The sequence below is a fragment of the Hydrogenophaga sp. genome (assembly GCF_011772445.1).
Classification (GTDB): domain Bacteria; phylum Pseudomonadota; class Gammaproteobacteria; order Burkholderiales; family Burkholderiaceae_C; genus Hydrogenophaga.
Window position 1 is genome coordinate 45,577 of record NZ_WVZN01000011.1, and the last position, 84,126, is coordinate 129,702.

Annotated in this window: 69 protein-coding genes, 1 tRNA gene and 4 pseudogenes; 41 read left to right on the forward strand and 33 right to left on the reverse strand. The window is 69.3% G+C overall.

Features of this window, described 5'->3' with window-relative positions:
• Positions 1–345: 345 nt before the first annotated feature.
• The 8 genes and pseudogenes from GTO19_RS04810 to GTO19_RS04845 all read left to right on the forward strand — a co-directional run.
• Positions 346–1,227, forward strand: a pseudogene (locus tag GTO19_RS04810) (ABC transporter substrate-binding protein); the annotation flags it as partial.
• A gap of 66 nt (positions 1,228–1,293) precedes the next feature.
• Entirely contained in the window at positions 1,294–2,196 is a 903-nt protein-coding gene (locus GTO19_RS04815; RefSeq protein ID WP_291022330.1) for an ABC transporter ATP-binding protein, read from the forward strand.
• 24 nt (positions 2,197–2,220) lie between these two features.
• Positions 2,221–2,990, forward strand: a pseudogene (locus GTO19_RS04820) (ABC transporter permease).
• Positions 2,990–3,475 (forward strand): nucleoside deaminase, encoded by a 486-nt coding sequence (locus GTO19_RS04825; RefSeq protein ID WP_291022332.1) that lies wholly within the window; start codon positions 2,990–2,992, stop codon positions 3,473–3,475. Before GTO19_RS04820 ends, GTO19_RS04825 begins: the two are co-directional and overlap by 1 nt.
• A 79-nt stretch (positions 3,476–3,554) precedes the next feature.
• Entirely contained in the window at positions 3,555–4,868 is a 1,314-nt protein-coding gene (locus GTO19_RS04830; protein ID WP_291022334.1) for a hypothetical protein, read from the forward strand.
• Positions 4,869–4,966: 98 nt separating this feature from the next.
• Positions 4,967–5,224: pseudogene (locus GTO19_RS04835) on the forward strand (ABC transporter permease); the annotation flags it as partial.
• Positions 5,225–5,339: 115 nt separating this feature from the next.
• A pseudogene (locus tag GTO19_RS04840) lies at positions 5,340–5,815 on the forward strand (nucleoside deaminase).
• A 139-nt stretch (positions 5,816–5,954) separates the two neighbouring features.
• Positions 5,955–7,175 carry a hypothetical protein gene (locus GTO19_RS04845; protein ID WP_291022336.1) on the forward strand — a complete coding sequence of 407 codons (1,221 nt, stop codon included), beginning with the start codon at positions 5,955–5,957 and terminating at the stop codon, positions 7,173–7,175.
• A gap of 40 nt (positions 7,176–7,215) precedes the next feature.
• Here the strand turns inward: GTO19_RS04845 and GTO19_RS04850 are convergent, their stop codons facing one another.
• Positions 7,216–8,235, reverse strand: a complete 1,020-nt coding sequence (locus GTO19_RS04850; protein ID WP_291022338.1) for a Rieske 2Fe-2S domain-containing protein — start codon at positions 8,233–8,235, stop codon at positions 7,216–7,218.
• A 310-nt stretch (positions 8,236–8,545) separates the two neighbouring features.
• Here GTO19_RS04850 and GTO19_RS04855 point away from each other — a divergent pair, with 310 nt between their 5' ends.
• The 6 genes from GTO19_RS04855 to GTO19_RS04880 all read left to right on the forward strand — a co-directional run bounded on the left by GTO19_RS04855 (position 8,546) and on the right by GTO19_RS04880 (position 15,928).
• Complete coding sequence (locus GTO19_RS04855) at positions 8,546–9,577, forward strand: ABC transporter substrate-binding protein (RefSeq protein ID WP_291022340.1); 1,032 nt, start codon at positions 8,546–8,548, stop codon at positions 9,575–9,577.
• The gene (locus tag GTO19_RS04860) at positions 9,574–10,080 is read left to right on the forward strand and encodes a nucleoside deaminase (protein ID WP_291022342.1); all 507 of its coding nucleotides are present in this window, start codon (positions 9,574–9,576) and stop codon (positions 10,078–10,080) included. The genes GTO19_RS04855 and GTO19_RS04860 overlap by 4 nt, the downstream gene beginning before the upstream one ends.
• A 42-nt stretch (positions 10,081–10,122) precedes the next feature.
• The gene (locus GTO19_RS04865; protein WP_291022344.1) at positions 10,123–10,953 is read left to right on the forward strand and encodes an urease accessory protein UreD; all 831 of its coding nucleotides are present in this window, start codon (positions 10,123–10,125) and stop codon (positions 10,951–10,953) included.
• Between the two features lie 242 nt (positions 10,954–11,195).
• Complete coding sequence (locus GTO19_RS04870) at positions 11,196–13,031, forward strand: hypothetical protein (protein ID WP_291022346.1); 1,836 nt, start codon at positions 11,196–11,198, stop codon at positions 13,029–13,031.
• Positions 13,032–13,143: 112 nt separating this feature from the next.
• The gene (locus GTO19_RS04875; RefSeq protein ID WP_291022348.1) at positions 13,144–14,817 is read left to right on the forward strand and encodes a response regulator; all 1,674 of its coding nucleotides are present in this window, start codon (positions 13,144–13,146) and stop codon (positions 14,815–14,817) included.
• 58 nt (positions 14,818–14,875) lie between these two features.
• The gene (locus tag GTO19_RS04880; protein WP_291022349.1) at positions 14,876–15,928 is read left to right on the forward strand and encodes a hypothetical protein; all 1,053 of its coding nucleotides are present in this window, start codon (positions 14,876–14,878) and stop codon (positions 15,926–15,928) included.
• A 20-nt stretch (positions 15,929–15,948) separates the two neighbouring features.
• On the opposite strand, the gene GTO19_RS04885 is transcribed toward GTO19_RS04880, so the two are convergent.
• Positions 15,949–16,857: a LysR family transcriptional regulator gene (locus GTO19_RS04885; protein WP_291022351.1), complete on the reverse strand. Its 909-nt coding sequence runs from the start codon at positions 16,855–16,857 to the stop codon at positions 15,949–15,951.
• 98 nt (positions 16,858–16,955) lie between these two features.
• On the opposite strand from GTO19_RS04885, the gene GTO19_RS04890 reads away from it, so the two are divergent.
• From GTO19_RS04890 to GTO19_RS04900, 3 genes are all read left to right on the forward strand, one after another.
• Positions 16,956–19,115 (forward strand): indolepyruvate ferredoxin oxidoreductase subunit alpha, encoded by a 2,160-nt coding sequence (locus tag GTO19_RS04890; RefSeq protein WP_291022353.1) that lies wholly within the window; start codon positions 16,956–16,958, stop codon positions 19,113–19,115.
• Between the two features lie 91 nt (positions 19,116–19,206).
• A complete protein-coding gene (locus GTO19_RS04895; RefSeq protein ID WP_291022355.1) occupies positions 19,207–20,814 on the forward strand; it encodes an indolepyruvate oxidoreductase subunit beta family protein in 1,608 nt (535 codons plus the stop codon).
• A 40-nt stretch (positions 20,815–20,854) separates the two neighbouring features.
• Complete coding sequence (locus GTO19_RS04900; protein ID WP_291022357.1) at positions 20,855–21,823, forward strand: tripartite tricarboxylate transporter substrate binding protein; 969 nt, start codon at positions 20,855–20,857, stop codon at positions 21,821–21,823.
• A 39-nt stretch (positions 21,824–21,862) separates the two neighbouring features.
• Here GTO19_RS04900 and GTO19_RS04905 read toward each other — a convergent pair whose 3' ends face one another.
• The 6 genes from GTO19_RS04905 to urtA all read right to left on the reverse strand — a co-directional run bounded on the left by GTO19_RS04905 (position 21,863) and on the right by urtA (position 27,856).
• Entirely contained in the window at positions 21,863–22,063 is a 201-nt protein-coding gene (locus tag GTO19_RS04905; protein ID WP_291022664.1) for a hypothetical protein, read from the reverse strand.
• A 166-nt stretch (positions 22,064–22,229) separates the two neighbouring features.
• Positions 22,230–22,934, reverse strand: coding sequence for an urea ABC transporter ATP-binding subunit UrtE (gene urtE, locus GTO19_RS04910; RefSeq protein WP_291022359.1), 705 nt, complete (start codon positions 22,932–22,934; stop codon positions 22,230–22,232).
• A gap of 2 nt (positions 22,935–22,936) precedes the next feature.
• Entirely contained in the window at positions 22,937–23,812 is an 876-nt protein-coding gene (gene urtD, locus GTO19_RS04915) for an urea ABC transporter ATP-binding protein UrtD (protein WP_291022361.1), read from the reverse strand.
• Entirely contained in the window at positions 23,809–24,927 is a 1,119-nt protein-coding gene (gene urtC, locus GTO19_RS04920) for an urea ABC transporter permease subunit UrtC (RefSeq protein ID WP_291022649.1), read from the reverse strand. Before urtC ends, urtD begins: the two co-directional genes overlap by 4 nt.
• 5 nt (positions 24,928–24,932) lie before the next feature.
• Positions 24,933–26,531 carry an urea ABC transporter permease subunit UrtB gene (gene urtB, locus GTO19_RS04925; protein ID WP_291022363.1) on the reverse strand — a complete coding sequence of 533 codons (1,599 nt, stop codon included), beginning with the start codon at positions 26,529–26,531 and terminating at the stop codon, positions 24,933–24,935.
• Between the two features lie 17 nt (positions 26,532–26,548).
• A complete protein-coding gene (gene urtA, locus GTO19_RS04930) occupies positions 26,549–27,856 on the reverse strand; it encodes an urea ABC transporter substrate-binding protein (RefSeq protein ID WP_291022365.1) in 1,308 nt (435 codons plus the stop codon).
• Between the two features lie 234 nt (positions 27,857–28,090).
• Between urtA and GTO19_RS04935 the strand changes: the two genes are divergently transcribed.
• Positions 28,091–28,834 carry a hypothetical protein gene (locus GTO19_RS04935; protein WP_291022368.1) on the forward strand — a complete coding sequence of 248 codons (744 nt, stop codon included), beginning with the start codon at positions 28,091–28,093 and terminating at the stop codon, positions 28,832–28,834.
• A gap of 71 nt (positions 28,835–28,905) precedes the next feature.
• Here the strand turns inward: GTO19_RS04935 and GTO19_RS04940 are convergent, their stop codons facing one another.
• Complete coding sequence (locus tag GTO19_RS04940; protein WP_291022370.1) at positions 28,906–29,922, reverse strand: response regulator transcription factor; 1,017 nt, start codon at positions 29,920–29,922, stop codon at positions 28,906–28,908.
• Positions 29,915–33,421 (reverse strand): ATP-binding protein, encoded by a 3,507-nt coding sequence (locus GTO19_RS04945; RefSeq protein ID WP_291022372.1) that lies wholly within the window; start codon positions 33,419–33,421, stop codon positions 29,915–29,917. The genes GTO19_RS04940 and GTO19_RS04945 overlap by 8 nt, the downstream gene beginning before the upstream one ends.
• A 60-nt stretch (positions 33,422–33,481) precedes the next feature.
• Here GTO19_RS04945 and GTO19_RS04950 point away from each other — a divergent pair, with 60 nt between their 5' ends.
• The 10 genes from GTO19_RS04950 to GTO19_RS04995 all read left to right on the forward strand — a co-directional run bounded on the left by GTO19_RS04950 (position 33,482) and on the right by GTO19_RS04995 (position 39,850).
• The gene (locus tag GTO19_RS04950) at positions 33,482–33,784 is read left to right on the forward strand and encodes an urease subunit gamma (RefSeq protein WP_009519965.1); all 303 of its coding nucleotides are present in this window, start codon (positions 33,482–33,484) and stop codon (positions 33,782–33,784) included.
• Positions 33,785–33,802: 18 nt separating this feature from the next.
• Positions 33,803–34,393 (forward strand): HupE/UreJ family protein, encoded by a 591-nt coding sequence (locus GTO19_RS04955; RefSeq protein WP_291022374.1) that lies wholly within the window; start codon positions 33,803–33,805, stop codon positions 34,391–34,393.
• A gap of 5 nt (positions 34,394–34,398) precedes the next feature.
• A complete protein-coding gene (locus GTO19_RS04960) occupies positions 34,399–34,704 on the forward strand; it encodes an urease subunit beta (protein WP_291022376.1) in 306 nt (101 codons plus the stop codon).
• Positions 34,704–36,422, forward strand: a complete 1,719-nt coding sequence (gene ureC, locus GTO19_RS04965) for an urease subunit alpha (protein ID WP_291022378.1) — start codon at positions 34,704–34,706, stop codon at positions 36,420–36,422. The genes GTO19_RS04960 and ureC overlap by 1 nt, the downstream gene beginning before the upstream one ends.
• Entirely contained in the window at positions 36,422–36,985 is a 564-nt protein-coding gene (gene ureE, locus GTO19_RS04970; protein ID WP_291022380.1) for an urease accessory protein UreE, read from the forward strand. The genes ureC and ureE overlap by 1 nt, the downstream gene beginning before the upstream one ends.
• Positions 36,951–37,667, forward strand: coding sequence for an urease accessory protein UreF (locus GTO19_RS04975; RefSeq protein ID WP_291022382.1), 717 nt, complete (start codon positions 36,951–36,953; stop codon positions 37,665–37,667). The genes ureE and GTO19_RS04975 overlap by 35 nt, the downstream gene beginning before the upstream one ends.
• Positions 37,664–38,332: an urease accessory protein UreG gene (gene ureG / locus GTO19_RS04980; RefSeq protein WP_291022384.1), complete on the forward strand. Its 669-nt coding sequence runs from the start codon at positions 37,664–37,666 to the stop codon at positions 38,330–38,332. Before GTO19_RS04975 ends, ureG begins: the two co-directional genes overlap by 4 nt.
• A gap of 61 nt (positions 38,333–38,393) precedes the next feature.
• Positions 38,394–38,481 (forward strand) — tRNA-Ser (locus tag GTO19_RS04985).
• Positions 38,482–38,600: 119 nt separating this feature from the next.
• Positions 38,601–39,077 (forward strand): hypothetical protein, encoded by a 477-nt coding sequence (locus GTO19_RS04990; RefSeq protein ID WP_291025850.1) that lies wholly within the window; start codon positions 38,601–38,603, stop codon positions 39,075–39,077.
• Positions 39,074–39,850: a DUF1828 domain-containing protein gene (locus GTO19_RS04995; protein WP_291022387.1), complete on the forward strand. Its 777-nt coding sequence runs from the start codon at positions 39,074–39,076 to the stop codon at positions 39,848–39,850. The genes GTO19_RS04990 and GTO19_RS04995 overlap by 4 nt, the downstream gene beginning before the upstream one ends.
• A 172-nt stretch (positions 39,851–40,022) precedes the next feature.
• On the opposite strand, the gene GTO19_RS05000 is transcribed toward GTO19_RS04995, so the two are convergent.
• Positions 40,023–40,841: a DUF2243 domain-containing protein gene (locus tag GTO19_RS05000; RefSeq protein WP_291022389.1), complete on the reverse strand. Its 819-nt coding sequence runs from the start codon at positions 40,839–40,841 to the stop codon at positions 40,023–40,025.
• 95 nt (positions 40,842–40,936) lie between these two features.
• Here GTO19_RS05000 and GTO19_RS05005 point away from each other — a divergent pair, with 95 nt between their 5' ends.
• Genes GTO19_RS05005 through GTO19_RS05015 form a run of 3 tightly spaced genes read left to right on the forward strand, consistent with a single transcriptional unit; the run spans position 40,937 to position 44,891 of the window.
• A complete protein-coding gene (locus tag GTO19_RS05005) occupies positions 40,937–41,482 on the forward strand; it encodes a (2Fe-2S)-binding protein (RefSeq protein ID WP_291022391.1) in 546 nt (181 codons plus the stop codon).
• Positions 41,479–42,546 carry a xanthine dehydrogenase family protein subunit M gene (locus tag GTO19_RS05010; RefSeq protein ID WP_291022393.1) on the forward strand — a complete coding sequence of 356 codons (1,068 nt, stop codon included), beginning with the start codon at positions 41,479–41,481 and terminating at the stop codon, positions 42,544–42,546. The genes GTO19_RS05005 and GTO19_RS05010 overlap by 4 nt, the downstream gene beginning before the upstream one ends.
• A gap of 56 nt (positions 42,547–42,602) precedes the next feature.
• Positions 42,603–44,891: a xanthine dehydrogenase family protein molybdopterin-binding subunit gene (locus GTO19_RS05015; protein ID WP_291022651.1), complete on the forward strand. Its 2,289-nt coding sequence runs from the start codon at positions 42,603–42,605 to the stop codon at positions 44,889–44,891.
• Between the two features lie 46 nt (positions 44,892–44,937).
• On the opposite strand, the gene GTO19_RS05020 is transcribed toward GTO19_RS05015, so the two are convergent.
• The 9 genes from GTO19_RS05020 to GTO19_RS05060 form a co-directional block, all read right to left on the reverse strand.
• Positions 44,938–46,119, reverse strand: coding sequence for a hypothetical protein (locus GTO19_RS05020; RefSeq protein WP_291022394.1), 1,182 nt, complete (start codon positions 46,117–46,119; stop codon positions 44,938–44,940).
• 22 nt (positions 46,120–46,141) lie between these two features.
• Positions 46,142–46,948, reverse strand: coding sequence for a ferritin-like domain-containing protein (locus GTO19_RS05025; protein WP_291022396.1), 807 nt, complete (start codon positions 46,946–46,948; stop codon positions 46,142–46,144).
• A 34-nt stretch (positions 46,949–46,982) separates the two neighbouring features.
• Positions 46,983–48,443, reverse strand: coding sequence for a glycogen synthase GlgA (gene glgA / locus GTO19_RS05030; protein WP_363302970.1), 1,461 nt, complete (start codon positions 48,441–48,443; stop codon positions 46,983–46,985).
• Positions 48,440–53,356 (reverse strand): malto-oligosyltrehalose synthase, encoded by a 4,917-nt coding sequence (treY, locus tag GTO19_RS05035; RefSeq protein ID WP_291022398.1) that lies wholly within the window; start codon positions 53,354–53,356, stop codon positions 48,440–48,442. Before treY ends, glgA begins: the two co-directional genes overlap by 4 nt.
• Positions 53,357–53,408: 52 nt before the next feature.
• Positions 53,409–55,253 carry a malto-oligosyltrehalose trehalohydrolase gene (gene treZ / locus GTO19_RS05040; RefSeq protein ID WP_291022400.1) on the reverse strand — a complete coding sequence of 615 codons (1,845 nt, stop codon included), beginning with the start codon at positions 55,251–55,253 and terminating at the stop codon, positions 53,409–53,411.
• Positions 55,250–57,406, reverse strand: a complete 2,157-nt coding sequence (glgX, locus tag GTO19_RS05045) for a glycogen debranching protein GlgX (RefSeq protein ID WP_291022403.1) — start codon at positions 57,404–57,406, stop codon at positions 55,250–55,252. Before glgX ends, treZ begins: the two co-directional genes overlap by 4 nt.
• Before the next feature lie 96 nt (positions 57,407–57,502).
• Positions 57,503–58,798: a glucose-1-phosphate adenylyltransferase gene (locus GTO19_RS05050; protein ID WP_363302971.1), complete on the reverse strand. Its 1,296-nt coding sequence runs from the start codon at positions 58,796–58,798 to the stop codon at positions 57,503–57,505.
• A 31-nt stretch (positions 58,799–58,829) separates the two neighbouring features.
• The gene (gene glgB / locus GTO19_RS05055) at positions 58,830–60,701 is read right to left on the reverse strand and encodes a 1,4-alpha-glucan branching protein GlgB (protein ID WP_291022405.1); all 1,872 of its coding nucleotides are present in this window, start codon (positions 60,699–60,701) and stop codon (positions 58,830–58,832) included.
• Positions 60,702–60,720: 19 nt separating this feature from the next.
• Positions 60,721–60,993, reverse strand: a complete 273-nt coding sequence (locus GTO19_RS05060; protein WP_291022407.1) for a hypothetical protein — start codon at positions 60,991–60,993, stop codon at positions 60,721–60,723.
• A 246-nt stretch (positions 60,994–61,239) separates the two neighbouring features.
• Between GTO19_RS05060 and GTO19_RS05065 the strand changes: the two genes are divergently transcribed.
• Positions 61,240–61,767 (forward strand): DsrE family protein, encoded by a 528-nt coding sequence (locus GTO19_RS05065; RefSeq protein WP_291022409.1) that lies wholly within the window; start codon positions 61,240–61,242, stop codon positions 61,765–61,767.
• Positions 61,768–61,776: 9 nt separating this feature from the next.
• Here GTO19_RS05065 and GTO19_RS05070 read toward each other — a convergent pair whose 3' ends face one another.
• From GTO19_RS05070 to GTO19_RS05080, 3 genes are all read right to left on the reverse strand, one after another.
• Entirely contained in the window at positions 61,777–63,036 is a 1,260-nt protein-coding gene (locus GTO19_RS05070; protein ID WP_291022412.1) for a serine hydrolase, read from the reverse strand.
• 1 nt (position 63,037) lies between these two features.
• Positions 63,038–63,739 carry an aspartyl/asparaginyl beta-hydroxylase domain-containing protein gene (locus GTO19_RS05075; RefSeq protein WP_291022414.1) on the reverse strand — a complete coding sequence of 234 codons (702 nt, stop codon included), beginning with the start codon at positions 63,737–63,739 and terminating at the stop codon, positions 63,038–63,040.
• Positions 63,740–63,871: 132 nt separating this feature from the next.
• Complete coding sequence (locus GTO19_RS05080; RefSeq protein WP_291022416.1) at positions 63,872–64,273, reverse strand: DUF4148 domain-containing protein; 402 nt, start codon at positions 64,271–64,273, stop codon at positions 63,872–63,874.
• Between the two features lie 215 nt (positions 64,274–64,488).
• Here GTO19_RS05080 and GTO19_RS05085 point away from each other — a divergent pair, with 215 nt between their 5' ends.
• Together GTO19_RS05085 and GTO19_RS05090 are read left to right on the forward strand one after the other, a co-directional pair.
• Positions 64,489–65,172: a heavy metal response regulator transcription factor gene (locus GTO19_RS05085; RefSeq protein WP_291022419.1), complete on the forward strand. Its 684-nt coding sequence runs from the start codon at positions 64,489–64,491 to the stop codon at positions 65,170–65,172.
• Positions 65,169–66,572: a heavy metal sensor histidine kinase gene (locus GTO19_RS05090; RefSeq protein WP_291022422.1), complete on the forward strand. Its 1,404-nt coding sequence runs from the start codon at positions 65,169–65,171 to the stop codon at positions 66,570–66,572. Before GTO19_RS05085 ends, GTO19_RS05090 begins: the two co-directional genes overlap by 4 nt.
• Positions 66,573–66,585: 13 nt before the next feature.
• Here the strand turns inward: GTO19_RS05090 and hemW are convergent, their stop codons facing one another.
• The 5 genes from hemW to GTO19_RS05115 form a co-directional block, all read right to left on the reverse strand.
• Positions 66,586–67,767, reverse strand: a complete 1,182-nt coding sequence (gene hemW, locus GTO19_RS05095) for a radical SAM family heme chaperone HemW (RefSeq protein WP_291022653.1) — start codon at positions 67,765–67,767, stop codon at positions 66,586–66,588.
• Between the two features lie 62 nt (positions 67,768–67,829).
• A complete protein-coding gene (gene rdgB / locus GTO19_RS05100; protein ID WP_291022424.1) occupies positions 67,830–68,441 on the reverse strand; it encodes an RdgB/HAM1 family non-canonical purine NTP pyrophosphatase in 612 nt (203 codons plus the stop codon).
• A complete protein-coding gene (gene rph, locus GTO19_RS05105) occupies positions 68,438–69,166 on the reverse strand; it encodes a ribonuclease PH (RefSeq protein WP_291022426.1) in 729 nt (242 codons plus the stop codon). Before rph ends, rdgB begins: the two co-directional genes overlap by 4 nt.
• Positions 69,167–69,196: 30 nt before the next feature.
• A complete protein-coding gene (locus tag GTO19_RS05110; RefSeq protein WP_009519949.1) occupies positions 69,197–70,099 on the reverse strand; it encodes a protein phosphatase 2C domain-containing protein in 903 nt (300 codons plus the stop codon).
• Positions 70,096–71,106, reverse strand: coding sequence for a serine/threonine-protein kinase (locus tag GTO19_RS05115; protein WP_070397458.1), 1,011 nt, complete (start codon positions 71,104–71,106; stop codon positions 70,096–70,098). Before GTO19_RS05115 ends, GTO19_RS05110 begins: the two co-directional genes overlap by 4 nt.
• 59 nt (positions 71,107–71,165) lie before the next feature.
• Here GTO19_RS05115 and GTO19_RS05120 point away from each other — a divergent pair, with 59 nt between their 5' ends.
• The 4 genes from GTO19_RS05120 (at position 71,166) to GTO19_RS05135 (ending at position 75,329) form a co-directional block, all read left to right on the forward strand.
• A complete protein-coding gene (locus GTO19_RS05120; protein ID WP_291022430.1) occupies positions 71,166–72,077 on the forward strand; it encodes a YicC/YloC family endoribonuclease in 912 nt (303 codons plus the stop codon).
• Between the two features lie 7 nt (positions 72,078–72,084).
• Positions 72,085–72,705: a guanylate kinase gene (gmk, locus tag GTO19_RS05125; protein WP_291022432.1), complete on the forward strand. Its 621-nt coding sequence runs from the start codon at positions 72,085–72,087 to the stop codon at positions 72,703–72,705.
• Positions 72,706–72,723: 18 nt separating this feature from the next.
• A complete protein-coding gene (rpoZ, locus tag GTO19_RS05130; RefSeq protein ID WP_009519945.1) occupies positions 72,724–72,927 on the forward strand; it encodes a DNA-directed RNA polymerase subunit omega in 204 nt (67 codons plus the stop codon).
• A 140-nt stretch (positions 72,928–73,067) separates the two neighbouring features.
• Positions 73,068–75,329 carry a bifunctional (p)ppGpp synthetase/guanosine-3',5'-bis(diphosphate) 3'-pyrophosphohydrolase gene (locus GTO19_RS05135; protein WP_291022436.1) on the forward strand — a complete coding sequence of 754 codons (2,262 nt, stop codon included), beginning with the start codon at positions 73,068–73,070 and terminating at the stop codon, positions 75,327–75,329.
• Here GTO19_RS05135 and greB read toward each other — a convergent pair whose 3' ends face one another.
• On the reverse strand, positions 75,330–75,884 hold the full coding sequence (gene greB / locus GTO19_RS05140) for a transcription elongation factor GreB (protein WP_291022438.1): 555 nt from the start codon (positions 75,882–75,884) through the stop codon (positions 75,330–75,332).
• Between the two features lie 123 nt (positions 75,885–76,007).
• Between greB and GTO19_RS05145 the strand changes: the two genes are divergently transcribed.
• Positions 76,008–77,108, forward strand: coding sequence for a CaiB/BaiF CoA-transferase family protein (locus tag GTO19_RS05145; RefSeq protein WP_291022440.1), 1,101 nt, complete (start codon positions 76,008–76,010; stop codon positions 77,106–77,108).
• A 31-nt stretch (positions 77,109–77,139) separates the two neighbouring features.
• Here the strand turns inward: GTO19_RS05145 and GTO19_RS05150 are convergent, their stop codons facing one another.
• Genes GTO19_RS05150 through GTO19_RS05165 form a run of 4 tightly spaced genes read right to left on the reverse strand, consistent with a single transcriptional unit; the run spans position 77,140 to position 81,716 of the window.
• Positions 77,140–77,619: a (2Fe-2S)-binding protein gene (locus GTO19_RS05150; protein ID WP_291022442.1), complete on the reverse strand. Its 480-nt coding sequence runs from the start codon at positions 77,617–77,619 to the stop codon at positions 77,140–77,142.
• Between the two features lie 16 nt (positions 77,620–77,635).
• Positions 77,636–79,909: a molybdopterin cofactor-binding domain-containing protein gene (locus GTO19_RS05155; RefSeq protein WP_291022444.1), complete on the reverse strand. Its 2,274-nt coding sequence runs from the start codon at positions 79,907–79,909 to the stop codon at positions 77,636–77,638.
• Positions 79,910–79,912: 3 nt separating this feature from the next.
• A complete protein-coding gene (locus tag GTO19_RS05160) occupies positions 79,913–80,896 on the reverse strand; it encodes a hypothetical protein (protein WP_291022446.1) in 984 nt (327 codons plus the stop codon).
• A 10-nt stretch (positions 80,897–80,906) separates the two neighbouring features.
• Entirely contained in the window at positions 80,907–81,716 is an 810-nt protein-coding gene (locus GTO19_RS05165) for a MipA/OmpV family protein (RefSeq protein WP_291022448.1), read from the reverse strand.
• Between the two features lie 201 nt (positions 81,717–81,917).
• Here GTO19_RS05165 and GTO19_RS05170 point away from each other — a divergent pair, with 201 nt between their 5' ends.
• Positions 81,918–82,583, forward strand: a complete 666-nt coding sequence (locus tag GTO19_RS05170) for a response regulator transcription factor (RefSeq protein ID WP_291022450.1) — start codon at positions 81,918–81,920, stop codon at positions 82,581–82,583.
• Entirely contained in the window at positions 82,580–83,959 is a 1,380-nt protein-coding gene (locus GTO19_RS05175; protein ID WP_291022452.1) for an ATP-binding protein, read from the forward strand. The genes GTO19_RS05170 and GTO19_RS05175 overlap by 4 nt, the downstream gene beginning before the upstream one ends.
• Positions 83,960–84,126: the final 167 nt, after the last annotated feature.

Sequence of the window (84,126 nt, forward strand, 5' to 3'; positions counted from 1 at the left end):
CAGGCCGCGCGCGCAGAATGTGTATACAGATTCCGTGTGCAAAAGGCCGTGCGGTGTCCGCCCCGCCGCACCGCCGCCCCGCGCGTGCGGCGCTTTGGCACTGGCACCGATGTTGCTAACCGTTCCTCACCGCGCCCACCCCCGGGGGGCGCGCCACCACAACGACGACCACCGCCCAGCCTTGGAGAAACCATGAACAAACGCCGCTTCCTCCAGACCACCGCCGCCCTGGCCCTGGCCACCAGCTTCGTGGGCGCCGCGCACGCGCAAACCCCCATCAAGTTCCAGCTCGACTGGCGCTTCGAAGGCCCCGCCGCCCTGTTCCTGCAACCCGCCGCCAAGGGCTACTTCAAGCAGGCCGGGCTGGACGTCACCATCGACGCCGGCAACGGCTCGGGCGGCACCGTCACGCGCGTGGCCTCGGGCACCTACGACATGGGCTTCGCCGACCTGGCCGCGCTGATGGAATTCCACGCCAACAACCCCGACGCGCCGAACAAGCCCGTCGCGGTGATGATGGTCTACAACAACACGCCGGCCGCCGTGCTCGCGCTCAAGAAGAGCGGCATCACCAAGCCCAAGGACCTGGAAGGCAAGAAGCTCGGCGCCCCCGTGTTCGACGCCGGCCGCAAGGGCTTCCCCGTCTTCCAGAAGGCCAATGGCATCAACAGCGTGGCCTGGACGTCCATGGACCCGCCGCTGCGCGAGACCATGCTGGTGCGCGGCGACATCGACGCCATCACCGGCTTCTCCTTCACCTCGCTGCTCAACCTCGAGGCGCGCGGCGTGAAGACGGAAGACGTGGTCATCCTGCCCTACGCCGACCACGGCGTGAAGCTCTACGGCAACGTCATCGTCGCCTCGCCCAAGCTCATCGCCGAGAATCCCGCCGCGGTGAAGTCCTTCCTGACCGCCTTCGCCAAGGGCGCCAAGGAAGTCATGGCCAACCCGGCCGGCGCCATCGACACCGTGAAGGCGCGCGACGGCATCATCAACGTGCCCCTGGAAACGCGCCGCCTGGCCCTGGCCATCGACGCCGTCGTCGCCAGCCCCGACGCGCGCAAGGAAGGCTTCGGCCAGGTCGTGCCGGGCCGCCTGGCCCTGATGGCCTCGCAGGTGTCCGACGCCTACGGCACCAAGACGCGTGTCGACCCGGCCAAGATCTGGAACGGCTCCATGCTGCCGACCAAGGCCGAGCTCGACATCCTGCCGCCGGCCAAGAAGTAAACCCCCCGCTCAGCGCAGGGCCAGCCTCCACCGCGCGGCTGGCCTTTTTTTCGAAGAAAGCCGCCCATGTCGACCACCGCCCCAGCGAGCGACGCCCCCTTCGTCGATTTCGACCAGGTCTGGCTCGCCTACAACGAGGACCTGCTCGCCAAGAACGTCTTCGCCGTCGAGGACATCAACCTCAAGGTGAAACAGGGCGAGTTCATCGCCATCGTCGGCCCCTCGGGTTGTGGCAAGTCCACCTTCATGAAGCTCACCACGGGCCTGAAGATGCCCAGCATGGGCAAGATCCGCATCGACGGTCAACCCGTCACCGGCCCGCTCAAGATCTCGGGCATGGCCTTCCAGGCGCCTTCGCTGCTGCCCTGGCGCACCACGCTCGACAACGTGCTGCTGCCGCTGGAGATCGTCGAGCCCTTTCGTCACCAGTTCAAGGACCGCCGCAAGGAGTTCGAAGAACGCGCGCTCAAGCTGCTGGAAAGCGTGGGCCTGGGCGGCATGGGCAAGAAATTTCCCTGGGAACTCTCCGGCGGCATGCAGCAGCGCGCCAGCATCTGCCGCGCGCTCATCCACGAACCGAAGATGCTGCTGCTCGACGAGCCTTTCGGCGCGCTCGATGCCTTCACCCGCGAAGAACTGTGGTGCACCCTGCGCGACCTGTGGGAAGCGCAGCGCTTCAACGTCATCCTCGTCACGCACGACCTGCGCGAATCGGTCTTCCTGGCCGACACCGTGTACTGCATGAGCAAGAGCCCGGGCCGCTTCGTCGTCAAGCGCGAGATCGAGATTCCGCGCACGCGCGAACTCGACGTGACCTACACCAAGGATTTCACCGACATCGTCCATGAGCTTCGTGGGCACATCGGTGCATTGAGGGTCCCCCCCCGCGCCGGCCTGTCGGCCGTCTCCCCCCCGGGGGGGCAACACCAGCGGCCCGGCGAAGCCGGTTCCGCGGTGTTCCCCCAATAAGGCACGCGCTCCGGAAGGTTTCATATGACGAGCAAACAACGCAAGAACATCGAGCGCTTCTCTCCGCTGCTGCTGCTGATCGCGATCATCGTGGTCTGGGAAGTGATCACCGCCGGCTTCGGCGTCTCCGAGTTCATCTTCCCCAGCCCCTCGCGCATCTGGGAACAGACGCTGGAGCACAAGGTCACCATCCTCGGTCATGCCTGGCGCACCTACTGGGTCACCATGGCCGGCTTCGGCCTGGCCATCGTGGTGGGCGTGCTGCTGGGCTTCCTCATCGGCAGCTCGCGCCTGGCCTATGCGGCGGTCTATCCGCTCATGACGGCCTTCAACGCCCTGCCCAAGGCGGCCTTCGTGCCCATTCTGGTGGTGTGGTTCGGCATCGGTGTCGGCCCGGCCATCCTCACGGCCTTCCTCATCAGCTTCTTCCCCATCATGGTCAACATCGCCACCGGCCTGGCCACGCTGGAGCCCGAGCTGGAAGACGTGCTGCGCGTGCTGGGTGCCAAGCGCTGGGACGTGCTCACCAAGGTCGGCCTGCCGCGCTCCCTGCCCTATTTCTTCGGCTCGCTCAAGGTCGCCATCACGCTGGCCTTCGTGGGCACCACGGTGTCGGAGATGACGGCCTCCAACGAAGGCATCGGCTACCTGCTCATNNCTCGTCCATGCAGATGGGCCTGGCCTTCAGCGGCCTGCTGGTGGTGGGGGTGATGGCCATGGCCATGTACGAGCTGTTCAGTTTCGTGGAGAAGCACACGACCGGCTGGGCGCATCGCGGATCGCAGAACACGTGATGAATGGCCTGACCGACGAGCAGCTTGCGCGCCACCTTCGCCGCGCGAACGAGGTGGCGCGGCGCGCCGCCGGCATGGGCCGCCACCCCTTCGGCGCCCTGCTGGTGGCGCCCGACGGCGAGACCGTGCTCGCCGAGCAGGGCAACATCGACACCGTGAACCACGCCGAGTCCACGCTGGCGCGCCACGCGGCCAGCGCCTGGCCGGGCGCCTACCTGCGCGACTGCACGCTGGTGACCACGTTCGAACCCTGCGCCATGTGCGCGGGCACCATCTACTGGGCCGGCATCGGGCGGGTGGTGTATGGGGCGAGCGAGGAGGCGCTGCTCGCGCTCACGGGGGACCATGAAGAAAACCCCACGCTCTCGCTACCGTGTCGAGAGGTGTTCGCGCGCGGGCAGCGGGCGGTGGCGGTGATGGGGCCGGTGGCGGCACTGGTGGAGGAGATGGTGGCGCCACATCGGGGGTTCTGGGCGACGCGATGAGGTGTGGAACCGGCGGGTGCGGCCGGTGCCCAAGAGCCTGCCCACCCCTGCTGCTGTGGCAGCGCCCGTGCCTCAAGCCATGTCGCCCAACACCAAGCTTCCCTTCGCCCTTCATGCCATGAAACGCGTCTGGCTCAGCAACGAGCGCCGCGATGAACCGAGCGAAAAGCGCCTGCGCGCACACCCTTCAAGCACCTCCGACGCCGCTGACCGCCACACCCCGCCCCTGCGACCGCACAGCGCCAATCTGCAACTGCCGCAGGACGTCGTCCACCACATTGGCTCGGCGCTGCTGCCGCCCTTCACGCCGGCCGACGCCAGCCTCGACCTCCACCCCTGGGCCAAACGGGTCATTGCGCAAGCGCGCGACGGCGTCCACGCGAGCCAGGTCTGCCAAGCGTGGCAGACCGGCATGCGCCACGCAATGAATGAGTTGCTGACCATCGTCGCCCGCGCCTGGCTCGCGACAGGCCAACCACAGGCCTGGAGGCATTCCTGCATTGCCTCGGAGCCGGTGATTCTCGTTCCTTCTCCACCCACACTGTTCACCGAAATACCCAACTTCCGCCAACTTGCCCAACGCGCGGAGGCGCTTCTGCTCAGGACCGCCGGTAGCGCGAAAACATGGATGGGCATCCTGAATGCGCTTCTCGAGCAGAGCGAGGTCATGGCGCAATCCGAAGAAATGCCCCGATCGCAGATCGGGCGGCTGCGCGAACTGCCGCGGACCCTGCTGGCGGTGCTCTATCCCCGTGGCCTGCTGGACGATCCCGCGCTGTTCCAGCAACTGACGCTCAGCCTGCTGTCGCGATGGAAGACGCTCGATCCGGCGCTGCGCTTGCCATTGCTGCGAGACATTCAAGCCGTGGCACGTCCACGCTACGAGACGGAATTTCCGGAACTCGTCGAGCAGATCGAGAGATCACTCAACGAGGAACTCCAGAGGGCGCACGTCCCATACCCTTACGGATGGCTCGCGAATGCGCTCGATGGAGCCAACGTCAACAACAAACGGGCCTACATCGAGGCGTTTACCAGCGCACCCATGGGACCGTACTGCATTCAACAGTTGGGCTGGATTGCCCACCACTGGACCGAGCCCGAGCTTCGCGCGCTCATTGTCGAATCCTTCAGCGAGCTGCTGTCCGATGCCGTGAAGGGGGTACCGCCGGATGCCGCATTTCCCGCGCCTTTCCTGCTGGATCTGGCGCCTCCCGATGTGCTCCAGGACGCGTTCAAACACCTGGACGGCGAGGACCAGGCCACGCTGCTGAAACTCCAGCAACCCACGCTTGTCACCAATCAGCTTGTGCTGGACTTCCTGGCAGACCCAGACGTCGAGCGGTCGCTGAAGTCGGAGTTGATGAACTGGTTGCTCCCGCCGCCCCAGTGAGCCGTTCGAGGGCAGCCCCTCACCGACGCACCTCCACCTCCCTCGCCTGCGGCAGCCTCCGCATCAACTGCCGCCCGACCAAAATCCCCGGCTAATCCAAGTCCATCGAGCCCTACTTCTTCGGCTCGCCCAAGGTCGCCATTACCCTGGCTTTCGTGGGCACCACGGTGTCGGAGATGACGGCCTCCAACGAAGGCATCGGCTACCTGCTCATCTCCGCCGGCTCGTCCATGCAGATGGGCCTGGCCTTCAGCGGCCTGCTGGTGGTGGGCGTGATGGCCATGGCCATGTACGAGCTGTTCAGCTTCGTGGAGAAGCACACGACCGGCTGGGCGCATCGCGGATCGCAAGCATGACACCCCCTGCGCGCCTGACGGCGCTTCCCCCTGAAAGGGGGACGACACCAGAGGCCCGGCCAAGCCGGTTCCTCGGTGTCCCTGGCGCAGCTTCCCGCCTGGCCCGCACGACGTCATGAACCCCGAGCAAATTCAACGCCACCTGCGCCGCGCGAACGAGGTGGCGCGCCGTGCCGCCGGCATGGGCCGCCACCCCTTCGGCGCCCTGCTGGTGGCGCCCGATGGCGAGACCGTGCTGGCCGAGCAAGGCAACATCGACACGGTGAACCACGCCGAGTCCACGCTGGCGCGCCACGCCGCCACCACCTGGCCGGGCGCCTACCTGCGCGACTGCACGCTGGTGACCACGTTCGAATCCTGCGCCATGTGCGCGAGCACCATCTACTGGGCCGGCATCGGGCGGGTGGTGTATGGGGCGAGCGAAGAGGCCCTGCTCGCGCTCACGGGCGACCATGAAGAAAACCCCACGCTCTCGCTACCGTGTCGAGAGGTGTTCGCGCGCGGGCAACGGGCGGTGGAGGTGGTGGGGCCGGTGGAGGCGCTGGTGACGAGATGGTGGCGCCACATCGGGGGTTCTGGGCGGCGCGTTGAATGTGGCGAGCGCGCAAGGGCCGCATGCCCCGGAAACGCCGAGCGAATGGAACAACCTGGGAACCGACTTCGGTGCCCGTGGCCACTCAGCCCCGGATGCCTGCCCCCGGCGCAGGCCGAAACCGAAAGCCCCATCCCCATGAAGCGCGCCAGCACTGTTCAATCCCCTCTTTTCACTTCCGCGAACCGATGGTCGCTGGAAGAGCCGCCCAAACGCCGCGGCGTCGCGGCAGACACGCATGCGTCGCATGACCCGACGCCGACCTCGGAATCCGCGCCGGTCATCCCCGCATCGCCGCACGAACCACCACCCCTTGCCTCTGCGCAGTCACGAGAACCCCAACAGCCCACGCTCAATGCCTGGGCCAGCATGCCGGAGCAGGTCTGGAACAACCAACTCGTGATGGCTCTGATCGATGCAAAGCCACTTACATGGGGAGATCACCACAAGCCGGTCATCGCCCCGTACGGGGCAATACCAACTCCGCTCGACACCAGCGAAACACCTCAGCTGTTTCAGAAGCTGGGCCACTTGACGAACATCGCCGCGCGCATCGAAAGCGTTCTGCTCTCGGCTGCGTCAGATCCGATGCGCTTCGCGAGAACCCTCGCTAGCCTCGTGGAGCCGGCCGTGGAACTGATCGGCAATTCCCAAGTGGATGCTCCGCAAGCCGGCCGCTTGCGTCGATTGCTCATGACCGCTACGGCCATCGCCTACCAGCAGGGACTCACCCACGACCTCCCGCTCATGAAGACCCTCGCTGCGCTTTGCGCCAGGCACAAGGGCCTGCTCTGGCAAGACGACTACTGGGTCCTGCTGAGCCATCTGGAAACCGCGCTGCAAAACCACGGTGAAGAACAGGGCCGGCTGCTCGCGTCCCTCCGCCAGGCGCGCGAAGCCTTGGAAACGAGTGAGGCCGTCACTGATTTCATCCCGCGCGACCCGCGGACCATGACCAACGCCACCTTGCAGGAAAAGAAGGTCTGCATCGAGGCGCTCGTCAACCAAGAGCCGCCCTTCGGTCCGCTCTTCATCGCCCAGCTCTCCTGGAGCGCCCAGCACTGGCTCGAGCCCGAACTGAGCCACCACATCGTTGACGGCATCGCGGCTTGGCTGCTCGAGGCCTCGAAAGGTGTCCAGGGGAATGGCCCCTTCCAGGGTGCCTTCCTGTTCGAGCTGCTGCCCGACGACGTGTTGCACCGCGCCTTCTACCTGGTGGGCGGCCCCGACAACGGCAAGCTCCTTCAGGTCAGACCGCTGACCCCCAAATGCCGGGCGCTGCTGGATCACTACCTCCAGAACCAGGACGTCCCTGAAACGGACCGCCATCGCCTGCGGCAATGGCATGGCTTGCAATGAGCCGCTGAGCGCCTGCACCGGCTGGCGCCCAAGCCAAGCCTCACCGATGCACCTCCGATTCGCCCGCGGCGGACAGCATCGCCATCAAGCGCCGCCTGATCAGGATCCCCGGCCGGTCCGAATCCATCGAGTACTCCACCCCACGCCGGCGCAGGTCCACCACCGCGTCGGCGTCGGTGCTCTCCAGAATGTCCTTGTCCTCGCGCGTGATCTCCGCATCGAAGTCGATCAGCATCTGCGCGGGGCAATCGGCTTCCGTGTCGTTGCGGAACAGCCATTGGCACAACTGGATGCGTCCATCGTCGATCGGCGTGAAGCAGTTGATGATGACGTGGCGCACGCCGCTGGGGTACTCGATGTCGAGGCGGCGTGAGAAGGGCTGCATGTAGGCGTTGCGCATGTGGCGCTGCGTGATCGCATCGTCCACACCGCTGATGCGGCGGAAGCGCTCGGGGTTGGCGGCGTCGATCACGGACTCCGCGTAGAAGCCCTGTTCGTTTTCGATGATCTCGTACTTGCTGGGCCTGGGCTGCGCCGCCACACCGAAAGTGGCGCGGTGCACGAAGCTGAAGTGCGAGTTGTCGAACGAGTTCTCCAGCGCGCGCACCGGGCTGGTTTGCCAGGTCTCGTAGAACTGGAAGATGGTGCGCCAACCCGGTGCACCGAACTCCGGTATGTCAGGGATGTCTGCCTCGGGCGCTTCCAACGCCACCCAGGCGTAGCCATGGCGCGCCACGCAACGGTAGGCGGGCGTGCCGTAGTCCCTGGGGATCTCGCGCTCGGCGCCGTACTGCGGGATCTCGATCACGCGTCCCTCGCGGTTGTAGACCCAGCCGTGGTAGCCGCACTGGATGTTGCCGTTCTTGCACCAGCCCTTGCTGAGCTTCGCGGTGCGGTGGCAGCAGCGGTCCTTCAGCGCGGCGGGCTCGCCGTGTTCGTCGAGAAAGAGAACGATGTTCTCGCCGAGCAGCGTGAAGGGTTTGGGTCCGTCCTGCAGTTCCGTCAGCGGCATGACGGCGTGCCAGTGGCGGCGAAAGACGGCTTGTTGGGTGACGAGCATGGAAGCACTCCTGGGGAAACGGCTTGGGCCTGAACGTGGGGGCTCAAGAGCAATTTCCTGCCCGCGCGGCGCGGGCTGAACGCTTCTACTCTGAGCCCGGACTGTAGCAAGACACAGGCCACTGCGGGCGCGACACAGGCGCACCGCGGCGGTGCGCCAAACGGCGCCATGGGCTGGCACGGCTCGTGCAAGCCCGTGCGGCAGGAGTAGAAGCGTTCAGCGGGTCGCCCCACACACCCGCCCGGAAATTGCTCTGTCGCCCCCGCTGCGCGTGCAACGGGGTTGCCAACAGCTTTGCCGGAGAACCACCATGCAGCGCCGCCGCTTCCTCGTCCAATCCCTCGCCTCCACCGCCGCGCTTGCCGCGCCCGCCGTGTGGGCACAGGGCGCCCCGAAACCCACCCCGATCAAGTTCACGCTGGACTTCCGCGTCACCGGCCAGACCTCGCCTTTCTTCCTCGCGCAGCAGCGCGGCTACTACGCGGCCGAAGGCCTGGACGTGAGCATCGACGTGGGCTCGGGCTCGGTCGCCTCGATCACGCGGATCGTCAGCGGCGCGTACCAGATGGGCCTGGGCGACATCAGCTCGCTCATCGAGTTCCAGGCCGCCAACGGCGGCACGCCCGCGGTGCAGGCCGTGTACCAGTACTACAACCGCGCGCCCTTCGCCATCATCGGCCGCAAGGACCGCGGCGTCACCAGCGACTTCAGGAGCTTGCAGGGCAAGAAGGTCGCGGCGGCGGCCGTCGAGTCCACGCGCCGGGCCTGGCCCATGGTGGCGCGCCAGTTGCGCGTGGGAGAGGACTTCTTCCAGTGGTCCACCACGGACTTCTCCGCGCGCGACAACGTGATGGTGCGCGGCGACGTCGACGCCGCCACCTACTTCCACGACTCCGCCGTCTCGCTGTTCGCGCGCTTGAAACCCGAGGAGCTGTCGGTGCTGAAGTACACCGACGCGGGCGTGAATCTGTACGGCAACGCCATCCTGGCCAGCAACGCCATGATCACGCAAAACCCTGCCGCGGTGAGCGCCTTCCTGCGCGCCACCAACCGCGCCATCCAGGAAAGCTTCGCCGACCCGGTGGCCGCCATCGCGGCCACCAAGGCGCGCGAGCCCATCCTCAACGAAGCGGTGGAACTGGAGCGCTGGCGCATCACCCGCGAGTACGTGGCCGCCGCCGACACACGCGGCCACGGCCTGGGCGACGTGCTCAAGCGCACGCTGGAGCGGCAGGTCGACGAAGTCAGCGAGGTCTTCAAGCTCAAGATGCGCCCCAGCGTGGAAGGCATCTTCCACCGTGGCTTCCTGCCGCCGCTCGACGCGCGGGTGATCAAGGCATGAGTGCGGTGCTTCTGGATGAGGTCGCGCTCGACGAACGCGACGGACGCTACCTGCGCCAGGCCATCGCCTGGTCGCGCGTGGCGCGCGACCGCGGCAACCGGCCCTTTGGCGCCGTCGTCATCGCCGACGACGGCCGCGTGCTGGCCGAGGCGTACTGCAACACCACGGAGACCGGCGACTGCACCGGGCACGCCGAAACCAACGCCGTGCGCCAGCTCGGCCAGCGGGTCGACCGCGACACGCTCGCGCGCGCCACGCTCTACTCATCGGCCGAGCCCTGCGTCATGTGCGCGGGCGCCATCTTCTGGAGCGCGATCGGCCGCGTGGTCTACGGCATCGACGCCGTGCGCCTGCGCGTGTTCCGCGGCGAGCGGGCCGAGCAGCGCGACGCCGAGCTGTCCTGCCGCGACGTCTTCGCCGCCTCCCCGCACGCCATCGATTGCATCGGGCCCGCGCTGATCGACGAATCCAGCGCAGTGCACCAAGGCTTCTGGAAAGCCTGACGCCGGGCCGGCGGCCGCGCAGCGGGCCCCTACACTCGCCGCATGCCCTGGCACGCCCACCTCGACCTGAGCTACCGCCGCGACCGCGAGCGCACCACACTGCAGCACCGCCACGACGGCCCGCTGCGCATCCTCAAGAGCCTGTACCCCGAAGGCGAAGGCATCTGCCACAACGTGGTCGTGCACCCGCCGGGTGGTCTGGTCGGTGGTGACACGCTCGACATCCGCGTGCGGGCCGAGCCCGGCGCGCATGCCCTCATCAGCACGCCCGGTGCCACGCGCTTCTACCGCAGCGACGGCCCCGAGGCCGCGCAGCGCGTGCACCTGAGCGTGGCCGAGGGCGCGCGTCTGGAGTGGCTGCCGCTGGAGGCCATCGCCTACCCGGACTGCCAGGCGCGCAACGCGCTGACGATGGACATCGAACCCGGCGGCGAATGCCTGGGCTGGGACGTCTGCGCCCTGGGCCTGCCGGCGGCCGGCCAGGCCTTCACCCAGGGCCGCCTGCTGCAGGAGATGCAGTGGCCTGGCGTGTGGCTGGAACGCGCGCTCATCGACGCGGGCGACACGCGCCTGCTCGACAGCCCCCTGGGCCTCGCGGGGCAACGGGCCCTGGGCACGCTGTGGCTCGCGCGCGGCACGGCGTGGCCCGACGCGCGGCGCGAGGCCTTGCTCGACGCCGCGCGCGCCGCGCTGGCCGAAGCCGCTTCGGGCGTGCACGCGGGCGCCACCAGCCCCGATCCGCGCCTGCTCGTGGTGCGTGCCCTCGCACCGCAAGTGGAGCCGCTCATGGCCACGCTGCAACGCGTGTGGGCGTCGCTGCGCGTGCAAGCCTGGGCGCTCGGCGGCACCGCGCCGCGCATCTGGCGCGTCTGACGCGTCCCACGCGCCCCGGCCGCGGGCTCCCACCGGACGGAACCGCCCAATGCCCGGGCGCACTCAGCTGCGCCCTGCCCGGACGCGCCACCGCTCTGGCGTTCACCTCCGTCACGAGCCAGATGATCCCCCCTTCCGCCAAGAAACGCTCTCCATCCTCGTCCGTCGCGACGTGGCCTGGCACGCTGCCAAAAGACCGGCCCGCTTCGGAGCAGTCCCCCGTCTCGAACCTTGCGCAGGCCATGGAGAGCCTCTCGCTCGACACAGCGCTTGACACACCACTCAATCGGCTCAAGCACGACCTGGACCTCGTCAAGACGTCCTCGAAGAACGAGCGGGAACTCGTGGACGGTCTTCTTCTGAGACTGCCGAACATCAAGACATTCGAGCAGTTCCTGCTGTTTGCAGAAACGGTTCTCGAATTCAAGTCCCTGCCCGGCATCGACCGGGTCGCCTACCAGCTCATCGTCCTGGCCGACAACGAGCCGTACAAGCACAAACATTCCCAGGAGCTGATCGACTGCCTCACCCGTCCCATCGCGGAGCAGTATCCCGATCCCTATCCCGTCGACGACTTCCTGAAAGCGCACGAGGGCACCGGTGCATCTCGTGTTCTGGAACTGGTGAAGCCGCACAAGGCCTGGGGGGCAACCACCATAGGCAGATCCCGATGCGGCTATGTGCCGCCGGGCCTCGTCAATGGCCTCAGGCAACTGCTGCCCCGGCTCTGCGCCCCCGAGCTGGTGGACCTGTTGAACGAGCTGCGCGGGTGGCTCCACGTCAGCGACAAGACAAGCGAGCTGTTCGCGGCGACCCTGGCGCGCGCCATCGAACTCGTCGACAAAGGGACCCATGACGAACATCGGCAGGAGCGCATCGAGCAGGTCCTCGCCCGCCTGTGCCCGGCGCCCACGGCGAAGCGTCACGCGATCATCCAGGAACCCGAGTTCCCCGGCATCCAGGAAGCGCTCGAGCGGCTGACGCAACAGCTTCACGCCGAGCTGCTGGTCATCCAGCAGGAAACGGGCCCCCGGACAGCGAAGACCCTGGCCGCGACCACGCTCTTTTTCTCCGGAGTCCTCGCACTGCTTCCGTACGTCCGGAACGTCGCGGACCTGTGGCTGCTGGAACTCGCCGCCCAGACGGCGCCCGCAGAAGCCGCGATCCTTGCAACGAACTACCTGCACGCCCTGAACCGGCAGAAGCTGGAGTGGGCCCTGGGTCTTCCCACCGCCGTCAGCGAGTGGTACCCCAAGGTGGACGAAGCGACGAACGTTCTGCTCCTGTTGCTGGTGACACCCAAGGCCTCTCTGCCACAGTTCGCGCAGAGCGCGCAGCGCCCGGACATACAAACCCTGGATGGCCTGCGGACGGCGCTGGACAACATCAGCCTCGACAAGCCATTGCCGAACGATCAGGTTCTGCTGAGCGCGTTGAACGAAAGGGTGCACGAGGTCCTGCAGGTGTGCTGCAGCGACGACCAGGCCCACGCCCTCGTCCTGGCGATGATCGCCGCCCTGAAGGAACAATCTTCGGAGCGCGTGGAGCGGCTGCGCAGCCTGGTACTCGGTCAGCTCGGCCTGGCGCAAGCCGCCCCACCACGGACCGCCGTCACACCAACACCGCGCACCGAGTCGCCGGACAAGGTGGCGCAGGGAATGCCCAGCGAACACGCCATCCAACTTGGCCCTGGACCCTCACAGAGTGCCCCGACCAACGCGCCTCGCGAGGTGCTCGTGTCGCCCTTCATCGCGGCGGTGGAGCTGGCGATTGCCAAGTACAGTCTGGCCTTGCAATCCCAGGGGCATCGGCCGGGCAACAAGCACCACAACGAATTCAACGAGAAGCTGGTGAAACTGGTCCAGACCATCTCGACGCAACGGGACGTGGCGGAGTTGCGCCGGGCCATGAAATGGCTTCCCTCGCACTGGTCACACGGTCGGGTGATCGACCAGCTCCTCCTGCGGTACCGGCTTGCATGCCGGCAGCACGGGCTGCAGCCTCAGGCATTCGACGCCAAGCGGCCGCACCAGGACGAGGTGATGACGTACCTGGAATCCGTGCTCCCGCCAGGCTGAGGAAGCATGCACCGGGCGGATCTGAGCCCGCCCACCCCCGCTTTTCCCCGCATCGCCCCCGGCGCGGCACCGGCACAATGCCCACACGGCCCATTGCGGGCCGTGCCCCTTCATGCACCTCGCCGACAACCCCCTGCACGCCGCCGCCGCCCTCGTCATCGAAGGCAACGCGCAGTCGCGCGCGATCATCGTGTCGCAACTGCGCGACCTGGGCGTGGGCAACGTGGCCCAGTGCGCGCGCGTGCACGACGCCCGCCGCCGGCTGGAGGCCCAGCACTACGACGTGGTCGTCTGCGAACAAAGCTTCGACAAGGAAAGCTACTCCGGCCAGGAACTGCTGGACGACCTGCGCCGCCACCAGATCCTGCCCTTTCACACGGTGTTCGTGATGCTCACCGCCGAGGCCACCTACAGCAAGGTGGCCGAAGCGGCCGAATCCGCGCTCGACGCCTACCTGCTCAAGCCGCACACCGCCGCCAGCCTGGGCGAGCGCATCCAGCTCGCGCGCCAGCGAAAGCGGGTGCTGCACGCCATCTTCAGCGCCATCGACGCGCAGGACTTCGACCACGCCACCGCCCTGTGCCTGGCGCGCTTCGAGACGAAGCAGGACTACTGGCTGTACGCCGCGCGCATCGGCGCCGAGCTGCTGCTGCGCGCCGGCCACATCGGCGAGGCGCAGCGCCTGTACGAAGCGGTGATCGAGGCCAAGACCCTGCCCTGGGCACGCCTGGGCGTGGCGCGGGCGCAGCTCGAATCGGGCGTGCCGGCGAAAGCCGTCACCACCATCGAAAGCCTGCTGGCCGACGACGACGGCTACGCCGACGCCTACGACGTGATGGGCCGCGCGCAGTTCGAGCTGGGCCAGTTCGACCAGGCCCTGGCCACCTACGCCATGGCCACGCGGCTCACGCCGCACTCGGTGAGCCGCCTGCTCAAGCACGGCATGCTGGCCTTCTACGGCGGTGACCGCGGCGAGGGCGTGGCCCTGCTGGACCGCGCCGCGCGCCTGGGCGTGGACTCCAAGCTGTTCGACCCGCAGGCCCTGGTGCTGCTGGCGCTCGCGCGCTTCGACAACAACGACACCCGCGGCCTGCAACGTTGCGTGGACCACCTCGCCCGCATCGCCGAGCGCAGCTTCGAGCCCGAACGCCCGCGCCGCCTGCACGAAGTGGCTGGTGCCATCAACAACCTGCACAACAAGGTGACTGCGGCGGCGCAGGACACCACGGCGCGGCTCATGCGCGAGGTGCTCACGCCCGGCTTCGACACCGAGAGCGCGTGCAACCTCGTCACGCTGATGGTGCGCCTGGCGCAGCGCGGCGCGACACCACCCGACGCCGACACCGCCATCAGCGCCATCGCCCTGCGCTTCGGCACCAGCCGCGCCATGAGCGAGCTGCTGGCTTGCGCCGCCAAGGGCCAGGACACCTGGGCCGAGGCCCTGCGCACCGGCCATGCGCGCGTGTTGAATCTGTCCGAACAGGCCATGCGCCTGAGCCTCAAGGGCGACCCGACGGGCACGGTGGAGCAGTTGCTTGTCGACGCCGAGCGCACGCGCAACGCCAAGCTCATCGAATCGGCGCACCAGGTGCTGCAACGGCACGCCGAGCGCATCGCCGCGCGCGAAGCCCTGCAACAGCGCGTGGACGCCATGCGCCACACCTACCGCGCGCGCCCGTTGCGCCTGGGTGACCACGCGGGCGTGACGCCGGGTGGGGTGGCGCTGCCAGCGGGGTATCGGGCGCCGGAGCGCGTGGGACTGTTGGACGCGCGACCGGTGGACTGACCCGGTGGGGAACTCCGCGGGAGGCGTGGTGACTGAGGCCCTCCCCTCCGGAGCCACCATGAACCGCACGAGCCCCATATCCCGATTCCCATCCTTCGCCTTCAACGACTTGCATGCGGACGCCCAGGCGCAGGTCATCGAGCACGCTGCGTCGGATCCCTCCAGAGCCATCACCGTCGAAGACGCCTGGACCATCGCGCGCTTCAATGCCGGCCTTTGCACCGTCAGCAAGCAATTTCAGGAACGTATCCAAGCCTACGTTCACCTGTCCTGCTTCTACACGCTTGCGCTCATCGACCGCGAAAAGCCGACGTCGATCAGAAGCTTCTCGGTGAAGAAGGATCTGATCAACACAGACCCTCGGATCCTGTATCGGCGCCTGGAGAAAATGCCGGACCGCACATGGTCATTGACGCCCGTGCAACGGCTTCAGGTGTGGTTGGATGCGCACATGGGCATTGCCACGCGAGAAGACTTCGACACTTGTCTCGGTGCATTGATGGGCCTGGTGGCAACCGCGATCGCAACGCCCACGGCGCAATTGCCGTATCGCACCATCCCGACCCTGATGGCGATGTTTCTATGCCGGTCCTTGACGAACCCGCAGGAGGGCAACGCCTGGCACTTGAGCGCGGTGCATCGGCTCATGGGTGCGTTGCGCGAGGTCCACAACGAGAGCATTGTCGTTCCGGCGCTGCTCCAGATCGTGGTGATCACGATGGTCTACCAACACAGGGGCCATCCGTTCATCAGGGCTTTCGTGGGCAATAGCCAAGTGACACTCACCACCCAACTGGTCCTCGATGAATTGCGCAGGCACCTTGACTTCCGCAATGACAGCGAGGACAGCCTGCGAGCCGTGGCCGCCGTGCTCGCGGCCACGCCCCAGGCCCCGGTGGACGCGAACACCATCAACGCCGCCTTGAACTGCCTGGAAACGCTCGACCTTCCTCTGATCGGTGTCTGGGCCGCGACGCTGATCAAGCTGGAGCAACTGGAACTGCCGAGCGAGTCCCGGCAACGCCTTGACCGATGCGTTCAAAAGGCCGAGCAGAACGGCTGGGCACCGGGCTCAGCACCGCCTGGCCATCTGCTGCTCACGCGGGTCTGATCCGCGCGGCTGGCCATCGCTCACCGCTCCGAGAACAGTCCCACCACCCCCTCCCGAAACCACCGGTGCGCCGGGTTGGCCTCGAAGCGGTGGCTCCAGTGCAGTGAGACGCTGAAGTTCGCGCCTTCGAATGAAGGCTCCAGCACCGCGCAGCCACCCGCCTGCACCATGCCGCGCGCGATGTTGCGCGGCATCACACCGCACAGGTCGGTGGCCTGCACGATGGAGGGCAGCACCATGAAGTGCTCGGTGGTCAGGCGCAGCCGCTCCTGCAGGCCGGTGCGCTGCAGGATGCGCAGCGTGTCGGCGTGCGCGCGCACGGCCACGAAGTCCAGTTGCTGCAGGGCACGAAGTTGCGCCGCGCCACGCAGCGACTGCAGGCGCTGCCGCATGGGGTGGCCGCTGCGCAGCAGCACCACGTAGCGGTCGCGCAGCAGTTCCACGCGGCGCGTCTCGCGCACCTGCGACAGGAAGCCGAAGGCGAAGTCGATCGCACCCGCGTCCAGCGAATCGGCGAGCATCGCCTGCGGCACGGGCTGCGTGGCCACGCGCACGCCCGGCGCCTGCGCGTGCAGCCAGGCCATCAGCTCGGGCAGGAAGCGGCCCTCGCCGATGTCGCTCATGTGCAGGCGGAACAGGTGGCGCGAGGTGGACGGATCGAACACGCTGGTGCGCCCGAGCGCGCCTTCGAGCGCGTCCAGCGCGTCCTGCACCGCCTCGGCCAGGGCCACGGCGCGCGGCGTGGGCCGCACGCCGCCGTGGGCGCGCATGAACAGCGGGTCTTTCACCAGCAGCCGCAGGCGCGTGAGGCCGTGGCTCACCGCCGGCTGGGTGAGCCCCAGGCGCTCGGCCGCACGGCTCACGCTGCCCGCGCGGTACACCTCGGCGAACAGCCGCAGCAGGTTCAGGTCCAGGTCCTTGACATGCATGGAAATAATGAGACTTAGTGGCCTCATTGTATGGATCGATGGACTGGCAGCGCCCATACTCCGCCGGTTCCCCACGACACACCCACGGAGACAGGGCTTTGGAAGTTTCATTCGGCGAGGAGATCCAGTCCCTTCAGCTCGGCGCTGGCCAGACTTTCCATGGCGAGGGCATCCTCGCCATCACCAAGGGCCTGCTGCAGTCGGGCGTTTCCTACGTGGGGGGCTATCAGGGCGCGCCGGTCTCGCACCTGCTGGACGTGATGGTGCAGGCCAAGCCCTACCTCGACACCCTGGGCGTGCACGTGGAGGCCTGCTCCAACGAGGCCTCGGCCGCGGCCATGCTGGGCGCCTCCATCCACTACCCCGTGCGCGGCGCCGTCACCTGGAAGTCCATCGTCGGCACCAACGTGGCGGCCGACGCGCTGTCCAACCTCGCCTCGCCCGGCGTCACGGGCGGCGTGCTGATCGTGGTGGGCGAGGACTACGGCGAAGGCGCCAGCGTGATCCAGGAACGCACGCACGCCTACGCGCTCAAGAGCGGCATGCTCCTGCTCGACCCGCGGCCCGATCTGGCGCGCATGGTGCACATGGTCGAGCACGGCTTTCGCCTCTCCGAGGCTTCGAACATGCCGGCCATCATGGAGCTGCGCATCCGCGCCTGCCACGTGCGCGGCAGCTTCGACACCAAGGACAACGTCGCGCCAGCCATCTCCACGCGCCAGTTGATCCAGGAGCCCGCCGGCTTCGACTACATGCGCCTGGCGCACCCGCCCGTGACCTTCCGCCACGAGAAGCTCAAGGGCGAGCAGCGTGTCCCCGCCGCGCGCCGCTACATCGCCGAGCACGCCCTGAACGAGCTGTTCGACGGTGAGCACCAGGACCTCGGCCTCATCGTGCAGGGCGGCCTCTACAACACCCTCATCCGGTCGCTGCAGCAGTTCGGTCTGGCCGACGCCTTCGGCGAATCCAGGATCCCGATGCTGGTGCTCAACGTGACGAGCCCGCTGGTGCCCGAGCAGCTCGAGCGCTTCTGCGAGGGCAAGCGCGCCGTGCTGATGATCGAGGAAGGCCAGCCCGAGTACATCGAGCAGGAACTCGCCACGCTGCTGCGCCGCGCCGGCATCGCCACCCCGCTGCACGGCAAGGACCTGCTGCCCAGCGCCGGCGAGTACACGGCCGAGGTGATGTCGCAGGGCCTGGCGGGCTTCGTCGAGAAGTACCTGGCCGTCGATGCCGCTGCGTTGGCGTCGGCCCGCGCCTGGCTGCAGGGCAATGCGCAGCGCCGCGCCGACGTGGCCAAGGCCGTGGGCGGTGCCTTGCCCGCGCGCCCGCCCGGCATGTGCATCGGCTGCCCCGAGCGGCCGGTGTTCTCCGCCCTCAAGCTCGCGCAGCAGGACGTGGGCCCGGTGCACATCGCGGGCGACATCGGCTGCCACGCGCTCGCCACCTTCGAACCCTTCTCCTTCGGCCACTCCATCCTGGGCTACGGCATGAGCCTGGCCAGCCGCGCGGGCGTGTCACCGCTGATGCGCCGGCGCGTGCTCTCGGTGATGGGCGACGGTGGCTTCTGGCACAACGGCCTGCTCACGGGCGTGCAGAGCGCGCTCTTCAACGGCGACGACGCGGTGCTGCTCATCTTCAAGAACGGCTACACCTCGGCCACCGGCACGCAGGACATCATCTCCACACCCGACGAGCTGGTGAAGGACCTGGCCGAGAACAAGGCGCAGAGTCTGGTGCACGCCAACCAGACGATCGAGAGCACGCTCAAGGGCCTGGGCGTCGCCTGGCTGCGCACGGTGCACACCTACGAGGTGGAGCAGGTGCGCGCCACGCTCACCGAGGCCTTCACCACCGACTTCCAGGGCCTCAAGGTCATCGTGGCCGAGGGCGAATGCCAGCTCGAACGCCAGCGCCGCATCAAGCCCTGGATCGCCGGCCTGCTGAAGAAAGGCAAACGCGTGGTGCGCGTGAAGTACGGTGTGGACGAAGACGTGTGCAACGGCGACCACGCCTGCATCCGCCTCTCGGGCTGCCCCACGCTCACGCTCAAGGACAACCCCGACCCGCTGAAGGTCGACCCGGTGGCCACCGTCATCGACGGCTGCGTGGGCTGCGGCCTGTGCGGCGCCAACGCGCACGCGGCCACGCTGTGCCCCTCCTTCTACCGCGCCGAGGTGGTGCAGAACCCGCGCTGGCACGAGCGGCTGCTCGATGCCGTGCGGGCGCCCTTCGTCCGCTTCCTCCAGGCCGCATGACCATGTACCCCCACGCTCCTCACTTCGTGTATTCGCTGCCCCCCGAGGGGGCGCAGGCCTCCCTTGGGGCGGCCCGGCGGGAGGCCTGACCATGTCCACGCAACCCATCTCCCTGCTGCTCTGCGCCCTCGGCGGTGAAGGCGGCGGCACGCTCACCGACTGGCTGGTGGACACGGCGCGCCACGCGGGCTATCCGGCCCAGGCCACCAGCATTCCCGGCGTGGCCCAGCGCACCGGCGCCACCACCTACTACCTCGAGTTCTTCCCCGTGCCGCTGGCCGAGCTGGGCGCCCGACGCCCGGTGTTCGGCCTGAACCCGTTGCCGGGCCGGCTCGATGCCCTGGTGTCTTCCGAATTGCTGGAAACCGGCCGCCAGATCGGCAACGGCCTGGCGTCCAGCGAGCACACGCTGGTGATCACCTCGTCCTCGCGCGCGCTCACCACGGCCGAGAAGATGGTGCTGGGCGATGGCCGCCGCGACGAGGCGCCGCTGCTGGCGCTGGTGCGCGAGCACAGCCGCGCGCACCACGTGCTGGACATGGCCGCGCTCACGCGCGAAGCGGGCACCGTGGTCAGCGCGGTCATGCTCGGCGCCATCGCCGCCAGTGGCCTGCTGCCCTTCAGCCGCACCGACTACGAGGCCGTGGTGGGCGGCGCGGGCGGCCACGCCAGGGCCAGCCTGCGCGGCTTCGCGCTCGCCTTCGACGCGGTGAGCGCGCAGCGCGAGCAGGCGCGCTGGGTCGAGCAAGTGATGAACGACGACAGCGACGAGGCACCAGCGGCCGCCGTGGCCACGCCCGCCGCCCTGCTGGCGCCCTTCCCCGCCGCGCTTCACGACATCCTGGCCCTGGGCCACGCGCGCACTTGCGAGTACCAGGACGCCGCCTACGGCCAGCGCTACCTCGACCGGATGCAGCGCGTGCTGGCGGCCGAACGCGCGGGCGATCCGGCCGGCGCGCAGGGCTTCGCCGCCAGCCGCGAGGCCGCGCGCTGGCTCGCGCTGTGGATGGCCTTCGACGACATCGTGCGCGTGGCCGAGCTCAAGGCGCGCGCCAGCCGCGCCGCGCGCGTGCGCCGCGAGGTGAAGGCCACGGACGGCGACCTGCTGCGCGTCTACGACCATTTCAAGCCCGGTGCGCCCGAGTTCGCGGCCTTGTTGCCCGAATCGCTGGCGCGCCGCGTGCTGGCCTGGGACCAGCGCCGCGTGCAAGCTGGCAAGGCGCCGTGGGCGCTGCCGCTGAAGGTGTCCAGCCACGGGGTGTTCGGCCTGATCGCCTTGCGCACACTGGCCGCGACCAGGCGCCTGCGCCCCCTCGGCAGCCGCTTCGCCACGGAACAGGCGCTCATCGAGCGCTGGCTGGCCGCCGTGGAGCGCGGCGCCGGTGCCGACGCGCGGCTGGGCCTGGAGCTCGCGCGCTGCGGCCGCCTCATCAAGGGCTACGGCAGCACCAACGAGCGCGGCAAGGACAACCTGCTGCACATCGTGGACCATCTGGCGCATCCGGCCGACCCCGCGAAGCCCGGCGCGGCCGAGGCCGAGGCCGAGGCCGTGGCCCAGGCCCGCGAGGCCGCGCTGGCCGACGAGGCCGGCACCGCGCTGGACCGCGCACTGCTGCAACATGGCGCGCCCGCGCGGCCCTTGAAGCCGCAGCCCATCCGCTGGCACCACAATCCGCGCCTGAAGAAGCAGGCCAGCTGAGTTCCCGTCCCATCGACAACACACCACAAGGAGACACCGCATGAAATCCCTGCTCACCGCCACCGCCCTCGCCGCGGCCACGCTGCTGGCCACCCCCGCCGCGCTCGCGCAGGCCTGGCCCGACAAGCCGGTCAAGGTGGTGGTGGGCTTCGCGCCCGGCGGCGCGGCCGACCAGATCGCGCGCCTGGTCTCCACGCCCCTGGCCGATGCCCTGGGCCAGACCGTGGTGGTGGAGAACCGCCCCGGCGCCAACGGCAACGTGGCGGGCGACGCGGTGGCCAAGTCGCCGGCCGATGGCTACACCCTGCTCTTGTCCTCCGGCGGCATGGTGTCGGTGAACCCGCACCTCTATTCGAAGATGAGCTTCGACCCCACGAAAGACCTGGTGCCCGTGGCCTCGGCCGCGCGCATCGCGGTGTATCTGATGGCGCGCAATGAGCTGAAGGCCAACAACATCCAGGAATTCATCGCCCTGGTGAAGTCGCAGCCCGGCAAGCTCAGCTACGGCTCGCCGGGCAACGGCAGCTCGCCGCACCTGGCCGGCGAGATGTTCAAGAGCCAGGCCGGTCTGTTCGCCGTGCACGTGCCCTACCGCGGCGCGGCGCCCGCGCTCAACGACCTGCTGGGCAACCAGATCGACTACCTCTTCGATCCCGGCATCGGCCTGCAGCACGCCAGGAGCGGGCGCCTGAAGCTGCTGGCCGTGGGCAGCAGCAAGCGATCGCCGCTGTTCCCCAACGTGCCCACGCTGGACGAAGCCGGCCTCAAGGGATTCGACGCCGACACCGTGTTCGGCTTCTACGCGCCCGCCGGCACGCCGCCGGCCGTCATCACGCGCCTGAACACCGAGATCAACAAGATCCTGGCCACGCCGGCCGTGCGCGAGCGCATGGTGAACCTGGGCGGCGAGGCCCTGCCGCTGTCGCCGGCCGAGTTCGGCAAGCGCGGCATGGACGACTCCAAACGCTTCGGCGCGGTGATCCGCGAGCGCAAGATCACGGCGGACTGAACGAGCGGGGCCGCGTCAACGGCCCCTCACCCAGCGGCCTCAGGCCATCACCACGGCGATGAACGCCAGCATGAACATCTGCAGCGCCGCCATCAGCGGCAGCACCAGGGGCATGATGGGCGTCACCTCGTCCATGATGTCCTGCGCGAACTCGTCGGTGAACTCCTTGAGCTCGGGGTCGGAATAGTCCTTGGGGTGCTCGGCCAGGGCCTGGTCGGGCGGCGGGTACTTGTGCGTCATGGCAGGGCCCTCACGAAAAAGGTGATTGGGCATTCCGCGCGGCAAGCGGCGTTCCTGCATGAACCAGGGGCCGCGCGCGGCGCAGACCGGGGCAATGCCATGTTGCGCCCGATGGCCCGGGCATGGCGGAGAAACCCCGCCGGCGGCGCGGTTGGCGGCTCGGGCCTCAGATGGCCACGAGTTGGCGCACGCCCCTCTCCTGCATCTCGCTGCCCGGCCCGCTGGCGATCACCTCGCCGCGTTCCATCACCAGGTAGCGGTCGGCCAGGGCCTCGGCGAAGTCGTAGTACTGCTCCACCAGCACGATGGCCATGGGCTCGCCGTCCAGGCCCTGCGTGGCCAACTGGCGGATCACGCGGCCGATGTCCTTGATGATGTTGGGCTGGATGCCTTCGGTGGGCTCGTCCAGGATCAGCAGCTTGGGCTTGCTGGCGAGGGCGCGCGCGATGGCCAGTTGCTGCTGCTGTCCGCCCGACAGGTCACCGCCACGGCGCCCCAGCATCTGCTTGAGCACGGGAAACAGCTCGAACAGTTGCGGCGGCACCGGCGTGCCCAGGGGGCGCGTGGCCAGGCCCATCTGCAGGTTCTCCTGCACCGTCAGGCGCGCAAAAATCTCGCGCCCCTGTGGCACGTAGCCCATGCCCAGGTGGGCCCGCACGTAGGGCGGCGCGGAGCGGACGGACTGGCCGTCGAACACCAGCTCGCCGCTCTTGGCCGGCACCAGGCCCATCAGGCATTTGAGCAGCGTGGTCTTGCCCACGCCGTTGCGGCCCAGCACCACCGTCACCTCGCCGGCCTTGGCCTGCAGGCCCACGCCGCGAAGGATGTGGCTGCCGCCGTAGTACTGGTGGAGGTCCTTCACGTCCAACATGCTCATCTCCCCAGGTACACCTCGATCACGCGCTCGTCGGCCTGCACCTCGTCGAGCGTGCCTTCGGCCAGCACAGCGCCATCGCACAGCACCGTCACCTTCTCGGCGATGGTGCGGATGAAGGCCATGTCGTGCTCCACCACCATCAGGGAGTGATGTCCCTTGAGCGTGAGAAAGAGCTGCGCGGTGCGTTCGGTCTCTTCGTCCGTCATGCCGGCCACGGGCTCGTCCAGCAGCAGCAGCTTGGGGTCCTGCATCAGCAGCATGCCGATCTCCAGCCACTGCTTCTGGCCGTGGCTCAGCTCGCCCGCGCGGCGCGCCACGTGCTCGGCCAGGTGGATGGTGAGCAGCACCTCGGCCAGGCGGTCGCGCTGCTCGCCGTTGGGGCGGAAGTGCATGGACGGCCACACGCGCTTGTTGGTCGCCAGCGCCAGCTCCAGGTTCTCGTAGACGCTGAGCTGCTCGAACACGGTGGGCTTCTGGAACTTGCGGCCGATGCCCAGCGCGGCGATCTCGGCCTCGCGGTGGCGCAGCAGGTCGATGGTGGAGCCGAAGAACACCGTGCCTTTGTCGGGTCGCGTCTTGCCGGTGATGATGTCCATCATCGTGGTCTTGCCCGCGCCGTTGGGGCCGATGATGCAGCGCAGTTCGCCGGGCGCGATGTCCAGCGACAGGCCGTTGATGGCCTTGAAGCCGTCGAAGGCGACGTGCACGTCTTCCAGGTAGAGGATGCGGCCGTGCGTGACATCGACCTCGCCCGCCACCACGGGCCGCGAGTAACCCGCCTTGCGCCCGCCCGATTCGGTCTTGCCCGAGGGCAGGAGGCCCGCGAACTTCTGCATGCGCTCCGCGCCGGCCTGCATCAGATCGGGCGTCATGCCTGCTTTCCTTTCCACAGCTTGCGCACCAGCCCCACCACACCCTGCGGCATGAACAGCGTGACCACGATGAACAGGCCGCCCAGCACATAGAGCCAGAACTCGGGGAAGGTCACGGTGAGCCAGCTCTTGGCGCCGTTGACGAGGAAGGCGCCCACGATGGGTCCGATCAGCGTGCCGCGCCCGCCCACGGCCGCCCAGATGGCGATCTCGATGCTGTTGGCCGGGCTCATCTCGCTGGGGTTGATGATGCCCACCTGCGGCACGTACAGGGCGCCCGCGATGCCGCACATCACGGCCGAGATCGTCCAGATGCTGAGCTTGTAGGGCAGCGGGTCGTAGCCGCAGAACATGGTGCGGTTCTCCGCGTCGCGGATGGCCTGCAGCACGCGGCCGTACTTGCTGCGCACCAGCCAGCGCGCCATCAGGAAGAAGCCCAGCAGCGTGAGGCCCGTGAGCACGAAAAGGAACATGCGCATCTGCGGCGTGGCGATGGCGATGCCCAGGATGCGCTTGAAGTCGGTGAAGCCGTTGTTGCCTCCGAAGCCCGTCTCGTTGCGGAAGAACAGCAGCAGCGCCGCGAAGGTGAGCGCCTGCGTGATGATGGAGAAGTACACGCCCTTGATGCGCGAGCGGAAGGCGAAGTAGCCGAACACGAAGGCCACGCCGCCGGGCACCAGCACGATGAGCGCCAGCGTGGCGAGGAAGCTGTCGGACAGCGCCCAGTGCCAGGGCAGTTCCTTCCAGTCCAGGAACACCATGAAGTCCGGCAGCTCGTTCTGGTACTGGCCGTCGCGGCCGATCTGGCGCATGAGGTACATGCCCATCATGTAGCCGCCGAGAGCGAAGAACAGGCCGTGACCGAGCGAGAGGATGCCGCTGTAGCCCCAGATCAGGTCCATGGCCAGCGCGCAGATGGCGTAGCACATGATCTTGCCGAGCAGGCTGACCAAGTAGTCGCTCAGGTGGAAAGCGCTGCCGGCGGGCACCAGCAGGTTGAGCACGGGCGCCAGCGCGCACACGGCGAGCAGCGCGACGAGGAAAGCGCTCCAGCCGGCGCGGGTCAGCAGGGGTGCGCGGGGCGGCAGCACCACGGCGGGGGTGGGCACGGGCATCCGGCTCATGCTTCCACGCTCCTTCCTTTGAGGGCGAAGATGCCTTGCGGGCGTTTCTGGATGAACACGATGATGAACACCAGCACCGCGATCTTGGCGAGCACGGCACCGGCCCAGCCTTCGATGAACTTGTTGAGCAGGCCCAGGCCCAGGGCCGCGTAGACCGTGCCCGCGAGCTGGCCCACGCCGCCCAGCACCACCACCATGAAGGAATCGACGATGTAGGCCTGCCCCAGGTCGGGCCCGACGTTGCCGATCTGCGAGAGCGCGCAACCCGCCAGGCCCGCGATGCCCGAACCCAGCGCGAAGGCCCAGGTGTCGATGCGCGCGGTGTTCACGCCCATGCAGGCGGCGATGGGCCGGTTCTGGGTGACGCCACGCACGAACAGCCCCAGCCGCGTGCGCGCGATGAGCAGCGACACGCCGATGAGCACCGCCGCCGCGAAGGCCAGAATGATCAACCGGTTCCAGGGCAGGTTCAGGCTGCCGAGCAAGGTGACGCCACCGCTCATCCAGCTCGGGTTCTCCACCGCCACGTTCTGCGCGCCGAACAGGCTGCGCACCAGTTGCATCAGCACCAGCGAGATGCCCCAGGTGGCCAGCAGCGTCTCCAGCGGGCGGCCGTAGAGGAAGCGGATCACGGTGCGCTCCATCACCGCGCCCACCAGGGCCGAGGCGGCGAAGGCGGCCGGCAGCGCCAGCAGCAGGTAGAAATCGAACCAGTCCGGCAGGTGCTGGCGGAAGACGCCCTGCACGAGCCAGGTGGCGTAGGCGCCGATCATGATCAGCTCGCCGTGCGCCATGTTGATCACGCCCATGAGGCCGTACGTGATGGCCAGGCCCAGCGCCGCCAGCAGCAGGATGCTGCCCAGGCTGATGCCGGTGAAGGCCTGACCCAGGCCGCTGGCCAGGGCGATGCGGCGGTCAATGGACTTGAGCGATTGCGCCAGCGCGGCCTTCACTTCGGCGCTCGATTCGCTGGCCAGTCGTTCTTCGATCAGCGGGCGCACGATGGGCTGGCGCGCCTCGCCCAGCTTCACGGCGGCGGCGAGGCGCAGCGCCTCGTCCTCGCTGGCGAGCTGCATGGCCGCCTGCGCGAGTTCGAGCGACTGGCGCGCCTGCGCATCCAGGTCGATGGCCAGCGCCTTCTCGATCAGCGGCAGGCCTTCGGGATCGGGGTCGTTGAAGGCGTTGCGTTGCAGGCTGCGCGCGGCCTCGCGCTGGCGCTCGGGGCCGGCGCTGAAGAGTTCGATGCCGGCCAGGGCGGTGTCCAGCACGCCGCGCAGGCGGTTGTTGACCATCGCGTCCTCCGCCATGTCGGGCAGGGTCGCGGGCTGGCCGCTGGTGGCGTCGAGGGCGCTGTCGCCCTCGACGATGAAAACCTGCGTCTCGGTGGACTTGAGCGATTCGGCGGCGAGCGCGCGCAGCAGGGCCGCGGCGCGCTCGTCGGCCGAAGCGGCGAGGCGGTTGATGGCGGCGATGCGGTCGTCCGTGTCGCCCCGCGCCACCGCGAGCGCGTCGGCCGCGGTCAGCGCGTGGGCGGGCCAGGCCAGGCAACACCAGGCCGCCAGCGCGGCACAACAACGGACGATCACACCCCGCATCACACCTCCGCGCCGGCTTACTTGGACGCGACCTTGGCGGCCTTGGTGGGCACGTTCTTCTTGCCCTTGTTCTCGGCGATGTAGTCGCTCCACGGGTCGGCCACCACCGGGCCTGGCGTCTTCCACACCACGTTGAACTGGCCGTCGGCGCGCACCTCGCCGATGAACACCGGCTTGTGCAGGTGGTGGTTCTCCTTGTCCATGGTGGAGATGAAGCCGCCCGGGGCCTGGAAGGTCTGGCCGTACATGGCCTGGCGCACCTTGTCCACGTCGGTGCTCTTGGCCTTGGTGACCGCCTGCGCCCACATGTTGAATCCGATGTAGGTGGCCTCCATCGGGTCGTTGGTGATGGGCTTGTCCTTGTGGCCGGCGATGTTCTTGGCCTTGGCGTAGTCGCTCCACTTCTTCACGAACGCCGTGTTGGCCGGGCTCTTGATGCTCATGAAGTAGTTCCACGCGGCCAGGTGGCCCACCAGGGGCTTGGTGTCCACCCCGCGCAGCTCTTCCTCACCCACCGAGAAGGCCACCACGGGCACGTCCTTGGCGGACAGGCCGGCGTTGCCCAGCTCCTTGTAGAAGGGCACGTTGGCGTCGCCGTTGATGGTGGAGACCACGGCCGTCTTCTTGCCCTCGCTGGCGAAGGACTTGATCTTGGCGATGATGGTCTGGTAGTCGCTGTGGCCGAAGGGGGTGTACTCCTCCATGATGTCGGCGTCGGCCACACCCTTGCTCTTGAGGAAGGCGCGCAGGATCTTGTTGGTGGTGCGCGGGTAGACGTAGTCCGTGCCCAGCAGCACCCAGCGCTTGGCGGAGCCGCCGTCCTTGCTCATCAGGTACTCCACCGCGGGGATGGCCTGCTGGTTGGGCGCGGCGCCGGTGTAGAACACGTTGGGGCTGAGTTCTTCGCCCTCGTACTGCACGGGATAGAACAGCAGGCCGTTGTTCTCCTCCACCACCGGCAGCACCGACTTGCGGCTCACCGAGGTCCAGCAGCCGAAGATGACGGCGACCTTGTCCTGCGTCAGCAGTTGCTTGGTCTTCTCGGCGAACAGGGGCCAGTTGGAGGCCGGGTCCACCACCACGGGCTCGAGCTTCTTGCCCAGCAGGCCGCCCTTGGCGTTGATCTCGTCGATGGCCATCAGCACCGTGTCCTTGAGCACGGTTTCCGAAATGGCCATGGTGCCCGACAGGCTGTGCAGCACGCCGACCTTGATGGTCTCCTGTGCGTGGGCGCTCAGGCCGGTGAAGCCGAGCGATGCGACGGCGGCAGCCGCCGCGAGGGTCTTGAGCGTCAGGCGACGCGGGTGGGAGGTGTTCGACGACATGGCGCTTCTCCAGCTGAATCCGTTGAGGGCCCCCGGGACGGGAGTTCGTACCGCCTGACACAGGAGCGCTTGGGCCCCTGTCGGTGGTCGGATCGGATGCTAGGGAGAGGGGGCGGTGGCGTATGTACGCCGGGTGGCGTATGACGGGGCCATGAAAATCAACGAACCGGCGCGGGCAACGGGGCACTCACACGGCGCCTGCCTTCTTGCAGGCCATCTCGACAAAGGACCCTCATGATTCCCCGACAACTTCCCATCAACCACCGGGCGCGCGCGACCTTGACCCTCCAGGCCGTGACCCGCGCCACCCGCTTCACCCCCCCGGCCGATGCCCACAAGCCGGTTCTATGGGTGATCGCGCTGGGCACCCCGGCGCCTGAGCAGCAGGCCCTGCTGGCGCACTTGGAGACCCAGGCCGAGACCCTGGGTTACAGCGCCGGCTTCATCGAAGCGGGCACCGACACCCAGGCGCTGCTCGGTGTCATGAAGCAAAACTTCAAGAATGACAGGGTGCTGGTGCTCAACACCGACGCCCCCGCCGAAATGGTCGACGAAGTCAATGGCTACCTCGCGGATCGCTCGCAAACCCTGAAGCCCGCCGGTGCAGCCCATGGCATTGCGGTGGCGACGAAAGAGGCCCAGGCCTGGCGCGCCCTCGATGACCTTCCACCGGTGGCCAGCGCGGGTCCCGAACCATGGACCGTGGCGCAACTGGAGTCGGCGCTCAGTGGTCTGAACGTCTCCGGCGTCGTGGGAAGCACGCACCCGGCTGGCAGCGGTGTCCCGGACGACTTCGACCTCTTTTGGCAGCGCCACCAGGACGTGGCCCGAGGCATCGAGCGCATGAAGGCCGCAGGGCTGCTAAGCCATGTCCCGGACGAGCTGGCGTCCAAACTGGTGGCGTTCGAGATCACCATGGCCTGCAAGATCGCCGCAGTACAGAAACGCGCCGAGGCCAACGGCGGCTTTTCAGGCTGACGCCCAGGGAGCCGACACGGCAGTCGTCGCCACCGAGGACCGGCTGACGCCTGCCCGGCGGGGCACACGCCTCACCCCGCCGGCGACTCCAGTTGCCGCACCCGCTGGATCGCCATCGCCGCCGCCGCCGTGCGCGTCTCCACGCCCATCTTGGCGTGGATGCGCTCCAGGTGCTTCTTCACGGTGGCGGGGCTGGCGCCCAGGATGTCGGCGATGTCGCGGTTGATTTTTCCCTTGACGACCCAGTAGAGCACCTCGGCCTCGCGCGCGGTGAGGCCGAAGGCCTGCGAGAGCGCACTGAAAGCCGATTCGTCCGAGCTCTCCTGCATCACGATCAGCCAGTCGCCCTGGCCCAGCGGGTCGCCGTCCTCGTCGCCCACGCGCTGGTGCAGGCGGAAGGTGAGGCGGCGCGGGCCGTTGTCGATGGTGAGGCGGGGCGGCTCGCGCAGGGCCTGGGCATCGGCCAGGTGGCGGCGCAGCCACTGCAGCACGGCCTCGGGCGCGTGCGCCGAATCGCCGACGCCGTGCTGGCGCAGCAGCTCGCGCGCCAGGGGGGTCTGCCACAGCAGGCGGCCGTCGCTCGCGCGCACGGTGATGGTGGCGTAGCCGAAGGCGTCGAGCGCGTGGCGCGCCTGGCTGCGCTCCAGCGCGCCCTCGCGCGCCTGGCGGGCCTGGCGCAGGTGCAGGCCCATGCGCGCCATCACCTCGCGCGGCCGAATGGGCTTGGTCACGTAGTCCACGCTGCCGGCGGCGAAGGCGGCCTCCAGGTGCTCGGTCTCGGTCAGCCCGGTCATGAAAATGATGGGAATGCCGGCGGTGGCGGCGTCGGCCTTGAGGCGGCGCGCGACCTCGAAACCGTCGATGCCAGGCATCACGGCGTCGAGCAGCACCACGTCGGGCAGGGCCTGCCGGGCGCGGCGGATGGCGCTCTCGCCGTCGAGCGCGACGAGCACGGTGTAGCCGGCGTCGTCGAGCGCGTCGTGCAGCGGCGCGAGGTTGTCGGGCACGTCGTCGACGATGAGCACCACGCGGTGCTCACCGCGCGGCAGGCGCGGCGACAAGGGGGTCGGTTCGATGGTTTCAGGCATGGCCGCGGACCAGCTGGTGTTCGATGGCCTCGAAGCGGAATTCGCGCGCCAGCGTGGCCAGCGCGGCCGCCTGGCTGGCGCGTTCGGGGTGGCGGCGCACCCAATCGTCAAGCCACTGCAGGATGCCGCGCGTGTAGCCCAGTCGCACGAGCTCGAGCAAGGGCTCGATCTCGTCGCGGGCGGGCGGCGGGCCGCCCACCGCCGCCGTCGACGGCGCGGCCTCGGCCCTGGGGGCGGCCACCGGTTCGGGTGGCGCGGCCACTTCGCTCCAGCGCAGGTCCAGCCGCTGCGCGAGCCAGGCCAACAGCTCGGAGCGCCGCACGGGTTTGACGAAGAAATCCTGCGGCGGCAGGGCCTCGCCGGGGTCCAGTTCGCCGTGCAGGCCTTTGTCGAAGGCGTTGGCCGACACGATGGCCAGCGGCACGCCGGCCCAGCCAGCGGCGCGCAGGCGCCGGCGCGTCTCCCAGCCGTCGATGCCGGGCATGGCCAGGTCCAGAAAGACCGCGTGCGGCGCACCGGCATCGCCGGGCCGCAGGCCGGCCAGCAGCTCCAGTGCGTGGTGGCCGTTGCGCGCCAGCGTCACCTCGAAGCCCAGCGGCTCGAGCCAGCGCTGCAGCAGCTCACGGTCGGCCTCTTCGTTGTCCACCACCAGCACGCGGCGCGCGGCGCCCTCGTAAGCCACCGGCTGCTCGATGCGTTCGCGCACCGGCAGCGCACCCTGCATCTCGGGCAGAAACAGGCGCACGGTGAACACGCTGCCTTGCCCGGCTGTGCTGCGCACGCTGAGCTCGCCCCCCATCAGGTCGGTGAGCATCTTCGCGATGGTGAGGCCCAGGCCCGTGCCCAGCACGCCAGAGCCCTCGCCGGCCTCAGCCGAACCACGAGCGAAGGGCTCGAAGATGCGTTCGATGTCGGCGCCGCCCATGCCGGGACCGGTGTCGTGCACCTCGAAGTGCGCCATCTCGCGCGCATGGCGCACGCGCAGGCGCACCTCGCCGGCGCGCGTGAACTTCACCGCGTTGCCCAGCAGGTTGATGAGGATCTGGCGCACGCGCTTCTCGTCGGCGCGCACGGCCTCGGGCAGGCGGCCGTCGGTGTCGTAGACGAAACGCAGGCCCTTGGCCGCGGCCTGCAGTTCGAACAGGCCCGCCACCTCGGCCAGCGTGGCCGCGAAGGCCATGGGCTTCACGTCGAGCGCGAGCTTGCCGGACTCGATGCGCGCGATGTCCAGCGTGCCTTCGATGAGCGAGAGCAGGTGCTCCCCCCCGCGGTGGATGACGCGGATGGCCTGCGCGCGGTGCGGCGCCAGGCCGCTGTCTTCCTGCAGCAGTTGCGCGTAGCCCAGGATGCTGTTGAGCGGCGTGCGCAGCTCGTGGCTGATGGTGCTGATGTAGCGCGTCTTGGCCTGGTTGGCCTGCTCGGCCGCGTGGCGCGCCTGCTGCAGGGCCTCGTCGGTGCGGCGGTGCGATTCGATCTCCTGCATCAGCAGCCGCGTCTGGCGGTTCGATTCCTCCTGCGCGACCTCGCGGCTCTTGTGCGCCAGCACCAGCCACCAGGCCACGGTGGCGGCGATCAGCAGCAGCACCGCGTACACGCGCAGGAAACCCGATCGCAGCGCGGTGTCCAGCATGGACGCGCTGCCGCCGATCTCGATGGCCAGGGTCTGCACCTCCTGCCGGTAGAGCAGGCCCAGCACGGCGGCCAGCAGGGGCGCCACGATGAGCATGAGCAGCAGGTAGTGCGCCAGACCCGCGTCCAGGTAGGGCCACATGCGCTGCGGCAGCAGGTGGCGCAGCGCGTCGCTCCACTGCACGGACAGGCGCGCGTGCGGCTTGCACAGGTCGCCGCAGCGCGCGTCCAGCGTGCAGCACAGCGAGCAGATGGGGCCCTGGTACGCCGGGCAGTGCGCCATGTCCGGCCCTTCATAGTGCTGCTCGCAAATCACGCAGCGCTGCGGCACCAGGCGCGAGTAGCCGCCCGGTTCGGCGCGCCGCGCGATGTAGAAGCGCCCCTTCGTGAGCCAGGCAATGGCCGGTGCCGCCACGAAGGCCGTGACCATGGCGATCACGGCCGAGAAGGCCTCGGCCGTCGGCCCCATGAGCCCCATGTGCGCGGTGATGGACACCACCGAAGCCAGCACCATGGCGCCCACGCCCACGGGGTTGATGTCGTACAGGTGCGCGCGCTTGAATTCGATGCCCGGCGGGCTCAGCCCCAGCGGCTTGTTGACCACCAGGTCGGCCACCACGGCCATGATCCAGGCGATGGCGATGTTGGAGTACACGCCCAGCACCTGGCCCAGGGCCTGGAAGACGTTCATCTCCATCAGAAGGAAGGCGATGAAGGTGTTGAACACCACCCACACCACGCGGCCGGGGTGGTGGTGCGTGAGGCGCGAGAAGAAGTTGCTCCAGGCCAGCGAGCCCGCGTAGGCGTTGGTGACGTTGATCTTGAGCTGCGAGACCACCACGAACAGCGCCGTGGCCGCGACCGCCCAGCCGTAGGGCATGAGGAAGTCGTACGCGGCCAGGTACATCTGGTTCGGGTCCACCGCGCGCTCGGGCGGCACCATGTGGCTGATGGCCAGGTAGGCCAGCACCGCGCCACCCAGCATCTTGAGCACCCCGATCACCACCCAGCCCGGCCCGCCCGCGATGACCCCGGCCCACCAGCGCCAGCCGCGCCCGGGCTGGCGCGCCGGCATGAAGCGCAGGTAGTCGGCCTGCTCACCCATCTGCGTGATGAGCGCAATGCCCACCGTGAGGGCGGCACCAAACAGGTGCCAGTCGAACCCCACGGCGGTGCCGGACGCACCGGCGTAGTGCACCACCTCGCCGAATGTGCCGGGGGCGTGCACGGCGACGGAGATGAAGGGCACCACCATCATCACCAGCCACAGCGGCTGGGTCCACATCTGGAAGCGGCTGATGACGGAGACACCGTGCGTCACCAGCGGGATGACCACCAGCGCGCAGATGAGATAGCCCCAGGCGGGCGGTATGTCCAGCGCCAGCTCCAGCGCGTAGGCCATGACGGCCGCCTCCAGCGCGAAGAAGATGAAGGTGAACGAGGCGTAGATGAGGGAGGTGACGGTGGAGCCGATGTAGCCGAAGCCCGCGCCGCGCGTGAGCAGGTCCATGTCCACGCCATGGCGAGCCGCGTAGACGCTGATGGGCAGGCCGGCCAGGAAGATGATCAGGCCCGTGGCCAGGATGGCCAGCGCGGCGTTGGTGAAGCCGTAGGTGACCAGCAGCGTGGCGCCCACGGCCTCCAGGATGAGGAAGGAGGCCACGCCGAAGGCGGTGTTGGCCACGCGCCATTCGCTCCACTTGCGAAAGCGCTGCGGTGTGAAGCGCAGCGCGTAGTCCTCCATGGTTTCGCTGCCGACCCAGCTGTTGTAGTCGCGGCGCACCTTGATGATGCGCTGGGGCGCATCGGGCAAGGCGGTGGCGGCGGTCTCGGCAGGGGCGTTCACGGGGGCTGGCGGTGCAGCTTTCATGCCATTACCCTCATCAGGTATGCGTCTTGCTGACCCAGCCCCGAGGAGAACCGCCGAACCATGGACCTGACCCCGCGCGAGAAGGACAAGCTGCTCATCTTCACCGCCGCCCTGCTGGCCGAACGCCGCAAGGCCCGCGGCCTCAAGCTCAACCACCCCGAGGCCATCGCCCTCATCACCGCCGCCGTGATGGAGGGCGCGCGCGACGGCAAGACCGTGGCGCAACTCATGAGCGAGGGACGCGCCGTGCTCACGCGCACCGACGTGATGGACGGCGTGGCCGAGATGATTCCCGATATCCAGGTGGAAGCCACCTTTCCCGACGGCACGAAGCTCGTGACCGTGCACCAACCCATTGCCTGACCCGAGGAGCACAGAAGAATGACCCGTTCGACAACGATCAAGACCGTCGCGGCGCTGGCCCTGGCGGGCACGGCCTCGCTGGCCCTGGCCCACGTGGGCGCCGATGGCGCCGAGCACCACGGCGGTTTCCTCACCGGCTTCCTGCACCCCATCACCGGGCTGGACCACCTGGCCGCGATGGTGGCCGTGGGCGTGTGGAGCGCCGAGACCGCGCGCCGCTTCTGGATCGCGCCGATCGCTTTTGCGCTGACGCTGTTCGCGGGCGCGCTGCTCGCTCAGGCCGGCGTTGGATTCCCGGCCATCGAACCGATGATCGCCGTGTCGATGCTGGTGGTGGGCCTGCTGCTGGCGGCGCGGGCGAAGCTGCCGGAAGCCGCGGGCGCGCTGCTGGTGGGCGCCTTTGCCTTGTTTCATGGCGCGGCACACGGCCAGGAACTCGGCGACCTGGCCGCCCTGTTCGGCATGGTGGCGGGCACCGCCCTGCTGCACCTGGCCGGCATCGGCCTGGGCAAGCGCCTGCTGCGCCACAGCGTGTGGTGGACGCGCGCGGCCGGCGCGGTGGTGGCCCTGATGGGCCTGAACATGGGCTGGGGCCTGCTCGCGGGTTGAGCGCCATGACACCCGGCGAATACCTCATCGACGCGGGCGAGCACATCCTCAACCCCGACCGCCCCACGACCACGCTGGTGGTGAAGAACACGGCGACGCGGCCCATCCAGGTGGGCTCGCACTACCACTTCGCCGAAACCAACGGCGCACTCGACTTCGATCGCGCCGCCGCGCGCGGCAAGCGCCTGAACATCGCCAGCGGCACCGCCGTGCGCTTCGAACCCGGCCAGCAACGCACCGTGGAGCTGGTGGATTACGCGGGCGATCGGATGGTGTTCGGTTTTCGTGGTCTCACGCAAGGGAAGCTCTGATGGCAAGCATCAACCGCCGCGCCTATGCGGACATGTTCGGCCCCACCGTGGGCGACCGCGTGCGACTGGCCGACACCGAGCTGCTGATCGAGGTGGAGAAGGACTACACCCTGGCCGCCGGTGGCTACGGTGAAGAGGTGAAGTTCGGCGGCGGCAAGACCATCCGCGACGGCATGGCACAGAGCCAGCGCTCGCGCGCGCAAGGCGCGGTGGACACCGTGCTCACCAACGCGCTCATCATCGACCACTGGGGCATCGTGAAGGCCGACATCGGCTTGAAGGACGGCCGCATCGCCGCCATCGGCAAGGCCGGCAACCCCGACACCCAGCCCGGCGTCGACATCGTCATCGGCCCCGGCACCGAGGTCATCGCCGGCGAAGGCATGATCGTCACGGCCGGCGGCATCGACAGCCACATCCACTTCATCTGCCCGCAGCAGGTCGACGAGGCGCTGGCCTCGGGCGTGACCACCATGCTGGGCGGCGGCACCGGCCCGGCCACGGGCACCTTCGCCACCACCTGCACACCCGGGCCCTGGCACATCGAGCGCATGCTGCAGGCGGCCGACGGCCTGCCGATGAACATCGGCTTCCTGGGCAAGGGCAACGCCAGCCGGCCCGACGCGCTGCGCGAGCAGATCGAGGCCGGCGTGATCGGCCTGAAGCTGCACGAGGACTGGGGCACCACGCCCTCGGCCATCGACCAGTGCCTGGCCGTGGCGGAAGAGTCCGACACGCAGGTGGCGATCCACAGCGACACACTCAACGAATCGGGCTTCGTGGAGAACACGATCGAAGCCACGAAGGGCCGCACGCTCTGCGCCTTCCACACCGAAGGCGCGGGCGGCGGCCACGCGCCCGACATCCTGCGCGTGGTGGGCGAGAAGAACTTCCTGCCCTCCTCCACCAACCCCACCATGCCCTACACCGTGAACACGCTCGACGAACACGTCGACATGCTCATGGTGTGCCACCACCTGGACGCGGGCATCCCCGAGGACCTGGCCTTCGCCGAGAGCCGCATCCGCAAGGAGACCATCGCGGCGGAGGACATCCTGCACGACCTGGGCGCCATCAGCATGATGAGCAGCGACAGCCAGGCCATGGGCCGCGTGGGCGAGGTGATCCTGCGCACCTGGCAGACGGCGCACAAGATGAAAGTGCAGCGCGGCACGCTGCCCGAAGACTCGGCGCGCAACGACAACGTCCGCGTCAAGCGCTACATCGCCAAGTACACGATCAACCCGGCCATCGCGCACGGCATCTCGCACGTCGTGGGCTCGCTGGAGGTGGGCAAGTGGGCCGACCTGGTGCTGTGGAAGCCGGCCTTCTTCGGCGTCAAGCCCTTCATCGTGCTCAAGGGCGGCAGCATCGCGCTGGCGGCCATGGGCGACCCGAACGCCTCCATCCCCACGCCGCAGCCGGTGCACTTTCGCCCGCAGTTCGGCTCGTACGGCGGCGCGCTGGCGCGCGGCAGCCTGACGTTCGTTTCGCAGGCCGCGCTGGGTGCGGGCGTCGGCGAGCGTTACGGATTGAAGAAGACCCTGGCCGCCGTGAAGGGCTGCCGCGGCGTGAACAAGACGCACATGGTGCACAACGCCTGGCTGCCCACCATGGAGATCGATGCGCAGACCTACAGCGTGCGCGCCGATGGCCAACTGCTCACCTGCGAGCCGGCCACCGTGCTGCCCATGGCACAGCGCTACTTCCTGTTCTGATGCAACAAGCCTCCAAACTGATCGCCGGCGGCAAGGGCCTGGCGCCCGTGTTGCTCAAGCGCGCGCCCACGGTCGAGCTGGACTGGGACATCCGCCAGAAGAGCCGCTTCGACGCGCGCCTGAGCGACGGCCGCGCGCTGGCCGTGTTCCTGCCGCGCGGCAGCGTGGTGCGCGGCGGGGACGTGCTGGTCACCGCCGACGGCGAACTCGTGCGCGTGATCGCCGCGCCGCAGACCGTGCTGCGCATCACCGCCTGCCCCGCGCACCCGGTGTCCGAACAGGCCTTCGACCTGATGCGCGCCGCCTACCACCTGGGCAACCGGCACGTGCCGATCGAGCTCAAGCCCGACCACCTGAAGATCGAGCCCGACCACGTGCTGGCCGGCATGCTGCGCGCCATGCACCTGGAAGTGGCCGAGGTGAGCGAGGCCTTCGAGCCCGAGGGCGGGGCCTATGGCGGGCACGCGCATGCGCACGGACATGTCCACGCCCACGGCAGCGGGCACGACCACGCCCCTGGCCACCACCATGACCACGAACACGGCCATTCGCACGACCACTGACGCGGGCCTGCTGCGCACGCTGTGGCTGGCCTCGCCCGCGCTGCCCGTGGGCGGCTTCTCCTACTCGGAGGGCCTGGAAGCGGCGATCGACGCGGGGCTGGCAAGCGACGAAGCCAGCGTCGCCACCTGGCTCATCGACCAGCTGCACCTGGGCCAGGCCCGCAGCGACCTGGCCGTGATGGCCGAAGCCATCGGCGCCTGGCGCGCGCCCGACCTGGACCGCGTGCGCGCGCTGAACCAATGGGTGCTGACCACGCGCGAGACCAGCGAGCTGCGCCTGCAGAGCGAGCAGATGGGCAAGTCCCTGCTGGCCTGGGCCCAGGCCCTGGGCGAACATGGCGCGGCCGTGCACAGCGCCCTGAGCCATGCCGCGCTGGCCCCGCCCACCTGGCCCGTGGCCGCCGCCTGCGCCGCCGCGCACGGCGAAGCCACCCTGCGCGAGGCCGTGATCGGCCTGGCCTTCGGCTGGGCCGAGAACATGGTGCAGGCCGCCATCAAGGCCGTGCCCCTGGGCCAGGGCACGGGCCAGCGCCTGCTGGCGCGCCTGGTGGGCGAGATCCCCGCCGCCGTGGACGAGGCCATCGCGCGCGGCGGCGACGACCGGCGCCAGGCCTTCACCCCCATGCTCGCCATCCTCTCGGCGCGCCACGAAACCCAATACTCACGCCTGTTCCGATCATGAGCACCCCACTGCACCACATCCCCCACCGCACCAAGCTCCTGCCCCCGCTGCGCGTGGGCATCGGCGGCCCCGTGGGCTCGGGCAAGACCACCCTGCTGGAGATGCTCTGCAAGGCCATGCGCGAGCGCTACGACCTCATCGCCATCACCAACGACATCTACACCAAGGAAGACCAACGCCTGCTCACCGTGAGCGGCGCGCTGCCGGCCGAGCGCATCCTGGGCGTGGAAACCGGCGGCTGTCCGCACACCGCCATCCGGGAAGACGCCTCCATCAACCTCGAGGCCATCGACCGCATGCTGGAGCGCTTCCCCGACGCCGACATCGTTTTCGTGGAGAGCGGCGGCGACAACCTGGCCGCCACCTTCAGCCCCGAGCTCGCCGACCTCACCATCTACGTCATCGACGTGGCGGCCGGCGAGAAGATCCCGCGCAAGGGCGGCCCCGGCATCACCAAGAGCGACCTCCTCGTCATCAACAAGACCGACCTGGCGCCGCACGTGGGCGCCGACCTGGCGGTGATGAAGGCCGACACCGCGCGCATGCGCCCCGACGCGCAACGCCGCCCCTGGGTGATGACCAACCTGAAGACCCTGGACGGGGTGGACGAGGTGGTGCGCTTCATCGAGACGCGCGGCTTGTTGAAGGCGGCGCAGCCGGCTTGAAGGCCTCGGCCTCTTGCGCCGCCCGCGGCCGAGCGCGCCGCACTAGAATCCCGGTCTCTGCGGAGACGTGGGTGAGTGGTTTAAACCAGCAGTCTTGAAAACTGCCGACCCGCAAGGGTCCGTGAGTTCGAATCTCACCGTCTCCGCCAAGTCGTGAGCACATCATGTCGCGCACATGCGACGTCTTGCACTACCCCCTGGGAACTGCTTGGTGTCTTCCTCTCCATAGCCGCGTAAGCTCGGCCCTCCATCGAGGGGAGCGAGAACTATGGTGTTATCGGACGACGAAATCGACCACCTGATCAAGCTGGAGAAGCAGGTCACGAATCCCAAGGCCAGACGGCTTTCGAAGCGCGGCTCGGAACAGGTCAACTACGAAGCGGCAGCCCCATCAGGCGAACGTTTCCGCGTCTACATTCGTCAGAACCTTCGCCTGACAGAAAACTTCTCCTGCGGCCTGCTCTGGGTGCTGCCTTCTGGCGACACCATAACCCTCGCCCGCTACAACGGCTGTGATCACGCGCACGTGAATCCGATCGAGGGAACCTCGCCGCTGTCGATGGTCTGCCATATCCACCGGGCCACCGAGAAGTACATGCGAGCGGGTCGAAAGGCCGAGCACTATGCGGAGGCGACCTCGCGATACAAGGACTGCGCGGGGGCGCTCCAGGCTCTCGTCATCGATTGCAACATCAGGGGATTGGGTGACAATCCCGAGGACGATTCACAAGGCAGCCTGTTGTGACTTCGCAAGCAGAACTTCTTCGGCAAAGCCTGTGCGCCACCTTTTGCAAGGACATGGCGGTGGTCGAGCGCGCCGATTCGATCGCTGTGTCACTCCCTATCGTCGGACGAGATGGGGATTGCGTGACAGCCTACGTGACCGCCGCGACGGCGGGGTGGCGAATTTCCGACAAGGGCGCCACCTTGATGCGCCTGAGCTACGAGAACGATCTGGGCCGCCTGCTAGCAGGGGCACGAGAAAGGTTGTTCACGACCATCCTCCAAGAGTCCGGGCTGCAGGAAGACGATGGCGAGATCTTCATCGAGGTGCCCTCGGACGGCCTGTCCATGGGGCTGTTCGCGCTCGGCCAGGGTGTCACACGCATTGAGGGGCTGGACCTCTGGACTCGCAGCCGCATCGAAAGCTCTTTCTCGGACGACCTCAAGTCCATCCTCGTTGAAGCAGTTGGCAAAGACAAAGTCGTGGAAGGCTATCAAGTACCCGGCTTGGCCAACGCAGAGGACTATCCGATCGACTTCTACGTTCGCACGCCCCAAGCACCTCTGTATGTGTTCGGAGTGAGCAGCAAAGACAAGGCACGGCTGGCGACCATCATCCTGCAACACCTTGCGTCGCATCAGCACCGCTTCGATTCGATGATCGTCTATGCCGATGTGGACGACATACCCAAAGCCGATGCGAAGCGCTTGATGATCGCGGCGAACGACGCGGTGCCCAGCATCAACGAGCGGCAAGGCATCATCGCCAAGATTGCCCATCGGATGGCTGCCTGAAGGCTAGAGAGCAAGGCCATCCGGAACGCCTTCCGGAGCGGATGGAACCTGAGTGGCTGTTCCAGTCCCCGTTTACCGACGTGAATGCCCCAGGACCCCTGGGCGTTTTTTCAAACGAGAAAGTCACCCGGATCGTTGACGTGTTGGCCGAGATCCGGCGCCGCGCCGCCGCCTAGAGCGCTTGCCCAGGTCGCGTCCACGACACGCACCCCCCCGCCAGCGCCCCCTGCCCGACGAACAGTGCCCCCCGTCGGTGCAGCGCCCAGCGCGCCGCCGGTTCTTCCAGCACGACGCCCCACACACCGCCCGAGCCGTCGACCCAGACGATGCGCGCCTGCACCGCGGCGAGCGCCTTGTGCGCCTGGCCGGGGCTCACGCCGGGCGCGAACAGCACCACCGTCTGATCGAGGCCTTGCGGCGCACGCGCCGCGAGCGGGCCGGCAAACACCGCGGCCAGAGCCAGTGACACCGCGGCACCACGCCCGCCGCCACCATCGGATGGAGGCCCGCGGCGGCGCAAGGCCCAGGCGCCCATCAGCAGCGGCACCAGACCGAAGACCACGACCCAGCCCAGGTCCCACAGCAGGGGCTGACTGGCGTCCATGCGGATGCGGTGTATGCCCAGCAACCAGTGCGAGAGCACGGCATCGAGCGCGTGCCAGGTGCCGAAGCCGATGAGCGCCATGCCCCACAGCAGAGGCCCCGCGCCGGCCTGCCCCAAGGCCGCGCGCCGGCGCCAGAGACCCCAGAGGGCGATCAAGGCCAGCAGGTACATGAGCGCGTGGAACAGGCCGTCGGCCAGCAACTGCTGGCGCAGATCCTGCGCGACCTGCACGGCGGAGAGCAGGTGGTGCCACTGCAGGACCTGGTGCAGCAGGACGCCATCGAAGAAGCCGCCCAGGGATACCCCGAGCAGAAAACCGGGCACCTTCAACGGCCTGAGAGCGGCCGCCGCCAGGGGCGCTTCGTCGAATCGGTGGCTCGTGTCCATGCGGTCCCCTTGCGCGCGAATCGGGCGGCCCCGAGGCAAGCCACATGCCCGCCGCCGCACACCGGTCCAGGGCACACGGTTTGCCGGGGCGGGCGATGAATGCCGCGCCTTACGCCCCCTCCCCCCACCGGCTGACGCTTCGCATCAACGGCGAGGCGCACACCGTCGCCGTGGAAGCCTGGGTCTCGCTGCTCGACCTGCTGCGCGACCGCCTGGATCTGACCGGCACGAAGAAGGGCTGCGACCAAGGGCAGTGCGGTGCCTGCACGGTGCTGGTGGGTGGACGGCGCATCCTGTCCTGCCTTCAACTCGCGGTGATGCATGAGGGGTCGGACATCACCACGGTCGAAGGCCTGGCGCGCGGCGACGTCCTGCACCCCATCCAGCTCGCCTTCCTGGAACACGACGCGCTGCAATGCGGCTACTGCACGCCTGGCCAGCTGTGCTCGGCGATCGGCCTGGTGAACGAAGGCCAGGCGCGCAGCCTCGACCAGGTGCGCGAGCTCATGAGCGGCAACATTTGCCGCTGCGGCGCCTACGCGCAGATCGCGCGCGCGGTGGCGGACGTGGCGCTGGGCCCGCCACCGCACGAGAGCGAACGGACCCAGCAAGCCATCGTCACCGGCACGGTGCCCGCATGAACCCCTTCGCCTACTCCAAGGCCGCCAACGCCCCCGCCGCGCTGGCCCAACTGGCGGCCGTGGCCGGTCGTGCCTCGGCAGCGGACGCAGACCCAGGCGCAGAGGCGAAGCTCCTCGCTGGCGGCACCAACCTGCTCGACCTGATGAAGGTAAACCTGGTGCGCTGCCACCGGCTGGTGGACATCAACGGCCTGCCACTGGACGCCATCGAAGCCCTGCCCGATGGCGGCTTTCGGCTCGGCGCGCTGGCGCGCAACGCCGACACGGCCTACCACCCGGCGGTGCGCGAGGGCCTGCCGCTCCTGTCCAGCGCCATCCTGGCGGGCGCATCGCCTCAGATCCGCAACATGGCCACCAACGGCGGCAACCTCTTGCAGCGCACCCGCTGCCATTACTTCTACGACGCCCTCACGCCATGCAACAAGCGCGAGCCCGGCACCGGTTGTCCGGCGCGCGAGGGACTGGCGCGCCAGCACGCGATCCTCGGCAGCAGCGAACACTGCGTGGCGGTTCACCCTTCGGACATGTGCGTCGCGCTGGCGGCGCTGGGCGCCGTCGTGCGTGTGCGCTCGACCCGCGGCGCGCGCGACATCGCCTTCGCCGACTTCCATCGCCTGCCGGAGGACCGGCCGGAGCAGGACACCACGCTCGCGCCGGACGAGCTGATCGAGCACATCGCCATCGCGCCGCTGCGGCAATACGCGGCGCACTCGGTGTACCTGAAGCTGCGCGAGCGCCAGTCGTACGCGTTTGCGCTGGTGTCGGTGGCGGCCGCGCTGGACCTGGGGCCGGATGGCCGCATCCGCGGCGCGCGGCTGGCCCTGGGCGGCGTGGCGCACAAGCCCTGGCGCGACATCGGCGCCGAGGCGCTGCTGCAGGGGCAGCCACCACAGACCGCCGTGTTCGAGCGCGCGGCCGAGGCCGTGTTGCAAGGCGCGGTGCCGCGGGGCCGGGGCGTGGGCAGCAACGCCTTCAAGATCCCCATGGCACGGCGCGCCATCGTGCGGGCCTTGCAGACGGCCGCGCGTGGCACGGTGCCCAACACCGGAAGGAACCTGGCGTGAAGGCCCGCCTGGACAACCCGCTTCCCCGGGCCGAGCCAGGCACCGGCCCGGTGGCCATGGGCGAGCCGGTGGCGCGCGTCGACGCCCGCGCCAAGTTGACGGGCAGCGCGCGCTATGCCGCCGAACACCCCACGCCCGGCCTTGTGTACGGCGTGGTGGTCGACAGCGCCATCGCCAGGGGCCGCATCACCGCCCTCCATGTGGAAGACGCCCTCGCGGTGCCCGGCGTGCTGGAGATCCTCTCGCACCGGAACCGGCCCCGCATGCGCAAGCTCGGCCTCTTCTACAAGGACATGACGGCCCCCGCCGGCTCGCCGTTCAAGCCCTTCCACGACGAGCGCATCCTCTACAGCGGGCAGCCGATCGCGCTCGTGCTGGCCGAGAGTTTCGAGGCCGCGCGCTACGCCGCCTCGCTGGTGCGCGTGGACATTGACGCGCAGCCGCACGAAACCCACTTGCTGTCCCACCTGAAGCGCGCGCACGAACCCAGCCGCCTCAAGGCGGGCTTCTCCCCGCCCCCGAAGGAGAAGGGCGAGGCGCAGGCGGCCTTCGATGCGGCGCCGGTGCGGATCGACAGCGAGTTCCACGCGGGCGTGGAGCACCACAACCCGATGGAAATGCACGCCACCACCGTGCTGCGCGGCGAGGACGGCCACCTGACGATCCACGACAAGACGCAGGGCTCGCAGAACTGCCGCTGGCTCGTGTCGCGCGTGTTCGGTCTGCCGCGCCACCGGGTGACGGTGAAGAACGCCTTCGTCGGCGGCGCCTTCGGTTCGGGGCTGCGCCCGCAATACAACCTGGTGCTGGCCGTGATGGCGGCGCTGCGCCTGGAGCGTTCGGTGCGCGTGGTGCTGACGCGCCCGCAGATGTTCAGCTTCGGGCACCGGCCCGAGACCTGGCAGCGGGTGCGGCTCGCCGCGGACATGGATGGCCGATTGCGCTCGGTGCTGCACGAGGCCGTGGCGGAGACGTCCCGCCTGGAGGACTACGCGGAGGTGGTGGTCAACTGGTCGGGCCAGCTCTACGCCTGCGACAACGTGAAGCTGGACTACCGGCTGGTCGCCCTGGACCACCCCAGCCCCTGCGACATGCGCGCCCCCGGCGCGGCACATGGCATGCACGCGCTGGAGGTGGCCATGGACGAACTGGCCCATGCGCTGGCCATGGACCCCCTGGCCTTGAGGCTGAAGAACTTCGCCGAGCGCGACGGCGCCACCGGCCTGCCCTACTCCACCAAGGCGCTCAAGGCCTGCTACGAGCAGGGCGCGGCGCGCTTCGGCTGGCGCGACCGGCCCCAGGCGCCGCGGTCCATGAAGCAGGGCGACGAACTGATCGGCTGGGGCATGGCCACCGGCCAGTGGGACGCCATGCAGATGTTCGCCCGGGCACACGCCGAGCTGCGCGCCGACGGCAGCCTCATCGTGAGCAGCGCGGCCAGCGACATCGGCACCGGGACGTACACCGTGATGGCGCAGATCGCCGCCGCGACCATGGGCCTGCCGATGGAGCGGGTGCTTTTTCGCCTGGGCGATTCCACCCTGCCGGTGGCGCCCGTGGAAGGCGGCTCCTCGCACGTGGCGACCGTGGGGTCCGCCGTGCAAGGCGTGTGCGAAAAGCTGCAGAAGACGCTGCTGCGTTTTGCACATGCCCTGCCCGACTCGCCCTTCGCCAAGGCCCGCTTCAAGGACCTGAGGTTTCGCGGTGGCGCCATGGAGTGGGTGGACGCGGACACGGGCGCGGTGCGGGCTTCGGTGCCGCTGGCCACGCTGCTGGCCGCTGCCGAGGTGGAGCGCGTGGAGGAGCGGTACCTGATGCTGCCGAACCTGTTGCGGCAGAAGCGCTACACGCGCGCCACGCACTCGGCCGTGTTCTGCGAGGTGCGGGTGGACGAAGCCTTGGGCATCGCCCGGGTCACACGCGTGGTGAGCGCCGTGGCGGCGGGCCGCATCATGAACACACGGCTGGCCAGCAGCCAGGTGATGGGCGGCGTGGTCTGGGGCATCAGCCAGGCACTGCACGAAGAGACCCACACGGACCACCACCTGGGCCGCTTCATGAACCGCAGCCTGTCCGAATACCACGTCGCCGCCAACGCGGACATCCACGACATCGACGTCCTCTTCGTGGAGGAAGACGACCGGATCGTGAGCCCGCGCCTGGGCGCCAAGGGCGTGGGCGAGATCGGCATCGTGAGCGTCGCCGCCGCGGTGAGCAACGCCATCTTCCATGCCACGGGGCGGCGCCTGCGCTCCACGCCGATGACGCCCGACAAGATCATGGCGCCCGGCCCGGACTGGGCGGCGGGCGACAGCGCGGTGGGCATTCCCCTGGTTCCGCGCTGAGGCGCGGGGGCGGGGGGCAGGCCGATCGGCGCAGCCCCCCAAGGCCTCAGGCGGCCACCTCGAGCTCGCCGGGATCGCGCATCAGTTCGGTACCGGAGGTCCAGGAGTAGGTGGTCGACACGGTGCGCGAGGGCGAACCGCCGGCGTTGACCGCGTCGCGGTAGGCCTGTGAGCTCGCACCCTCCGCTTCCGTGGCGACGTACCGGGTACCGTCCTTGCGCAGGCCGGTCTCCTGCTCCACCACCTGACGCACGAAGTCGCGCTGGCTCTCGAATCGGATGAAGGGGGGCAAGGCGCCGTCGCCCAGCACCTCGGCCGGGTCGCGCCGCTCGGTGTCCTTGAACAGTTTCAAGGCCAGCTGGAAGTGGCCCAGCTCGTAGTCGAGAAAGCGCTCCCAGATCGCGCGCACGCGCGGGTTGGTTTCCTGCGCAGCGCAGCCCGCGTAGTTCCAGACCTCGCAGGCTTCGCTGATGAGCAGCTTCTCCAGCGGCGATTCGGCGGGGTTGAGCATGGAGCCGTAGTGCGTGATGTGCTGCGATTCGACCGATGCGATCTCGGCGTAGAGCTGGCGCGCGAGCGGGTCGGCGAACACCGGACCGATGTTCATGTAGTAGTCGTGCGTCTGGTACTCGCCGCCGGTGAGGGTGAGCGCGTGCAACTTGGTGGCCAGCGCCGCACCGGCGCCATAGGGCTCCAGCAGATCGTGTTCGGGCGAACGGTGGTGAAACCAGGTCTCGCGCGCCGGCACGATGTCGGTGTAGCCCTGGGTGATGTTGTTGGCGTCCTTGCCTTCCAGTCGGTCCAGCAGCGCGCTGTAGCGGTACAGGTGGTCGAAGTCCTCGAGCAGCGCATAGCGGTACCCCTGGGCCAGGTAGGCGTCGGGCTCGAGCTGCGCCACGGAGGCGGTCACTTCGATGGCGGTCTGCTCGTACCCGATGGTGGTTTCCAGCGGGGAGTGGTCGGCGCCCAGCAGCCAGTTGATGGTGGTGGCCTGGTGCTGCTCGACACGCATGAGCTGCGCCAGCAGGGGGCGGGCGTCGGCGTTCATGCGCAGCGCGACCTGTTTGGTGCGCAAGGAATCGAGCTCCAGCCCGTTCATCAGGATGATGCGAACGCGCGTGAAGGCGTCGTCGTCGAGCTTGCTGATCGGTCGGCCGACCATGTCTTTCCAGCTCATGCGCTGGCGGCCAAGGGCCATGCCCTTGTCTTTGAACAGGTTGATGCTCATGCCGTTTCTCCGGTCAAAAGGTTCATACCAGCACCGAGGACTTTTCCGCGCTCAGCAGCGCGGTCAGCCATTGGCGCACGATCAGCACGTGCTGGGCTTCCTGCGCCAGCGCGCCGAGGAAGGCACCGGTGAGCTCGTCCTCACCCGCCTGCTCGGTCAACTGGATCAGCAGCTCCCAGCCGGCGTTGTCGCTGAGCTCTGCCGTGAGCAGCGCGTTCAGGGACTGGGCCAGGGTGGTGCGCGGGTCGGTGATCACCTGCACGATGCCGGCTGAGGCGGTGGCGGCCACATCCGCACAGGGGGTTTGCGCCGTGGGGTCGCCGCCCAGGCGCCGCATGGCCTGGCAGAGCAGGTGAAAGTGCTGCAGCTCCTCGTCGCGGATGCGCTGCAAGGTCTGCATCGGCAATTCCTGCCGCAAGGTGTCGAGCGATGCGCCTTGCTCGCCCTGCGCGGCGATGGCCTCGGCCGCGGTGGGGAGTTCAGAGCCGGCTTCGACGGCGGCCTGGTACTTGACGATGAGGGCGTCGTAGAGGCGCGTGCCCGCGCGCTCGAACGCGATGCGTTCGCCGATCTTGTCGAGCAGCAGCTCGGGACGCTCGCCCGTGAGCTTGCCCATCCCCGATTTGAGACTGCCCTTGAGCGAGGCGGGGGGCGGGACAGAGCCGATGGCTTCGGCCTCGGCGATGTAGAGCGCGTGGTCCTCGTCGCTGGCGGAGGTATCGATCGGCGTGGGCGGGCTGTAGCGCAGCACGGCGGCGGTCATGGCCTGCACGCCCTGGGGCGAGACGGCCTCGCCGGTGCGGTTGGAGCCTGTGGTGGTGGCTTGCATGGAAGGTCCTTTGCTTCGTGGGAGACAGAGCCGCCTAAGGGGCAAGGCCCATGCCCATCTCCTGCGCGACGCGCTGGTACACGTCGAGGTAAGCGCGCGCGGGCGCGTCCCAGCCGAAGTCGCGCGCCATGCCCGCGCGCTGGATGGCGCGCCAGCGCCGCGGCTGCGCCCACAGCGACAGCGCGCGCGCCACCGCGTCGTCGAACGCCTGCTGCGTCGCGCCCGCCATGACGAAGCCGCCCCCGCCCGAGAGCGCGTCGGTGACGGTATCGGCCAGCCCACCGACTGGCGTCACGACGGGCGGCGTGCCGTACGCCTGGCTGTACATCTGCGTCAGGCCGCAAGGCTCGAAGCGCGAGGGCATGAGGAAGGCGTCGGCCCCGGCCACGATCTGGTGCGCCAGGGTTTCGTCGAAGCCCAGGTGCACGTGAATGTGCGTGGGGTGGCGCGCGGCGGCCTCGCTCAGGGCCGCCTGCAGGGCCGGCTCGCCGCTGCCCAGCACCACCAGCTGGGCGCCGCCACGCACAAGGGCGTCGGCGCCAGCGGCGATCAGGTCCACGCCCTTCTGGCCGGTGAGGCGGCCCACGTGGCCGAAGAGCGGTCGATCGCGGCGAGGCGCCAGGCCGCAGGCCGCCTGCAGGGCCGTCTTGTTGACGGCCTTGGCCTCCAGCCGCCCGATGCCGTAGCGCTCGGTGATCAGCGCGTCGGTGGCGGGGTCCCAGACCGCGGTGTCGATGCCGTTGAGGATGCCCTGCAGCCGCGGGGCCTGCGCGCGCAACACGCCATCGAGGCCGAATCCTTCGGCTTCGGTCTGGATTTCATGCGCGTAGCGCGGGCTCACGGTGGTGATGGCGTCGGCGAACTGCAGCCCGGCCTTGAGCATGGAGCCCTGGCCCCAGAACTCCAGACCGTCGATGCCGCGGTGCGCGGGTGCCACGCCGAGCGCCTCGCAGGCCGCCAGGGGAAACAGCCCCTGGAAGGCCAGGTTGTGCACGGTGAGCACGCCGGCGGCCACCGGCGCGCCCGTGGCCTCGCGGGCCTGTCGCAGGAACAGCGGCGCCAGGCCGCAGGGCCAGTCATTGGCGTGCACCACGTCGGCCCGCCAGCCGCAGGGCGAGGCCGTGGTGCCGAGCAGGGCCGCCACCCGCGACAGCAGGCCGAAGCGCCGCGCGTTGTCGGCGAAGTCCTGCCCGCCGGCATCCCCATAGGGCGAGCCGCCGCGCGCGTAGAGGCCGGGGCAGGACAGCAGCAGCAGCGCTGGCGAACCGGAGCGATGCACCTGCAGCAGCTGCGCCGCGGGCCAGTCCCCTGCGGCGGGCAATGACCAGGTGGCCACGAGTTCGCCGGCCAGCCTCATGTCGCCGTAGGCCGGCATCAGCACGCGCACGTCCGCCCCCAGACGGGCCAGCGCGGGCGGCAGCGCGGCGCTCACATCGCCCAGGCCTCCCGTCTTGACGAAGGGCGCGCATTCGGGCGTGGCGAAGAGCACGTTCATGGCGTGTCCCGCGGCACCAGTACCACGAAGGGCAGGCGCGCCGACGACGGGCCGAGGTCGCCAAGCAGCGTGTCGAGCCGCAGCGCGCCCTGCCCGTCCAATGCGGGCTCGGCACCGGTCATCCAGTCGCGCCAGGCGGCGATGCGCGAGAGCGCGGGATGCGCGCCGGCGACCACGAGCCGCGTGTCCCGCCAACCGGCGGCGGCCAGGCCGTGCAGCAGACGGGCGGCCACCACCACCACGGCCTGGCCCTCGTGCCAGCGCGCGAAGGCGATGGCGTGATCGGCCGCCTCGCCTTCGATGACGAGCGGCAGGTAGCCGCCATCGCGCATCGGCGCGGCGAAGGCGCGGCGCAACTGCAGCAGGCGCCAGGTGATGAGTTGCTTGAGCTCGCCGCGCGGGCAGGCCGGCAGCAGGCGCGACCAGTCACCCGGCGACGGAAAGCGTCCGCCGGCGTACAGCGGTCGCAGGCGCTCGAGCGAGGCGGCCAGGTCGGCAAAGTCCACGGGGCGGCGGTTGTCGGGATCGACAAGGCTGAAGGACCAGCGCTCACAGCCCTGATAGATGTCGGGCACGCCCGGGACCGTGAGCTTGAGCGCGAGCTGTGCCAGGCCATTGCGAAAGCCGAGCGGCGCCACCAGGGCCACGAAGCGCTCCAGCGCGGCGACGAAGGGCTCGAGCGCGAGCGCGCCGTCGATGAAGGCCGCCAGCGCGCGCTCGTAGGCCTCGTCGGGGCACAGCCAGCTCGACTGGCGCTTGGCCTCGCGCACGGCCTTGAGCATGTAGGCCTGCACGCGCTCGCGCAGGGCCTCGCGGGCGGCAGCGTCGCTGCCTTCGGCGGGCCAGACGCCCACCAGCGTCTGGTACAGCAGCCAGCGGTCGTGCGGTCCCGGCGCGGGCTCGCCCTCGTGCTCACCGAGGCAGCGTGCGCCCAGTGCGTCCAGTCGCAGCACGGCGTCTTCCCAGGGCGCCGGCACCTCCGACAGCACGTTCAGGCGCGCCCGCACGTCCTCGGACCGTTTGCTGTCGTGCGTGGACGTGGCCAGCAGCCAATGCGGCCGGTGGCGCGCGCGCTGCACGCTGGCGTGGTGGAAGGCCGCGGGCGAGACGCCGAAGCGGCGCGGCTCGGATCCCACGTCGTTGAGCGAGGCCAGACGCACGTGTCGGTAGAAGGCCGTGTCCTCCACCGACTTGGCCATCACCGGCGCGGTGAACTGCTGCCAGCGCTCCACGAAGCGGCGGCGAAGCCCCGAGGCCGGCCCGGGTTCCCCCGCCATCAGCGCACCCAGGAAGTCCAGCAGCCCGCTCTCGGAGGGGCCGAGCCGGCGGCTCACATCGGCCAGCGCCCACTGGATGTGTCGCCGATCGGCTTCGCTGGCGCCGTCTTCGTCGACGTAGGTGCGATAGACCGGGAACGCGCCGGCCACCTCCGCGAGCGCGGTGCGCAGGCGCTGGCGCGTGAAGTCGCAGACGCGGCGGTCGGCCTGGGCGATGCGGACCACCGTTTCGGTGAGCCAGCCCAGCTCGGCGGCGAGCGCAGAACCGATGATGTGGCGTTTGCACTCGCGAACCGTTTCCTCGTAGCCGGTGGTGTCGCCGGTGAACGCCTCGTAGGCGGCATCGAAGGCGCCCTGCGCGGCCGGATCGACGAACAGGCCATTGACCAGGCTGCTGAAGCGGTAGCCGGTGCCGCCGTGAACGGGCCAGTCGTCGGGCAGGGGCTCGTGCTCGGCAAGGATTTTTTCGACCACCAGGTAGAGCGCGCGCGGCGGGTTGCCGGCCGCGCGCGCCAGGGCCGCGTGGCGCTGCTGAAGGCGGCGGAAGTACTCGCCGGGGCGGCTCAGGCCATCGGGGTGGTCCACCCGCAGGCCGGTGATGCGGCCCTCGGCCAGCCAGCGCAGCACGCGCTGGTGCATGGCCTCGAAGACGGCAGGGTCCTCCATGCGCACCGCCGCGAGCTCGTTGATGTCGAAGAAGCGGCGGTAGTTGATCTCGTCGGCCGCCACGCGCCAGTCGGCCAGGCGAAAGGCCTGGGCGCGCAACAAGGCATCCAGCGCGTCGACGCTCGCGGGCTCACCGGGGCGACCCTGCAGCCGGCGCAGCGCGGCGCCGATCCACTCGCGCAGCCAGGCCTGTTCGCGCGCGAGTTCCGCCAGGCGCTGTCGGTGCAGGGCGGCGTCGCGGCGGCGCGTCTCGCGCAAGGCCTCGTCGCGCGTGTCGCGCGGCGGCAGGCGGCCGAAGGCGTCGAGCAGCGACTGCACCTCGGCCAGTGCCGAGCCTGCCGCCGGTGCCGGCACGGCGGCCAGGATCTGCGGATAAGCGCGCGGGTCCAGCGGCAGCCGGTGTTCCCAATAGACCGCTTCGAAGCGGCCCTCGGCTTCATCGAAATGCAGCACGATCTCGCCGGCCTCCAGCACGCGGCCGTAGTGATCGCCCAGCACCGGCAGCAACACGCGCCCGCGCAGCTCGGGCGCGGCCGGCTCCCATTCGATGTCGAAGGTGGCTGCGTGCAGCGAGGCCTGGCCGTGCTCCAGCACGTCTTGCCACCAGGGGTTGTCGGCGCCCAGCACGCCCATGTGGTTGGGCACGATGTCGAGCACCTGGCCCATGCCATGTGCGGCCAGGGCCTCGCACAGGGCCGCGTGCTCCTCGTCGGTGCCGACCTCGGGGTTGAGCCGCGTGGGGTCGACGACGTCGTAGCCGTGGGTGCTGCCGGCGCGGGCCTTCAGGTAGGGCGAGCTGTAGAGGTGGCTCACGCCCAGCGCCGCCAGGTAGGGCACGGCCGCGCGCGCCTGCACGAAGGTGCTCTGTGCGTTGAACTGCAAGCGGTAGGTGGCCAGCGGGATGTCGGCGCTCTCCAGCGGCGGGGGTTCGCCGGCCGCGTCGGCGAGCGAGCCTTTGCCGCGCTCGGCCCGCATGGCCGCCGCGCTGGCGGCGAAACCCGGCAGCGCCGCCATGGCGGACAGCGGCACCGGCAGGCGCAGGCGCCAGTTGGGGTGGACCGCCTCGGTGGTGCCGGGCACATTGACCTGCCGGCACTGGCCGCAGGCATCCTCCAGTTGCACCGCCGCCAGCCAGCACGGCGTGCGTGCCAGGTAGGCGTGCACGGCAGCGCTCAGGCGGTGATCGACCTCGGGCAGCGAGGTCGGGTGCACGCTCAGGCCGTCGGGCAGCAGGCCCTCGGCGTCGAGCGCCAGCAGCAGACGCGCGCGGTCCTGCGCGCGTGCGAGCACCGCCTGCGCGTGTCCGTCCTCGCCCGGCAGCAGCCCCAGGCGGGCCTGGGTCTCGATGTCATCGCCGGTCCAGAAGCCGGCCAGCGTGGGCAGGTCGTGGGTGCTGAGCACGGCCAGGGCCTGCGGCTCCCATTCGCGCGGCGCGCGAAAGCGGCCGTCCTCGTCGCGTTCGAACAGCAGCGTGCGGTACGACAGCAGGCCCCGCGCGCGCATGGCCTCGCGCATCTCCGGTGCGACGTTGCCCAGGTCCTCGCCGATCACCAGGCAGCGCTGGCGGTGGCTCTCCACCGCGAGGATGGCGAGCAGCGCGTGCAGCGGGTAGCGCACGTAGGTGCCGCCTTCGGGCGAGATCCAGAACAGGCGCATGAGTCCCATCACGTGGTCCATGCGCAGCGCGCCAGCGTGGCGCATCACGGCGCGCATGAGCCCGATGAAGGGCGCGAAGCGGGCGGCCTGCAGCGCCAAGGGGTTCACCGGCGGCAGACCCCAGTCCTGCCCGATGGCGTTGAGCGGGTCGGGCGGCGCGCCCACGCGCAGTCCGGTCGCGAACAGATCGCGCCCGACCCAGGTTTCCGAGCCGCCGTCGTTGGCGCCCACCGCCAGGTCGCAATACAGGCCCAGCGGCATCGCGCGGCGGGCGTGGCGCTGGGCCTGCGCGAGTTGCTCGTGCGCGAGCCATTGCAGCCAGAAGCGGTAGGCCACCTCGTCGGCGTGTCGCTGCGCGAACGCCCGCGCCTCGGGACCGTCGTGCCGCTGCAAAGCCTCAGGCCAGACCGGCCAGCCCCAGACCGAGGGGTCGCCGGCGTGCAACTGGCACTGGATGGCCTCCCACAAGGCATGCCAGCCGAGCGTGCCCTCGCGCTCGCGACGGAAGTCATCGAAAGCGCGCTGGCGCGGGCCGCGCCCATCGGCACGGAATTGCGCCCACAGCAGCCGCAACACCTCATGCTTGGCCGCGGCGACCGCCGCGTAGCGCACCTGCGGCGATTCGCGCAGCGACCGCAGGCGCTGCTGGAACGCCGCGCCGGCGACCAGGGCCTGCGCGGCAGCGCAGCGCGCGAACTCGGGCACGCCCGGTACGTCGATGAACAGCGGGTTCAAGGCCAGGCGGCTCGAGGGGCTGTAGGGCGTGGCCTGCTCGGGGGCATGCGGAAACAGCGCGTGCAGTGGGCTCAGGCCGACGAAGGCCGCGCCTTGCGCCGCCGCCAGTTCGACCAGCTCGCGCAGGTCACCGAAGTCGCCGATGCCCCAGTTGTCGTCCGAGCGCAGCGCATAGAGCTGGGCGCTGAAGCCCCACCAGCGTTCGCCCGCGCGCAGTCCCGCGGGCGCCCAGCAGCGCGGCGGCGCCACGACGACGAAGGCCTCGCCGCCAGGCGACTCGAGGCGGTAGTAGCCGGGGTCGAGGCCTTCGGGCAGTGCCGCCTGCGGGCCCTCGCCCGAAGCCAGCACGCGCCCTGCCCCCTCGGCCTCGCGCAGGGCCCACGGCCCGCCGACCGCGAGCGCGGCGGCCTCGCCCGCCGTGAGCACCTCGGTGCGCACGGGGGGGGCCGGGGCCTCGCCCATGGCCGCCAGGGCCCGCTCCAGCACACCGGGCGGCACCTGCACGGTCTCGCCCCAGAAGCTCGTGTAGTCGGTGGCGACGCCGGCGTCGCGCGCGCGTTCGTGCAGCGGGCGGTTCATGGCGCGGTCCGCCACTGAAGCGGCGGCAGCACGACGAAGCGGCCGGTGGTGCTCACTGGACCACCTTCCGTGCGGGCTCCCTGAGGCGCCAGCGCGCCGCCCACGCGGGCCAGGCGTCGCCTGCGTGGGCGGGGTCGGGCCAGGCGTGATCGAACACCGGCTGCCAGGCGCCGTCCGGCGCGGGCACCGGGTCCTCGACCGGCGCCGCGCCGAGGTTGATGTCGAGAACCAGCTCGGCACCATCGGTGTAGCGCCAGCGCAGGCGCAGGCCGCTGGCGCCCACGCGTCGCGCGCTGTGCAGGCCCGACGCGAGTTGCGGCTGGCGCGGCACGATCCAGCGCCGCCGCGCCGCCAGTGCCGACTGCAGCAGCCGCTCGCGCGCGGCGCCGGCCCGGCGTGCGGCCGCGTCCCAGGCCAGGCGGCTGCGCTCGAAGCTGTCGACCGCGCAGGGGTCGGGCAATGGGTGGCCAGGCGACTCGGCGTGGCCGAACTCGCGCCGCCGGCCGGCGCGCACGGCCTCGCGCAGCTCGCCGTCCCAGTCGGCGAAGTAGAGGAAGGGCCGCGGCGTCGCGAGTTCATCGCCCTGGAACAGCAGCGGCGTGGCCGGCGTCAGCACGCTCAGCAGCAGGGCCAGCTCCAGGGCCGGCGGCGCCACCAGGTGGTCCAGCCGCTCGCCGAAGGCGCGATTGCCGATCTGGTCGTGGTTGTGCATGGCGTTGACCATGGCTGGCAGGGGTTGCGGTGGGGCCGGCAGGCAGGCCACGCGGCGCCCGCCCTCGCGCCGCGCCGACTCCTTGAAGACGAATCCGTGCGTGAGCGCGCGCGAGAGCAGGTCCAGCGGCTGGGCCGCGTAGTCGCCGTAGTAGCCGTGCGTCTCCCCGGTCAGCAGCACGTGCAGCGCGTGGTGGAAGTCGTCGTTCCACTGGGCGTCGAAGCGGCCCGGGCGCGGCGCGTCGGCGATGCGGTGCCGCTCGTTCTTTTCGTTCTCCAGCACCAGGTGCACGTGGCGCCCCGCCGTGGCCTCGCGCACCTGGGCCGAGAGGTCCTGCAGGATGTCGGGAGAGGAGGCGTCGGCGATGGCGTGCACCGCGTCCAGGCGCAGGCCGTCGAAGCGGAACTCCTGCAGCCAGTAGAGCGCGTTGTGAATGAAGAAGCGCCGCACGTTCGCGCTGTCGGGACCGTCGAAGTTCAGGGCCGCTCCCCAGGGGCTCTGGTGCGTGGACGAAAAGAAGGCCGGCGCGTACTGGCCGAGAAAGTTGCCCTGCGGGCCGAAGTGGTTGTAGACCACGTCGAGCAGCACCATGAGGCCGTGGCGGTGCGCGGCCTGCACCAGCGCCTTGAGCTGATCGGGCGTGCCGTAGGCCGCGTGTGGCGCGTAGGGCAGCACGCCGTCGTAGCCCCAGCCGAAGCGCCCGCCGAAAGCGGCCACGGGCATCAGCTCCACGGCGGTGACGCCGAGCGCGGCCAGGCGCTCGAACTGGGCGGCCGCCGCCTCGAAGGTTCCTTCGGGCGTGAAGCTGCCCACGTGCAGTTCATAGAGCACCGCCTCGTGCCAGGGCCGGCCGGTCCAGCCTTCGTCCCAGTCGAAGGCCGAGGGGTCGGCGACCACGCTGGGGCCCAAGGGCCCCTGCGGGTTCCAGCGCGAGGCCGGGTCGGGCACGCACAGTCCGCCATCCATCTCCCACTGATAGGCGGTTCCGGGGCCGGCGCGCGCCACCCGGCAGTGCCAGAAGCCCTCGCCACTGCCGTCGGCGCGGGCTCGCTGCCGGTGCGTGGCACCGTCGGCGTCCCACCAGATCAGCGAGGGCGCGGACGCCGCTGGCGCCCACAGCCGGAAGTCGACGCCGCCGCGCGCCCGGGGCAAGGCACCGAAGGGCATCGTGTGGACATGCTTCATGCCGGGCCTTTCGCGCAGGCCGTGAGCACGGCCATGGAGAAGGCCTCCAGCGTCCAGTGGGCGCCAGAGGCCACCGACCCCTCGCCAGGCGGCGGCACCTCGGCCGTGCGCGTGTCGACGCGCACCCGCCACTCGCGTTCCGGGTCTTCCTTGGGCAGCGTGAACATGGCTTCCTCGCTGGTGGCGTTGAACAGCAGCAACACCGACTCTTCGCCGGCGGGCGCCTCGAACACCGCGGCGACGCAGCGCACCTGCGGGTTGTCCCATTCGTCCGGGGTCATGGGCTGGCCCCAGACGCTGTGCCAGTCGATGCCCAGACCGGGGCCGTCTTCCTCGTCGCCCCCGGATGGCCAGTCGCGCGGCCGCAGCACGGGCAGTTCCGAGCGCAGGGCGATGAGCGCGCGCACGAAACCGTGCAGCGCTTCGTGTTCGCTCGCCCGCGCCCAGTCGAACCAGCTGATCTCGTTGTCCTGGCAGTAGGCGTTGTTGTTGCCGCCCTGCGTGCGGCCGATCTCGTCGCCGCCCAGCAGCATCGGCACGCCGTGCGAAACGAACAGCGTGGCGAGGAAGTTGCGGCACTGTCGCTCGCGCAAGGCCAGCACCTGGGGCTCGTCGCTGGGCCCTTCGGCGCCGCAGTTCCAGCTGCGGTTGTGGGCTTCGCCGTCGCGGTTGCCCTCGCCGTTGGCCTCGTTGTGCTTGCCGTCGTAGCTGACCAGGTCGTGCAGCGTGAAGCCGTCGTGCACGGTGACGAAGTTCACGCTGGTCCAGGGCGGGCGCCTGCGCAGCCGGTGCATGTCGGCGCCGCCGCACAGGGCGGCGGCGAATTCGGGCAGGCTGCCGTCGGTGTTGCGCCAGTAGTCGCGCACCGCGTCGCGGTAGCGACCGTTCCACTCCATCCAGCCAGGCGGAAAGTCGCCCACACGGTAGCCCTCGGGGCCCAGGTCCCAGGGCTCGGCGATCAGCTTCACGCGCGAGAGCACCGGGTCCTGAGCGAGGGCGGCGAAGAAGGGTGAGCGGTGATCGAAGCGGCCCTGGGCGTCGCGGCCCAGCGCGCTGGCCAGGTCGAAACGGAAACCGTCGACGTGCATCTCCGTCACCCAGTGGCGCAAGCTGTCGAGCACCAGGCGCAGCGCGGGCGGGCTGCTGGTGTCCACCGTGTTGCCGGTGCCGGTGTGGTCCGTGTAGTAGCGCGGATCCTCGGCCAGGCGGTAGTAGGCCGCGTTGTCGATGCCCTTGAGCGAGAGCGTGGGACCGAGGTGGTTGCCTTCGCCCGTGTGGTTGTAGACCACGTCCAGGATCACCTCGAGGCCGGCCGCGTGCAGGGCCTTCACCATGGCCTTGAATTCGCTCACCGGGTCCGGCCCGCCATAGCGCGGCTCGGGCGCGAAGAAGGCCACCGTGTTGTAGCCCCAGTAGTTGGTGAGGCCGGCGGCCTGCAGGTGCCCATCGTCGATGAAGGCCTGCACCGGCAGCAGCTCGACGCTGGTGACGCCCAGCCCGCGCAGGTGCTCGAGGGCCGGCGGGCTGGCGAGGCCGGCGTAGGTGCCGCGCAGCTCGGGTGGCACGCCGGGCATGGTGCGGGTGAAGCCCTTCACGTGCACTTCGTAGAACACCATCTCGTGCGGGGGCACGCGCGGCGGCTCATCGTCGCCCCAGTCGAAGGCGCCCCGCACGACGCGGCACTTGGGTGCCACCACGCCGTTGTCGTCGGCCTTGAGCGCCAGGTCCTGCTGCTCATCGCCGAGTGGGTACGCGAAGATCGCGGGTGCCGACACGAGGGCGCGGTCGATGGCGCGCGCGCAGGGGTCGAGCAGCAGGCAGGCGGGGTTGAAGCGCGAGCCGGCCGCCGGCTCGTAGGGACCGTGCACCCGCAAACCGTAGAGCTGGCCGGCCCGCAAACCGTGCACGTAGCCGTGCCACACGCCGTGCGTGCAGCCGGGCAAGGCAATGCGCTCGACCTCGGTGCGGCCGTCGGCGGCGAACAGGCAGACCTCGACCCGATCGGCCTGCGCCGCGTGCACAGCGAAGTTGACGCCGTGGCGGTCCGGCGTGGCGCCCAGGGGCGAGGGCTCGCCCTCGGCCACGCGGTGATGGGTGGCGCGGGGGCGGCGGGGCTTGTCGAGGGGAAACGGGGCGGGAACCCCCAGGTTCACGGCAAGACCTCCACAAAACCCGTTGCGGCGCTCACTGGACTACCCTCCGTGCTGCGCACTGCGGGGCTGAGCGCCTTGGGAGCGGCCCGGCGGCGCTCATGCCATCGCTTCCTGCCGCTCGCCCGTGAGGCGCTCGACCGCGGTGGCGGTCGGGTCGGCGCCTGCGGCGTGGGTGCCGCGCGGGGGGAAGAAGCGCGCGGGCACCACGACAATGCCGCTGTCGGTGACGGGAAAGCGCAGGCGGTCGGCGGCCAGGTCCACGCCGATGCGCTCGCCGGGCGGGATGTCGTTGTCCTGGTCGATGATGGCGCGGCGGATGTGGGCACCCTGCCCCACCCGCGAACGCTCCATCACGATGCAGTGCTCCATGCGCGCGTCGCGCTCCACCAGCACCGAGCGGCGCAGCATCGCGTGGTCGAGCTGCGCGCCGTCCACGATGCTGCCCGATCCGACGATGGAGCGGCGGATGACGCCGTTCTCGATCTGCGCGGACTCGGCCTGGTCGGGGCTCGCGTAGATGGGCCATTGGCGGTTGGTCATGCGGAACTTCGGCGCCGCGCCCAGCGTGTCGAAATGCGCCTCGAAGTAGGCGTCGATGGTGCCGACGTCGCGCCAGTAGCCGCGCTCCTCGTACGCCTCGATGCCCGGGATGGTGTTGGTGCCGAAGTCATAGGCGAACAGGCGGTGGCTCTCGAGCATGGCCGGCAGGATGTGCTTGCCGAAATCGCTCTGGCCGGTGTCGTGCGCGCGCCGCAGGGCCTCGAGCAGGACGTCGGCGTCGAACAGGTAGTTGCCCATGGAGGCCAGGGCGTGCGTTTCGCTGCCGGGCATGGGCCGCGTCTGCGCGGGCTTCTCGACGAAGCCCGTGATGCGCTGGTCGGCACCGGTCTCGACGATGCCGAACTGGTTGCACTGCGACAGCGGCACCGGCAGGGTGGCCACGCTCACCTGAGCGCGCCGCTCGGTGTGGAAGTCGATCATCTGGCGCACGTCCATGCGGTAGATGTGGTCGGCGCCGAACACGGCCACGATGTCGGGACGGAAGGTCTCGATGAGGTGGATGTTCTGGTAGACCGAGTCGGCCGTGCCCTGGAACCACTCGGGGCCGTTGCGCATCTGGGGCGGCACCACGGTGATGAAGTGGTTGGGGATGAAGCGCGCCATCGCCCACGACTGGCGGATGTGTTCGATGAGGGACTGCGACTTGTACTGAACCAGCAGGTACACCGAGTAGATCTCGGAGTTGATGAGGTTGGAGAGAACGAAATCGACGATGCGGTGCTTGCCGTTGAAGGGGACGGCGGGCTTGCACCGTTCGGCGGTGAGCGGGTGAAGGCGCGATCCCTCTCCCCCCGCCATGACGAAAGCCAGGACGTTGTTGCTGCGTGACATGGAGAGCTCCCGCGCGGTGCGCGAATGGGGTTTAGATCGGGCCGTTCGAGAAGAACACACAGGCCAGTGGTGGAACGGTGATCGCGGCGCAGGCCGGCAGGTGTCCCAGGGCCTTCCCCTGCGCCCGCACCCCGCCGAGATTGCCCATCCCGCTGCCCCCGTAAACGCTGGCGTCGCTGTTCAGTACCTCGTGCCACCATCCGGCAATCGGCATGCCCAGCCGCAGGTGGTGGCGCGGCTGCGGCGTCAGGTTGCACACGGCAAGCACGAACTGGTCGCCGGCGCGGCGGAAGAAGGCAAGCACGTCGGGCTCCTCGTGCGCCAGCGGCGCCCAGTCGAAGCGGCCGTCGAAGTCGCTGGCGTGCAGGGCGGGCAGCGCGCGGTAGACGCGGTTGAGGTCGGCCACCCAGCGCGCCACGCCGGCGTGCAGCGGGCGGGCCAGGCGATGCCAGTCGAGGGTCTGCTCGTGGTGCCACTCGTGCGGCTGCGCGAACTCGCCGCCCATGAAGAGCAGCTTCTTGCCGGGGTGTGCCCACATGTAGCCGTACAGGGTGCGCAGGCCGGCGAAGCGCTGCCATTCGTCGCCCGGCTGCCGCTGCAGCAGGCTGCCTTTTCCATACACCACCTCGTCGTGCGACAGCGCCAGCACGAAGTTCTCGTCGAAGGCGTAGAAGGAGGAGAAGCGGATGTCGCCGCCGTGCCAGCGCCGGTGCACATGCTCGCGCTGGAAATGGCGCAGCGTGTCGTTCATCCAGCCCATGTTCCATTTCATGCCGAAGCCCAGACCGCCGGCGTGCACCGGGCGCGAAACCCCCCACCAGGCCGTCGATTCCTCGGCGATGACGTGCACGTCGGGAAAGGCGGCGTACACGGCCGTGTTGAGGTCCTGCAGGAAGCGGATGGCCTCGTGGTTCTGGTTGCCGCCCTCGCGGTTGGGGATCCACTGCCCGGGCTCCCGCGCGAAGTCCAGGTACAGCATGGAGGAAACGGCGTCCACGCGCACGGCGTCGATGTGGTACTTGTCGAGCCAGAACAGCACATTGCCGATGAGGAAGTCGCGCACCTCGTTGCGCCCGTAGTTGAAGATGAGGCTGTTCCACTCCGGGTGGAAGCCCTGGCGCGGGTCGGCGTGCTCGTACAGCGCCGTGCCGTCGAAGCGCGCCAGCGCGTGGCTGTCGGCGGGAAAGTGCGAGCCGACCCAGTCGACGATCACGCCGATGCCGGCCTGGTGCAGGGTGTCCACCATGGCCATGAGGTCCTGCGGCGTGCCGTAGCGTGAGGTGGGCGCGTAGTACCCGCTCGTCTGGTAGCCCCAGGACCCGTAGAACGGGTGCTCGGCGACGGGCATGAGTTCGACATGCGTGAAGCCGAGCTGCAGACAGTGCGCGGCCAGGCGCACGCCGAGCTCGCGGTAGTTCAGGTAGCGGCCGTCCTCGTGCCGCTGCCAGGAGCCCAGGTGGACCTCATAGACCGACATCGCTCGGCCCGCCGACTGGCGCTCGCCTCGCGTGGCCATCCACTCGCCGTCGTGCCAGTGGTGGTCGAGCCGCCAGACCTGCGAGGCGTTGCCCGGCGGCGGCTCGGCGCGGTGGGCGTGGGGGTCGGCTTTGTCGGTCCAGCGGCCATCGGCGCCTTCGATGCGGTACTTGTAGAGGTCGCCGTGCGCGGCCTGCGGCTCGTGCAGGGTCCACCGCCCGCTGCCATCGCCGAGGCGGTGCATGGCCCGGGGCCGCCAGCCGTTGAAGGACCCGATGAGCTGGACCTGGCGCGCGTTCGGTGCCCACACCGTGAAGCAGACGCCCGGCGCCTGCAGCACGGCGCCAAGGGCCGACGGCGCACGGGCCGAGGCGTCGGCGGGGCTGTGCGCGCGCGCGGGAGATGGCACGGGGGCGGGCGGCGCCATTGCGGCAATGTTTGCCAGCTCAGGCGCGCGGGTCGCGCGCGGACAGCAGGCCGGCCAGGGCCAGCCCGGCACCGGAAGCCAGGTAGACGCCGGTGAGGCTGCCGCGTCGCAGGCGGCGCTCGAATCCGGGCGTCAGTCGAGGCGGCACCCATTGCAGATCGACGCAGGCGGCGAGCACGGTGACGGCCGCGGCGTCGCACAGCGCGCGCGCGGCGAGCATGAGGATCGAACAGGCGCTGGCGAGCGGGCCGCTCACAACGGCGGCCGGCAAGGCTGGATACCAGGGGATCATGAACGACTCCGGTGGTGAACGGGAATGGGGCTTGCTCCGTGGCAATCGCCATGCCGCCCCGTCCTGTCCGTGTTTGGTATCGCCCGCCACCACCGGGAAGCTCCCCGTGGTACTGCTGTTGACCGGCCCACGGGCTTCCTCGGCCGTCGGCTGTCGCGCGCCCTGCTCGCGGCCGCGTAAGCACCGTTACAGTTGAGCCGTCAACAACTGACCACCGACACCCCTTCTGTCCAACGGAGTCTGCTCATGCGCCTTCACCGCCTCGCCACGTTCGCCATCGCCCTGATGCTCGGCGGCGCCGCCCTCGCCGGCCCCAACGACCCTTCCAGGTTCGACGGCACCCGTTACCTGCCCCAGAAGGCGCTGTACGACTTCAACTTTTCCAGGCCCCTGGAAGGCAAGGCCGCTTTCGGCTACGTCAAGAACCACCTGCGCGCCATCAAGGAATACGGCGACCCGAAGTCGCACATCGTCATCGTGGCGCACGGCAACGAACTGCACGCGTTCTCCCGTCTGAACCGCGCGGCCTATCCCGACATGTACGAGGAGCTCAAGGCCCTGGCCGACGCGGGCGTGACGATCCGCGTCTGCGCCAACGCGGCGCGCTCGCGCGGCTACAAGCCCGACGAGTTCTACGACGTGGTCACCGTGGTGCCCGCCGCCGTGATCGACCTGGCCAAGTGGCAGAACGAGGGCTACAGCTACATGTACGCCGAGATGTTCCCGCGCCTGACGCGCGAGGAACTGGTCAGGCAGGTCCCCGAGCTGCAGTAAGCCCGTGCCTCACCGGGCCCGCCCGAAGCGCCCGGGTGGCCCGTGCTGCGCGAGCAGCGCGTGCCAGAGCGACGTGAGTTCGGCCGAGGCGCCCGGGTCGTTGGGGTTGAGGTTCACCGCTGTCTGCACCAGCACGAAGCGCGTGATCGGATCGATCAGAACGGCCTGGCCCAGGATGCCGCGCATGGCGTAGTAGCGCGGCGTCTCGCCGGACAGCCAGATCTGGTAGCCGTAGTTGGGGCTCAGGCCGCGCGCCGGCGTGGTGCTTTCGTAGACCCAGGGGCGCGAGACCACCTGCTGGCCATTCCAGCGCCCGTCGTGGGCGAGCATGAGGCCCAGGCGGGCCCAGTCGCGCAGGCGGGCCACCACGCAGCAGAAGCCGAGCGCATCGCCTGCGGCGTCGGCGTCCCACGCGGCATTGGCTTCGGCCCCCAGCGGGGCCCAGAGGCGGCGGCTGAAGTAGTCGGGCAGGGACATGCCCACCGCGCGGCTGACCACCATGCCCAGCACCTGCGAATCGGCGCTGGAGTAATGGAACACGCGGCCCGGTTCGGCCACGCGAGTGTCGAACTGGCGCACCGCCGCCACCGCACCCATGGCCGCTGGGCCGATCAGGCCGTCGATGAGGCGGCGCACGTCGTCGTCCGGCTGGTAGGTCTCCCGAAAGCCGATGCCGGAGGCCATGGGCAGCAAGGCGTGAATGGGCGTGGCCCCATAGGCCGTGCCCGCCAGTTCGGGCACGTAGGCGGAGACGGGGTCGTTGAGCGAGCGGATGGCGCGGTCTTCCAGCGCCGCGCCCGCCAGCAAGCCGGTGATCGTCTTGGCCAGCGAATGCGAGAGGAACCGGTCGCTGTCCTTGCGGCCGTACTGGTAACGCTCGAACAGGATGTCGCTGTCGCGCGCAATGAGCAGGCCCGTGACGGGGTGGCGGCGCAGGTAGTCGTCCAGCGTGTGTGTGCGGCCTTCGTGCTGATACGTCAGTTCAAAGGCCCCCGCCACCCGCGACAAGGGCGACGGCTTGGCCGAGGTGGGCACCTCGCGCAGGGGGCGGAACCGGTCGTAGTGGCTGTGCAGGCCCACGTAGTGTTCCTGCTTCAGGTCCTCGCGCCGGGTGCCGGGCGGGGGCACCGGGTAGCCCTGGGCCTGCCCGTACGCGGCGGCTTGCGGGCCATCGGGCGCGAAGCCGGGCTCGGCCTGCGCACCCAGCGCCGCAGCGCCCCACAGGGCGGCGGCCAGCAGGCGAAAGGGCCGGCGCAGCAAACCGGCCACCCTAGGCGTACTTCTTCAGGTTGGCCCGGATCGCTTTCACCTCTTCGGAGTAGCGGCCCAGCACGCGGGTGAGCAAGAGGTTGAGCAGCCCATAGTGCAGCGGCATGGGCCGCAGCACGTCCACGATGAGCACGACGCGGATGTCGCTGGCGTCGTTGATGACCTCGTGGCTCCAGCTGTCGTCGAAGAGGATGCTGTGGCCGTTGGTCCAGGTGTGGAACTGGTCCTTCACGCGCAGCGTGGGCGGGTTCTCGGCGGGCACCTTCAAGGCCAGGTGGTAGCGCAGGTAGCCGGTGTAAGGCCCGTCGTGCGCGGGGATGGACTTGCCCGGGTCCAGGATCGAAAAGAAGGCGCCGAGCAGGTGGGGCACCTGCCGCAGCGCCGCCATGGTCTGGGGGCACCTGCCGGCGTTGGCGGGCACCTCGCCGTCGACGGTGGCGAGCATGAACACACGCCAGCTCTTGTCGGGGTTGACCGTGCCGGAGATGTAGGTTTCGGCCTTGGAGACCTCGTGGTAGCGCGGGATGCGTTCACGCTCCTGCAGCAGCCCTTCGAGTTCGGCGCGGATGGCGTCCTGGTGCCGGTCCAGCACGCGCAGGGCCGGGTAGGTCTGGTCGATGTCGAAGAACGCCGGCCGCTGCTGGCCACCGGCCTGCCGCGAGAAGATGGCATTGATGCGACGCTGAACGGGGCTCTGCGACATCGCGTCTCCTGATGGATCCCGTGGGGAGGAACGCGCGCATTATGGGCCGCAGGCCCGCTGGTCGAAGGCAAAAAAAAGAGGCAGCCCGTGCGGGCTGCCTCAAATCCTTGGAGGAGACAAACGGTGAGACGATCAGTTGACCTGGACGCTGCCCTGGCCTTGCACCACGGCATTGCCCTGCACGGCGCGCAGGCCGGCCAGGCGGATCAGCTCGGCCTGCTCGGGCGTGGCCACGGGCTGGAGTTCACCGCGGACCGTCAGACCCAGGCGGCGGGCTTCGGCGGCTTCGGCCAGCACCTGGGCGCGGGTGAGGCCGCTGGCGACCACGGTGGCTTGCGCTTGCGCGGGGTTGGCTTCGCCGCGGGCGATCTGGTCGGCCCGGTAGGCGGCGGCGGCCTGGGCTTGCACTTCGGCGCGGCTCAGGTTGGACTGGAAGTTGAAGACTTCGTTGCCTTCGATGGGGCCTTCGGCGAAGGCGGCACCCGCGGTCAGGGCGAAGGCGATGGGCAGGAGGATGCGTTGGGAGGCGTTCATGACAGTTCCTTTGGAGACGACAGGTTGAAAACGATGGAGGGAGGAGACACTTGGAAAGCCGGTCTGCGTCGGCATGGGATGAACTGTAGAAACCGGGCCTGTCGTTTCCCGAACGCCTGAATTACGTATTCGTAACCCACCGCGCGCTCACTTTCCGTGACAATTTCATAGCGCGCAATCGGATGGCGCGCCATTCATTCCGAGTACCCCACGCCATGCGCATCCTGGTCATTGAAGACGAAGCCAAGCAAGCCGACTACGTCAAGCGCGGCCTGACCGAGGCCGGCTACACGGTCGACGTGGCGCGCGACGGCATCGAAGGCCGCTACCTCGCCACCGAAGGCGACTACCAGCTCGTGGTGCTCGACATCATGTTGCCGGGGGTGGACGGCTTCGGCGTGCTGTCCGCGCTGCGCGAAAAGCACAACACCCCGGTGCTGATGCTCACGGCGCGCGACCTGGTGGAGGACCGCGTGCGCGGCCTGCAGTCCGGTGCCGACGACTACCTCGTCAAGCCGTTTGCCTTCTCCGAGCTGCTGGCGCGCATCGGCGCGCTGCTGCGCCGGGGCCCGGCCTCCTCGACCGAGGCGACCAACAGCCGCCTGAGCGTGAGCAACCTCGAGATCGACCTGCTGAGCCGCAAGGCCTCGCGTGCGGGGCAACGGCTGGAGCTCACGGCCAAGGAATTCGCGCTGCTGGCCCTGCTGGCGCGCCGCAAGGGGCAGATCCTTTCGCGCACCACGCTGGCCGAGCAGGTGTGGGACATGAACTTCGACTCCGACACCAACGTGGTCGAGGTGGCGATCCGCCGGCTGCGCGCCAAGATGGACGACCCCTTCCGCCCCAAGTTGCTGCACAACGTGCGCGGCATGGGCTATGTGCTGGAGGAACGCGCGTGAACACGACCACGATCGACGGGACCGCCGGCGCGAGCGCCAACGCGGCTTCCGCGGACCCGCGCAGCGGGCCCACGCCCTGCACGTACTCCATCGGCAAGCGCCTGTCGCTGCTGCTGGCGGTGCAGACCATCATCGGCCTGGGCGTGCTGCTGGCCGTCATCTACGCCGCCACCTGGATGCTGTTCGAGTCGCGCCAGCAGGAGGAACTGCGCGGCTACTCCAACGTGCTCATCGAGGTGCTGAAAGACGCCGACGCCGATGGCGGCGAGGCCGCGATGGTGCAGAAGCTGCAATGGCTGAGCGAACGCCGGCCCGGCAATTTCGTGCAGGTCCACCGCGCCGACGGCAGCGAGATGTACCGCGACGCGCTGCCCACCTTCGACCCCGGGACCGCGCCGACGAGCGAGCTGCGCTTCTCGGTGCCGCGCGCCGACGGCAGCGCGCCGCTGCAGGGCCGGCTGGTGATGGACTGTTCGCGCGATGCCCAATACGGCCAGCGCATGGCCCTGCTGCTGGTGGCCGCCACGCTGGCGGGCGGCGCCTTTGTGGCCTGGGCCACCTTCTGGCGCGTGCGCTGCAGCCTGCGCCCGCTCGCGGACCTGGCGAGCCAGACCCGCGCGATCGACGTGCGTCGACTGGACCAGCGCCTGGCGCTGAGCGAGCCCATCGAGGAGCTTCAGCCGCTGATCGAGCAATTCAACGGCCTCATGCAACGCGTGGAGCGCACCTACGTGCAACTCGAGGGCTTCAACGCCGACGTGGCGCATGAACTGCGCACGCCCTTGGCCAACCTGATCGGCCACACCGAGGTCGCGCTGAGCCGCGAGCGCAGCGCGCCCGAGCTGGAGGAAGTGCTGCTGTCCAACCTGGAAGAGTTGCAGCGCATGGCGGGCATCGTCAACGACATGCTGTTCCTGGCGCAAGCCGACCGCGGCGTGAAGGCGCGCCGCGGGGCGCCGGTGAGCCTGGCCGATCTGGTGCAACAGGTGGTGGAATTCCACGAGGCGCCGATGGAGGAGGCCGGTCTGGGCATCGACATCGAGGGCGACGCCCAGCTGGCGGTGGACGAGCCGCTCTTCAAGCGCGCGCTGTCCAATCTGCTGGGCAATGCCATCCGCTACGCCGACAAGGACTCACGCCTGTGCGTGCGCATCCAGCAGGAGGCCGACGGCAGCGTGCGCCTGTGGGTGGAGAACTGCGGCCCGGCAATCGAACCCGACCACCTGCCCCGCCTGTTCGATCGCTTCTTCCGCGCCGACGCCTCGCGCTGCGAACTGGAGAAGCCGCACCACGGCCTGGGCTTGTCCATCGTGGCGGCCATCGCGCGCATGCACGACGGCTTCGCGGTGGCCGAGTCGGACGCCGGCCGCACACGGGTCGGCTTCATCATGGCGGTGTGAGACCGCCCGCGCGTCACCCGGGCAGGAAAAGCGCCTGCAGATCGCTCAGGAAGTCAAAGCCCCGCTCGGTCGGTCGCACCTGAGCGCCTTCGCGTTCGATCAGGCCTTTCGCCTCGGCCTCGCGCAAGGCCGCGTCGATGCTGGACAGCGGCAGGCCGGTGCCGGCCATGAAATCGGCCAGGGCGAAGCCCTCGCGCAGGCGCAGGGCGTTGAGCATGAACTCGAACGGCAACTGGGCGCGCGGCACCTCGTCCATGCTCGCCACGGCGTCGCCGGCAAGGGCGCGCTCCATGTACAGACGCGGCTCACGCACGCGCACCGGGCGCGCGATGCGGTGCGCGAAACTGAGCTTGCCGTGTGCCCCGGCGCCGATGCCCAGGTAGTCGCCGAAGCGCCAGTAGTTCAGGTTGTGCCGGCAGACGTGGCCGGGCCGGGCATAGGCCGAGACCTCGTAGCGCTGGAGTCCCGCCTCGGCGGTGAGGGCGGTGATGAGGTCCAGCATCTCGTAGGCCTCGTCGTCGCTGGGCAGCCGGGGCGGGTACTTGGCGAACCAGGTGTTGGGTTCGAGCGTGAGGTGGTAGACGGACAGGTGCGGCGGGGCGAAGGACAGCGCGGTGCGCAGGTCGGCCTCGCACTGCGCGAGCGTCTGGCCCGGCAGCGCGTACATCAGGTCGAGGTTGAAGGTGTCGAAGACCTGCGCCGCCTCTTCCAGCGCGGCGCGCGCCTGCGCGCCGTCGTGCACGCGGCCCAGGGCCTTGAGCTGCGCGTCGTCAAAGCTCTGGACGCCGATGGACAGGCGCGTGACCCCGGCCTGGCGGAACGCGCGGAAACGGTCCTTCTCGAAGGTGCCGGGATTGGCCTCGAGCGTGATCTCGGCGCCGGGCTCCAACGGCAGGCGCGCGCGCACGTCGGCCAACAGGCGGTCGATGGCCTCGGGCGAGAACAGGCTGGGCGTGCCGCCGCCGATGAACACGCTGTGCACGGGCCGCCCCCACACCAGGGGCAGCGAGGCCTCGAGGTCGGCGCGCAGGGCGTCGAGGTAGCGCGCCTCGGGCATCGGGTCCCCCGGAGCCGACGTGGCGCTCCACTCGTGCGAGTTGAAGTCGCAGTAAGGGCACTTCTTCAGGCACCAGGGCAAGTGGATGTAGAGCGACAGTGGCGGCAGCGCGCCGAGCTGCAAGGTGCCCGGGCGCATCCAGTGCCTCGGGTCGCGGTGGACGGGTGTCTCGCTCACGGTACGGTCTTCAGACGCTGCGCTCACGGCGCAGGCGCGAACCAGCGCTCGCGCATGAGTTCCAGCATGGCGCGGGCGGCCTGTCCGCGGTGGCTGTGCCGGTTCTTCACCTCGGGGTCGAGCTGGGCGAAGGTGCGGCCCAGCGCGGGAATGAACATCACGGGGTCGAAGCCGAAGCCTTGGTCGCCCACGCGCTCGCGCGTGATGAGACCGGGGGCGCGGCCCGTGGCCACGAGCGGTTCGGGGTCGTCGGCGTGGCGAAGCGCGACCAGGGTGCTGACCAGCGCGGCACGGCGGTCGACCACGTCGCGCATCTGCTCGAGCAGCGCGGTGACGTTGTGGTCGTCGCCCTTGGAGTAGCCGTGCTGCGTGGCGTAGTAGGCGGTGTCCACACCCGGCAGACCGCCGAAGGCCTCCACGCACAGCCCGGCGTCGTCGGCCACGGCCGGCAGGCCGCTTTCGCGCGCGGCGTGGCGGGCCTTGGCCAGCGCGTTCTCGATGAAGGTGCGGTGCGGCTCCGGCGCTTCCGGGATGCCCAGTTCGGCCTGACGAACGAGCTGCACGCCCAGCGGGGCGAACAGGGCCTGCAACTCGGCCAGCTTGCCCGCGTTGTTCGACGCGAGGACCAGCTTCATGCGCCGAGCGCGGCCTTCTGCAGGGCCACGAGTTCGGCGATGCCCTTCTCGGCCAGCACCAGCAACTGGTCCATCTCGGCGCGCGTGAAAGCCACGCCCTCGGCCGTGCCCTGCACCTCCACGTAGTGGCCGGCGCCGGTCATCACCACGTTCATGTCGGTGTCGCAGGTGGAGTCTTCCACGTACTCGAGGTCGAGCAAGGGCGTGCCGTCCAGGATGCCGACGGAGATGGCGGCCACGTGCTCCTTGATCGGCGAGGCCGTGAGTTTGCCCGCGGCCATCAGGCGGTTCACCGCGTCCTGCGCGGCCACGAAGGCGCCGGTGATCGCGGCCGTGCGCGTGCCGCCGTCGGCCTGCAGCACGTCGCAGTCGAGCGAGATGGTGCGCTCGCCCAGGGCCTTCAGGTCGACCACCGCGCGCAGCGAGCGGCCGATCAGGCGCTGGATCTCCTGGGTGCGACCACTCTGCTTGCCCTTCGCGGCCTCGCGGTCGCTGCGGGTGTGCGTGGCGCGCGGCAGCATGCCGTACTCGGCCGTCACCCAGCCTTCTCCGCTGCCACGCTTGTGCGGCGGCACCTTCTCTTCCACCGACGCGGTGCACAGCACCTTGGTGTGGCCGAACTCGATGAGCACCGAGCCTTCGGCGTGCATGGTGTAGCCGCGGGTGATGCGCACGGGGCGCAGGGCATTGGTGGCCCGCTGGCCTGGTCGTTGGACGGCCGTCATGGCAGAAACCTCACAAGGGGAAAACGAAGCTCAGGCGTTGCGCGCGGCCGCGGTGCGGGCGATCGCCGCATTGATCTCGGCGATCGACTTCTCGATGGCCGCGTCGTCCAGGTCTTCGATGGTGGGATCGGGCACGCCCGACTGGATGGTGGAGGCGAACACGCCGTCCTCGATGTCTTCGGTGGAAACGCGCGTGGTCTGGTACTCGTCGGCGGTTTCCCACTCCATGGCAAGCACGGTGACGTTGTCGCAGCGCTGGCCGCCGCGGCGCAGCGCGGTTTCCACCAGATCGGGCACGGCCTGCTCCAGCGGGCGCGTGGACAGTTCGTTCACGATTTCATCGTCTTCGACCGTGCCCCACAGGCCATCCGAGCACAACAGCACGCGGTCGCCCTGCATGAGCTGCACCGGGCCGGACAGGTCGTACACCGGCTTGGCCGGCGAGCCCAGGCAGGTGAAGAGGATGTTGCGGTTGATGTGCTCGGTGTTGCGGCCCAGGTGCGCCTGCTGTTCCATGTAGGAGTGGTCGCGCGTGCGCGTGAGCAGCTCGTTGTCGCGCACCACGTACAGGCGCGAATCTCCGCAGTGCACCCAGTGGATGTGGCCACGCTCCATGACGGCCGCCACCAGCGTGGTGCGCGGCGTGTCGAGCATGCCCTTCTCCGCCGCGTAGCGGATGATCTGGTGGTGCGCGGCCATGAGCGCGCTGGAGAGGAATTCGGGCACCTCGCGCACCGTGGGATTGGCCGCCTTCTGGAAGTAGGCCGACAGCGTCTGCAGCGCGAGCTGCGCGGCCATGGCGCCTTCGGGGTGGCCACCCATGCCGTCGGCCAGCACGAACAGGCCGGACTCGCGCGTGTAGGCGTAGCCCATGCGGTCCTCGTTGCGCTCGCGACCGCCTTGCCGGCTGATCTGGTAGACCGAGAATTTCATCGGAATTTGGTGCCCACATCAGTGGACTTGCGCAGCAATGACTTCTGTTTGTCGGAGACGATGTTGTCGAACTGCAGGCGCATCTTCTCGGCCACGGTGAGCTTGGTGTAGCTGCGCTCGGTTTCGCGGCTGAGTTCCTTCTGCAGCGCGAAGACCGATTGCGGGCGAGAGAGCGGGTCGAGCGACATGCACCACTCGACCACTTCGATGAGGTTGTCGGAGTACACCCCGCGCAAGCGCGACAGTGCGAGCGACAGGCGGTCTTTCTCGAGGCGCTGGGGCGCGTCGTTGGGCGGGTAGCCCTGCATGCTGGCGTAAATGCAGGCGCCGATGGCGTAGATGTCCGTCCAGGGGCCCATGGACGAGTCGCGGCGGTACATCTCGGGCGCGGCGAAGCCGGGCGTGTACATGGGGCGGATGAAGTTGCCCTCTTTGCTCAGCACCTCGCGCGCGGCACCGAAGTCGATCAGCACGGCGCGGTTGTCGTCGGTGACGAAGATGTTCGCGGGCTTGATGTCCAGGTGCAGCATCTTGTGCTGGTGAACGATGCGCAGGCCACGCAGCACCTCGTCATAGAGCGAGCGGATGGTGGATTCGCGGAACACCTTCTGCTTCTTGAGCTCGCGCGCGGTGATGATGAACTCCTGCAGGGACGAGCCCTCGAGGTAGTTCATGACCATGTAGACGGTTTCGTTCTCGCGGAAGAAGTTGAGCACGCTCACCACTGACTGGTGGGAGATCTGCGCAAGCGCGCGGCCTTCCTCGAAGAAGCTCTTGAGGCCGAGGCGATAGAGCGAGAGCTTTTCGGGCTGCACCTGTGGCAGCAATTCACCGGGACCGCGCGTGGCCAGGGACGAAGGGAGGTATTCCTTGACGGCGACCTGCTGGCCTTCGGTGTCGACCGCGAGGTACACCACGCCAAAACCGCCGGCGGCCAGCTTTCGAACGATGCGGTAGCCACCGATGACCGTGTCGGGTGGCAGAGGAGCGGGTTTGACCTTTGACATAATTCGACCGGTTTCCGAAACGCCCCGTTTTGGACCTCCAATACCACCGGCCCAGAGCGATGGCAGTTTACAGCATGACCGGCTACGCCTCGGCCCAGCGAAACGCTGGCGCGGAGCCGGCCGCAGGGGATTCCGGCCCTTCCGTCGGGGTCGAAATCCGCTCGGTCAACAGCCGCTTCCTCGACCTCGGCTTCAAGCTGCCCGACGACCTGCGCGCGAGCGAACCGGCCTTGCGCGAGCGCTTCACACAGAAGCTCAAGCGCGGCAAGGTCGAGTTGCGCGCCTGGATCGAGGCCTCGTCGGACCAGGTGCCGCGTGCCCCGGGCAGCGCCGAATTGCAGCGCCTGCTGGCCGCTCAGGACGCCGTCCGCACCTGGCTGCCCCAGGCCCAGCCGCTGTCGGTGGCCGAGGTGCTGGGTCTGGTCGAGCGGCGCAGCGCCCCGCCGGCCGACCTGCACGAGCGTCTTACCGAACTGCTCGACGCCGCACTGGAGCAACTGCTGGAGGCACGCGCGCGGGAAGGCGCACGGCTGGCCAGCATGCTGCTTGATCGCGTCGGCCAGTTGCGCGCCCTGACCGACACGGCGCAGCCCCTGATCCCTGAGCTCGTGGCGCAGCAACGCCAGCGCTTTCTCGACCGCTGGCAGGAAGCGCTGGGCGCCGACGCCTCGGGCACCGTGGCCGGCAGCGAGGCCGCGCGCGACCGCGCGCTGGCAGAAGCCACGGCCTTCGCCATACGCATCGACGTGGCGGAAGAGCTCACGCGGCTGCGCTCCCACCTCGACGAGATCGAGCGCCTGCTGCAGCGCGGCGGCGAGGTGGGCAAGCGCCTGGACTTCCTGATCCAGGAGCTGCACCGCGAAGCCAACACCCTGGGCTCCAAGTCGTCGAGCCTGGAGCTCACCCGCGTGTCGGTGGACATGAAAGTGCTCATCGAGCAGATGCGTGAGCAGGTGCAGAACCTGGAATGAGACCCTGATGCAGTACCCCGGCAACCTGTTCGTCGTGGCCGCGCCCAGTGGGGCCGGCAAATCCAGCCTGGTGAAGGCGCTGATGGAGCTCGACGCCCGCGTGCAGCCCTCGGTGTCGCACACCACCCGTCCGCCGCGCGGGCAGGAAGTCCATGGCCGCGAGTACTACTTCGTGAGCCAGGAAACCTTCGACCAGATGATCGCCCAGGACGCCTTCCTGGAATGGGCGCAGGTGCATGGCAACCGCTACGGCACCTCGAAAGCGGCGATCGAGCAGCGCATGAAGCAAGGCGCCGATGTGGTGCTGGAGATCGACTACCAGGGCGCGATCCAGGTCAAGCGCATCTTCCCCAACGCGGTGCTGATCTTCATCCTGCCCCCCAGTTGGGAAGAACTGCGCTCCCGCCTGGAACGCCGCGCGGAAGACACCTCCGAGGTGATTGACCTGCGCCTGCGCAATGCCGCCATGGAGATGGCCCATGCCCGGGATTTCGACTTCGTTATAATCAATGAGTTATTCGAGCGGGCCTTGTTTGACCTCAAGGCCATCGTTCACGCCCAGCGCCTGAAGTACGCGGCGCAACGCAGCGCCAGAAGCGACACCTTCGAAGCGCTCGACATCCCCTGACACAGCCCGGAGCCCGCCATGGCACGCATCACCGTCGAAGATTGCCTGGAACAGATCCCCAACCGCTTCCAGCTCGTGCTGGCCGCCACCTACCGCGCGCGCATGCTCAGCCAGGGCCATGCGCCCAAGATCGAGAGCAAGAACAAGCCGGGCGTGACCGCCCTGCGCGAAATCGCCGAAGGCAAGGTCGGCCTCGAGATGCTCAAGAAGGTCCCGACCTGAGCCGGTTCGTCGCACCCTCCCCACAAAAGACACCGCCTGACGGTGTCTTTTTGTTTCTGCGGGTCCCGATTCCTGCCTGAGACCAAGGCCTAGTGCCGTGACCCAAAGCGGTGCACGCCATCAGGCGCTACAGTTACAGGATGACGCCCACCGTCGACGGCACCCTGGCGGCCAGCCCGCCCGACGCGGCCACTGCGGCCGCCAGCGCAGCCGCGGCCAGCTTTGCCGCGCTGCTGGGCAAGCTCGACTACCTCGGCCCGACGGACATCGAGCACATCCGCCAGGCCTACCGGTTCGCCGACGAGGCCCACCTGGGCCAGTTGCGCAAGAACGGCGACCCGTACATCACCCACCCCATCGCCGTGGCCGCGCAGTGCGCGGAATGGAAGCTCGACGCCCAGGCCCTGATGGCGGCGCTGATGCACGACGCCATTGAAGACTGCGGCGTGACCAAGCAGGAACTGGTGGAGCGCTTCGGCTCGCCGGTCGCCGAACTGGTCGACGGACTGACCAAGCTCGAGCGCCTGGAGTTCACCTCCCGCGAGCAGAACCAGGCCGAGTCCTTCCGCAAGATGCTGCTGGCCATGGCCAAGGACGTGCGGGTCATCCTGATCAAGCTGGCCGACCGAACGCACAACATGCGGACCATGGGCGACATGCCGCGCAACAAGTGGCAGCGCATCAGTTCGGAAACACTGGAGATCTACGCCCCCATCGCCCATCGCCTGGGCCTGAATTTCACCTACCGTGAGCTGCAGGACCTGGCCTTCCGCTTCCTGTACCCGTGGCGATACGAGGTGCTGTCCAAGGCACTGAACAAGGCCCGCAACCGGCGGCGCGACCTGATCGCGCGCGTGCAACAGGAGGTCGAGGCCGCGTTCGGCCACCAAGGCCTGCCTGTGCGCATGATGGGCCGCGAGAAAACGCTGTACTCCATCTACCGCAAGATGGACAGCAAGCACCTCTCATTCGCCCAGGTCACCGACATCTACGGCTTTCGCCTCGTGGTGCCGGACCTCACCGACTGCTATACGGCACTGGGCGTGCTGCACCAGCTCTACAAGCCCCTGCCGGGCAAGTTCCGCGACTACGTCGCCATTCCCAAGGTCAACGGCTACCAGTCGCTGCACACCACGCTGGTCGGCCCCTTCGGCACCAACATCGAGTTCCAGGTGCGCACGCACGCCATGGACGTGGTCGCCGAGTCGGGCGTGGCCGCCCACTGGCTCTACAAGGCCAACGAGCCCGGCAGCGACATGTCGCAGCGGCTGGGCACGCAGTGGCTGCAGTCGCTGCTGGACATCCAGCAGGAAACGCACGACGCCAGCGAGTTCTGGGACCACATCAAGATCGACCTCTTCCCCGACGCGGTCTACGTTTTCACCCCCAAGAGCAAGATCCTCGCGCTGCCGCGCGGCGCCACGGTGGTCGACTTCGCGTACGCGATCCACAGCGACATCGGTCAGCGCACGGTGGCCGCGCGCATCAATGGCGAACAGCGTCCGCTGCGCTCCGAACTCGCCAACGGCGACGTGGTGGAGGTGATCACCGACGAGAAGGCCGAGCCCAACCCGACCTGGCTGTCCTTCGTGAAGACGGGTCGCGCGCGCTCCAAGATCCGTCACCACCTCAAGACCGTGGCGCAGGAGAAGTCCCTGGAACTGGGCGAGCGCATGCTCAGCCAGGCCTTGCGCTCCGAAGGCATCGCACAACTCCCGGGCGAAGACGGCGACCACGCCGCGGTGTGGGACAAGCTGCTGCGCTTCACCGGCAACAAGAGCCGCGGCGAGCTGCTGTCCGACATCGGCATGGGCCGGCGCATCGCCAGCATGGTGGGCAAGAAGCTGGCGGTGCTGCTGGCGGAAACCGGCCTCAAGCCCGACGCGGTGCTGATCAGTACCGAGCGCTACGCGGCAGGCCAGGACGACGGCACGCTTCAAGGCGTGGTCACGCTCGATGGCAGCGAGGGCCTGTCGGTGCAGTACGCCCCCTGTTGCAAACCCATTCCGGGCGACCGCATCGTGGGCTATCTGGGCCGTGGGGAAGGCCTGGTGGTGCACGCCGAGGATTGCCCGACGGCGCGCCGCCTGCGCGACCGCGACGCCGAGCGCTTCCTCGAAGTCGAATGGGCCGACGAGCCGGTGCGCTCCTTCGACACCACGGTCATCGTCACGGTGGCCAATGGCAAGGGCGTGCTGGCGCGCGTGGCTTCCAGCATCGCGGCGGCCGAAGCCGACATCACCCACGTGGACATGGGCGACGAGCCGGCCCAGACCGCCACGGACATCCGCTTCTCGGTGTCGGTGCGAGACCGCCAGCACCTCGCCGACGTGCTGCGCAGCCTCAAGCGCACGCCCTCGGTCATCAAGGCCCAGCGCTACAAGGCCGCCGCCAAGGCCTGATCAGGCAGCGGGCGCCGGGTAGCTCACCTCAAGCACTTCCAGTTCCTGCACGCCGCCGGGCACGGCCAGCTTCACCACGTCGCCCACGCGCGCCTTGAGCAAGGCCCGCGAGACGGGCGCCACCCAGCTCACCTGCCCCTGCGCGCTCTCGGCCTCGTCGGTGCCCATGATGGTGATGGTGGTCTCGCGCCCCGATTCGTCGGCGTAGGTGACGGTGGCGCCGAAGAACACCTGGTCGCTGCCATGGTGCGCCGACGGATCGACCACCTCGGCGATTTCCAGGCGCTTGGTGAGGAAGCGGATGCGCCGGTCGATCTCGCGCAGGCGCTTCTTGCCGTAGATGTACTCGGCGTTCTCCGAGCGGTCGCCGTTCCGGGCGGCCCAGTGCACGGCCTCGACCACCTTGGGCCGCTCGTCGTCGATCAGGCTCAGGAGTTCACGGCGCAGGCGTTCATAGCCGGTGCGGGTGACGTAGTTCTTTCCACCGGGTGCCGCCGGCACGGCGGTGTCTTCGTCGTCCTCGTGATCGGACTCGCGGGTAAAAGCCTTGCTCATCTTTGCTCGCCGCCCCGTGGGCGTTTCAGCAGGCGATCCTAACGCGCCGGACCGGCGCTGTCCGTTACCCTTCGCAGGCCCTGCGCGAGGGCCCCACGCCACGCCCACACGAAGACGACCGACATGACCCCTGACACGAAGCGCACTGGCCCCCTCGCCGGCCTGCGCGTTGCCGAGTTCGCCGGCATCGGGCCCGGTCCGTTCGCCTGCATGCTTCTGTCGGACATGGGGGCGGACGTGGTCACCATCGACCGCCCGACGCGCAAGCCGGCGGACCGCGGCAACGTCACCGGACGGGGCCGCACCGTGGTGACGGCCGACCTGAAGGATCCCTCGGCGCGCGAGACCGTGTTCGCGCTGCTGGAGAAGGCCGATGTGCTGGTCGAGGGCTTTCGTCCCGGTGTGATGGAGCGGCTTGGCCTGGGACCCGACGCGGTACTCACGCGCAACCCGCGCCTGATCTACGGCCGCATGACGGGCTGGGGCCAGCACGGCCCCCTCGCACAGGCGGCCGGGCACGACCTGAACTACATCGCCATCACGGGCGCGGCCCACGCCATCGGTCCGGCCAACGGCGCGCCGGTGCCGCCGCTGAACCTGGTGGGCGATTACGGCGGCGGCGGCATGTACCTGCTGGTGGGCATCCTCGCGGCGCTGCATGAAGCCGGCCGCTCCGGTCGGGGCCAGGTGGTCGACGCCGCCATCACCGACGGCACCATCAGCCTCATGGCCAACTTCGTCGGCCACGCGGCGCGAGGCAACTTCCGCGAGGCGCGCGGCAGCAACACGCTGGATGGCGGTGCCCCCTTCTACGGTGCCTATGAAACAGCGGATGGCCGACACGTGAGCATCGGCCCCCTCGAGCCGCAGTTCTTCGCCGAACTTTGCGAGCGCGTCGGCGTGCCCGAAGGCCTGCGCGACGCGCAGAACGACCGCGCGCGCTGGCCCGAACTTCGCGCCACATTCGAGCGCATCTTCCGCGGCGAAACCCAGGCCGAATGGACACGCCGGCTGGAGGGCACCGATGTGTGCTTCGCGCCCATCCTGCCGCTGTCCGAAGCGGCCAGGCACCCACACAACGTCGCGCGGCAGGCCTTCGTCGACATCGACGGCGTGGACCATCCCGCTCCAGCCCCGCGCTTCTCGCGCACACCCGGGCGCATCCAGGGCCCGGCGCCGCGAGAGGTGACCGACATCGCCGCCGTGCTGGGTCGCTGGCGGTGACGGCGCCCGCGTCCGGGCGAGAGGACCCTCGTCATGTCCCATCCCGGGCATGCGGGCCGCGCCAGAGCTTCTTCGCGGACAGGTGTATCGCCGCGCGTATGCGCGGGTAGGTGCCGCAGCGGCACACGTTCGCGTTCATGGCATCGCTGATGTCTGCATCGCTGGGCTGCGGGTTGGCCGCCAACAGGGCGCATGCGGACATCACCTGACCGCTTTGGCAGTAGCCGCATTGCGGCACGTCCACCTCTTGCCAGGCCGCCTTGACCGCCACCGACTCACGGCTGTTCAGGCCTTCGATCGTGGTCACCTTCTGACCCTCCACGCCAGAGACGGACACTGCGCACGACCGCGTGGCGCTTCCGTTCACGTGGACCATGCAAGCGCCGCACAGGCCCTTGCCGCAGCCGTACTTTGTCCCCACCAAGCCCAGCTCGCCGCGCAGCACCCACAGCAGGGGCGTGTCGGGTTCGGCGATCACGGTCACGGCCTTGCCGTTGATGTCCAGAAGCATCGTTTTCATCGTCGTCTCAAGCCAGGGTCAGGGGCAGTTGGCGCAGCCGCGTGCCGGTGAGCGAAAACACCGCGTTCGCGACCGCGGCGGCAATGGGCGGTGTGCCGACCTCCCCCACCCCTTGGGGCGGTTCGGTGCTGGGCACGATGTGCGTCGTGATGGCGGGGCAGTCGCGCATGCGCAGCGGCGCGTAGTCGTGGAAGTTGGATTGGCGCACCTGGCCGTTGTCGACGTCGATACGCCCGTACAGCGCGGCGGACAGGCCGTAGACGATGCCGCCCTCCATCTGCTGGCGAACCAGGTTCGGGTTGACCGCCAGGCCGCAATCGACCGCGCAAACCACCTCGTGCACCCGGATCGTCCGCCCGGCGCCGAGCGATACCCGCGCCACCTGGGCCACCACGCTGCCGAATGACTCGTGCAAGGCCAGGCCCAGTGCCTGCGGCTGGCCCTCGGGCGTCAGCGGCAGCGGTGTTCCCCAGCCCGCCTCCCGTGCCGCCATCTCCAGCACCCTGAGGTGCCGAGGCTTGCCCTCGAGCAGAGATCGGCGGAACGCCACCGCATCGGCCTGCGCCGCCGCCGCCAGCTCGTCGATGAAGCTCTCGACGAAGAAGGCGTTGAAGGAGTGAGCGACGGAGCGCCAGATGCCGGTGGGCACCTCGGACTCGAGCACCGCGTGCCGCACCCGCATGTGGGGGAATTCGTACGGGGTGTTGGCGGCGCCCTCGCGGCTGACGTTCAGAAGGGCCGGCTGGCCCAGACTGGAGCCGGCGATCCGGTAGTCCCAGGCCGTCACGCGCCCCGAGGGGTCCAGCGCCGCCTCGCACCGCGCCACCATGGCGGGGCGGTAGAAGTCGTGCGCCATGTCCTGCTCGCGCGTCCACATGAGCTGCACGGCCCGGCCGGGCACCGCCTTCGCGATGGACGCCGCCTGCGCGACGCAGTCGGTGAAGGTCTTGCGGCCGAAGCCCCCGCCCATGATCTGCGGGTGCACGCGCACCTTGTCCGCATCGATGTCGAGGACCGTGGCCACGACGTCGCGCACCACGCTCGGCCCCTGGCAGCCCACCCAGACCTCGGCCGCGCCCTGGTCGAAGCGGATGGTGCAGTTCATGGGTTCCATGGCGGCGTGCGCCAGGAACGGCACCTCGTAGCTGGCGCCGATGACGGTTCCGCCCGAGCGCATCGACGTGTCGACATCGCCCCGCTCGTACAGCACGGACCCGTCGGCGCCCCGCACGGCCTGGCGCAGGGCCTCGAGCACGCCGCGGCTGGACGTCCCCGCGGCTGCACCGGGATTCCACGCCACCTCCAGCGCCTCGGCCGCCCGCATCGCCTCATGCGGCGAACGGGCCACCACCGCCAGGCCCCCGGAGGTGAGGCCGCGTCCCGCCATGCCACCGGCCTGCGGCGCCAGGGGCACCACGGCCCCGACGCCCGCCATGGCCCGCACGCGCGTGTCGTCGAAGTGCTTCACCGTGCCACCCAGCACCGGGCACAGCCGGGCCACGGCGTACAGCAGGCCGTCTGGCAGGGCATCGATGCCATACCTCGCTGCCCCGCTCGACTTGTCGCGCGCATTCAACTGCGGCAGCGGCTGGCCGATGAGCTTGAATTCGCTCGGCGGTTTCAAGGCGACGGACCGGGGCAAGGGCAATCGGGCCGCGGCTTCGGCCAACTCGCCAAAGGACAGGCTCAGGCCCGAGGCGTGCACGATCCGCCCCTGCTCGGCGCGGCACTCGCCCAGGGCAAGGCCCCATCGGTTCGCGGCCGCCTGCAACAGCATCATTCGGGCCGACGCCCCGGCTTCGCGCATCGGCCCCCACTGGTCCTTGATGCTGGTCGAGGCGCCCGTGATCGCCAGCCCCGGAACCTCTCGCACCAGCTTGCGCGCCACGTGCGCCGCCGCAGGCGCGAGGAAACGCCCTTCCCCGCGGGGATCGAACGCGTGGGCGAGGTTGGAAGCGAGCGCCAGGTTGTTGTAGATGCGGTCATCGAAGGCCGGCACCACACGCACCCGCTCGATGTCCGCGTCCAGCTCTTCGGCCAGCAACATGGCGACGCCGGTGTAGATGCCTTGTCCCATCTCCATCCGGCAGAGGGACACCGTCACCGAGCCGTCGGTGCCGATGGCGACCCAGCCATTGAGCCGGTGGCTGCCGGGGGAGGGATCGGGCGAGCGGTCCGCCGTGAGGCGCTGGCGTGGCGGCGTTGCCAGCCAGCCGATGCCCAACACGCCCGCCGTGCCGATGCCGGCCAGCACAAAGCGCCGCCTGGTCAGTCTTGCCATCGTTCACCCCCTGTCATGTTGAATGCCCACGGCGGAAAAGCGCGCCAGGATGGCGGCGTGCCGTTCGGGCCAGAGCGCCAGGGCCTGCGCATCGCCGTCCAGCACCGCGCGAACGAACGCCACCGCGAGCGCGCCGGTGGCCTGCTTGGCCTTCGGGTTGAGGGCGCCGCCGCTGCCACCTCGGTCGGTGAACATGCTGTGCGAGCCCCCTTCGTACACCGCCAGCCATTTGAGCGGGCTGCCGATGGCATCGAACACGGCCAGCCGGTCTTCCGCACCGCTGTAGTAGCCGGGGATGCGGATGACGTCCTCGGTGCAGGTCACGTGCAGGCTGGGCAGCGTCACCGGGCCCAGCACCTTGCGCGGCTGCGCTTCTCCGTAGAACGGCGGCGCCGAGATGGCAATCGCGGCGCGCACGCGCTCATCGCGCAGTTCGATCACCCGGCCCTCGCGCTCGACACTGGCGCCGCTGACCAGCAAGGTGGTGTTGGCCCCGTAGCTGTGTCCGGCGGCCACGATCCGCTCGGCATCGATGCCCGGCGCCAGGTCGCCCGTCAGCAGCGTGTCGAGTGCGAAGCGCATGTCCTGCGCGCGTGCGATGGCCTCGGCCTCCTGCGCCGCGGCCTGCAGGCGCCCGACGAGGTTGAAGACATTGCCGCTCCAGAGTTGCCGGTCGCTGCCCACGTGCTGCAGGTGAAGGCTGGCGATGCCGTGGCGCGCGAAGGTCTGGCCGAGCCAGGTGTAGCCCATGCGCGAGCCTCCGATGCCGTGCGAGAACACGACCACGGGCACGGGTTGCCGGCTCCGCGGCCGATAGAGCCGCACCGGCACCGGGCGTTGGCGCGCCGCGTCGACCCAATCGAGGTCGTGCGTGTCGAATGCCGGCGCCCCGTCGGCGAAGGTGTCGGCCAAGGCCCGCAGGGGCACCGCAGCGGCCACTGCCAGCGCGGCCCCCTGTCGCAGCCACTGGCGGCGTTGTGGGTTCATGGCGCGTCCCTCAGAACCGGTAGAGGTAGCCCACGCGCAGGCCCGTCTGGGTGGAGCGATCCACCAGGGGGCTGTCGGCGATCCCGTCGCCCAGGCGGGTACTGCGCAGGTCCAGGAAGACGTTCTGCCTGGCCGAGAGCCGATAGTCCACACGCAGGCCCAGCTCCACGTTCACCGTGGAGTCGCCCTCGTACTGCGGCCGCCCGGCCCGCACCTCGGACCCGTTCACGCCGTAGTAGTAGCCGACGTACTCCCTGTCCAGTTGAATGGCGGCCAGCCGTGGGGTGAAGCTGAACTGGCCGACGTCGAATCGCCGGTCCGCCTGCAGCTTGAACTGGCGGCCCTCGCTGTGGCTGGACGCATCGCCCATCAGCTCGGCGGACAGGTTCACGAAGGGCGTGCGCCAGATGGCCTCGCCGCCCAACCATACGCCGCCTTCTCGCTCGGCCATGCCCTCCAGGTAGGGCGAGTCGTCGGCCTCGTAGCCGTCCAGGGAATAGCGCGCCTTCAGGCGGAATCCGACCGGACCGGCCGACGGCAGTTTGAGCTCCAGGCTCGGCCCCATCACACGAACCCAGTAGTTCTCGAAGTAGACGAGAGGAATGCCTTGCGTGTCGTTGTCCATGTCCCGGTAAGGCTCCTGGTGCACGTCCACGCCCAGGCCGAGGCCCCAGCGGGACTCGCCGCGCTGGAGCTCTCGCTCCTGCGCCGACGCGCCCGAGGACGCCAGGGCGAGTGAAACGCCGAGCACGGCGCTGGACAGGCCGCCGGCCAGGCGGGCATTCGGACGGTGCTTCGAGGATCGGGGTTCGGGTGTCATGCGAGAAGGCTCCTGGAAAGGGAAAGACAGGGGTGATGGCAAGGCCCTGTGCGAGCCTTGCGTGCCGTGATGCTCATCACACGGCTTTAAGACGCGGTTATCGCGATGAACGATTGATGAAGGGCGCGTCTTCATCGGTCATTCATCCCTGCCGGGCACAATCCCCAGGCCCGGCCGGCCACCACAGGAACCCCTCAGACCATGCACCTGCTGCTCGTGGAAGACGACGCCATGCTCGCGGACGCGGTGTGCGAAGGCGCGCGCCAGAACGCCTGGCAGATCGATCACGTGGGCGACGCCGCCGGCGCGCGCCTGGCCCTGGTTGACCACGCCTACACGGCCGTGCTGCTCGACATCGGGCTGCCCCACGAATCGGGCCTGAGCGTGCTCAAGGCCATGCGCAGCCGCTACGACGTGACCCCCGTGCTCATCCTGACCGCGCGCGGTCAACTGAGCGAGCGCATCCAGGGCCTGGACGCCGGTGCCGACGACTACCTCGTCAAACCGTTCCAGGTCGACGAACTCTGGGCCCGGGTGCGCGCGGTCATCCGCCGCAGCCACGGCCGCGTGGTGCCGGTCTTCACCTACCGCGACATCCAGATCGACCGGAGCAAGCGCCTCGTCACGCGCGCCGGCAAGCGCGTGTCCCTGAGCGCGCACGAATACCGCACCCTGCTGGCCTTGCTCGAGCGGCCCGGCCACGTCGTCACGCGCGCCCACCTCGAGGACGTGGTCTATGGCAGCAACGGCAGCATCGAGAGCAACACCATCGCGGTCTTCATCTACCAGCTTCGGCGCAAGCTGGGCGAGGACCTGATCACCACCTTGCACGGCCACGGCTACATGATCGGCGAGGCGCTGCCGTGAATTCGCTGCGTGGCAACGTTCTGCGCGTGCTCGTCGGCACCATCCTCGCCAGCTGGGCGGTGGCGCTGATCGCCTTGTGGTTCTTGCTCAAGCACAGCGAAACCAGCATCGCCGACAACGGGCTGCGCAACTTCGCCGTGCACATCCTGCAGGCCATCCCCGCCGACGCCGACGAACGTGGGCCCAGGCCCGGGCTGTCGCCCAAACCCTCCATGCTGTCCGACGACCCCAAGCTGGCTTTCCAGGTGTGGGCCGAACGCTCGCGGCTCGTCGCGCAAACGCCCGGCGCACCACCCTCCGCATTGAAGCCCGATTTCGCCAACGGCTTTGCCAGCCTCATGGTGGACGGCCGGCGCTGGCGGGTGTATTCGGTGTCGGACGGCGCCGGGCGCAAGTACGTTCAGGTGGGCCGCCTGCACAGCGAACTCGACGCCGAACTGCAGCAAAAGGCGTTCTTCGTGCTCGGCGTCCTGACGACGCTCGTCTGCATCGTCGGACTGATCACCTTCCTGGCCGTGAGGCGCTCGCTTCGGCCGGTCGCCGAGCTGCAGGCGACGCTGCAGCGCCGCGTGGCCTTTGATCTCACGCCGCTGTCGACCACCCACCTGCCCACCGAACTGCGGCCCCTGGTCGAATCGTTCAACCGCGTGCTGACGCAGCTGGACGAGGCCGTCGAGAACGAGCGCCGCTTCATCGGCGACGCCGCGCACGAGCTGCGCACGCCGCTGGCGGCGCTGCAGGCCCAGGCCCACGTGGCCCTGCACGCGCGCTCGGCACCCGAGAAGGACGCGGCACTGGTCAAGCTCATCGCCGTGGCCGAGCGCAACACGCGCCTGTCCGAGCAGCTGCTGGACCTGGCGCGCCTGAACGCGGGCGAGCACGCCCCTCAGCGACAGGCCGCCGAGCTGAGCGAGCTGGTGCTGCACGTGGCGCGGGAGTTCGAGGTCTTTGCGCAAACCCACCAGCGCAGCCTGGTGCTCGATCTCTCACCCGCCCACCTTCACTGCAACATCGACGAGATCGGCATCCTCTTGCGCAACCTGGTGGACAACGCCCTGCGCTACACGCCAGGCAATGGGCGCGTGCGCATCCGCTGCGGCAGTGTGGACACCACCAGCGGCCCGGCAGCGTATCTGGAGGTGGCGGACGACGGCCCCGGCGTGCCCCCTGGCGAGCGCGAAGCGATCTTCCGCCGCTTCCACCGCGTGCCCGGCAACGGCGGGCGCGGCAGCGGCATCGGCCTGTCGCTCGTCGCCGGCATCGCGCGCCTGCACGCCGCGACCATCGTCACCGGCGCGGGCATCGATGGGCAAGGGTTCAGCGTGCGCGTGCAGTTCCCGGCGGTGTCCGAGGCGGGCACCGAAACGGCCGCCTGAGCGCGGCGGTTCATGAATCCTTCATCCGGCTAACCGTCTCTTAAAACCGGCGGGTCACCATCGCTTCAAGGAAAGCCTGCGCAACTGGCGCGGCTGAACGCGAGAAGACCATGACCCGGAACCACACCCCCTGGACCCACGCCGACATCCCCCTGCTCCAGGGGCGC

Coding starts and splice junctions, on each gene's coding strand:
- GTO19_RS04860 (WP_291022342.1), top strand. CDS start 9,574: ATGAGTGCGGTGCTTCTGGATGAGGTCGCGCTCGACGAACGCGACGGA.
- GTO19_RS05110 (WP_009519949.1), bottom strand. CDS start 70,099: ATGAAATTCTCGGTCTACCAGATCAGCCGGCAAGGCGGTCGCGAGCGC.
- GTO19_RS04845 (WP_291022336.1), top strand. CDS start 5,955: ATGAAGCGCGCCAGCACTGTTCAATCCCCTCTTTTCACTTCCGCGAAC.
- GTO19_RS04855 (WP_291022340.1), top strand. CDS start 8,546: ATGCAGCGCCGCCGCTTCCTCGTCCAATCCCTCGCCTCCACCGCCGCG.
- hemW (WP_291022653.1), bottom strand. CDS start 67,767: ATGCGCCCGGGCACCTTGCAGCTCGGCGCGCTGCCGCCACTGTCGCTC.
- rph (WP_291022426.1), bottom strand. CDS start 69,166: ATGACGGCCGTCCAACGACCAGGCCAGCGGGCCACCAATGCCCTGCGC.
- rdgB (WP_291022424.1), bottom strand. CDS start 68,441: ATGAAGCTGGTCCTCGCGTCGAACAACGCGGGCAAGCTGGCCGAGTTG.
- GTO19_RS04815 (WP_291022330.1), top strand. CDS start 1,294: ATGTCGACCACCGCCCCAGCGAGCGACGCCCCCTTCGTCGATTTCGAC.
- GTO19_RS05150 (WP_291022442.1), bottom strand. CDS start 77,619: ATGCTTCTGGACATCAACGGCAAGGCCGTGACCGTGATCGCCGAACCC.
- urtD (WP_291022361.1), bottom strand. CDS start 23,812: ATGACGCCCGATCTGATGCAGGCCGGCGCGGAGCGCATGCAGAAGTTC.
- urtC (WP_291022649.1), bottom strand. CDS start 24,927: ATGCCCGTGCCCACCCCCGCCGTGGTGCTGCCGCCCCGCGCACCCCTG.
- GTO19_RS04865 (WP_291022344.1), top strand. CDS start 10,123: ATGCCCTGGCACGCCCACCTCGACCTGAGCTACCGCCGCGACCGCGAG.
- GTO19_RS04870 (WP_291022346.1), top strand. CDS start 11,196: ATGGAGAGCCTCTCGCTCGACACAGCGCTTGACACACCACTCAATCGG.
- GTO19_RS05060 (WP_291022407.1), bottom strand. CDS start 60,993: ATGATCCCCTGGTATCCAGCCTTGCCGGCCGCCGTTGTGAGCGGCCCG.
- urtB (WP_291022363.1), bottom strand. CDS start 26,531: ATGCGGGGTGTGATCGTCCGTTGTTGTGCCGCGCTGGCGGCCTGGTGT.
- GTO19_RS04940 (WP_291022370.1), bottom strand. CDS start 29,922: ATGCCTGAAACCATCGAACCGACCCCCTTGTCGCCGCGCCTGCCGCGC.
- ureE (WP_291022380.1), top strand. CDS start 36,422: ATGCAACAAGCCTCCAAACTGATCGCCGGCGGCAAGGGCCTGGCGCCC.
- GTO19_RS04955 (WP_291022374.1), top strand. CDS start 33,803: ATGACCCGTTCGACAACGATCAAGACCGTCGCGGCGCTGGCCCTGGCG.
- GTO19_RS04825 (WP_291022332.1), top strand. CDS start 2,990: ATGAATGGCCTGACCGACGAGCAGCTTGCGCGCCACCTTCGCCGCGCG.
- rpoZ (WP_009519945.1), top strand. CDS start 72,724: ATGGCACGCATCACCGTCGAAGATTGCCTGGAACAGATCCCCAACCGC.
- GTO19_RS05015 (WP_291022651.1), top strand. CDS start 42,603: ATGGGCGAGCCGGTGGCGCGCGTCGACGCCCGCGCCAAGTTGACGGGC.
- GTO19_RS04960 (WP_291022376.1), top strand. CDS start 34,399: ATGACACCCGGCGAATACCTCATCGACGCGGGCGAGCACATCCTCAAC.
- GTO19_RS04895 (WP_291022355.1), top strand. CDS start 19,207: ATGTCCACGCAACCCATCTCCCTGCTGCTCTGCGCCCTCGGCGGTGAA.
- GTO19_RS04935 (WP_291022368.1), top strand. CDS start 28,091: ATGATTCCCCGACAACTTCCCATCAACCACCGGGCGCGCGCGACCTTG.
- greB (WP_291022438.1), bottom strand. CDS start 75,884: ATGAGCAAGGCTTTTACCCGCGAGTCCGATCACGAGGACGACGAAGAC.
- GTO19_RS05120 (WP_291022430.1), top strand. CDS start 71,166: ATGGCAGTTTACAGCATGACCGGCTACGCCTCGGCCCAGCGAAACGCT.
- ureC (WP_291022378.1), top strand. CDS start 34,704: ATGGCAAGCATCAACCGCCGCGCCTATGCGGACATGTTCGGCCCCACC.
- urtA (WP_291022365.1), bottom strand. CDS start 27,856: ATGTCGTCGAACACCTCCCACCCGCGTCGCCTGACGCTCAAGACCCTC.
- GTO19_RS04900 (WP_291022357.1), top strand. CDS start 20,855: ATGAAATCCCTGCTCACCGCCACCGCCCTCGCCGCGGCCACGCTGCTG.
- GTO19_RS05145 (WP_291022440.1), top strand. CDS start 76,008: ATGACCCCTGACACGAAGCGCACTGGCCCCCTCGCCGGCCTGCGCGTT.
- GTO19_RS04885 (WP_291022351.1), bottom strand. CDS start 16,857: ATGCATGTCAAGGACCTGGACCTGAACCTGCTGCGGCTGTTCGCCGAG.
- GTO19_RS05115 (WP_070397458.1), bottom strand. CDS start 71,106: ATGTCAAAGGTCAAACCCGCTCCTCTGCCACCCGACACGGTCATCGGT.
- treY (WP_291022398.1), bottom strand. CDS start 53,356: ATGAACCGCCCGCTGCACGAACGCGCGCGCGACGCCGGCGTCGCCACC.
- gmk (WP_291022432.1), top strand. CDS start 72,085: ATGCAGTACCCCGGCAACCTGTTCGTCGTGGCCGCGCCCAGTGGGGCC.
- urtE (WP_291022359.1), bottom strand. CDS start 22,934: ATGTTGGACGTGAAGGACCTCCACCAGTACTACGGCGGCAGCCACATC.
- GTO19_RS05050 (WP_363302971.1), bottom strand. CDS start 58,798: ATGTCACGCAGCAACAACGTCCTGGCTTTCGTCATGGCGGGGGGAGAG.
- GTO19_RS05080 (WP_291022416.1), bottom strand. CDS start 64,273: ATGAACGCCTCCCAACGCATCCTCCTGCCCATCGCCTTCGCCCTGACC.
- GTO19_RS04880 (WP_291022349.1), top strand. CDS start 14,876: ATGAACCGCACGAGCCCCATATCCCGATTCCCATCCTTCGCCTTCAAC.
- GTO19_RS05065 (WP_291022409.1), top strand. CDS start 61,240: ATGCGCCTTCACCGCCTCGCCACGTTCGCCATCGCCCTGATGCTCGGC.
- GTO19_RS05075 (WP_291022414.1), bottom strand. CDS start 63,739: ATGTCGCAGAGCCCCGTTCAGCGTCGCATCAATGCCATCTTCTCGCGG.
- glgB (WP_291022405.1), bottom strand. CDS start 60,701: ATGGCGCCGCCCGCCCCCGTGCCATCTCCCGCGCGCGCGCACAGCCCC.
- GTO19_RS04875 (WP_291022348.1), top strand. CDS start 13,144: ATGCACCTCGCCGACAACCCCCTGCACGCCGCCGCCGCCCTCGTCATC.
- GTO19_RS05005 (WP_291022391.1), top strand. CDS start 40,937: ATGAATGCCGCGCCTTACGCCCCCTCCCCCCACCGGCTGACGCTTCGC.
- GTO19_RS05165 (WP_291022448.1), bottom strand. CDS start 81,716: ATGACACCCGAACCCCGATCCTCGAAGCACCGTCCGAATGCCCGCCTG.
- GTO19_RS05020 (WP_291022394.1), bottom strand. CDS start 46,119: ATGAGCATCAACCTGTTCAAAGACAAGGGCATGGCCCTTGGCCGCCAG.
- GTO19_RS04830 (WP_291022334.1), top strand. CDS start 3,555: ATGTCGCCCAACACCAAGCTTCCCTTCGCCCTTCATGCCATGAAACGC.
- GTO19_RS05085 (WP_291022419.1), top strand. CDS start 64,489: ATGCGCATCCTGGTCATTGAAGACGAAGCCAAGCAAGCCGACTACGTC.
- GTO19_RS04945 (WP_291022372.1), bottom strand. CDS start 33,421: ATGAAAGCTGCACCGCCAGCCCCCGTGAACGCCCCTGCCGAGACCGCC.
- GTO19_RS04975 (WP_291022382.1), top strand. CDS start 36,951: ATGACCACGAACACGGCCATTCGCACGACCACTGACGCGGGCCTGCTG.
- treZ (WP_291022400.1), bottom strand. CDS start 55,253: ATGAAGCATGTCCACACGATGCCCTTCGGTGCCTTGCCCCGGGCGCGC.
- GTO19_RS04950 (WP_009519965.1), top strand. CDS start 33,482: ATGGACCTGACCCCGCGCGAGAAGGACAAGCTGCTCATCTTCACCGCC.
- GTO19_RS05000 (WP_291022389.1), bottom strand. CDS start 40,841: ATGGACACGAGCCACCGATTCGACGAAGCGCCCCTGGCGGCGGCCGCT.
- GTO19_RS05170 (WP_291022450.1), top strand. CDS start 81,918: ATGCACCTGCTGCTCGTGGAAGACGACGCCATGCTCGCGGACGCGGTG.
- GTO19_RS05025 (WP_291022396.1), bottom strand. CDS start 46,948: ATGCAAGCCACCACCACAGGCTCCAACCGCACCGGCGAGGCCGTCTCG.
- GTO19_RS04990 (WP_291025850.1), top strand. CDS start 38,601: ATGGTGTTATCGGACGACGAAATCGACCACCTGATCAAGCTGGAGAAG.
- glgA (WP_363302970.1), bottom strand. CDS start 48,443: ATGAACGTGCTCTTCGCCACGCCCGAATGCGCGCCCTTCGTCAAGACG.
- GTO19_RS04905 (WP_291022664.1), bottom strand. CDS start 22,063: ATGACGCACAAGTACCCGCCGCCCGACCAGGCCCTGGCCGAGCACCCC.
- GTO19_RS05010 (WP_291022393.1), top strand. CDS start 41,479: ATGAACCCCTTCGCCTACTCCAAGGCCGCCAACGCCCCCGCCGCGCTG.
- GTO19_RS05155 (WP_291022444.1), bottom strand. CDS start 79,909: ATGGCAAGACTGACCAGGCGGCGCTTTGTGCTGGCCGGCATCGGCACG.
- GTO19_RS04850 (WP_291022338.1), bottom strand. CDS start 8,235: ATGCTCGTCACCCAACAAGCCGTCTTTCGCCGCCACTGGCACGCCGTC.
- ureG (WP_291022384.1), top strand. CDS start 37,664: ATGAGCACCCCACTGCACCACATCCCCCACCGCACCAAGCTCCTGCCC.
- GTO19_RS05135 (WP_291022436.1), top strand. CDS start 73,068: ATGACGCCCACCGTCGACGGCACCCTGGCGGCCAGCCCGCCCGACGCG.
- GTO19_RS05160 (WP_291022446.1), bottom strand. CDS start 80,896: ATGAACCCACAACGCCGCCAGTGGCTGCGACAGGGGGCCGCGCTGGCA.